This window comes from Armatimonadota bacterium (genome assembly GCA_016869025.1).
In the GTDB taxonomy this organism is placed as follows: domain Bacteria; phylum Sysuimicrobiota; class Sysuimicrobiia; order Sysuimicrobiales; family Humicultoraceae; genus VGFA01.
Genome location: VGFA01000005.1, coordinates 1 through 108,681, shown reverse-complemented (window position 1 = coordinate 108,681; position 108,681 = coordinate 1). Strand labels below are relative to the sequence as shown.

Below are 108,681 nucleotides of genomic sequence, written 5' to 3'. Positions count from 1 at the left end.
GGTCTCAGGATGAACCTGCGGACGCGGCCTCGGTAGACTGATCGCCATCGTAAGGCTCTCCTTCCTCGCCCTCGTGGGTCAGTAATTTCGGCGGGGAAGTTGTCTCACCTCATGTTGACACGGAGGGCATCTGGGCCCGCGCACAGCGTCTGTTCTACGAGGATGCGGCCACCATAAAGCTGGGTGACTACTTCACGCTGCACTTGCTGCGGGAAGAGGTGAAGGGATTCGTGGGCGTCCCCGGCACCCATCACTGGAATGTCTGGCTGGAGGGACGATAGCCCCAGACAGGAATAGCGCGCAAGGCTGCGTAGTTATGCTGAGCATGATCAGCACCGTGGTGGGAAGGGGGAGTCTTGCGCCGGCCGATCTGTAGATGCGCTCAAACACCGGCACCACGAAGACGACAAAGAGGCCGGCCACCAGCACGGCGAGCACCAGGACGAACAGTGGATACACCAGCAGGGCGCGGATCTTCTGCCGCAGCGCCAGTTCGCGATCGAGGTGGTCGCTCAACCGCATGAGCGCCTGGTCCAGGGCGCCCGCGACTTCGCCGGTGCGAACCACGCCGAGGTAGAGGGGAGAGAACACCTGGGGATGGCGGCCGAGCGCCGCAGAGAGGCTCCTGCCGGCCTGGATGCTCTCCACCAGGTCTGTGAGCAGCGCCCGCATGGGGCCGGACTCGCTCTGGTCGCGAAGGATCTCGAAGCTGCGGAGCAGTGGGACGCCCGAGCTCAGCAGGCCTGAGAGGCTGAACGTGAGCGCGGCCACGTCCTCGATGCCGACGCCGTCGTCGAATCGCGCGTTCAGGCGCCAGCGCCTGCGGGTGTGGAGGGCGGTGACGTACAGCCCCTGTTCCCGCAGCCGCGCGCGCGCCCGGACCTCGTCATCGGCCTCCAGTACACCCCTGATGAGGCTTCCGATCCGATCTCGCCCGCTGTACTCAAACGCCGGCATCTGCGCCCCGCCCTAGTCGCTCTCGGTGAAGACGACCCGCCGCACCTCGGCCGCGCTCGTCGTGCCGTCGAGGGCCTTGGAGATCGCGGCACTGCGCATCGGCTGCATCCCAGCGGGCCGGTGCCGGGTCGTCATCCCGTGACGCCGCCATGGGCGCGCGTGAGCGCGGGTTCAGCCTGATCGAGGCGCTGGCCGTCGCCGGCGTGGTCGCCGTGCTGGTCATCGTGGCCATGCCGCGCCTGGCAGTTCCCGACACCCTCCAGGCGCGGGGCGCGGCCCGGCAACTGGCGGCCGACCTGCGGCTGACCCAGCGCCTCGCGATCGGGCGGCGGGCCAACTACGTGCTGGAGTTGACTCCGGCCGGGGGGCCGTACACGAGCTACGCCGTTCGCCGGGAGGGCGGGCCGGCCGAGCCCGACTTTCCCAAGGTCGTGCCCTCCGAGGTGGGCGTTACGGGGACACAGCAGTTCACGTTTCGCCCGGACGGCAGCGCGACCGCCGGCGGCACCCTGATGCTGGCGGCCGGCGGCGTGTCGGCAACCGTGCAGGTGACCGCGGCCACCGGCCGGGTGGCGGTGAGCGGGCCGTGAGTTCCCCGCCGGCGGCGATGGGGTTTTCGCGCACGGGCGAGGCCGGCGTGACGCTGATCGAGCTGCTGGTGGCGGCGGCGATCATCGGGGTCGCGCTGATCCCCCTGCTGCAGATGGTCCCCACCACGCTGGCTCCGGTGCAGGTCTCCGACGCCCAGCTCCGGCTGGAGGCCGCGGCCACGCGGAAGACCGAGGAGCTGGTCAACCGGCTCCGCAACAACATCGCCGGCGCGGCATCGGGGACGGAGGTCTGCGCGGACCTGACCGGCTGCCGCCTCACGTGGGCGATCGCGACCGAGGCATCCAGCGCGGCGCAGGGGGTCGGTTCGCTCGTGACGGTGTCGGTGACCGCCTGCCGGGACGCCAACGCCAGCGGCACCTGCGAGGCCGATGAAGAGCAGGCCCGGCTCGATACCAAGGTCACGTCGCGACCGTAGAGGCTGACGATGGCGCGGGGCGAGCGCGGGACGACGCTGACCGAACTCCTGGCGACGGTGGCCCTGCTCACCGTGGTGCTGGCGGCCCTGGTGCCCGTGTTGTCGATCGCGCGGGGGTCGTGGGACCGCGTGGACCGGCACACCGAGGTCCTCCAGAGCGCCCGCCGCGCCATGGACAAGATGGTGCGCGAGGTGCGCACTGCCCAATCCTTCGCGGTCGCGAGCCCCTCGGCGCTCCGGTTCCGCACGGCCCTGGGCGACGGCACCGGCGCGGGCCCCTTCGTGGAGTACCGGCTGAACGCCGCGACGAACGACCTCGAATACCGCATCGGCGCCGACTACGCCTACCGCCGCCGCATCACGGTGACAGCGGGCACCGCGGTCCCCGCGGGATACTCGGTCTCGATCGTCTTCGACCACGCGGCGCTGGTCACCGCGGGCAAGAGTCTCTCAAGCGGGGATGACGTGCGCGTCGTCTACTGGACGAGCTCCCGGTGGCAGGAGCTCGACCGCTTCAACTTCAACTTCACGGCGACACCCACGGCCTGGAACACCGCCGCCGTGCGCCTGTGGTTCCGGCTGCAGGCGCCGATCGCGGCAGGCGCCTCGGACAACAACTACTACCTGCACTACGGCGATCTGTCTGCCGCCTCCCCGCCGGCGAATGGGGACCATGTCTTTCTCGACTACGAGGACGGCACGACCCTGGCCGGGTGGACGCGCCGCGACAACCTCACTGGGACGAAGTCGCCCTCGGGCGACGGGTTCGTGTTCAACGCGACGTCGGTCAGCGGATACCGGCAGTTCAGCAAGAACGTGCCCCACGGCAGCGCCGAGATCATCTGGGGGTTCCGAAGCGATGGCCCCGCGGCGCAGAACAGCACTCGACACGTGGTCGGCGTGAGTGCCCGGCGAAGTGATACCGGGACGGGGTACAGGTTGGAGCCCGGCGAGAGCACGAACGCCGCGCTTCGGCTGCGGCGGGTGACGACCTGGACCGCCGCGGGTACCAGTCTGGCCACTGCCCCGGTCGTCGTCACGCGCGGCGCCGATTACTATGGACGATTCGCGCTGGTGGGCTCTCAACTGCGGGGCAAGGCCTGGCTGGCGACGGCCGCCGAACCCGCATGGATGATCACCGCTACGGACGTGAACTACTCCTCCGGCCTGTACTACGGGCAGGTGGACGGCAACGGCGCCACGGCCGCCTCTCCTCAGAACCACCGTCACCGCCACCTGATCGTCAGGCTTCGCGTCGCCGATCCTGAACCGACGACAACGCTGGCCGCCGAGGAAGCGGCGCCCTCTCCGGGTGTCTGGCAGCCCCTGGCCGGCCCGTTCCGCGCGATGAGCGTCCAGTGCTTCGACGCCGCGAGCGGCGCGATCGCGTGCCCGGCGGCGCCAGGCCCTGCCGCCGCCCTGGTCAGGTCGGTGCAGATCGCGCTGACGGCCATGGATCCCACAGGGGAGGTCGCGGACCTTGTCCTCACCTCACGCGCCTACCGCCAGGCCCCGTAGTTCCCCGGCCGGGGCGCGTTGCCGATCGGGCCAGGAAGGCGTCGCCCTGATCATGGCGATCATCGTCACCCTGATCGTGGCGCTCATCGTGGGGGGAATTGCTCAGTTGGTCGTCGCCGACCTCGAGATGGGCCGGCTGGTACAGTGGGACACATCCGCGACCTACCTGGCGCAGGCCGCCATCGAGCACCAGATCTACTTGCTGAAGGCCAACAAAGACGCCGGCCCGATCGCGTACACGAACTACCCGGTCACGCCCGACCAGCGATCTTGGTACGTTACCTCACGTACCTGCCTGCTGAACTGCTCAGGGAACGTCGCCGCCCGCCGCTGGTGCGTGCTGGCCACCGGAGAGATCCGACGCTACAACCCCGACGCCACCTTCACGGTCCTGCAGACACGCACGCTCCGCTCCGAGGTGGACATCACCTACGGGGGGGCTTCGCCGCTCTACGGAACCCCGCTCAAGGTAACCGTGCTCCGCTGGGAGGAAGACCTCCGCGCCTCACCCACCTGCTTCTGAGGAAACCGGGTTCTGATCGCGGGAGAGACTGGCCTTGACTGTATCCGGGGAATCAAATAGACTAGTCCTAGACTAGTTGAACTCGTGGAATGGGTGTTATGCGAACGGTCGGATCGTATGAGGCAAAGACGCATCTCGCCAGGCTCCTGGAGGAAGTCCAGCGCGGAGAAGGCCTCATCATCAGCAAGCACGGCGTGCCTGTGGCAATGCTGCTGCCGATCCCGGAGAGTCGTCGGCAGGATCCCGGCCGTGTGATTGTCGCCCTGCGCGAGTTCCGGAAGGGGATCACCTTGAAGCCCCTCGTGCTGCGTGACCTGATCGAGGAAGGCCGCCGCACAAGATGAAGTTCGCGCTCGATACTTCCATCACGATGTCCTGGTGCTTCGAGGACGAGGCGACACCGTATACCGAAGCCGTGCTCGACCGATTGGTGAGCACCACCGCCGTCGTCCCCGCGATCTGGCCGCTAGAAGTCGCCAATGTCCTGCTGTCTGCCGAGCGGCGAGGGCGGCTGACCGAGGCCCAGAGCACACGCTTCGTCGAACTTCTGGGCGCCCTCCCAATCGTCATGGAGCAGCCCTCCGTAGACCACATCCTCGGCTCGGTCCTCCCCCTCGGCAGACAACATGGCCTTTCCGCCTACGACGCCGCCTATCTGGAACTGGCCGCCCGGCTGGGGCTGCCGCTGGCCACGCGGGATGAGAGGGTCATCACCGCGGCGGCCGCCATCGGCGTCAGGGTCCTTCAGCTCGCTTGACCGTTCAGACCCTTGGCTGTTGGTCCGGCGGCAGCAGCGCGGCGATGGCCGCCATGAACCGCCGGCCCCACTCGTCCAGCACCGCGCGGTCGATCCGGCCTTCGTGCCTGGGCACGGTGATCGCCGGGCCGATGCGCACCGTAACCGGCGTGCGGCGGGGCAGGCGGGCACCCTTGGGCATCGCACGGTGCGTCCCGACCACGGCCATCGGCAGGACCGCCACGCCGGTCCGCAAGGCCAGCAGCGCCGCGCCGGGCTCGGCGGACAGCAGCCGGCCGTCCGGGCTGCGCGTCCCCTCGGGAAACATCAACAGCACCCTGCCGCGGCCCAGGACCTGCAGCGCGGTGCGAATCGACTGCCGGTCGGCCTCGCCCCGCCGCACGGGAAACGTACCGACCGAGCGCAGCAGCGGGCCCAGCACCGGCGTGCGCAGCAGCTCTTCCTTCGCCATGTACCAGGCGCGACGGTGCAGCGCCACCCCCGCGATCGGCGGGTCCACGGCGCTGACGTGATTGCAGACCGCCAGCACCGGCCCCGATTCCGGCTCATGCTCACGGCCTTCCACCCGAAGCCCGAAGAGCAGCCAGAAGCACGATGCCAGCAGTCCCTTCCAGAAGCCGTACCACACGTTAGCCCACATCCGTTCGCTCACGCACCAGTCGCACGATCACCTCGATAATCTGTTCTGGCGTCTGCACCGTCGTGTCGATCACCACGGCATCGAAGGTCAAGATCCGGCAGGGGGTTCTAACATGCGTAGCAAATCTGTCCGCCTTCTTGCCACCGCTGTCTCCCTTCTTGTACTGACTACCGCGGCCGGCGCGCAACAGCAAGAGGTCAGGCCGCCGGTTGCGCAATTGTGGATTGATGTGGCAACCAACATCTTTGGCATCCCGGGGATGCCGGCCGGGGCGTTCGGTCTGGGCCAGAACGCGTTCGGTAACACGCGCTCAGCGGTCGGGCGCTACATGGACGTAGCGCTCCACACACGCGCGCGCCCCCAGGGTACGCAGGGTACTCAAACCATCCCCGCAGCGATGCGAATGGGCGCCAGCCTTCCGCTGGAGCCGGTTAGGGCCGAGCCGGCCGCCGGCGGACCCGAAGGCCGTGATCCGGGCGAGGTAGAGCAGCCCAAGGGACGATTGCTGTTCTACTGGGGATGCAGCGCTGAGGTGCGCGCAGGGCAGCCTCGCGTGCTGGATTTCGCAAGGGCAACGCCTCAGGATTGGGCCACGGTCTGGCAGGGCCGCTACGCGCCTGAGCGTGGCGCTCGCGCGCAGCCCGGTTACTCGATCTGGCCCAACGAGCGCGACCGCCGGATGCTGCCCGACGGAGCGTCGCTGCAGGGCGACCACGCGGTGACCGGCGAGGGAGTTCCGGCGGGACTGCGATTCGCGCTCGGGCCAAACCAGGACCTGATGCCCGCGATAGCCCTGTCCGCGCAGGGTGATCCGCAGGCTAGCATCCCTCTGCGGTGGGGGCAGATTCAGACTGCCCGCGCCTATTTCATCAACGCGTTCGGCGCCAAAGGCAGCGACTTCATTATCTGGAGTTCATCTGAGGTGCCCGACGCGGGTATGGGGCTGTTCGACTATCTGTCACCCGCGAACATCGAGCGCTGGTTAACAGAGAGGGTGCTCCTCCCTGCCACCACCATGCAGTGCGCTGTGCCCAGGGGCATCTTTGCGGGCACGGACGGCGCGATGGTGCGCATGATCGCGTACGGGAACGAGTTGAACCTTGTGCACCCGCCACGGCCGACCGACCCAAGGGTGGCGTGGGAACAGGAGTGGACCGTGCGTGTGCGGGTTAAGGGCACGGTGATGACGCTCCTCGGCGCGGGGCGGTAAACGCGAGAGGGCTGTAGCAGCGGAATATCCACGCATATTGCGGAAACACCGAGCAATATGATAGGGTATTTCTGCCATGATTGATCGCCTGCTCCAGAGCAACCCTTGGTGGTCCTTGCCGGGCGCGATCCGCGAAGATCCCGTCCTCCTGCGGCGTGCACGCGCCAGGCTCCGGTGGACGCCCAGGCTGGTCGAGGACCTGGACCTCACACTGCCCGCGGTCTACACGATCCGGGGTCCCCGGCAGGTCGGTAAGACCACAGCCGTCAAGCTCATGATAGAGCGCTCCCTGGACGGATCCCAGGACGGTGTTCTCTACCATTCGTTCGATCTCGAGACAGAGCCACAGGCCATAATCGATGTCGTTCAATCCGCCCGCAGGTTTCGGCCCCGGATCAGGCGCTGGCGCCTCTTCCTGGATGAGGTCTCCGGCATCCGCGGATGGCAAAAAGCGGTGAAGTGGCTGCGGGACAATACCCCTGCCGCGGGAGACACCTTGGTCCTCACGGGATCGTCCTCGCTGGACATAGAGGCCGGGAGCGAGCGGCTGCCCGGAAGGCGCGGCCCCGGGACGGGGCACGACCGAATCCTGCTCCCCCTCTCCTTCAGCGACTTCGCCGGCCTGCACGGGATCGAGGCTCCGACCGTGCTGCGTGCCGCGAACTTCCTCAGCGGCAAGAGCCACGAGGTCCTGCTGGATGCCCGGCTGCGCCTCCCGGCGCTTCAGGCGCTATTCGAACGGTACCTCCGGGTCGGGGGATTCCCGGCCGCCGTGGAATGGGAGGCGGCAGGCGGCGGCCTGCAGGATGAGACCATTGAGATGTTATGGGACATGATCTCGGCCGAGGTCGGTCGGCAGGGGCGCGAGCCCGCGCGGGCGTTCCGGATGCTGGAGCAGGTCGTGCGCAGTTTGGGAAGCCGCACGAACTGGACCGCCCTGGGGCAGGTTATGGACGCCAGCCGCGCCGCGGCCGAAGACTATGCCACCCTGCTCGCCCGGACGTTCACCATCGTGATCGTCTACAGATACCTACTAGATCGCGGCGGGCCGAATCCCAGCGCGGAGAAGAAGATATACTGCGTTGACCCGGCTTTCGCCTACCTGCCGGGACGCGTACGGCGCGTCGGGCTGATCCCGGATGTACCGGGCCTCGTGGAGAACGCGGTCATGATGGCGCTGTTTCGGACCGAGGAGCGCCCTCTCGCCGAGCAGTTCGCACTGCCCCAGGCCCTCTTCTACTGGCGCTCGGCGTCCGGTGGGGAGGTTGACGCCCTGGCCGGTGGGGGCGCCATCAAGCGCCGTGTCCCTGTAGAGGTGAAGTACCAACGGAGCATCGACCGCCGCACGCTCGCCCCGATGCGGCGGGCCTTCGGCAAGGGGATCGTGGTCACCCGGGACCATCTGGATCTCGACGATCCGGAGATGCCCTTCGTGCCAGCGGCGATCTTCCTGTGGCTGCTGGGCGGGGAGACGGTGACATCTGGGGTCTAGACAACGGGCGGTGATTGTGGCTCCCGAGGTGTTCCCTCGCCACTCAGCCGCTTGGTCCGCTTCTCTCTGCCGCCTCGATGTGCTCCGGGAGGATCCTGACAAGCGGCGCGGCCCTGTCTTTCAATTGGGCCTGCTGCACGTTCGGGTACTTCATCATCATCTGACGGGGAAGATCTGCTCCAGGTTCCGGAGGTATGATTGCCCCAGGTCCTGCCCAAGCGCTGCCTCGAACTTGCCCTTTCTGAAGCTGATCGAGCCCCACCTTGGGAACAGCTCGATCAGGCCATTGCCGTTGCGCTTGAGTATGAGAGCGGGTTTGCTCCCGGTCCCCCAGGAAGCCACCAAGGGGGAGTGCGGAGAAGGAGGTCTATCCAGGAGCCCTAGGATTTCGTTCGCTAGCTCCCTGAACGGCGGATTCAGATGGGCGCTGGTTGCCATGTATTCCTCGAAGTCTTTTCTGTGCCACGTCTGGCGGATGGTATCAGGGGATTCTGGCGGCTGCCTCACGATTTTCACCGTGGTTCGCGGGGGATCCCCCGCGGCGGAGATGGTCACCACATGCCTCTTTTCAGCCTCGTATGCTTGTCTCAAGGTCGGGACGATCAAGTACTTTGGCCCCTTCTCGTCGTTCTGGGTCTGGTACAGCGAGAGGTCAATCATGGCCAGATCCCACGGATTGACGAGGTGCTCGGCCAGAAGGAAGTCCCCACGTCCAGATGATCCCTCACTTGGTCCATATCCACCATGTCTTCAGGGATCGGGCCAAGTTCTGCGGACTCCATTCCTTGAAGGTGAACTGCGTAGTCCAGGAGCTGTGCCAGGACGGCACGCCGCCGCTCGGGATTGTACGCCAGCTTTGTCTCGACGATGGCGATCCGCCCGGATTCTGAGACAAGCAGGGCATCGATCGGGCCTACCTCAACGGAGACCTCCCACCCCCAGCAGTACCAGTCTTCATCGGTGATCCCGGCCTGTTTGCACGGTGCAATCACGAGATCGGGACATGCCGCGATTGCGTCGCGGAACCAGCTTTCGGCCAGCCCCAGGTCTCGGGCAAGTTTCGCGCTGTAGCACGCGTAGCTGGCGTCTGGCCTCGATGGATCCGCCGCGTAGAGCACATCGCCCAGGATTCGCCTCACGGAACACCCCCAAGAGGCGCCCACATGCTGGCAGTTGTCGCGGCGTCCAGCCTGTCAACCGCGAACGGTTTGGTTCTCCGGCCGTTCTTTCCCCGCCACGGCGGTATCGTCCTGCGGGAATCTGGTCATGTCAGGGTGAGGGTGTCAGGAGCGGACCACCCGACCGCCTGGCTACACACCCAGCGAGAGCAGAAGCGGCTGGAGTCCCGCCTCGGCCACGGCTTCGGGGCTGAAGGGAAGCCGTTCCAGCGCCCTCGGTTCCACCTTGATTGCGCCGGAGCCATAGGACTTCCCGACCAGGGAGAGATTCCTCAGCGTAGTCGGGTGCGTCAGCGCCCGCCAGAGCCGCTGCAGGGATTCAGCTGTTCCCTCCCGAGGATACACGCAGAGAAAACCCGTGAGCGGAACGACACCCGCCTTGTTCAATACAAACCGCGCATTGCGCCTGCCGAGGTACGCGAAGAGGATGGGAGGGGCCCTTCTAGTTTCCATCTTGTACCATGGTCTCCGTCCCGCAATGAGCGGTCGCTCGGGCAACCCCATGCGCACGCCTTGCTCTATGTAGGACTGCACTTCCTTCGGGAACGCCCCAACCGGCCGCCCATCGAGGCACAGAAGCCGGGTGGGTCGGCCTTTCGCCTCCAGTTCCCGGATGAGGTCATCGGCGACGGTATCCCCCGGCACGTCTCGCGTCCTCCCGATCGCCGGCCTCAGGAACTCCCCGGGTATTCCCAGTTCCGCAGCCTGCCTGGCGGTCAGGAAGAAGAACTGGTTTGCACCGGTGGCGATTCCCCGGAGTACGGTCGCAACGTCGGCCAAAGCCAGCCCGCTGTGGCCGGCGTGCTGGGGAGCCCTTGTCAGCCCGGTAGATAGCGCCTCCGCGAGATCGCGTGACACAACTTCAAGGTCAGGAGAAGAGACACACGGAAGCCCGGAGAGAGCCCAGCGTTTCAGTGATGCCGCATGCCCCACCAGGCAACGCGCCCACGCGAGGGACGGCTGGGGGGGTTCCCTTGAGATCAAGAAGACCACCGGGTTCGTGTCGACGCCGGGGAAGGGTGTAGCGGCGGGATCGAATGTCACGACCGCGTCAAGACGGTAGTGCCTGGAGATCCATCCCAAAAGCGCTGGCGCGAATACCCCCTCGCACGTATCCGCAGGCATGATGAACGCCAGCCTCCCGCCATGCTGTAAGAGCTCCAGGGCACGCAGGAGGAAGTAGACGTGGAGCCCGGCGCGTCCATCGATCGGCGTTCCGATGAGCCTCTCGGCAAACGCCTTGGCCTTTGCTTTGACCTCGGGCGACAGTCGGTGATGCCGAATGTAGGGAGGGTTGGCGGCTATCGCCGGGAAGGGGCCGGGAGGCGGATCCAGGAGGAAATCTCGAATCTGAACGTCAGCCAGGTTCTTCTGGTGCAGCCCCGCTTGTTCGGCCTGCAGGAGGGCGCCCGGGTCGACCTCCGTGCCGAGGAGCCGTATCCTCCGGCCCATCTCTGCGGCAACCGTAACGCCGGCCCTGAAGAACGCCCCTGCCCCCACGGCGGGGTCGAAGAGCGACTGTGCTCCATGCCCCAGCACGTAGGCTACCATTGCCTCGGCGACCCAGTCGGGCGTCCAGAACTGGCCCTTCTCACGAAGTGCCTCCCGTGCCGGACCGGACGGTGGGAGCTTCTGGTGACTAGCCATCGCGCCCCCGCGGTGATCCCGCTGCCGCCGCACGAAGAACCTCCAGCGCCTCCCCGCGCAAGGTCAGCTTCCCGCCCGAGAATCTCACGTAGGGCAGGATGTGACCGTTCCTGTCCATGATGTAGTCTGCCACAGGTTTGGGCTCCTGTTCAGACTCCCCCAGCAGGTACGCGTGCTGGTAGTAGATCTTATAGATCACCTTCTTGGTGGTCGCGCCGCCCGGTGCCTGGAAGGTCTGCGCTGTAGGCTCGATGGCTCCAGCCCCGATGAGATCTTCGGCCCTGTTGAGCGAGATTCCGTATGCCATGTCGAAGAAGATGTGCCAGATATGCATGGGGATGTTCGCCCCCGCCTGCCACTCGCGCAGCGGATGACGGTCCTCTTCCTTGAGTATGATGGTCGGAAGAACGGCTGCCTTCTTGAGCCCCGGTTTTCCTCCTAGGCGGCGCTGTGGTGTCAACGCCGAACCGTAGTCGGGCATTCTCTTCACGACCCAGAGGCTGTTCTCGCACTCGACCGCCAGAATCGCGCGGCCGAGCACCTCCCTGATTCGCGGGTTGTCTTCGGACGTGAAGGGCAGTTCGGAAATACCGCCGATGGCATCCACTGCATCGGCGACGTCATCACGGTCCGTTTCCCTGAAGACGAGCAAGTCCGGACGCTTGAGTCTTCCAAGACCGGCCCTTTCCAGCCGTTCGAAGTACAGTTCGAACTCGCGAACGTCGTCGTTCGGAGCTGTGCTGCTCGGGCCGTAGGGTAGGGCGAAGAACTCAGAAGTGGCGCTCGTGGCCTCTATGATGCGGTCCTCGCTCCACCGTCCCTGAGACCAGCGCATGAGGAAGTCGCTCCCGCGCAGCCGCCGTGGGTTGAGGAGGAACCCCGACCAGGGAACCACGGTGAGACCGCGCAGCTCGACCTCGATATCTTCTGCCGGGACGCTCAGGGCGACGTCAAACGGGCCTTGTCGCGGCATCGTCTCTCCTTCTAGACTTGAACGACCTGGTCCTCCAGCCGCTTGCTCCGCTTCGTGATAACCTCGGGCTGCTCCCTGCCCACCACGACCGTGTCGTCCTGTCTGAACCCGCCCACCCCGTAGATGTAGACCCCGGGCTCGCACGAGTAGACCTCGTTCTCGACAAGAGGCCGGTAGTTGAACGCCATGTCTTCGGGGAACTCGTGCCCGGCGATGCCCATGCCGTGGCCGGTCCGGTGCATGATGTGGTCGCCGAAGCCGCGCTGCTCGATTACGCGCTGGGCCGCGGCGTCCGCCTCTGCGACTGGGGTGCCGGCGACGAACTTCTCGATCGCGGCCTGGTTGGCCTCGGTGGCCGCGGTGTAGGCGCGCCGCTGGATGTCGCTGCGCGGCTCGCCCAGGAACAACGTGCGTTCGTTCTCCACGACCAGCCCGCTCAAGCGCACTATTATGATGTTGACAACCCCGTCGCCCTTCTCGAAGCGTGCCCCGCAGTCGGCGCCGGTGCCGTGCGGCGACGCCGAGGCCGCGCCCGAGAGCGACCAGACGCGCACCTCAAGCCGGTCTTGCGGAAACCGCGCTGCGCCCTCGACGGAGGTGCGCCGGGCGATTTCCAGGTCGAGTTCCGTCACCAGCATCCCCGGCCGGACGGTCTCCATGTACCGGTCCTGCCCCCAGTCGGTCAGCGCCGCGCCCAGGCGCATTATCTCCAGCTCCTGGGGATACTTGACCTGGCGCATCTCGACCAGGAACCGCGAGGCGCTTCCGAACTCGGACAACCCGGGGAGTTGCGCGCGCAGCCCCCGGAACGCCGAGATACGGTCCGCGGCCAGCCGGCCGCGCCTGAACCCTCCCCACTCCCGCAGCTTCGCGGCCAGCAACTGGAGCCAGCGGTCGCGTGTGTAGGTTCGGTTCACGGCGCGCGGATGCTCGACGTAGAGAGCGTAGTTGGAGACGTGCAGGCTACCGCGCTCGCGGGCCATCAGCAGGTGATGTGTGGAGAGCTCGTTCATGACCAGAAACGGCCCGCCCTCGGCGGGGATCACCGCGGCCACCGACCGCTCCCAGGGCGCCACGTCCAGGTGGAAGCCGGTCAGCATGTAGAAGTGGTCGGGATCGGTGACGAGCAGCGCCCTGTAGTCACCCTCGGCCAGGAACTCGCGCACCCTGCGCTGGCGGTCTGCGAACACCTCCGCCGGTACGAACGGCATCGCGTTGCCTCCTTTGTGTTCTCGCGTGATCCTACGGACCCAGTCTGGGATCCAACGTGTCCCGGAGCCAGTCGCCAACCAGGTTTACACCCAGCGCGGTCAGCACCAGCGCCACGCCCGGGAACGTGGTCATCCACCATGCATTGTATATATACGTCTTACCTTCGTTGAGCATGTTGCCCCATGACGCCATGGGCGGCTGCACGCCGAACCCGAGGAAGCTGATCGCCGCCTCGGCCACGATGAACTGAGCAACCTGAAGCGACGACAGGATGATGACCGGGGTCCATAGGTTGGGAAGCAGGTGGCGGAGGACGATCCGCATCTGCTGCGCGCCCAGCGCCCGCGCCGCCTCCACGTAGTCGAGGGTCTTGAGCGCCAGCACCTCACCCCGGACCAGGCGCGCATAGACGACCCACCCAGTGATGATCAGCGTCAGGATGATGTTCTGCAATCCGATGCCCAGGATGGCGTTTACTACTAACGCCAGGAGTATGAATGGAAAGGAAAGCTGCACGTCCACCAGCCGCATGAGGACTACGTCGGTCAACCCGCCTAGGTAGCCCGAGATGAGGCCGACGACGAGCCCGAGGACTCCTGAGACGCCGACAGTGACCAGTCCGATCGTCAGCGAGACCCGCGCGCCGTAGAGGATGCGCGTGAACAGGTCTCTTCCGAGCTGATCGGTGCCCATCCAGTGGGCGCGCGACGGCGGCTGCAGCGTCTTGACCAGGTCGCTGTCCGCGGGGCCGTAGGGCGTGATCAATGGAGCCAGCACCGCTACTCCTACCACCAGCGCGACGACGATCAACCCAAGTGCGCCGGAGCGGTTCAGGGGCATCCGCCTGCGTGCGCGTCGGGGCTCCGTCAGCGCCGGTGCCATGGTCACGGCGGCATTACTCATACCGGATCCTTGGGTTGAGCCAGGCATAGGCCATGTCGGCCACCAGGTTCAGCGCCGAGTACAGGACCGCTGTGAGGAAGACGCCGACGAGCACGACAGGGAAGTCGCGGTTCAGCAGCGCCTGCACCAGGAACCTCCCCACCCCGGGCCAGGCGAAGATCGTCTCGGTGATGACCGCGCCCCCCAGCAACTGGCCGAGCTGGAGCGCCAGCAGCGTGACGATGGGCAGGGATGCGTTCTTGAGCGCGTGCTTGTAGAGGACGCGCGGTGGTGCCAGCCCCTTGGCGCGTGCGGTGCGGATGTAGTCCTGGCCCAGGACGTCCAGCATCATCGAGCGCGTCAGACGCGCGAACCGGGCCGCCACGAACGCCGCCAGGGTTACCGACGGCATGATGAAGTGCAGCCACGTTCCCCGCCCGCCGGTCGGCAGCACGCGCAGCCAGACCGAGAAGACGTAGATCAGCATCAGTCCCAACCAGAATCCGGGAATGGCCTGACCCAGCACCGTGGAGCCGATTCCCAGGTGATCGAACCACGAGTTGCGCCGCGCGGCCGAGATGACGCCAACCGGGATTGCTATGACCAGGGCGAGCAGCATCGCCACGCCGGAGAGCGAGAGCGTGGCCGGGAACCGGTGCAGCACCAGGACCAGCGCGGGTTCATGCTGCCGGAGCGAGTTGCCGAAGTCACCGCGCAGCGCGCCCCGGAGAAACCGCACGTACTGCACCAGCCAGGGATCGTTGAACCCCAGTCGCTCGCGGAACTCCTCGATCTCCTTCTGTGTTGTGTCCGTCGGCAGGAAGAGCTTGACCGGATCGCCGGCGAGGAACTGGAGGGCGAAGACCACGGTGAGGGCCAGGAACACCACCACCAGGGCCTCCAGAAGACGGCGGGCAACAAACTGAAGCATGCGAAATCCGCTGGCGGGCGAGCCCGTCAGGCCGACGGGCCCGCCCTATCTCCTGACCGGCTGGGCCGCCGGGATTCCCGGCCTACCGCTTTGCCCACGATGCGTCGTGCAGGAATATCTTCTCAGCAGGGTGAGGTCCCCACGTCACGCGCTTGTTCACCCCGTAGAGGTCGTGCTGCTGCCACAGGAAGACCCAGGGCGCCTCGGTGTAGAGCATCACCTGGATCCGGTGCCAGGCCGCCTGCCGCTTCTTGAGGTCCACGATCGGGATGGCCTTGTTGATCTCGAGCGTCAGGTTCGACGTCCCGAATCCGCTGTACGTCCGCTCGGGCCGGAACAGCTCGGCGATCGTGCCCTGAGCCTCCAGCGCCGGGCCCCACCCAAGGTAGAACATCTCGCCGGTGCGGCGGTTGATGATCTTGTCGAGGTGGGTGCCCCACTCGTTCACCACGATCCGCACCCTGATGCCGATGCGGCCCAGGTAAGAAGCGATCGCCTCGGAGGCCTCCTTGTCCAGCGGGTAGCGCCCGGACGGTGAGTCGAGGGTAAACTCCAGCTTGGTGGGATCGTAGCCGGCTTCCTTGATGAGCTGGACCGCCCGCTCCGGGTCGAACGGGTAGGGCTTGAGGTTGGGGTTCACGTTCTCGTTGATGGACGATAGCGCGCCGGGGATGCGCGTGGCCCGCCCCTTGAACAGGTTGGTAACGATCTCATCCACGTTCACCGCGTAGTTCAGCGCCTGGCGCACGCGGCGGTCCTGCAGCGGGCCGGGCTTGAAGTTGACCAGGGCAAGGTAGTTGATGCGCGACGACGCCACGCCCCTGACCTCGGCCAGGCCGCTGCGGTTGACCTGTTCCACCGCGACCGGCGGCACGTCCTTGACGATGTCGGACTCCCCGGCCAGCAGGGATGCCAGGCGCGCGCTGAAATCGGGGATAAACCTGAACTCCACGCGCTTGATCGCCGGCGGCTTGTTCCAGTATCCGGGATTGGCCTCCAGCACAAGCCGTTCATCGCGGTCCCAGCGCACGAACTTGTAGGGCCCGGCGCCGATGGGGTTCCGCGAAGCCTCGACGCTGCCCACCGAGCGCACATAACCCGGCGCCATGACGGTGAAGTCCACCAGCCAGTAGCGCAGGATCGGCGCCGGCTCCTTGGTGCGGATCTTCAGCGTCAGCGGGTCCAGGACTTCCATCGACTCGATGAACGCGAAGCGGGGCCGGTAGTGAGACTCGTTCCTGGGATCGAGCAGCCATTCGAACGTGAACTTCACCGCTTCCGCCCCAAACGGCTCGCCGTTGTGGAACTTGACTCCCGGCCGCAGCTTGATGATCCAGGTGAGGTCGTCCGGGGTCTGCGGAAGTTCCGCGGCCAGGGAGGGCTTGATGCGGGGCGGGAAGCCGTCCCAGTAGTAGAGCCGGTCGTAGATGTTCATCTGCTGGACGTTGGTCGTCCAGTCCACGATGCGCATGGCCATCAGGCTGCGGGGCTCAGCGCCCAGCGCAACCACCAGCGGGCGATCCTGGGCCGCGGTAGGTGCCGGTGCATTACCCACCATGCCTAGGAGCAGTGCGATCAGCAGAGCAAGGGCGGTTCCGCGCATACCGTATCCCCCTTCCGGAGCATGACTCGCCTGTCCTTTGCTTGCCAGGATTATAGCAGAGGGCCTTGCCGCGTGCGCCTCCCAGGAATCCTGCCCGCGATGCCAGAACACAACTCCGCAGCCGCATGCAGGGGTGGCCCGTACAGAGGCGGCCCATACAGAAGGAGGGACCAGATGCGACTGTTCATCAGCCGCGAGGAACACCTGCGCCGCGCCGGACTCGCCCGCGCCGAGGCCCGGCGGCGAGGTGCCGACGCCCTGGTTCTGTTCAGTCCCACCCAGGTCTTCTATCTGACCGGATTTGCCTTCATAGCCACGGAGAGGCCTATTGCGCTGATCGTGGCAGGCGACGACGCAACGGTGCTGTTCATCCCCCGCCTTGAGGAAGAGCACGCGGCTGCCCACGCGGTTGTGGATCGAGTGGTAACCTACCCGGAGTATCCAGGCGAGACCCATCCGATGCTGCATCTGGCTGATCTGCTGGGCAGCCTGGGGCTGGCCCGGGGGCAATTGGGAGCGGATGGCGATGGGTACCCGGGCATCATGGGCTACAGGGGGCCGCGGCTCAGCGAGGTCCTGCCGGGCGTGCCGGTGAGCCTCATGCGGGATCTCATAGAAGAGATGATGATGGTGAAGTCGGAGGAGGAGCTGGCCCTGATCCGCGAGAGCGCGCGCTGGGGAAACCTGGCCCACGCCCTGCTGCAGGAGTACACGCGGAGCGGGGTGATCGAGGGCGAGGTCAGCCACCGCGCCTCGTACGACGCCACGGTCGCGATGGTCAGGGCGTTGGGCCCGGAGTACCGGCCGTTGAGCTGGACGTTCCCCGGCGCGCGCGCCGGCTACCGAGGGCAGGTCGGGAAGCAGTCGGCGATCGCCCACGCCATGACCACCAACGCGCGCATACACGCCGGGGACGTGCTGGTGACCGGCGCGTCGTCGGCGGTGGGGGGCTACTACAGCGAGCTGGAACGCACCATGATCGTTTCCCCGGTGACCGACGAACACCGGAGGTTCTTCTCCCTTATGCTGGGCGCGCAGGAGACCGCGTTTGATGCGATCCGGCCTGGCCGGCCGTGCGCCGAGGTGGACCGGGCGGTGCGCGCGTTCTTCGAGAAGCACGACCTTATGCAGTACTGGCGCCACCACGTCGGCCATGCGATGGGGATCAGCATCCACGAGGCGCCCTTCCTTGACGTCGGCGACGCTACCGAGATGCGGCCGGGCATGGTCTTCACAGTAGAGCCCGGGATCTATGTGCCGGGGTTCGCCGGGTTCCGCCACTCCGACACCTTGGTTGTGACGGAGAGCGGATTCGAGATGCTGACGTACTATCCGCGGGATCTGGAGTCGCTGACGATTCCGGGATGACGCGGACCGGGATGATGCGGACCGGGATGACCCGGACGCCCGTAGAGGAGGCCCGGCAGTGTATCGCATAGCCATCGGAGAGATCAGCCACGAGACGAACACGTTCTGCCCTCCCACAACCTTAGAGATGTTCCAGAAGCGCCTGTGGGCCCACGGCGAGGAGATCACACAGCGCTTCCGCGGCACCCGCACCTTCCTGTGCGGGATGCGGGAAGCCGCAGAACGGCTGGGCGTCGTAGCGATCTCGACCTTCGCGGCCAGCACCGAGCCATGGGGTACCATTACCCGCGAGGCCTACGAGGCGATGCTCGCAGAGTTGCTGAGCGGCATCCGGCATGCGATGCCGCTGGACGGCGTCTGCCTCGCGCTGCACGGCGCCGGTGTGGCTGACGGGATCTCCGACCTGGAGAGCGCGGTGCTGGCCGCGGTCCGGGAGGTCGTGGGTCCCCAGATGCCCATCGCGGTCACCCTGGACCTCCACGGTAACACCACGCCCAGGATGGCGGAGTTGGCCACGGGCCTGTTCAGCGTGCACGAGTATCCTCACACCGACATGTACGAGCGCGGGCAGGAGGCGATGGAGTTCCTGGTGCGGGCCCTGCGCGGGCAGATCCATCCTGCCACGGCCGTCGAGGCGCTGCCGCTGCTGGCCGTCCCTGCGCCGTCGGGCCTGGAGCCCGTGCGGTCCATCAATGCGCTGTGCCACCGCTGGGAGGGAGAGCCCGGAATGATCGCCTGCGCGCTCATGCACGGCTTTCCCTACAGCGATATCCCGGAGGCAGGCGTCAGCGTCGTAGCAGTGGCCGAGCACGATCCGGCGCTGGCCCGCAGGGCGGCCCGGGCGGTCGCGCAGGAGGTGTGGGCCAGCCGCGAGGGGTTCGTTCGGCGCTATCCCCTGCCCGCCGAGGCGGTGGCCGAGGCGGTGGCGGCCGCCGGGGAGCGCACTCCGGTGGTGATCAACGAGACCAGCGACAACCCCGGCGGCGGGGCGCCGGGAGACGGCACACATCTGCTGCGAGCAATGGTCGAAGCCGGCCTCACCGAGAGCGCGTTCGGGATGCTCTACGATCCCGGGGTCGCCGAGGCAGCGCACCGGGCCGGCGTCGGCGCCACGCTTCAGGTGCGCCTGGGCGGCAAGCACGACCGGCTGCACGGCGACCCGCTCGACCTGGAGGTCTACGTGAAGAGTCTGGCCGATGGGAAGTTCACGCTATCTGCGCTGGCGCGCGGGGTGCAGGCGGACTATGGAAAGACAGCCCGCCTGGCCTGCGGCGGACTGGACGTTATCGTCTCCAGCCGGCGCGGCCAGGTGCTCGACCCCGGGCCGTTCCTCCTCCACGGTATAGACGTGCGGAACTGCCGGATCGTGGGCCTGAAGTCCAGCGCGCACTTCCGGGCCGGCTACGAGGAGCTGGCCGCGCACATCATCACCACCGACCCGCCGGGGTTGTGCTCGTCGAACCTGGCGCACTTCGCGTTTCAACACGTGCGCCGGCCGATCTTTCCGCTCGATCGCGACGCGGTCTACCGGTCCAGCGAGACGTCCTTCTGACGAGGGTCGAGCGCGTCGCGTAGCCCGTCGCCCAGCAGGTTGAAGGCCAGCACCGTCAGCGAGATCATCACGCCCGGCGCGATGGCGATCTGCGGGTAGATGAGGATGAAGGCCCGGCCGTCGGAGAGCATGCCTCCCCACGAGGCGGTCGGTGGCTGCACGCCCAGCCCCAGAAACGAGAGCGCCGACTCCAGGATGATGATGCCGCCGATGCCCAGACTCGCCAGCACGATCACAGGGCCCATGACGTTGGGCAGGATGTGCCGGAAGATGATCCGGGCATCGCCGGCGCCGGCGGCGCGTGCCGCCAGGGTGTACTCGCGCTCCCGCAAACTCAGCACGTCGGCGCGCACCACCCGGGCGTACTGCGCCCAGCCGGTGACCCCGATGATAACCACGACCGTGACCAGGCTCGGGCCAAGGACGGCCGACAGCGTGATGAGCAGCACCAGGATCGGGAAGGCCATCAGTGTGTCCACGAGGCGCGACAGCGCCGCGTCCACCCTTCCGCCAAGGTAGCCGGAGGCGGCGCCGACCGTTACCCCGACCACGACCGAGATCCCGGTCGCGAGCAACCCGACGATGAGGGCCACGCGCGAGCCCCAGATCGTTCGGCTCAGCATGTCGCGGCCTATGTGATCGAATCCCAGCGGGTGTGACCACGAGGGTGGCGCGCCGCGCATTCCACGGAAGACGTAGGTGTGCGAGTGGGGCGAGAGCAGGTCCGGGATCGTCGCCATGACCACCAGCGCCAGGATGAAGCACAGCCCAAACAGCCCGGGGCGGTAGCGCCTGAACCGGCGCCAGGCGCGCGCGAACTCCGATCTCCGATGGGGTTCTGGGATCGCGGCCTCTCGTTGGATCATCGGGTCACCCGATACGAATCCGCGGGTCAATGTATCCATAGACCAGATCGGTAAGCAGGTTCCCAAGCACCACCAGCACGCTGAGCACAAAGACGATTGCCTGGACGACCTGGTAGTCCACGCGGTTCACCGACTCGATGAACAACTGGCCGAGCCCTGGGAGCGCGAACACGTTCTCGATCACGATCGTGCCGCTCAGGAGGAAGGCGATGCGGTAGCCGATCACGGTGACGACCGGAAGCAGGGCGTTGCGCACCACGTGCCTGGAGACCACTATTCCTTCCGAAAGGCCCTTGGCGCGCGCCGTGCGGACGTAGTCCTCTCCGATGCCCTCAATGGTCGAGGCGCGCATCATCCGTGCCAGCAGCGCCGTCTGGTTCGCCACGATCACCGCCACGGGCATGACATATCCCTGCCACGACGGCAGCCCGAACGGCGGCAGCCAGCCCAGCAGCAGCGAGAACAGGACGATCAGCATCAGGCCTATCCAGAAGTTGGGCAGGGCAAGGCCGAGCGTTGAGGAGACCATGATGGCGTAGTCAAACCCGGAGTAGCGCCTGACGGCCGCCACGATCCCCAACGGGATGGCGAGTGCTATGGAGATGAAGAACGCCAGCAGGTTGAGCTTGGCGGTGACGACGGCGGCTTCGCTTATCATGTTGCGCACTGGGACGCCCGTGCGTACGACCGACTGCCCAAAGTCACCCCGAGCCATGTTGGTGATCCAGGCAAGATACTGCTCGTGGATCGGCCGGTCGAACCCCCACTTCTTGCGGATCATGTCGAGCTGTTCCTGGGTGACTTGGGCCTCGCCTACCATCAGGTCCACCGGATCCCCTGGGATCAGGTGCATCATGGAGAACGTCCCGATGCTGACCAAGAGGATGACGACGGAGCCCTGCATCAGGCGCGAGGCCAGGTATCTCAGCATCTGGTGCAGCCCGCGGCCCAGACTTGAGGCCCAGGGGGCCGGCGCCTTCCGCCGTACCCCCCGGGGGTGAGTTGATGCTTGAGCACTGGCTGGCCTACTCGATCCACCACTTGTAGGCGTCGCGGATGAGGGTGGATCCGGACTGCGTCGAGGCGGGCAGCCCCTTGATCCGCTTGCCGAATATGATGAACCAGTCCCAGTACATGATGTGGAGGAACGGGACCTCTTCCGCGACGATCTTCTGGATCTCGCTGTAGATCTTCCTGCGCTTGGCAGGGTCTACCTCACGCAGCCCAGCGGGCAGCAACTCCTCGACCCGCTGGTTCTTGAACCGCGAGAAGTTCCGCGCCGCGCCCACGGCCAGGGTGGCCGACGGGTCGGGTTCGCCTCCGCCGCCGTTGTAGGTCCAGTTGAACAGCGAGGCGTCCATCTCGCCCTTGGGAAGCTGGGAAAGGATCGTGGCGACGGGCCGCTCCACGATGCGCATCTCCATCCCCACCCCTGCCAGGTCCTGCTGGGCAATCTCGGCCTCAGGACGCCGTGCCCGGTCGCCGGTGATCACCGCGCAGGTGAACGATAGTCGCGTCCCGTCCTTTACGCGCACGCCGCCCGGGCCCATACGCCAACCGGCCTCCTCCAGCAGCGTCCTGGCGCGGTCGGGGCTGTAGGGATACTGCTTGACGCCCTTCTCGTACCAGTACTGCAGCGCCGGGGGAAAGATGGAGTGCGCGATTATCGCCGTGCCGCGGAAGACGTCGTCAATCAGGCGCTGGCGGTCGATCGCGTGCATCATGGCTTGCCGCACGCGCTTGTCCGAGAGAATCGGGTGGTCGTTGTTGAGCGGGAAGTGATTGACCGCCAGGCTCGATGTGCGGAACACTGTGTAGCCCCCCTCGGCCTCGAAGCGCAGGTTGTCCTCTGACAGCAGGGGCCAGGCGGACGAGTCTGAGGTGCCGGTGCGCAGAGCAATCGCGCGCACCGACGGGTCCGGCACCACGTCCTGTCTGAAGAAATCTGCGTTTGGCCGGCCCCGGAAATGTTGGTCGAACGCCTCGACGACCGTAAACTCCGCGGGCCGCCACTCCTTCAGCCGGAACGCTCCGGTGCCGATCGGGGCAGCCTTGTAGGCCTTCTCTCCTATGCGGCCGTGGTAGCGGGCCGGCACGATGAAGACCGTCGCGGCCTGCCGCAGGAAGGCGGCGTTGGGCTCCTTCATCTTGACCACGACCGTGTACTTGTCCGGGGTCTCTACCTTGTCCACGGCCTTGAACAGGACGCCCTGAATCGTCGCGTTGTTCGGGTTCATGTGGAACTCGTAGGTGTACTTCACGTCGTCGGCGGTGAACTCGGTCCCGTCGTGGAACTTCACGCCCTTGCGCAGGGCGAAGGTGTACGTCAGGCCATCCTTCGACGCCAGGTAGTTCGATGCCAGGACGCGCTCGACAACGAAGTTATCGTTGACCTCGACCAACGCGTTGTGGATCTGCGTGATGATGTTCCACTGCATCGTGGGACCGATGTCGTCGGGGCTCAGGCTGGCCACCTCCTGGTGGCTCAGGATGCGGATCGTGCCGCCCCGCTTCGCGCTCGGCCCCGCGGTCACGATGGTGGGGTTCTTGATGATCATCGCCTGGGCGGCGGCCGCGGTTATGCCCATCGCGGCTGCCCGTTTGAGGAACTCGCGCCGCGTCGAGGGACTCAGCTCGCGCAGCATCTGGTCAAGATCGCGTTCGCGGCTCATACCCGAACCTCCCCTGCTGACTCGTGCTGACTCGTTTGAACATTGGTAGTTCGGTGCCAGTTGCCGATTTCCTGCGGCTTTCTGGCGAAAGGAGGCCTGGCGTGCAGGCCCGAACCTCAACATAGACCCCAAGGCACAGCAGGCATCGAGGTCCGCCTGGCGTTGAGGCTCGCCGGGTGTGCAGGCCCACCGGGCGCCGAGGTTCGCCGAGGGAACAGAGGAGGTTGAAGCATGAGCGGCATGAGAGTGGTTCTTGCACTGACACTCGCCGGGTTGCTCGGGACCGTCGCAAGCGGCTGGGCCCAGCCCCCGGCCCCGCAGCGCGGCGGTACGCTGACCGTGGCCATCAGCGCGGATCCGCCGGCGCTGGACATCCACTCCACCACGGCCTACCTGACCGAGATAGTCGCCTGGCACGTGTTCGAGCCCCTCTTCACCTACGACAAGAACTTCCAGATCATCCCAATGCTCGCGGAGGGTTACAAGGTCGGTGACGGCGGAAAGGAGTACACGATTACGCTGCGGTCGGGCGTGCGCTTCCACAACGGGCGAGAGATGACCTCACGCGACGTCGTGGCGTCGTTGCAGCGGTGGGTGAAGATGGCCGTGGTCGCGGTGCCGTTCTTCCGCGACGACATCGAGGCGATCGAGGCCAGGGGTGCACGTACTGTTGTGGTGCGGCTCAAGCAGCCGTCCGGCATCCTTATCGCCGCGCTGGCGCAGCCGATCCAGCTCGCGGGGATCTACCAGCAGACGGTGGCCGACGCCGCCGGCACGAGGCGGATCACCGAGCTCTCGGAGCTGATCGGAACTGGGCCGTTCAAGTTCACGCGGTGGGTGCCCGGCCAGGCGATCGAGCTCGAGCGGTTCGACGGGTACTCGGCGCGCGCAGGGAGCCCCGACGGCTACGGTGGTCAGAAGGTGGCCTACGCCGACAAGCTGCGGTTTGTCATCGTTCCCGACGTGCAGACCCGCATCAACGGCGTGATGACCGGGCAGTACGATTACGCCGAGAGCATCACCCCGGACGCCTACGGCGACCTGCGCAACAACCCCAAGGTTCGCACCCTGATCCTCAAGCCCTACGGCCAGCCCATGGCGGTTTTCAACAAGCGCAGGGGGCTGTTCACCGACCGCCGGATGCGCCAGGCGTTCCTGGCGGCCCTGGACATGAGCAAGGTCATGGCAGGCACTTTCGGCAACCCGCTCATGTTCCGAGTGGACGGCAGCCTGATGTTCAAGGAGTCCCCCTGGTACTCCCGCGAGGGCCTGGGCCCCTACAACCGCCGCGACCTGGCCACGGCGCGCCGCCTGCTGGCCGAGGCCGGATACCGCGGCCAGCCCGTGCGGTGGATCACCAGCGCCGCCTTCGACTGGGCATACAAGCCGGCGCTGATCGCCTCCCAGCAACTCGAGGAGGCCGGGTTCAACATGGATCTTCAAGTTCTGGACTGGGCGACCGTGCTTTCGCGCCGGGCCAATCCCGACCTGTACGAGGTCTTCAGCACCTCGTTCATCTTCAGCCCGGGCGTGGACCCGCCGATCCAGCCGGTCATCATCAGCCCCACCTGGCCGGGATGGTGGACGACCGAGGAGAAGGACCGCCTGATTGGGCGGCTGATCCGCGAGCCCGACCCCGCGGCGCGCAAGCGTCTCTGGGAGGATGTCCAGCGGCTTTACTGGGAGGACGTACCGGGCATCAAGTTCGGCGACTTCTTCAACCTGGCGATCGCGCGGCCTGGAGTGCAGGGACTGGCCACCCGGCCCGACCTATTCTTCTGGAACGTGTGGATCGCTCCTTAGGAGGCCATGCGGGCCTACCTGGCACGCCGCCTCGCGGCGATGGTCCCGATCGTCATCCTGGTCGGGACCATCGTCTTCCTGCTCATTCACCTCACGCCCGGTGACCCCGCGGTAATAATGCTGGGGCCCGACGCCCCGGACGAGGCCGTCACACGGCTGCGCCAGGAACTGGGGCTCGATGCCCCGCTGCTCACCCAGTGGTTCCGGTGGTTCCAGAGGGTCCTGGTCGGCGATCTTGGGACGTCCATCTTCTTCGGCCTGCCTGTCACCACCACCATCCGCCAGCACCTGCTGCCCACGGTACTTCTCAGCGCCCTGGCGATCTCCATAGCGGTGGGCATCGGGGTGCCGGCCGGTATCATCTCGGCGGTGCGGCGTGGCTCGTTGATGGACCAGGGGGTCACGCTCGTGGCCTTCCTGGGCGTGTCGGTGCCTGAGTTCTGGCTGGCTCTCAACCTGGTGCTGCTCTTCTCGGTCTATCTGGGGCTTCTCCCGGTGGCGGGCTACGCCTCGCCCGCCTCCGGATTGTGGACGAGCCTGAGATACCTGGTGCTGCCGGCCTTCACCATGGGGTTCGTCCAGTCCGCGCTGATCGCCCGCATGACGCGGGCGGCCATGCTGGACGTGGTTGCTCAAGACTACATGCGGACGGCACGGGCCAAAGGGCTGTCGTCGCAGCGGGTCACGCTCCGCCACGCCTTTCCCAACGCCCTCATAGCGGTGGTCACCGTGGTGGGAATCATCTTCTCGGTCATGATGGGAGGCAACGTTGTTGCGGAAACCATCTTCACGATCCCCGGCGTCGGGCAACTGCTGATCACCTCGGTCCTGCGGCGCGACTACCCGGTGATTCAGGGGATCGTGCTCCTCATTGCCGCCGCGTACGTTGTGATCAACCTGCTGGTGGACATCGTCTACGCGGCGGTTGACCCCAGGATCCGGTACTGACGATGCCGCGCATCCCGCCTCCGCCGAGGGTCGCCGCCGAGCCGATCTCGCCGTGGCGGCTGCGGTGGCGCCTGATGCTCCGCCGGCCGATCGTGATCCTGGGCGGCCTGATCCTCATCGGGCTGTTCCTGACGGCCGCGCTGGCCCCGATGCTGGCGCCGGCCAACCCGCAGAGGATGGAGATCGCCGACCGCCTCAGGCCTCCTTCGGCCGTTCACCCCCTGGGTACCGATGACTTCGGGCGGGACGTCTTCAGCCGGGTGCTCTACGGCATACGCCTGTCGCTGGCCATCGGCACCGCCGTGGTGGTCATCAGCACCGCGATCGGGCTTCCGGTAGGCCTGGCCGCCGGCTACATGCCGCGGCTGGACAACCTGCTGATGCGCCTCATGGACGCGCTGATGGCGTTTCCGGCCGTGATCCTGGCCATCGCCTTGATGGCGGCCCTGGGTCCGAGCGCCGTCAACGTGGCGGTAGCGTTGGGGATTGTCTACTCTCCCCGCATGGCCAGAATCATCCGCGGTAGCGTCCTGGTTGTCCGCGAGTTCGAGTACGTGACCGCGGCGCGCTCGCTGGGGCTCTCAGACGCCATGATCATGGCGCGCCACGTGCTGCCCAACTGTATGTCACCGGCGATCGTCCAGGGCACGTTCATCTTCGCCTACGCGGTGCTGGGGGAGGCTCTGCTGAGCTTCCTGGGCGCGGGCGTGCCGCCGCACATTCCAAGTCTCGGCACCATCCTCAGCGGCGGCCGTGTATACATGGGCCAGGCGCCGTGGATCACCGTCTTTCCCGGCCTGGCGATCATGCTTCTGGTCATCGGGCTGAACCTATTTGGCGACGGCCTGCGGGACGCATTCGATCCTCGGCTCCTGCGGGGCGGGACCGCCTGAACTCCTTTCCGCCAGGCACCTACAGGCTCCTCGCCAGCCACCCCGTCCGAAATCCCGAAGCGGCCGGCGCGTGGCCGAGGTACTTGCCGTGGCCTGTGACACTGAGTAATATTACTCAGGACGTTGAGTAATTCGCGAGGGCCGCATGTTCACGAGACCACATGGTGCAGTGCTTGCCAGGCGTCTCCGGGAACCGCGCCGGTTCCTGCAGGTCGTCGCCGGTCCGCGGCAGGTGGGCAAGACCACGCTCGTACGGCAGGTGCTCGACGCGTCCGGGTTCGCGGTGACCTACGCGTCCGCCGACGAGCCGACCCTGCGCGGGCGCGATTGGATCGAACAGCAGTGGGATGCCGCACGGCTCGCGGCCCACGACGCCGGCAAGCGGGGTGCGGTACTCGCCCTGGACGAGATCCAGAAGATCCCCGCGTGGTCCGAGACGGTCAAACGCCTGTGGGACGAAGACACGGCGAGACGCCTCCTGCTCAAGGTGGTGCTCCTCGGCTCGGCGCCGCTTCTCATTCAGCGCGGACTCGGTGAGAGCCTCGCCGGGCGCTTCGAGGTGGTGCACCTTCCGCACTGGTCATTTCCCGAGATGCGCGAGGCGTTCGGCCTGTCCCTCGAACAGTTCCTCTTCTACGGCGGGTATCCGGGCGCGGCGCCGCTCGCGACCGAACCGAGACGCTGGGCCCGCTACATCAAGGACGCGCTCATCGAGACGACCCTCTCACGCGATGTGCTGCTGCTCACCCGTGTGGATAAGCCGGCGCTCCTGCGGCGCCTGTTTGAGCTTGCATGTGGCTACTCCGGACAGGTGCTTTCCTATCAGAAGATGCTGGGCCAGCTTCAGGATGCCGGCAACACCACCACCCTGGCGCATTACCTCGAACTCCTCACGGGGGCCGGGATGGTGACGGGCCTGCAGAAGTTCGCGGGCGATCAGGCGCGGCAGCGCGGCTCGAGCCCGAAGCTGCAGGTGCTGAACACCGCCCTGATGACCTCCCAGGCGGGCCTCACCCTCAAGGAAGCGCGGGCCGATCTCGGGTTCTGGGGGCGGCTGACGGAATCGGCCGTCGGCGCGCATCTGGCCAACGCCGCGGCTTCCGGCGCCTGCCAACTGCATTACTGGCGCGACCGTAACCGGGAGGTGGATTTCGTGGTGGAAGCGGGCCGCAGCCTCACCGCCATCGAGGTGAAGAGCGCGCGGCGCCGCGACGCGCTCAGAGGCATGGACGCCTTCTCCGTCGCGTTTCGCCCGAACCGGAAGCTCCTCGTGGGCGGCGACGGCATCGCGATCGAGGACTTCCTCGCCAAGCCCGTGGAGCACTGGGTGCGAGGATGAGCGCTCTGTGAGGCAACCACGTGCCGCGGGCCAGGAGCGCAGAACCTACCGCGCATTGCCCGGCGCCTGGCAGCCGTGCTATACTCCCTCTCAATCTCATAGGCCGAGGACCGGGAAGAGTAGCCGCTAACGTTGGTTCCCAGACGGGCACCGGCGGCGCCGCCAGGGATCTTCAGGAGAGAGCCGCGAACAGGTGAAAGCGCGGCACTGCGGGGCGGTGAATGGGCCCGGGAGGCATGAAGCGAAGGCGTGGAGTGGGTTCGGCTCCAAGCCGGCCCGCTCGCAGTAGCTTCATCGGTCGCTCCACCGAGACCGGAGCGCAAGTGCCGTGCCGCCGCGCATGCAGGGTTGGGTTTCGATCCACACCGCCGGCGGCGCGGAACCTGGGTGGCACCGCGGGAGAACGCCTCTCGTCCCTTTTGGGCGAGGGGTGTTTGTGTTAGAGCGGGGGTTGTTCGTGGCCGGGCGGGATTCGCGATCGCGGAGGCGATGAAATGATCGTTGTCATGGAGGCAGGCGCAAACGAGCGCCAGGTGCAGGCTGTGGTCGAGCGGATCCGCGGCGCTGGCCTGAACACCCACATCTCGGTCGGCGTGTCGCGCACGGTGATCGGCGTGGTCGGCGACGACCGCACCAAGGAGATCCTGCGCGAGTCGCTCGAGGTGGCCCCGGGCGTCGAGCGCGTCGTGGCGATCCTCCAGCCCTACAAGCTGGTGAGCCGTGAGTTCATCCCCCAGGACACCGTCGTGATCGCGGGGGACCAATCGATCGGCGGCGCCCGCGTGGCCGTGATCGCAGGCCCGTGCTCAGTGGAGAGCCGCGAGCAGATCCTGGCCGCGGCCGACGGTGTCAAGGCGGCGGGCGCCACGCACCTTAGGGGAGGCGCGTTCAAGCCCAGGACCTCGCCGTACTCGTTCCAGGGGCTGGAGGAGGAGGGGCTGCGCCTGCTCAGCGAGGCCCGCGAGCGCACCGGCCTGCCTGTTGTGACCGAGGCGATGGACGCCGCGCAGCTCGAGCTCGTCGTGCGCTACGCCGATATGATCCAGATCGGCGCGCGGAACATGCAGAACTACACCCTGCTGCGTGAGGCCGGGCGCGCACGGCTGCCGGTGCTGCTCAAGCGCGGCGTGAGCGCGACGATCGAAGAGCTGCTGATGGCCGCCGAGTATATCCTCAGCGAAGGGAACTACCAGGTTGTGCTGTGCGAGCGCGGCATCCGGGGGTTCAACGGGAACACCCGCTACACCCTCGACCTTTCGGCGATCCCCGTGCTCAAGCAGTTGACGCACCTGCCGGTCCTCGTGGACCCGAGCCACGGGACCGGAAAGTGGCGCTACGTCGCGCCTATGGCGCGGGCCGCGGTCGCCGCCGGCGCGGACGGCCTGATGGTCGAGGTGCACCCTGATCCTGCCAACGCGCTCAGCGACGGACCGCAGTCGCTGAATCTAGACAACTTCGCCGGCCTGATGGCATCGCTGCGGCTGATCGCCGACGCCGTGGGACGGGAGATCTAGGCATGGACGGTCCGGCCGGGACGCCCGGGTCATTTCCCCGCACCGCGGCCGTCGTTGGCCTGGGGGTGATCGGCGGGTCGCTGGCCCTGCGCCTGCGGGCGGTCGGGGTCCGCGTGCTCGGCGTAGACGTGGATCCCGGCGCGCTCGAGCTGGCAGCAGATCGTGGCGCGATTGATGCCGGCAGCGCTGATCTCGGTTGTGTGGCCGAGGCCGATCTCGTCATCGTTGCGACGCCGCTGGAGCGGGTGGTGGCAACAGCGATTGCCGCCTCCCGGTGGATGCGCCATGGCGCGGTGCTCACTGACGTCGGGAGCGTAAAGGCACCGATCGTCGCGGCCGTGGATGCGGTGCTGGCGGGTGGCATTCGGTTCGTGGGCGGGCACCCCATGGCAGGGAACGAGGGACAGGGGATGGCCTCGGCAAGTGCCGAACTGCTTGACGGGCGCCCGTTCGTCCTGACGCCCACGGCGCTCACGGCGCCCGAGGCGGTCGCGGCGATGCAGGGGGCCGTTATGCGCCTCGGCATGCATCCGGTGATACTCGATCCGGTGGCGCACGACGAGATGGTGGCACAGGTGAGCCACCTGCCGTATCTTGTCAGCATGGCGCTTGATCGGACGGTCGCCGCGGACGCTCGCGCGATCGGTGGTCCTGCGCACGAGGAGATGACGCGGATAGCACGCAGCCCCGCGGAGATGTGGGCCGCGATCTGCCGGGCCAACCGCGACGCGATCCTAAGAGCGCTGACGCGCTACGAGGCCGAGCTGGCGCGGCTGCGCAGGAGCGTCGAGGACGGGACGCCGGAAGAAGGTCTCCTCGGCGGGGGGGAGGCACGGGACACGATGGGAGGACGACGATGAAGAAGGGACGGCTGCTGACCGGGGATCGTCCCACAGGGAAACTCCACCTGGGACACTACGTCGGCACGCTCGCCAACCGCGTCCGGCTGCAGGACGAGTACGACTGCTTCTTCCTGCTAGCGGACTACCACATCCTGACCACCCGGCTGGACCACCTGGAGGAGATCGAGGAGAACATCCGCGAGATCGTGCTGGACTACCTGAGTGTGGGGATTGATCCAGAGCGATCCACGATCGTCCTTCAATCGGCGGTCCCGCAGATTCCTGAGCTGCAGTTGATCCTGTCGATGCTGGTGGCCGTGCCGCGGCTGCAGCGGGTTCCGACGCTGAAGGAGCAGATGCGCGATCTTCACATCAAGCAGCCCTCCGCGGGGCTGCTCGGATATCCGGTGCTGCAGGCGGCGGACATCCTGAGCGTGCGCGGCGAGATCGTCCCGGTGGGCAGGGACCAGGCCTCGCACCTGGAGCTCACCCGCGAGATCGCGCGGCGGTTCAACGAGCTGTTCGCGCCGGTGTTCCCCGAACCCGAGACCCTCATCGGTGAGGTCGGCACGCTGCCAGGTACCGACGGCACGGCCAAGATGAGCAAGTCCCTGGGCAACGTTATCTACCTCTCGGACGACGCCGATACCGTGACGCAGCGCGTGATGCGCATGTACACCGATCCAAAGCGTATCCACCCGACCGATCCGGGCACAGTCGAGGGCAATCCGGTGTTCACCTACCACGAGGCGTTCAACGCGGACCAGGCCGAGGTGGAGGACCTTAAGGAGCGCTATCGTGCCGGCCGGGTCGGCGACGTTGAGGTGAAGAGGCGGCTGGCCCGCGCGTTGAATGCCTTTCTCGACCCGATCCGCGAGAGGCGCGCCGGGTTCGCGGCGCGGGCCGGGCACGTCGAGGAGATTGTCACCGATGGCAGCCGGCGGGCGCGCGAGATCGCGGGCGAGACGCTCGCGCGCGCCCGCGAAGCGATGAAGCTGGCGTACTATCGCTGAGGAAGGCCGCGCGCCCGACCTCCATGGGAGTGTTCACGCCGCGCCCGCACCGTGATGGACCCACCGCGGTCTATCTGCGGACGCTCTGTTTCGTCTTCCACGGAGACGACGTGCTCCTGATCCACCGACAGCACGAGCCCGACGCCGGCTTCTGGAACGCCATCGGAGGCAAGATAGACCGCGGCGAAGACCCTCTCGATGCCGCGCGGCGGGAGTTGATGGAGGAAGCGGGCATTGAGCCGCCCCTCGAGTTCCGCGGTGTGGCCACCGCCGTCGTGCGCGCCACAGGTGAGTACTGGACGATCTTCCTTTTCTCCGCGCGCGTGGAGAACCGGGCCGTCGCGGCCTCCCACGAAGGCCCGTTGCGGTGGGTCTCGCCCGACGGGCTGACGGCTCTGCCGATCTTCCCCGACATCCCGCTCCTGCTGCCCTATGTCAGGGAGCCGCACCGACCGGCAGTGATCGCCAAGTTCGTCTATGCGACCACGGACCCAGGCTCGCTGGAATCCGCGGACATAAGGTGATACGGGCATGGGCGTGGACGAACAGATCCTGGTAGTCCCGCGGGCAGACCTCTTCTGGAACGGGCCGTTCCGCGGTGTCTCCTCCGTCGGGCTGGACGAGTACCTGGCGCGCATCCGGCAGTTCGGTCTCTTCCGGCGCCGCGGTGACGTTGAAGGCGATCCCTCGCTCAAGCAGATCATCCCCTACCTCGTGGTTCAGAGCAGCGGCCGCTACATGCTCTTTCGGCGCACGCAGGCCGGAGGCGAGGGCCGGCTGCACGGACTCTACTCGGTGGGCGTGGGTGGGCACGTCGCGCGCGCCGACGTGGGCGGCGCGGAGGACGACATGGGCGGCGAGTACGACGTAGTGGCCGCGGGCCTGCGCCGCGAGCTCGACGAAGAGTTGATCGTTGACGGCCCGTGGACTGCCCGGCTGGCCGGCGTCCTCAACGACGACGAGAACGCGGTCGGTCAGGTGCACTTTGGGCTCGTGCACGTCGTGGACGTACCGTCGGGCCGCGTGGCGATCCGGGAGACAGACCGCCTCACCGGCCGGCTGGCCGGCATCGGTGAGGTGCGGGCAGTCTACGCCCAGATGGAGACGTGGTCGCAGCTCGTGCTGGACGCGGGCATCCTCGAGGATTAGTGGGTGGCAAGCCGCGCCGTGCTCATCCCGGTTGAGCCGCCCTATGATCTGTCCCGCACCCTGTCGTGCGGCCAGTGCTTTCGCTGGGCGGCGCCCGCGGATGGTGCCGCTACCACATGGCGGGGCATCGTTGCCGGGACGGTGGTTGTGGTCGCGCAGGGGCCCGACGGCCTCGTGGTCAGGTGGGACGGCCCTCCCACATCCCTGGCTCATCGGCGCGCCTCTCCGGCATGCCTGTGCCGACACCTGGGAGCGGACGAGCCGCTCGCGGAGATCGAGGCATCTCTCGCCCGCGACCCCGTGCTTCTGCGTCAGCTACCACGCACTTCGGGGATCGCGATCATGCGCCAGGATCCGTGGGAATGCCTGGTATCCTATGTCATCTCCGCATTCAACAACATCCCGAAGATCAGCCTCAGCATCGAGCGGATGGCACGGCGGTTTGGCGAGCCGATCGTGGGCGAGGACGATACAGGAAGCGGCGAGTTGATTGGTGCCACTACCGGTGGAGGATCCGGCGGGAGAAGCCGCGCCGCCGGCTGGACGTTCCCATCGGCTGAGCGGCTGGCCGCAGCCAGCCCCGCAGCGCTACGCGCGTGTGCCCTTGGCTACCGCGCCCGGTACGTGCGGGACCTGGCGCGGATGGTCGCGAACCGTGAGATCAACCTGCCGCGGATCGCAACCATGCACTTCGATGACGCACGCGCCGCGCTGCTGGATCTGCCAGGCGTCGGCGAGAAGGTCGCCGACTGCGTGTTGCTCTTCGCATTCGGCCGTGGCGAGGCGTTCCCGGTGGATGTCTGGGTGGCGCGTGCAGTGGAGCGCTGGTACTTCAGCGGTCGGCCGGTGACCCCGCGCGCGATTCGTGGATGGGCCAGGGATCGCTTCGGCCCGCTGGCGGGCTACGCGCAGCAGCACCTGTTCGTGGGCGCGCGCCTCCTGTAGCTGGGGTATGGTGCAGTGCGACCGGTTTCTGTCAGACGCAGAGGGGAGAGACCCTGATGACCGGCGGGCAGCTGCTCAAATGCGTAGCCGGTTCTTTGCTCGTGGTGTTCCTGTCATCGGCATGCGCGCCACGGAGCGCCCCGTCTGGGGCCGTTGCTTCCACGCCGACACCGGCGCAGGCCCAGTTTCCGGACCCTTTCCTGTACTGCGCGGCGGTCGGCACCATTGATGCGCCAGATGCACGGTATGTTGGCCCTGCGGTGCCCGGGCCAGTCATCAAGGGCCTGAGGAAACTGGCCGGGATCGCGGACGATGCGCCGGACGATGTGGTTGCGGCAGGGACCGTGTGGCGGTGTAAGGACGGCCACGTTTGGGCCTGTTTCGTGGGCGCCAATCTGCCGTGCTCGAAGGCGAACACCAGTGCCACCCCACAATCCGAGATGATCGTCTTCTGTAAGAAGGCCCCGACGGCTCGCAGCATTCCGGCGGCCGTTACCGGCCATGAAACGATCTATGACTGGCGTTGCGTGGACGGCACGCCCAGGGTGGTCGGACAGCGCTTCACCACGGACGCACAAGGGTTTGTGTCGGATTTCTGGTATGAACTGCCAGCGCCCGGAGTTGTCGTGTCTGCGTCTCGCGGCCAGCCCCGGCCAACCGTGACAGAGCTGACCGCCAGGGATTCCGGATCAGCTGTAACATTGCGTGTGGGCGATGCCCTTCGTGTCGCGCTCGAAGGCAACCCTACCACGGGCTACACGTGGGGGCTTGCGCCAGGAGCAGGGACGCTGCTGCAGCAGGAGGGAGACCCGGAGTTCGAACCCTACACCCGCGCAACAGGGTCCGGCGGCACATTCACGCTCAGGTTCAAGGCAATCCGGCAGGGGAAGGAACGGTTGAAGCTGATCTATCACCGAACCTTCGAACCGAACGTGCCGCCACTCAAGACCTTCGAGGTCAGGCTCGCCGTAAGGAGGTAGCCTAACTCCTTGACATGTTTGCCCCGTAGGGGGGCCGGGCAAGAAACGCGTTTGAGCGGGCGGCCGGGCGAACAGATGGCCAACGAGATCATCTCGTACCTGGACATGTGTCGCCGCGAGGGAGTCAGCCTCCAGCGGGGTATGAACTTCGGCCTAGGGAGCAATCACTCCGTGATTCTCATGTCGGTTCGCCCCAACGCACCCTATGAGGACGAGCTTCAGGACAGCGGCACGGTCCTGATCTATGAAGGTCACGACGTGCCGCGGGCGGTCGGCGTCCCCGACCCCAAGCGCGTTGACCAACCCGAGTTCTCAGCGAATGGGTCACTTACTCAGCTGGTCGACTCGTGGCGCCAGGCAGGCAACATCTGTGTCCTGGTGGCGGGAGAGGGGAGAACTGAACGTCCGTGGGTCAACCTTCAAGGTGTACCGAGAAGGGCCGATGATGGGCGATTTCGTCCTTGAATCCGGCGGGGCGGTCCTGGCGCGCGCAGAGAAGCCCAGCGCGTTCCGGCGCTCCTTCGTGATTGAGCACGAAGGCAGGCGGTACACACTCCGGTCGAGGTCTGCGTTCCTGCGGGCGTTTGTGCTTCTCGATGGTTCCGCGGAGGTCGGGTCAATTACCCCGGAGGGGATGCTCACCCGCCGCGCGGACGTCACCCTCCCGCTGGACCTGCCGCTCCCGGTGAGGGTCTTTATCATCTGGCTCGTGCTCATCCTGTGGAGGCGCGATGACGATTCCTCGGGCACGACGGGAGCCCCGCCGCCCCCGGTTTCCCTCGGCACCCTTTGATTGATGGGGGTTCAGAGGTGAGGCGAAGGGGGCGCGACTATGCGATGAGCACGATCAGCACGCCAAAGAGGGCCGCCATCACGACCTCGATCACCCCGACCCGTGTGATCACCAGCCGCCGTGGCCGCATCAACGCCCCGGCGACGGCCTTGACCGCGCCGGGGAGCAACGCGAGGCCCACTGCCCGGGGCCACCCCAGCAGCGGCGCCCACAGGAGCGCCACGAGCACGCCTGACGCCGCCGGCACCCAGGCCTTCCATCCCAGCAGCGCGCGGCGCGGCCCAGCGAGATCCGGCGGCCACTTCGGCTGCTCGCGCGCCTTCACCCGCACGTAGAAGACGGTCGCGCCGAAGTAAACCAGGTTGAGGGCGTAGAGCCCCCAGGCGGCGAGAGCCCAATGACCCGACGCCGCGTACCACGAGGCCGGCGCGGCCAGCGTCAGTCCTGCCACGCCCCAGAGTTCGCCGGTTACCGTCATCTCGGCCCTGCGGGAGACGAGCCAGAGGTGGACGGCCAGCAGCAGGGCAGCCAGGATCCCGATGGCCACCAGACCCGCGCGGCCGCGCGCCGCGAGCAACGCACCCAGCGTCAGCGCGGCCAGCAGGTAGCCGGCGGCCCAGCGGAGCCACCGCGCCCGCTCGGGATGTGCGGGCTGCCGCGCCAGGAGCATCAGCGGCCACCGGCCCAGGTAGACCGCCCACGCCGCCGCGAAGAACGGCCACCACAGGGGATCAAACGACGGCGCTGTGATTGCGCCGGTGACCAGCGGGACGCCCAGCATCATCCAGCCGCCGTGCTCGCGAGGGACGACCGGGTTGAACTTAGGGATCGCCGGCTACCTCGATCGGGATCTGGCCTGGGGCGGTGATCTCTCCAATACGCGCGATGGTCTCCACGCCGCGCGTGCGGAGCGCGTCCTCGAGCGCGTCCGTCCGCTCCGGCGCGCTCGCGATCAGCAGCCCGCCTGAGGTCTGCGCGTCGGCCAGGAGGATCCGCGTCACCTCGTCCACCCCGTCCGCCCAGCGCACCTTGTCCTCCAGCCACTCGAGGTTCCGCGTGGTCCCTCCTGCTACGGCCCCCTGCCCGGCCAGAGACCGGGCGCCATCCAGGACCGGCACAGCCGCCGCCCTGATGCGCGCGCCGGCGCCGCTGGCCTCCACCATCTCGTAGAGGTGCCCGAGCAGTCCGAAACCGGTGACATCAGTGCAGGCATGTGCACCGGCCTTCAGCATCGCCTCGGAGGCGTCGCGGTTGAGGGCCGTCATGACGCGCACCGCTTCTGCCGCGACCTCCGGCGCGGTCTTCTCCTGCTTGATGCCGGTGGTAATGACGCCCAGGCCGAGCGGCTTCGTGAGGTAGAGCACGTCGCCCGGCCGCGCGCCCGCGTTGGAGACGAATCTCGCCGGGTGCACCAGCCCGGTGACCGCCAGCCCGTACTTGGGCTCGGGGTCGTCAATGGTGTGCCCGCCGACGATCAGCACGCCTGCCTCCGCCGCCTTATCGGCGCCGCCGCGGAGCATCTCGGCCAGGATCTCCAGCGGCATCTTGCGGGGGAACGCAGCGATGTTGAGGGCCAGCAGCGGACGGCCTCCCTTGGCGTAGACGTCCGAGAAGGCGTTGGCAGCGGCAATGAGACCGTACTCGTACGGATCGTCCACAACCGGCGTGAAGACGTCCACCGTCAGCACGAGCGCGCTCTCGTCGCTCAGCCGGTAGACGGCCGCGTCGTCGCCGGTCCCGATCCCGAGCAACAGGTTCGGGTCGCTTGGTTTTGGAAGGTGGCGCAGCACGTGCGCCAGGTCGCCCGGTGAGAGCTTAGACGCTCAGCCGGCGCAGGCGACCAGCGACGTGAGCCGGATGCGCTCACGATCGGTCACAGCGTCACCCCCTTTCCGGGTCTTCCGGTATTATATCCTCAATGGGTACCTTCGAGGTTATCGAGCACACAGCCGACATAGGAATCATCGCGCGGGGCGCAACGTTGGTCGAGGTGTTCGAGGCCGCGGCCGAGGGCATGTTCTCGCTCATGGTAGACCCGGGCACCGTGGAGAACCGGGCATGGCTGGAGCGCGAGGTGGAGGCCGAAGACCATGAGGGGCTTCTGGTGGACTGGCTCAACAACCTGCTGGCGGTGGTTAACATCGAGGCCTTTGTGCCGGTCGCCTTCGTGGTTGAGCAGGTCAGCCCCAGCCGGCTGCGCGCAACCGTGCACGGGGAGCCGGTTGACCCGAACCGCCACCGCTTCCGCCGCGACATCAAGGCGGCGACCTATCACATGGTGGAGGTCAGGCAGGCCGACGTGGGCTGGACGGCGAGGGTGATCTTCGATGTGTAGGCACGCCCGAGCGCTTGCGGCCGTCTCCGCGATCCTGATGGTGGGCGCGGCGTTCTCAGGCGCCGCACCGTCGCAGGCCGGTCCCGGCGCCACCACGCAGGCCGCCGAGCAGCCCTTCCGCGGCGGAGTGCTGCGCATCGCCCACACCGGCGAGCCGCCCACCCTCGACCTCCACTGGACCACGGGCGGGCCCACGCAGGACGTGGCCATCCACATGTTCGAGGGGCTCTTTGCCCTCTCGGCACGGTACGAGGCGCGGCCTCTGCTCGTTGAGCGCTGGACCGTAACGCCGGACCGCCGCACCTACACCTTCGTGCTCCGTCGCGGCGTGCTCTTCCACCACGGCAGAGAGATGACCTCGGGCGACGTTGTCGCCTCCCTGCAGAGGTGGGGGCAGCTTGCCGCGCGCGGCCGCGAGCTGTTCCGCGACATCGAGCGGCTGACTGCACCCGACGCCTTCACCGTGATGATGCGCCTGCGCGAGTCCAACGGGCTCGTGCCCCTGGCGCTGGCCATCCCTAGCCAGGGGGCCGTGATCTACCCGCGCGAGGTGATAGAGGAGGCCGGGGCAGGCATCATCCGCCGCCTCATAGGCACCGGGCCGTACCGGTTCGTGGAGCACCTGCCCGACGTTCACATCCGGCTGGAGCGGTTCGATCGGTACCGCTCCCGCGAGGAGCCGCCCGACGGCCTGGCCGGCCGGCGCGAGCCCTTTCTCGACGCGCTGCTCTTCCTGCCTGTTCCCGATGCCTCGGTACGGATCGCCGGCGTGCTGCGGGGTGACTACCACTTCGCCCACTCGGTTCCCCACGATGAGTATCCCCGGCTCCAGGGCGCGCGCGGGGTCACGCTTCATCCGATCACCACGCCTGCGTGGGCGGGCTTCGTCCTCAACCACCGTAGCGGGTTGATGACAGACCGGGCGCTGCGCCGGGCTGTCGTCGCCGCGATTGACGAAGAGGCGGTCCTGCGCGGTACGTACGGCCCACGGCAGTTCTGGCGCGCCACGCCGTCCTTCTTCCCTCGCGAGCACCCCTTGTGGACCGAGGCCGGTGAGCCGGTCTACCGGCAGCGCGACCCATCCGGTGCGCGCCGGCTGTTGACCGAGGCCGGATACCGCGGCCAGCCGCTGCGCTGGATGGTCAGCAGCGAGATGCCGCACCACATGACCGCTGCCACGATTGCCAAGTCACAACTGGAGCAGGCCGGCTTCACGGTTGAGCTGCAGGTGATGGACTGGGCCACCCTGGTCTCCCGCCGTGCGCGGTCCGAGGGATGGGAGGTGTTCGCGACCACGTTCGCGTTCGTGCCCGATCCCGTCTTCCTGCTTCCGCTGCAGCCGTCGTGGCCCGGGTGGTATCAGGACCGCGAGATGGCGGCGCACCTGCGGCTGCTGGTGCGTCACACCAACCCCGCGGTGCGCGCCGCGATCTGGGCGCGCGCGCAGCAGCGATTCTACGATGAGGCCGTCGCGGTGCGGCTGGGTGACTGGTTTCCCCTGCTGCTTCACCGTGCCGAGCTGCGCGGCGTGGTCGGAGGTCCTGGGACGTTTCACTGGAACGAGTGGTTCAGCCGAACCCCCTAGCCAGAGCCAGCTGCTCCGGGTAGCACGGACGGATTCGTCACGAACATGGAATAGGCGAGCCGGAGGCCAGCGTTTAGGTGGAAGTTGGCACATCATGCGCCAGGCGGAAGGGGCTGAACCTCAATGAAGCCGAACATGGGAACCGCTGATAGGACCATCCGCATCATAGTCGCGATCTTGATCGGCATCCTGTACTTCACCGGGAAGATAAGCGGCACGCTCGCGATCGTGCTGGGTATTGTCGCCGTCATCTTCCTGCTGACGAGCTTCGTCGGCACGTGCCCGCTCTACATGCCATTTGGCATCTCGACCAGGAAGCAAGGATAGAGAACAGGGGGTTCAGACAATGGGTACAGTTCAACCGCGGATCGTGGTCGCAGGCGGAGGGTTCGCCGGGCTGGAGTCCGCCTTCTACCTGAGGATGCGCCTGGCCGAGCGGGCGAGGATCACCCTCATCTCCGATCAAGAGCAGTTCCTCTTCAAGCCGAACACGATCTACATTCCCTTCGGCCTCGACCCGGAGACCCTGAAGATTCCGCTTGCCAAGCCTACTCAGCGCAAGGGGATCACCTTCGTCAAGGGCGCGGTCAACGGGGTGGACTCCCAGGCCAAGACCGTCCAGGTTGACGGCCAGAAGCTTCCCTACGATTATCTTGTGGTGGCCACCGGCGCCGGTATGCGTCCCGATGAGATCCCCGGACTCCGCGAGTACGCGCAGACAGTCTGGACTCCCGAGGAGATGCTCCGGCTGCGGGGGTCGTTCGATGCGCTCCTGGCAGATGCCCGGGAGGGGCGGCGCAGGCAGGTGCTGTTCCTGATTCCACCCAACAACAAGTGCTCAGGCCCTCTCTATGAAATGGTCTTCATGCTCGACACGTGGCTGCGCCAGAAGGGAGCGCGCAGCGCTGTCGAGATTGCCTGGTCCACATTCGAGGCAAGGTACATCCAGGTCTTTGGCCCGCGCCTCAACGAGGTGGTGACGGGCGAGTTTGCCCGACGGGGCATCACCGGCCACACCCAGCATGTGGTCGAGCGGGTGGATCGCGGCGAGGTGGTGTACCGGAACGGACGTCGCCTCCCCTACGATCTCCTTGTCTCGTTCCCTCCATACATCGCAGCGACCCCCTTCGCAGGCCTGCCATCCGACGAACGGGGATTCCTCCAGACCGATCTGGGGACTCGCCAGGTGGTGGGACACCCCGACATCTATGCCGCAGGGGATGCCGGGGATTTCCCGGTCAAGCAGGCCTTTCTTGCCTTCCTCCAGGCCGACGCGGCCGCGGAGCACCTGGCCGCGCAGGTTCTGGGGACCGAGCCGGCGTTCGGGTTTCAGCCCGTCAGCATGTGCGTGATGGAGCAGTTCGACAAGGCCACCTTTGCACAGGTGCCACTGCGCCTGACCGGGAATCCTGCGCTGCCCGTTGAGGTACAACCCGACGCGATGGATCTCTACAGGGTCGGGTCATCGGCCCCCTGGCGGCTCGGCAAGAAACTCCTTGGGATCTATCTGCCGTGGCGATTTGGTGCAGGAGAGCCGTTCCATGCCGGCATGCCGTGGAAGGTAATGGATGTTGGCCTGAAGCTGATGTCGCGGGTGATGGCCTCCTAGGCCGGGCTGTCCCCGGCCGGGCTGTCGTAGGCCGGGCTTGTCGGGCCAGGGGTCTGATGCTACCATAACTGAAACACGCCTCAGATGGCGATGACGGAGACGAGTAGCCGCGGGTCCGCCTGGTCGAGAGAGCCGGCGATTGGTGTGAGCCGGTCGGGACCCCGGTCGAATCCACTCCTGAGCAGCGGGCAAACGCCGGCCTCCTGAAACGGAAGGCAGTGGCTGGGCCAAGCCCCCGGGTGCGCCCGGTACAGCGCAATGAGTGTCCGGGCGCTCCGATGCCCTGGAACCAGAGTGGCACCGCGGGAACCCGCCCCGTCTCTGACGAGACGGGGCGTTTCACTTCCAGGAGGTTGATCGTGCGGCAGTACCTGCTGATTCCCGGACCGACCCCGCTTCCCGACGAGGTGCTCGCGGCCTCTGCGACCCAGATGGCCGGCCACCGGACCCCTGAGTTCGCACGCCTGTTTGCCGAGACGCTGAAAGCAGTCGGGCGTGTCCTGATGACCCGCGGCACCATCTTGCCCTTTGCGGCCTCGGGCACCGGCGGGTTGGAGGCAACGATCGTCAATCTCTGCTCTCCAGGGGACACCGTGGTGGCGGTGTGCGGCGGCGCGTTCGGCGAGCGGTTCGCCGACATAGCCGAGGCCTTTGGCGTCAAGGTCAACCGGGTGGAGGTGCCCTGGGGGCAGGCCGCCGATCCCGAGGCGGTGCGCCGGGCGCTTCAGGAGACCCCGGACGCGCGGGCGGTTCTGGTGGCGCACAGCGAGACCTCAACAGGTGTGCGCAACGACCTGGCCGCAATCGCGTCGGCGGCGCGCGAGTTTCCGGCGCTGGTGGTTGCGGATGCGGTCAGCTCCGCGGGCGCGGTCGAGCTGCGCACCGACGAGTGGGGGGTTGATGTTGTAATCACCGCGTCCCAGAAGGCGCTCATGGCGCCGCCAGGGGTGGCCCTGATCAGCGTCTCGGATCGTGCCTGGGAGGCGGTGAAGGCCGCGCGGCTCCCCAGGTTCTACTGGTCGTTCGATAGGACACGGGCCGAACTGGGAGACATGGAAGCATTCACGCCGTTCACCCCGGCAATCAGCGTTGTGCGCGCGCTGCACGCCGGATTGCGGCTGGTCGAGGCAGAGGGCCTGGAGACGCGGTGGGCGCGACACCGCCGTACCGCGAGGGCCGTGCGGGCCGGGGTCCGCGCGCTGGGCCTGCGGGTAGTTCCCCGTGAGGAAGACGCCAGCGAGGCGGTCACCGCGGTGTGGGTGCCGGACGGCGTTGATTCGAAGGAGCTGCTCACCCGGCTGCGCACCAAGCACGGCGTTGTGCTCGCGGGTGGCCCTGGGCGGATGCGGGGGAAGATCTTCCGGTTTGGGCACCTGGGATGGGTGCAGGACGAGGCGGTGCTTGCCGGGTTGCTCGCGCTGGAGGCCGTACTACCGCAGGTTGGCGGACCTGCGGGCCGGGGCGCCGAGGCGGCGGCGGCCAAGATCCTGGCCACGGAGGGATAGCCATGCTGGATCTTAAGCAGATCCGAGAGAACCCCGAAAGGTTCAAGGACGGGCTGCGCAAGCGAGGCCGCGATCCCGGTCCTATTGACGCGGTGATAGAGGCCGACCTCAGCCGGCGCTCTCTCCTGCAGGAGATCGAGGCGCTGCGTGCCCGCCAGAACCGCGCGTCCGCCGAGATCCCGGGCCTCAAGGGGAAGGACCGGGATGCGCGTATCGCCGAGATGAAGGCCCTCTCGGCCCGCCTCAAGGAGCTGGAGCCACGCCTGGCCAGCGTCGAGTCCGATCTCGATGGCCTGATGCGTTCGCTACCCAACCATCCCGACGAAACCGTGCCCGAGGGGTCCGAGTCCTCGGCCAACGTGGTGGTACGCAAGTGGGGGACGCCGTCCGAGTTTGACTTCACCCCGCGCGACCACGTGGAGATCGGGACCAGTCTGGGCATACTCGACTTCGAGCGCGGATCCCGGGCTTCGGGGTCGCGGTTCTACTATATGCGCGGCGAGGGCGTCATGCTGGAGATGGCGCTGGCGCGTATGGCAATGGATCTGCTCACGGGAGAAGGCTTCACGCTGCTGGGGACGCCGATGCTCGTGCGTACCGGCGTGATCACAGGCGCGTGGGGCGGCGCGGCGCTGGACACCCAGCAGACCTACAAGGTCGAGGACGAAAACCTGGCGCTAATCGGAACCAGCGAGCAGCCGCTGGCGGCTTACCACATGGACGAAACGCTCGACGCCTCGGCGCTGCCGTTGCGGTATGGCGGCGTATCCTGGTGCTTCCGCCGCGAAGCCGGCTCCTACGGCCGCGACGTACGCGGGCTGTACCGCGTGCACCAGTTCTTCAAGATAGAGATGTTCTCGTACACCCATCCCGACCGGTCGTCCGAGGAGCACGAGTACCTGGTCGGGCTCGAGGAGCGCTTCGTGCAGGCGCTGGGTCTCCCCCACCGCGTAGTGTTGCTGTGCGGCGGCGACCTCGGGTTGGGGATGGCAAAGACCTATGACATCGAAACATGGATGCCGGGCCGCGGCGGGTACAGCGAAACGCACTCGTGCAGCAACGCGGGAAGCTTCCAGGCCCGCCGGCTGGGGACCAGATTCCGGGAAGGTCCGCGCGGCGGCACGGACTTCGTGCACACGCTGAACGGCACGCTGGTGGCCACCGGCCGCGCCATGATTGCTATTCTAGAGAACGGTCAACAGGCCGACGGCAGCGTGAAGCTACCCGAGGTGCTGGTGCCCTACATGGGATGGCGGACCGAGCTGCGTGGTGGATAGCTGCGGCCTCTGAAATTGATGAAGGTATCTCTCTATCTGGCAGCACCCGGATCACGGTTCTGGGCCGCCGCCTCTACGGTAGGCCTTGCCGAGGGCATCGCTGTGGCGGCAGGCCTCGGCTACGACGCCGTCGAGGTGATGCCGCCGGATGCCGCTGATCCCGATCCCGAGGCGCTGCGCGCATTGGCAGAACGCCACGGTCTGTCCGTCATCGGGCTGGCTACGGGCTACATCGCCCTTGAGCAGGGACTGACCTTCACGCATCCGGATCCCGAGGTCCGAAGGCAGGCAGTGCGCGCCGCGTGCCGGTGCCTCGACTCGGCCCGCCGCGCAGGGGCCCCGCTCGTATCCATCGGCGTCATCCGCGGGAAGTTACCGGGGGGGACCTTGCGCGAGGAGGCTTGGTCGCACCTGGTCGCCTGCGTCCGGGAGTGCGGGCTGTACGCGGGCGAGCTCGGCCTGACCCTTGCCGTCGAGCCCGGCAACCGCTACGAGACCGACTTCATCCACACCGCGGACGAGGGCCTCGCCCTTCTCCGGTCTGTGAACCTGCCTTCGGTGCGGCTTCAATTGGACACATTCCACATGAACATCGAGGAGGTCTCCATGGCAGACGCGGTCAGGCGCGCCGGGGGGCACCTGGCCCACGTGCACTTCGCCGACAGCAATCGCAGGGCGCCTGGCTGGGGGCACCTCGACTTCCGCCCGATAGTGGGCGCGCTGCGTGAGGCAGGTTACGCCGGGGCCATCGGTCTGGAGATGCTGCTGGTCCCGGACCTCGATGCGGCCGCCCGGCAGGGGCTGCAGTTCGTCCGCGGGCTGTTTGGGGACGGCTGAGCAGCCCCGGGGTTATCCAAAGGGTCAGACGGTTATCCGCTCCCTGATGAAGTCACGGCCGAACCTGATCTCCGCGCCGATGTCGTCGTAGGCGCCGGCGACGTCAATGTTGGCGAACCCCGTGTACCCCACCTTGGTGAGCGCGCGCAGCACGCTCTCCCAGGGCACGGCGCCCTTGCCGGGCGCCCAGTGGTGATCCTCAACTCCGTTGTTGTCGGCGAGGTGCACAAGGAAGATCCGCCCTGCCAGCTTCTCGATTGCGACGGACAGCAACTCCTTCTGCACCAGGAAGTGCCCTGTGTCAAACACCACCCCGAGTGAGGGCGATCCGACCGCCTCGATAAGACGGCACATGCCGTCGGCGTTGCTGACCATCTCGTAGGGCCGGATCTCGAGTGCCAGGCGCACGCCCTCGGCCTCGGCCAGAGATGCCATCTCCTCCACCGTGCTCCGGTACTGCGCCCACGCCGAGTCCCAGGCAAACCCGGGCGGGATCTCAACGCTGATCGGCGGGGTGAACTCATCGTAGAGCCGGCGGAACTCGATCGTCCACGACGGGTGGGGGGCGGAATGCAGGTACACCAGGCCGGTCCCCAGCGCCTGAGCGATCTCCAGCGCCCGCGCCAACCCTTCCACGGCCAGGCGGCGGACACCGGGGTCCTCGCTGACCGTCAGGTGGCGCAGGTGCCCGGCCTCGAAGGCGTTGACCGCCACGCCGAGCGCCCTGCAGTGGACTCCAAGGGCCCGCGCGGCAGTGGGATCTCCGAAGTCACGGGAGAAGTGCTGCGGGCTGAACGCCGCCAGCTCGATGCCGGCGAAACCCATCTCCGCCGCCCAGCCGGCGAACTCCTCGTACTGTTTGAGCGTCGGTTCGTCACCGTACCGGACGCGCGCGTACGCGACCGTCACGCCTAGGCGCACAGCCCACCCTCCCTGGCCGGTCCAGCCCCGGGGCTCTACTTCGAGTGCTTGTCGGCGACCTTTGTGGCGCCGTAGGCGTCCGGTTTGATGACCGCGGCATAGCCCGACCCCGAGACCATGCCCACGACCTCACGGATGATCCGCTTCGTTTCGCCGTTGGGGCCGACGTCCAGGTGAATCTCCACAGGAAGACTGGAGTAGCCGTTTCGGCCGAGCTCCGTGGTCAGCAGGTGCGCGGCCTCCAGGCTCAGCGACGCTTCGAGCATGATGCGCTGCCGGAGACTCTCGATCTTGCGGTTGCGGAACCTCCGGTAGAAGTACCGGCCCCCATGGCCAACCCGGTGGATGACCACCGCGGTGACGAACGTGGTGTCGTCCGAGACCAGCGAGTCGGTGCCGATTATCAAATGGTAGATCTGATCGGGCTCGCTCTTCATATAGCCGACCAGGTGGCGGAACATCTGCTCAAATGAGAGCTGCCCCAGGGTGGGGCTAACGAACTCCACGTCCCTCGCCTCCGCCCCAGTATACTCCCGGCGTTTCCAGTTGAACAAGCCAGCCACCCGGCCAGGAGGGGGTCCGGGGGCGGCCGCAGAAGGCCTTGCCCGCGGCGCCACACGCAGTCATGAGGAGGTGATCGAGCGGCCACGCGTGGCCGGGCGAGTCGCGGAGGATCCCGATTGAGGAGGCAGATCCATGGCGGAGAGACGTCGTTTGGCCCAGACAGCGCTCGCCCTCCTGCTGGCGGTCGCGGTGCTCGGCATCGTGCCGGGGACCGGGCTCCAGGCCGGGGCGGCGAAGAAGCTGGAGATCTTCAGCTGGTGGACCGCCGGCGGTGAGGCCGACGGGCTCAAAGCGATGTTCGAGGTCTACAAGAAACGCTTCCCCGGCGTTGAGATCATCAACGCGACCGTTGCGGGCGGCGCGGGGACCGACGCCAAGGCCGTCCTGAAGACACGCATGCTGGGCGGCAACCCTCCGGACAGCTTCCAGGTGCACGGCGGAGCCGAGCTGGTTGACACCTGGGTGAAGACGGGCTTCATGGAGCCCCTGACCGCGCTCTACAAGAGCGAAGGATGGCTCAAATCCTTCCCCAAGGACCTGGTGGACATCGTCAGCCACCAGGGCGAGCAGTACTCGGTACCGGTCAACGTCCACCGCGGCAACGTCCTCTGGTTCAACAAGAAGATCTTCGACGAGAACAAGCTCAAGGCACCGGCGACGTGGGACGAGTTCTTCAAGGTCGCGGAGACGCTGAAGGGCAAGGGCATCACGCCGCTGTCGCTGGGAGACAAGAACAAGTGGGAGGCCGCACACCTGTTCGAGGACATCCTCGCGGCGGCACTGGGAGCCGAAGGGTACCGGGGCCTCTGGACCGGCAAGACGAGCTGGGAGGGCGACGGGGTCAAGCGCGCCCTGGATACGTTTGCCAGGATACTCAACTACGTCAACCGCGACCACGCCGCCTTTGTCTGGGACCAGGCGGCGCAGATGCTGATTGACCGCAAGGCCGCCATGAACGTGATGGGCGACTGGGCGGCAGGTTACTTCACCGCGAAGGGCTGGAAACCAAACGTGGACTACGGGTTCGCGCCCGCGCCCGGCACGGCAGGGCTGTTCGTCGTGGTCACCGACACGTTTGGGCTTCCCAAGAAGGCCCCGAACCGCGAGCAGGCCCTTGCTTGGTTGAAGGTGGCCGGGTCCAAGGAGGGCCAGGAGGCCTTCAACCCGCTGAAGGGTTCGATCTGCGGGCGCACGGACTGCGACCCGAAGAAGTTCGACGTCTACCTCCAGTCATCGGCAGTAGACTTCACGAAGAACGCGCTCCTGCCCAGCGAGGTCCACGGTTCCGCGGCGCCCGAGGGGTTTGCTACCCTCTTCAACGACATCCTGAACCTATTCGTGACCAACAAGGACGTCAAGATGGCACAGCGGGCCCTGCAGAAGGCGTGCGTGGACAACAAGATGTGCAAGTAGCGTCGGCGTGTGGCCGGGAGAGGACGGCGGTGAGGGAGTGAGGTAGGGGGGCTCACTCCCTCCATTTCAATGCGCATCCGGCGGGACAGGGCACTGTCGGCGCTGATCCTCCTGCCATCGGTGGTGGCCGTAGGCGTCTTCGTCTACGGCTTCATCGGGTGGACCGCCTACGTCGCGATGAGCAACTGGAATAGCTTCGTCCCCGACCTCTCTTTTGCCGGACTGCGCAACTTCGCCGACCTCTTCCAGACGCCCCGGTTCCAGATTGACCTGCGCAACACCCTGGTGTTCACGCTGACGTTCCTGGCAGGCTGCCTGGGGATCGGGCTGTTGCTGGCGGTCCTGCTAGACCGGCAGATCCGGGGAGAGGCGCTCTTCCGCAACGCCTTCCTGTTTCCCATGTCGATATCGTTCATCGTCGGCGGCACGGTCTGGCAGTGGCTGCTCAACCCGAGCACAGGTGTCAACCTGCTGCTGGATGCCGCAGGGCTGGGGGCCCTTAGATCCCCCTGGTACACCGAGCCGAGGATCGCCATCTATGCCGTGGTCATCGCAGCGCTGTGGCAGATGTCGGGTTTCACAATGGCCCTGTACCTGGCTGGCCTGCGGGGCATCTCGGACGAGCTGCGGGAGGCGGCGCGGGTTGACGGCGCGAGTGACCTTCAGCTCTACCGGCACGTGATCATCCCGCTGCTGCACCCGATCACGCTGAGCGCGGCGATCGTGCTCGGGCACGTCTCGCTCAAGATCTTCGACCTGGTCTTCGCGATGACCGGCAGCGGCCCGGCCTTCTCCACCGACGTGCCCGGGATCTTCATGTTCGAGACGACGTTCCGGGGCAACCGGTTCGCGGAGGGGGCGACGATCTCGATCATCATGCTGGTCATGGTCGCGGTGGTGATCATTCCGTACCTGATATACAGCTCGCGTACGGAGGCGGAGGCCTAGATGGGCCGCGGGCGACCCCGCGCCACGCGGGTGCTGCTGTACGCGATCCTCGCGTTCTTCGCCGCCTTCTACCTTATGCCGGTGTACGTGCTGGTCAACAACGGGCTCAAGTCGTTCCGGGAGGTCAGTCTCAGCCGGATGTGGGCACCGCCGCAGCAAGTGACGCTGGAAGGCTTCGGCAAGGCGCTCCGGGAGCTTGCTCCCAACCTACGCAACAGCGTGGTCCTGGTTGTCCCCGCGGCACTGGTCTCGGCGGCGTTGGGATCGGTCAACGGTTACGTGCTGGCGAAGTGGAAGTTCGCGGGAGCCGACGTTGTCTTCCCCCTGCTGCTCTTCGGGATGTTCATCCCTTATCAGAGCGTGCTCATCCCGCTGGTCCAGTTCCTGCAGTGGCTGGGAGGGCTGCTGTCGGTGCGGCTCTACGGCTCGATCACGGGCCTGGTACTGGTGCACGTGGTCTACGGCATCCCGATCACGACGCTGATCTTCCGCAACTACTACGCCACCGTGCCCACGGAGATTGTGGAGGCGGCGCGGATTGACGGGGCCGGGCTGGTCGGCGTCTACCGGAACGTCATCCTTCCTCTCTCGATGCCCGCATTCGTGGTGGTGATGATCTGGCAGGTCACGCAGATCTGGAACGAGTTCCTGTTTGCGGTGATCGTTACCAGCAACCCCGCCCAGCAGCCGGTGCAGGTGGCGCTGCGTAACCTGGCGGGCAGCCAGATCGTGGAGTGGAACGTACAGATGGCCGGGGCGCTGCTGGCAGCGCTGCCACCGCTCCTGGTCTACATCTTCCTCGGCCGATACTTCCTTCGCGGGCTGATGGCCGGAGCGCTCAAGGGCTAGACGGGATCGAGGTCTCGGCGGCACCGAGGGCGCTGTGCCCTCAGGCGACCTGCCGGATCCTCCTGCCCAGCCTCGCGGCCGTGACTGCCACAAGCCCGGCGCCGGCGGCCACGGCCAGCGGCGCGCCTATGGCAGCGGCTGCGCTCGCCGTCACCATCGCCCCCATGGAGGGCAGCCCGACGTTGGCGATCGCCCACACGCTCATCACGCGGCCGCGAATCGCGTCGGTCGCGGCGACCTGCATCGCGGTGGACATCGTCGCGATGAGCGTGATCGTCGCTGCGCCCAACACTACCAGCACCGGGATCGAGAGCGCGATCCATCGTGAGGAGGCAAACGCGGCGAGCAGCGCGGCGAAGATCAGGGCCATCCTGACGATCGTCTTTCCCCGATGACCGCCGGCGCCGCTCGCGGCCAGTGCGGTGGCCCCGATGACCACGCCTATCCCAGGCGCCGCGGTGAGATAGCCCAGCCCCCGCGCGTCGGTGTGGAGGATATCCCGAGCGAAGACCGGCATGAGCGTGATGTAGGAGCGGCCGAAGACCCCTGCGACCGTGATTAGAACAAGCAGGGAGCGCAGCGCCGGCTGTTCCCACACGAACCGGAGGCCGTCGGTCACCGATCCAAACAGCGAGGAGTCGGTCCTGGCGTGACGCGGCACCGCTGGGATACAGGAGAGGGCGACCACGTTGATCAGGAAGGTAAGGGAGTTCAGCGCGAAGAGCGCGTAGATGCGGCCGCTGCCCAGCACGCCGAGGATGACCCCGGCCAGCGCCGGGCCGAAGAACCCGCCCAACTGGTAGGTGGACTGAAACAGCGAGACGGCGCTCAACAGGTGCCTGCGATCCACCAGGTCGGGAATCGTGGCGTGCCGCGCCGGGCCCTCAAACGCCAGCACCATGCCCTGGAACAGGCTGAACGCCGCCATGTGCCAGGCCGTGACGGCGTTGAGGTAGGTGAGCCCGGCCAGCGCTCCGGCGGCAACGGCCATGGCAAGCTGCATGCCTCGGATGAGACTGAGCCTGTGGATTCGGTCGGCGAGGGCGCCCCCGAAGAGCGGCAGGACCACCATAGGCAGGGCAAAGGCCAGACTTGATGCACCCAGCCAGACCGGGGTGTTGGTCAGCTGGTAGAGCAGCCATCCCTGCCCCACCGACTGCATCCAGGTGCCCGTGTGTGATATCAGCAGGCCTATCCAGAAGATGGCAAACGGTCTCGATCGCAGGGCGCCGAACCTTTGGGAGGGCTGCTCTTCCTGATCGTCCGGCCGATCGTCTGGCATTTACAGATCGCGGCGGCCTTCGAGCGCGCGCGCCAGGGTAACCTCGTCGGCGTACTCGAGATCTCCGCCCACCGGCAGGCCGTGGGCGATCCGCGTCACCCTCACTCCCAGCGGTTTGAGCAGGCGCGCCAGGTAGATTGCCGTGGCCTCGCCCTCGACGCGCGGGTTGGTGGCGACGATGACCTCGGCCACCCCACCCTCCTTCACCCGCGACAGCAGCTCGGCGATCTTCAGATCGTCGGGCCCGATGCCGTCCAGCGGCGAGATCGCGCCCCCCAGCACGTGGTAGCGGCCGCGGAACTCACGGGTGCGCTCCAGCGCGATGACGTCGCGCGGGTCCTCGACGACGCACAGCACCGAGCCGCTGCGGGAGGGGTTAGAGCAGATTGCGCACGGGTCGGTATCGGTGATGCCGAAGCAGACCGAGCAGGAGCGCATTCCGGCCTTGACGCCCAGGATCGCGTCGGCGAGCGACTGTGCCTCCTCCGTGGTCAACCGCATGATGTAGAACGCCAGCCGCTGGGCCGTCCTGGGGCCCACCGTCGGCATCTTGGAAAGCTCGTCAATGAGCCTGGCGAGGGGGAGCGGGTAGTCCATCGGCGCTAGGGCAGTCCTGGGATCTGGAGGCCTCCGGTGAGCGCGGCCATGCGGCTCTCGGCCATGCTGCGGGCGTTGCGCTGGGCCTCGTTCACGGCTGCCAGCACCAGGTCCGCCAGCAGGCCCACGTCCGCCGGGTCCACCACAGAGGGATCAATCTCCAGCTCGACCAGTTCGCCGTGGCCGTTGGCCACCGCCCGCACAACGCCTCCACCAGAGCTGGCCTCTATCCGGGCGGAGGCGAGCTCCTCCTGGACCCGCGCCATCTCGGACTGCAGCTTCTGCATCTGCTTCATCATTTTGCCGATGTTGCCCGCGCTCAATGACTTTCCTCCTCTACGATGTCGGCGGCGAACAGCTCCCTGGCACGATCCACCAGGGATGTCCTTCCCGCGTCGGGACGCGCAGACGATGCCTCAAGAGGACTAGTCCCCGCGTCGGGCCTGGGCGCTGAATCGCCCCCGGCGGCGGGATGCTCAGGCGATGCGGCGGGCGCGTCGTGCAGGCAGGCCCTGAACCGAAGAGGCGTGGACAGCACGCGCGACAGGGCACCCTCTATGATCTCACGGTTCTCTGCGCGGTGCAGGTTGTCCAGGTGGAAGTTGAAGCCAGACCGCAGCCCAACGATCAGGGTGTTCCCGGTAACTTCCAGCGGCGTCCCCTCGATCAGCAGGGCGTGGCAGAGCATCTTGGCACGCTTGATGTCCTCCAGCACCCGTGCCCACTGGCGTCGCACGTCGTCAATGGTGACGATTCCAGTCGTGCTTGCCTGCGGCTTCTCCGCGGGAGCCGCTGTGGCACGGGTAGGCGCGGCAGGCGGCGGCGTTGCAGGGCGTGGTGTCGCGGTGGCCGGTGGGGCGGCCCGCTGCGCAGCCGATTGGGCGGGCCGCGACGCAGCCTGTGGTGCAGCGGGTGTCCCTTGTGGGCGAGCGCCGCTTCCGGCTTCCAGCCGGTCCAGCCGGGCCGTGATGCCCTCCAGCGATGGATCCATCTCAGGGCGGGCCAGTCGGATCAGCGCTACCTCCAGCGCCAGCCGGGGCTGCGTGCTCCACCGCGCATCGCTGACCGCTTCGTTGAGCACGCGCACCGCCCGCAGCAGGTCCGAGATGCTCGCGCGTTCTGTCTGGGATGTGATCCCGGCAAGCCGCTCCGCCGGCGCGTCCAGGATCTCGGAGGCGGCCTGGCCGCAGGTCTTCACGATCAGGAGGTCGCGGAAATGCTCCAGCAGCGTCCTGAGCACCTGGCGGATGTCCTTTCCGGCGTCAACCGTCTCCTGGGCCAGGCGCATCGCCGCGGCCATGTTGCGGTCCAGCGCCGCGTCCACGAACGCCGCCGCGACGTCGTCGTCAATCAACCCCAGCACGCCGATGACCAGATCGCGGTCTACCTGGCCGCCGGTGTACGCGCTCAACTGGTCCAGGATGGACTCGCCGTCGCGCACCGAGCCGTCGGCGCTACGGACGACCTGCGCCAGCGCCGCGTCGTCAATAGCGATTCCCTCCTGGTCGGCGATGGTGCGCAGCCGCGCGGCAATCTCGCCGAATGAGACGCGCCTGAAGTCGAACCGCTGGCAGCGCGAGAGGACCGTCGCGGGGATCCGGTGCGGCTCGGTCGTCACCAGCACGAAGACCGCGTGGGCCGGGGGCTCCTCCAGCGTCTTGAGCAGCGCGTTGAACGCGCTGGTGGAGAGCATGTGGACCTCGTCAATGATGTAGACCTTGTGCCGGCCCTCGGTCGGCGCGAGCACGATCTTCTCCTTGAGATCGCGCACGTCGTCCACGCTCGTGTTGCTGGCCCCGTCAATCTCGATGACGTCCATGCTCACCCCACGGGCAATGGCCTCGCACTGAGGGCACGCGTTGCACGGCGTCGGAGTGGGGCCGTGCGCGCAGTTCAGCGCCTTGGCGAGGATGCGGGCGGTCGTGGTCTTGCCCGTGCCGCGGTGCCCGGCAAAGAGGTAAGCGTGGCTGGTGCGGCCTGCCTTGATGGCGTTCTGCAGCGTACGCGTGATGCGTTCCTGACCTATGATCTCCTCAAACGACTTGGGCCGCCATCGGCGGTAGACGGAAACATGCGACACGGCGTTGCACCTCGGCTCCGTGTAATTCGGCATCGCGCCTGACCTTCCTTGCCCCCGGAGGATGCCCGGGGCGCCTTGCCGAACGCTCTTTCACACGATGTTCCCCGCGGCAGCATACCCCCTACTCGAATCCGCCATGGCCAGTGCCGTCCTGGTGCTGCTGCTGGCCTCTACCGCCCTGCCCATATACCTGCTGGTGTTGCGCCCGATCCGCCGCGCGGACACCTGGGGCATCAGCGAGATGGTGGCGCTCGCCGTGCTGTTCATGGTTACGCTGCCGCTTGCAGCGACGCTGGCCGGCATCACGCTGCCCCTGTCGCTTCTGGATCTGTCCACGGTTACCCTCGTGCAGAACACGCTGTTCGTCGGTCTCTCGGCCTACGTTGTGATCGGCCGGTATGGCTTGCCGCCTGCGAGGCTGGGCCTGACATTCGGCGGCTGGCCGCGGGGCGTGCTGCTGGGACTTGTCGCCGCGGCCGTGGTGGTTCCGCTGGCGCTTGCGAGCGAGGACCTGGCGATCTTCCTGCTGGGGCTCGTGGAAGGCCCGGCGCAGGCCGCGGCACGCGCCGAGGCCGAGCACCTGCTGGACCCGCTGCGCCCGGTCCTGGATACGCTCCCTGGCGGCCTGGCCACGGTGTGGTTCCTGATACTGCTGGTCGTGATCGTGCCTGTGGGTGAGGAGGTGTTCTTCCGAGGGTTCGTCTACGGCGGGCTGCGCGATAGGTGGGGCGCGATCCCCGCGGCACTGGCCAGCGCGGTGTTCTTCTCGATCGTGCACCTGCAGCTCGTGCACGCGTTGCCCATCCTGGTGCTCGGGGTGCTGCTGGCCTTCCTCTACGAGCGCACCCGGAGTCTCGTGCCGGTGATCGTCACCCACGCCCTCAACAACGTTATCGCGATCGCCTCGATCTGGTACGGTTGGGGCTGATCCCCGGCCACCAGGCGGCCTACGCTTGTGGCTTCCTCGCCACCTCCAGCTGGCCTGCCACGCCCATGACATGAAACCCACTGTCGGCGAAGATCGTGTTCCCCGTGACCGCGCGCGACAGGTCGCTGGCCAGGAACGTTGCCACGCCGGCGACTTCCTCCAGGGTGACGTTGCGGCGTAGCGGCGCGATCCCCTCCACGGCGTCGCGGAACCCGGAAAGCCCCTTGACCGCGCTGGCTGCCAGCGTGCGCAGGGGGCCGGCCGAGATCGCGTTCACTCGCACGTTGATCGGCCCCAGTTCAGCGGCCAGGTAGCGCACCTCGCACTCCAGCGCGGCCTTGGCCACGGCCATGACGTTGTACGAGGGCACGACCCTATCCACCGCGTTGTACGTCAGGGTCATGATGCTGCCGCCGCCGGATGCCTCCAGCAGCGGCCTGGCAGCACCCGCGCACCGTATCAGCGAATACGCGCTGACTTCGAGTGCCAGAGCATATCCCTTGCGCGAGATGCCCGAGAACGGCCGGAGCAGATCCTCGCGGTCCGCGAACGCCAGGCAGTGCACCAGGACGTCGAGTGCTCCCCAGCGTTCCGCCAGAGCCGCAAACACGGCCGCGACCTCATCGTCAGAGGTGACATCGCAGGGAAAGAGCGGGTACTCCGAGGCGCCGCCGATCTCATCGAGCAGGCCGACCAGGTTGTCCTTGAGCCGCTCGCCCTGGTAGGTGAACGCCAGGGTCGCGCCCTCGCGGTGGAACGCCCGCGCGATTCCCCACGCGATGCTGCGGTTGTTTGCGACGCCCATGATCAACGCCCGCTTGCCTTGAAGGAGCACGATTCACCTCGCCGGTTGAGAGTGGCTGCCGCGATGTGCCCGAAGCGACCGGCTCCGCCTGCGGCCGCCCGGCGTCACGGGTACGGATTCGGGGCCGCACCGCGGCGCACCTCCGTCGTTGACGCCGCTGCCCTGCGCCGGTATGCTTCGCGATAAGCGCTCCAAACCATACGTTCCAGCGACAGGGGGAAGGCCCATGTTCAGCAGAACGATCGCGGTGCTCGCCGCCCTGGCTGTCCTGCTCACCCCGTTTGCCGCCACCGATGCGCAGCAACCCCGCCGCGGGGGCGTTTTGACGTTCGCGCTCCAGAGTGAGGGGCCGACGCTCGACCCGCACGCCACCACTGCGCTGGTCGTCTCGTACACGATGCACCACATTTTCGAGACCCTGTTTACGATCAACAGCAAGCTTGAGCCAGTACCGATGCTCGCGGACCAGTACACCACAACGCCGGATCGGCGGACCCACACGATCACGCTCCGAAAGGGTGTTCCCTTCCACCACGGCCGGGACATGAACAGCGAAGACGTCGTGGCCTCGCTGGCCCGCTGGGGTCGCATGGCTGTCCGCGGCCGGGCGCTCTTCGCCAACGTTGCTTCGCTCACCGCGCCCGACGCGCACACGGTAGTGATCAAGTTGAAGGATCCCTACTCCCTACTTCCCGCGGATCTGGCCTGGTGGACCCAGTTTGCCGCGATCTACCCCAAGGAGATCGTGGACGAGACCGGCGCCGGCCCGCTGCGCAAGTTCATCGGCACCGGCCCGTTCCGGTTCGTCGAGCACATCCCGGACCGGCACCTGCGCTTCGAGCGGTTCGATCGTTACGCCGCGCGCACCGAGACGCCCGACGGCATGAGCGGGCGACGGACCGCCCACCTGGACGGCATCACGTTTGTTCCGATCCCGGACGCGGCGGTTAGGGTGGCAGGCGTGCAACGCAACGAGTATCAGTTCGCCGAGCTGGTCTCTGCCGACGACTACGACCGGCTCCGCCGCGAACCGAGCGCGGTCCCCTTCCGCGGACCGGTGCCCAGCTTCCTGGCGTTCGTGCTGAACAAGCGCACCGGCCCCACAGCGAACTTGAAGGTCCGCCAGGCGATGCTGGCCGCGCTGGACGTCGAGCCCATAATGAAGGCGGCGTACGGCAACCCCCTGTTCTACCGCATTGACTCCAGTCTGATGCCCAAGGAACACTACATGTGGTCCGACGCCGGCAAGGAGCTCTACGTCCAGAAGAACCCTGAGCTGGCACGCCGGCTTCTTGCCGAGAGCGGCTATCGCGGCGAGCCGATCCGCTTCCTCGTCACCGCCGAATCGCTCTGGGCAGCCCATTCAGCCCCGGTGGCCAAGCCGATGCTCGAGCGGGTGGGCTTCAACGTGGACCTGCAGTTCATGGACTGGGCGACGGTGCTGACCCGCCGCGCCCGGACCGAGGGCTGGGAGGTCATGATCACGACGTTCACGGCCGTACCCGACCCCACGTTCCTGCTGGTGTTGAGCACCACTTTCCCGGGCTGGTATGAGACCCGTGACATGCAGGCGATCCTGACGCTCATGCGGCGGCACAGCGACCCCAAAGTCCGGATGGACCTCTGGCGCCGTGCGCAGCTGCTGTTCTGGAACGAGGTGCCCACCGTGAAGCTCGGCGACGGTTTCTTCATGCACGTTCACCGGCCGGAGCTGAAGGGATACCTGGGAATGCCGTCGCACTACCTCTGGAACACCTGGCTGGAGCCGAGGCGGTAGCAGACCGCCCGTGCGCTGATCGCAGGTCCCAGGGGGAATCGGGGTCTGCGCGCTGAATCTGCGGACCATGGACCGATCGTGGCTCCGCCCCGCTCTCTGGGCCGCGGGCCTGGTTGCCGCCGTATGGGTGCTCGGTCGCCTCAGCACTCTGGTGACCGCGACCGTCGTCGTGGCCGTGACTACCTTCCCAATCTTCCCGGTTGTGGACCGGCTCGAGACCCGCGCCCGCATGCCGCGCGGCGCCGCGGCAGGGCTTGCGCTGCTGGGTCTGGCCGCGTTGCTGGTGCTGGGGGTGATGAGCGTCATCCCCTGGATCATCCATCAGGGACAGGTGTTGATGGCCCTGACGCCGCAGGGAATCGCCGCGGTGACCGAGTTCCTGTCAGGGTGGCAGGTTCGGGTGGCCGAGCCGACCTTCCCGCACCTGCTCCGCACCGCCTGGGAGCGCGCGGGTGAGACCGCTGTCACCGCCGCCAACGCCGCGGTAGCGCGGACCGTCAATGTGGCAGCCAGGAGCATCGGCCAGATCTACCTCCTGCTGCTCGTGCCCTTTGCGGTTTACTTCGTGCTCCTGGACTACAGGCCGGCGCGGGCCGCGACCCTGTCGCTGATTTCCGCGCGTGACCGCGCGCGCGTCGAGGCGCTGCTGGCAACGCTGACGACCACGCTGCGTTGGGGCCTGTGGGCGCAGGTCGTCGTCAGCTCGATCGTCGGTACCCTGACCGCTGCCGGGCTGGCGCTGGCCGGCGTTCCGGGTCCGCTGGCGATCGGCGCCTTCGCGGGCGTGGCCGAGGCCATTCCATACATCGGTGGCTTCGCCACCTACGGCGTCGCGTTGCTGGCGGCAGCCCCGGAGGGCGGCGCGGTCTGGGCGTGGGCGCTGCTGGTGGTAACGCTGGTGAAGCTGCTGGCCAACGTCCTGGTACCGCTGGTGATCGGCCGCATGACCCGCATTCATCCCCTGGCGATCATCGTCGCCCTGCTGGCGTTGGGGCAGCTCTTTGGATTGCTGGGGATGTTCTTCGCGGTACCGGTGGTTGTGGTGGCGCGCGAGATCATCGCGTGGTGGAGGCCCTGAATCATGAGTCAGGACGCGCTCCGGCACATCGAGCACCTTTCTGTTGCCATCGGTCCCCGCGGGTCATGCACCGATCAGGAGCGCCGCGCCTCGGACTACTGCGCGCAGGTGATGCGCGACCTGGGCTACGACGTGCGCGTGCAGCCGTTCCGCGCCGCGCGCTCGGGATGGGCACCATTCTCGATCGGAGCGGGGCTGGTGCTCTTCAGCCTGCTTGCCTTCTATCTGCTCTTGCCGTCAGCAGGGGCGCAGGTCCCAGGAGGGCCGGGACCCGGCGCCCTCGTGGCCGGGGTACGGGCTGCCGGGAGGTTGCTGGCAGCCCTGCTCGCTCTGGGCACAACTGTCTCGATCCTGCTGCAACTCGCGTTCCGCCCTAACCATCTGGCTCGGCTCATACCGCAGGGCACCTCGCAGAACGTATGTGCGGTCGCGAGGCCGCGCGGCGAGCGTAGGCGCACCATCGTCGTCAGCGGGCACGTGGACACGCACCGCACGCCGCTGGCAATGGCATCGCCACTGGCGTTCCGCGTGTTCCAGGCGCTGACCACGCTGGGCGTGATCTCGTTTGTGGCGCTTGCCGGGCTGCTGACACTGGCCGTTGTGTGGCCGGATGTCTACAGCCTGCGGTTCGCGCTCCCGCCCGCGGCGATCGTGGCCGTGGTGCTCCTTGTCACCCTGCAGCCCGAGTTCAGCCGGTACGTGCCCGGGGCCAACGACAACGCTTCGGGCGCGGCCGCGGTCCTCGCCCTGGCCGCCCGGCTCAAGGATTCACCGCTGGACGGCACAGAGGTGTGGCTGCTGAACTCCGGCGCCGAGGAGACAGGCGCCACCGGCCCGGTGCGGCTGCTGGAGGAGTACCCCGGACTGAGGGACGCCGACTGGTTGATTCTCGACAACATCGCCGGGGCTGGGGCCGGGCCGTGCATGATCACTGCGGAGCACGTGCTGCTCCCGATGCGCGCAGATCCCTCGCTGCTGGCCGCGGCGCGCGCGGTGGCCGCAGCCCGCCCGGACCTCGGCGCATACGAGCACTACTACCGCGGGCTGTTCAGCGAGCACTCGCCGCTGACCGCCGCGGGCTGCCGCTCGCTGGCGATCATCAACTTTACCCCGCAGGGCGTGCTGCCCGACTGGCACCGGCCTACCGACACGTTTGACAGGGTAGACCCCGGTGTACTCGACCGTACCGAGGAGTTTGCCTGGGCGCTGCTGGGGTACTTGGACGGTCAGGTGCGAGGGCAGGGATAGCGGCACCCGGGCGCAGGCGGATGGCCGCAGGCGGATGGCCGCAGGTGGAGGGCCGCAGGCGTGCTATACTACTCGCCGGTAGGCCGCCCGTCCAGGTGTTGGGCCCTTAGCTCAGCGGGTAGAGCGGCGGGCTTTTAACCCGCGCGTCGCAGGTTCGAGTCCTGCAGGGCCCACCAGGACTTGCACGACGACTGCGCTTCCGCCGCCGGACTTCTCGGGTCTTCGCGCTCTAGCGGATCACGCCAGCCCGACGCAAGGTCCGCGCTACCCCGCGATAGACGACCTCGAACGGAGGCAGCTCGACCATCTGAGGGGCCAGTCGCGGTTCCCAGAGGCGCCGGTACCGGGCCTCCTTGGCCCGGAACGCGCCCCGCACCTCCTGAAGGGTCTTCCCGCGGAACGCCCACTTCGCCTCGACGGCGGCGAGGAGGTCTGCGGGATCGGCGTGCGCTCCGGTCAGGAGGAACCACGCGTCGTAGAGGTCGCGGGGTTCCGCGCGGGCCCGGTCCATCAGTGCCACGACCTTCTCCGCGGCAATCTCGCCGAGCGAGTAGACCGGCACCCTGGTACCCCCGGGCAGATCGGTGTACTCCTCGTACCCCCGGAGGACGGGGCGGCGCTCCAGAGGGAAGACGACGCGTTCTCGGATCGTGATATCTACCTTGACCTCCCTGCCGGCGGCGGGCGCGGGCAGCGGGCCCTCATAGCCGAGGTAGAAGGTGTGGCTGTTGGCGTGGGGCTGTCTGTCCTGGCGGACGAACCGGAAGATGATCCCGGATGCGCGCTGGATCTCCGCGAAGACGGGGTCGAGCTCTTCGCGGATCACCTTGAACGGGGTCTCGGTGGTCAACGTGAAGTCGAGGTCTTCGGAGAACCGGAAGCCGGCGAAGTAGCAACGCTTAAGGGCGGTCCCACCCTTGAACGCCAGGCGCTCTCGCAGCGGCGCGCGCGAGAGGCCGACCAGGAACCACGCCAGGCAGTAGTCACGCTCCAGCACGGCCTCCGGGATCCGCCGGCCGCCTGCCTGGGCCAGGCGGTTTGAGAGCAAGGACAGGCTGCGCCGGGGGATCACCGCTCAAGTCCCGACTGCCGCTCGCAGCTCCTCGGGAGGGACGTTGAGCCGCAGCCGCCATCGGGCGAGGAACTTCCCTTCTCGCGGGAGGAGTGGGTCGAGCAGCGCGTAGGCCGGCGTGAGGCGCCGCCGGAGTCGTTCGAGCTGGCGCGGCGTGCCCAGGCCATACGTCTCCATCAGATACCCCAGCCGTCGCATCACGGCCCCGATGCCAAGCCGCAGGGCGTAGTTGACGAGCTTCGAAGGATCGAGGTCGGCTCGGCGCATCCACAGGCCCTTCGCGATCTCGGTGATGCCGCCGCAGTACTCGGGCTGGCGCAGGCCGTCCAGCACGGTCCGCTCGGGGTCGCTGACGGTGACCTGCTCGTGCTTCTCCACCCAGTGGGGGATGGTGCCGAAGAAGCGCGCGCGCTTGCAGTAGACGAATCGGAACGTCGTCCCGAGTACCGACCGGCTGCGTCGCCACCGAGGAGAGGTGGTGTAGATGATGAGCTGGGGCTGGGTTGTCATCCCGTGGAGATCCATGGCAGAGGCGTGGGAGAGGTAGTAGTCTGTCCCGCCCGCCAGTTCGCGGGCCACGACGTAGGGATTGCCCAAGTACTCGCGGGCGCGGCCCAGATCGAACGGGATCAGCGCGAAGACCCCAGGCCGCAGCCGGACCGCGATGCCGCGGGCGGCGATCTTGTGCATGAAGGCGCGGGCGGGCCCCGGCCTGAGGCCCGTGATCTCCTTGACGTCGGCCAGGGTGAAGATCGGCCGCCCCCGTTCGTGCAAGGTGGTCACCAGGCGCGCCGCCTGCGGCCCCAGGGTCTTGAGGCGCGAGTGATCTTTCATCTGCATTTCGATTCCTCACGAGCTGCGTTTCGCATTCAGGGCATCATTCTCCGATCTTGAGTTATCTCCTGCTTGCAGAATGTAGCCTGTCAAGGTACGTTCCGCGTATAGGTTATCATTTCGCAGGACGACCTCTGTCAGGAGCGCAGACCGATCAGCATCGAGGAGGCGGTCGAGCGCCCGGCCCACCAAGAGATCCGGTTTGACGTGAGAAACTGCGGCGTGGTGTACAACGTGAGCGCGGCGCTGACCGAGCGGCTCGCGCACGTGATCTGGATTGGAGGTTGCGCCAGACCGTGGGAGATTCTTGCTGCCTGGTTTCAGCTAATCCCTTGCTAATTCTCGGGACCAAACGCTCTGATACAGAACCCGCGCGACGGGGGTTCGAGTCCCTCAGGGCCCACCCGGCAGGATGAGGCACGTCACATGATTCCTGACGACCTCAAGGCCTCATCGTAAACCGCCAACAGATTCTCCAGCGGCACGTCATGCTGCACGACGTTAGACGGGGCCAGGATCAGGCCGCCGGTCTGTCCCAACTCCCTGATGCGCGCTCTGACTTCGGCACGCACATCCTCGACGTTCCCAAACGGCAAGGTACGCTGTGAGGACAAAGTCGAATGGAACGTGATGCGGGCCCCATACTGGCGTTTGAGTGCCACGACATCCATGCATTCCGGCTGTAGAGGATCGACGATATCGAAACCAAGCTCGATAAGGTCGGGAATCACCGCCTGCATGGCGCCGTCGCTGTGAAAGTAGTAGTACACGCCAGAGCGGCGCGTTGCGGCAACAACCCGCGCGAGACGCGGTTTGATCTCGGCCCGCCACCAAGCGGGGGAGATCATCATGCCCTGACCGGTTGCGATGTCACCAGCCATCTGGATGATGTCGGCTCCAGCCTCGACCATCCGGTTCACGTCCGCAATCTTGTGCACAGTGATGCGATCGAGCAACCGGGTGGTGAAAGCACGGTTGATGCGCGTGTCCATCAGGAACTGTTCAAATCCGCGCAACTCCCACGCGTCGCGGAAGATATTCCCGGTCTCGATTTGAACCATGTAGCGATCTTTGAACCGCTGCACCTGCCTGGAGAGGTGAGTGTAGCGTTCGGGGAGATCAGGATTCGGGAACGTGAAGACGTCCGGGCTCTCGGCGCCCCCGAGGGGGTGGCGAGTGAAACTGTAGTAGGTCTCGGTACTATCGATGACCCGGCGGATGCCGCGATCGTCCTCGAACTCGCCGTTGGGCAGCACACGAACCAGGTTCCGCGACCCGACGCCCACGCCGACCTCAACGGGAGCGGGTACCGCCGTGGAAGCGAATTCGCGAGACGGTTCGACGACGGCCTGACGGAAATCAAAGCCGAGCATATCCATGATTTGGTCATCGTCGTGTACGCCGACGTGGGCCCGCAACTTCCTCCATACCTGCGAGCGGAAGGTCCCATCAACTGGAGGGCGGTCGGGGGCGATGTGATTCAGCGTCATCCGTACCCGGTCACACGGGTTCATTGCCTGGCCCCCTCCCACAGATCCACGCAACGCATGCCCCAGTCCCCCCGATCGGACCCCGTGACTATGCTTGCGGTCTTCTTCGAGCGTCGGGGTTCGAATCCCTCAGGGCCCATACCCCCTGGACGGGGTACGGGAGGCTGGCGATGCGGATCGTCCTGTCAGTCGGGCTCGCGGTTGTCCTGGTGAGCCTGAGCGCCCTCACGGAGTATCAGTTTGCCCAGGCCCAACCCGATGCCCAGTTCGGCAGAAACCTCATCCTCAACGGAGACGCGGAAGCCGGCCCTGGCGCTGCAGACGACGAGGCGATTGCACCCCCGCCCCAGTGGACGGTGACGACAGGATTCACGGCGGTGCGATACGGTGCGCTCGGCGAGGCGCGTCGTGGTCACTGTGATCATGACGAGGCTTTCCGGCAGCTACAACGACGCCTCCGCGCCAGCCTTACGCTGGGGATGAGGCGCCCGAGAATATTACACCGTGATGACGTGGCCTGCTTCCATCAGCAAGTCTACGATGTCCTTCATCCCACCCACTTCGCCAACCGCAACCTTTTCGGATAGGCCGAAGTGTTCAAGGCATGTTCCACAAACTACCAGGCGCACGCCCATCCCCGCCAGGAGCTGCAGGCTTGCGAGCACCGGCGAGCCCTCGCAAACCAGTCTGACACCTCCGGTATAGAAGCACATCGCATGCAGCCTGGTTACCTGACTCTCCATGGCATGCAGGAAGAGATCGAACATCTCTAGACCGAATGCCTGATCGTCGGGCCGAGTTCTTCCTAACCCTTCTTGCCTAACCAGCACCGCGACCTTCCGCTCCATTTAGGAGCCTCCTCCACGTGCGATGGCGTGCGCCACCTTCTTTGAGGTACACGCCGGCCTGCGCGCCGTGTACTACCTTTCCCCGGGATGACCTCCGGCCAAGATGGTGCAGGTAATACCTACCCTTCGAGCATGACAACTCCCTGGTGCGGTGGACTGCCTGCCGCGCTTCGAAGTCGCCACCAGTAGACACCGGTCGCTAGGGCCGAGAACGCTGAGTCCCTTTGAACGGGCAGGATTCCGGCGAGATACGGGCTCAGGATCCGGTTGACGAATGGAGCAGGGATTCCGAGCAAGAGCGTTTGCGCGCGTTGGGTTCGGGGGATTCCCGCCGTTCATTGGCAAGTGAGAGGTCGCCCTCTTTCCGTGAAGGAGAAGGCCCGGTCTAGCGGTTACGGCCTCTTCCTTCGGCCTCACCCTTGTTTCGATGTCGCCTTCTGGCCAGCAAAAGGAGGAGGACGAGCACCGCCAGGGGCCACACCCATGCCAGGTCCCCAGGACCGCCACGCCCGGTGATGGTCTGCTCGCGCCGTATACGGACAAGCCTGTAGGTCCCCAGCAGGCCCTCTACTTCCGCATCGGTGCTCTTCTTCTCGTTCACCCCGTACAGGGGGCCCGCGAAGCCGCTGGCTATGATGACCCTGCGAAACAGATCGATTCGATCCGACCTTCCTGTGACGTCCTCTGCCAACCCCGACCACCGGCTGTCAGGCAGCCAGACCTCTACCCGAGGGTTGGCCGTGATATTGCGGTACCAGTCCGCCGTCTGCCCGAAGCCGGCCGTGCAGTAGATGTCGCCGCCCACCTCGGCGAAGTTCAGGGGAGTCAGGCGGGTGAGGCCGGTCTTCCTGCCGGTGTGCTTGAGGACCATGACGTATCCGCCGTACCTGGTGCCGTTCCCATAGCTCCCGAGGCCCAGGCGCCACAACAGAACCATGAACTTGTTGAAGGACTTGAACCACCTGCGGAGCTGTTGAGGAGGTATGCAGGACAGGTCCATCAGGGCTCACTTCCCCTGTGATCGCATCCCCTGTGATCGTAACTCAGCGGCCAGCCTCTCGGTCTCGCCCCGATCCGCCGAGAGGATGAAGCCGGAGCTAAGACGCACGGCTTCCTTCACCCAAACCAGTTTGACGATCGGCTTGCCGCCGGCCCACCGACCGGAGTGCCATTTACCCACCTTGACCTCAACCACATCGTGCAGCGGAATGACTATGGGATTGGCCGTGATGTAACGGCGCCACCATCTCTCATCAATCTCGGTTCCGAGATAGTGGCCGCGCTTCCTGTCGCCCGTATTCATAGGGGCCCCCCGGACCAGTTCGCCGCGCACGCCCGCTGCGCCTGCTCTCATCCGGGTTTTGTTGACAGGCAGCGACGCGCAGACGACGAATCCTTCCTGTTGGACGCCACTTCTTCGGGAGGAAGCACCGCCATGACTGACCTTCGGGAACTCCTGACCGCCATCGTCGAGGGGAACGCCGTCCGGGCAAAGGAACTCGTCCAGGCGGCGCTGGACGAGCACGTGCCCCCGGAGGATCTGGTGAGCCGCTGGATGATCCCCGCGATGACGGAGGTGGGGGCGCGGTTCGAGCGCCAGGAGTACTTCGTGCCGGAGATGCTGGTCTCAGCGCGGGCGATGCAGGCGGGCCTGGCGCTCCTCAAGCCGCTCCTGGCGCAGCGGGCCGTTAGGCCGGTCGCCACGGTGGTCATCGGGACCGTAAGGGGCGACCTGCACGACGTCGGGAAGAACCTGGTCGCGATGATGCTGGAAGGTGCAGGGTTCCAGGTGGTGGACCTAGGGGTGGACGTTCCCGCCGCGCGTTTCGTCCAGGCGGTGCGCGAGCACCAGGCGGAGATTCTCGGGATCTCGTCCCTGCTGACGACCACCATGCCCCAGATGGATGCGGTAGTCCGCGCCCTTGTGGAGGCAGGGCTACGGGAGCGCGTGAAGGTCCTGGTGGGCGGCGCCCCGGTAACGGACCGGTTCGCCGCGGGGATCGGCGCCGACGGGTACGGCGAGAACGCGACCGCCGCCGTGAGGATTGCGAGGAACGTCCTGGGGCTAACCGAGGGACGATGAACTCCCGCGAGCGCCTGCTCACCGCGATTGATCACCGCGAACCCGACCGCGTGCCGTTTGATCTCGGCAGCACGCAGGTCACCGGCATTCACGTCCTCGCCTACCAGGGTCTCCGCGAACACATCGGCCTCCCGCCCGCAGAGCCGCGGATTTGCGATGCGATCCAGCAGCTTGTCCTGCCGGACCAGGACCTGGTTGAGCGCTTCGACGTTGATGTGCGCGGATTGTTCCCGCTCAACAGCCACAACTGGCGCATCGTCAATGCGGATGTGGGCGACGCCTGGGAGTACACCGATGAGTGGGGCATCACGCATCGGCGCCCTAAACCCGACGGCCTGTACTATTCGATAGTGCGCTCTCCACTGGAAGGGGCGGCCCTCACCCTCGACGACGTTCGCTCGTACGGATGGCCCAACACGGGCGATCCGCGGCGCATCGCAGGCCTGCAAGAGCAGGCCATGGAGTACCGTGCGCAGGGCAAGGCAGTGATGATCAAGGGCGTGCTGGCAGGGATCCTCGAAATGGCCCAGCGCGTGCGCGGCGCGGAGGACTTCCTGGCGGACATGGCGGCCAACGAGGTGCTCGCGTGCGCGATTCTGGACAAGATGCTCGAACTCAAACTGACCTTCTGGGAAATGGCCCTACCCCGGCTCGCCGGCGTGATTGACGTGGTCTCGGAAGCAGACGATTACGGGACGCAAACGTCGCAGCTCATCTCTCCGCGCATGTTCCGCAATCTCCTCAAGCCGCGACTGAAGATCCTGTTCGATCGCATAAGGCAACTCGCCCCCACGGCCCGGCTCTTCTTCCACTCGTGCGGCAATGTGCGCCCGCTCCTGCCGGACTTCATCGAGCTGGGCGTAGACATCTTGAATCCGGTGCACATACGCGCAGGCGGGATGGAGCCGTCCGGCCTGAAGCGCGACTTCGGCGGCGAGATTGCCTTCTGGGGCGGGGGCGTTGACACGCAGGAGGTCCTGCCGTTCGGCACACCCCAGCAGGTGAAGGATGACGTGAAGCGCAACATCGAGTCCCTCGCGCCCGGCGGTGGCTTTGTCTTCAGCACCGTGCACAACATCCAGGCCGACGCGCCGCCCCGGAACATCGTCGCGATGTGGGAAGCGGTGTGGGAGTTCGGCGGGTATGCGAGGCCTTGACATGATTTGCGAATAATAGTCTAATAGTTTCAGAAAAGAAACAGAACGTCAGCCGCGACGAGGAAGGCATGGGCGTGAGAGTCTCGTGAACGTCAGGAGATCTCACCCGAACCTCTCTGATGTGGCAAGGGACGCCGGGGTTTCCCTGTCTACGGTGTCCCGCGTGCTCAACAACAGCGCACCGGTGCGCGAAAGCGTCCGCGCTCGCGTCGTTGCTTCCCTCACCGCCTTGGGTTATGAATCACACCGCACGCGTCCGAACGCCTCTGCTCTGCAGGGCGCCATCGTTCTCCTGGTTCCCGACATTCTGAACCCCTTCTTTGCTGAGATCGCACGGGGCGTTCAAGACGAGGGAGGCATGGACGGCTCCTTGACGGTCCTGGTTGATACGACCGAGAACCCGCAGCGCGAAGAACAGATCCTCCGCGCGCTGGCCGGACAGTCAATCAGTGGTGCCGTTATCTGCGGCTCACGCCTCTCATTCGAGCAGCTGGTATCTGTGCGCAGCCGCCACAGGATGCCGATGGTCGTGCTGAATCGGTGCCTCCGGCACCCCGAGATCCCTTGCGTGACCGTTGACTCCGAAAACGCCACCTACCGCGCGACGCGTCACCTTCTTGATCTGAATCACACGCGCATCGCCTGCATATCCGGCCCCAGCGCCTCCGAGGCTTCACAGGCCCGGCGTCGCGGGATCGAGAACGCGCTGGCTGAAGCAGCGCTTTCCTTGCGGCCCGAACTGTGCGTAAGCAGTCTCCCGAACGTGAGCGGAGGGTTTCTGGCCATGAGCTCACTGCTCGCGCAGGCACCGGTGGACCGCCCGACCGCCGTAGTTGTCTACAACGACATCATGGCCTTTGGCGTCCTGCACGCCGTGCGGGCACACCGCCTGCGGGTGCCGGAGGATATCTCGGTTATTGGCTTCGACGATATCGCGATGGCGGCTCACGCGGACCCGCCCCTGACGACCATTGCCCAACCCAAGTACCGCATGGGCCGCCTGGCGGTGCAGCTCCTGCGCCGCGTGATCCAGGGGCAGCCGCCTCCCGGCGAGGGCTACACGCTGATGGAAAGCCCGCTGACCGTCCGCGAATCCACAGGGCCCGCGCCATCCGGCAACTCCGGCGGCGGCGGCCCCGGCGGCGGCAGCCCCGGCGGCGGCGGCCCCGTCAGCAGCGGCCCCGGCAGCGGCAGCCCGCCGGCCAACGCATAGAGCGATGTCACCCTGGGAACGGTTCGTTGCAGTCGCGCGGGGCGGGCAGGCCGACCGGATACCCGTGGCCTTGATCGTAGATAGCCCATGGCTGCCCGGCTACGCCGGCATAGATACCCTGGACTACTTCCTGCGGCCCGACGAGTGGCTCCGCGTCAATCTGCGGCTCCTCGACCGGTTTCCCGAGGTGGCCTGGATTCCCGGATTCTGGGTCGAGTACGGCATGGCAATCGAACCCTCCGCCTTTGGCGCGCGCGTGCTCTGGCATCACGACCAACCGCCGTCAATAGAACCCGTAGTCGGCGGTCTTGCCGTGCTGGCAGGGATGGACCCCCCAGACCCACAGCGACACGGCTTGATGCCACTCGTCCTTCAGCGCTACGCCGACGCGGAACGCCGGCTGTTGCCGGATGGAGTCAAGGTACGGGTGGTGGCCGCGCGCGGTCCGTTCGCCGTGGCGGCATGGTTGCTCGGCGTGAGCGAGTTCCTGGTCGCGCTCAAAGTCGAACCCGAGGCCAGCGGGCGCCTCCTAGATGTGCTCACGGAGACTACCATCGCCTGGCTGCGCGCACAACTGGGCGTACTCCGCGCGCCCGAAGGCGTACTGCTGCTCGACGATATCGTCGGCATGCTCTCGCCCCAGATGTTCGAGGAGTTTGCCCGACCGCGCCTCTCCCGCGTATTTCGCGAGTTCGACGGGCTGATCAAGATCTTCCACAACGACACCCGCTGCGCGCACCTGGCCGGCCCCCTGGCCACGCTCGGTTTCGATGTCTTCAACTTCAGCCACACCATGGATATTGCCGACATCCAAGCAAAGATGCCGGGCATTGCGTTGATGGGCAACGTCCCGCCTCTGGATGCAATGACGCGCGGCGCGCCGGCAGAAGTGGCGGATTGGGCGCACGAGTGCGTGCGAAAGACCGGCGGACGGGGGCTGATTCTTTCTGCCGGCGGCGGTGTCAGCCCGGGAACGCCGCCCGAGGCGATAGATGCGCTTGTCCAGGCAGGGGGAGGACATAGATGAACAGATATGTCTTCAGTACCAAAGACACCGTCCGCTATCGTCTACCGACCCACACCAACGATCTGGTCATGGATCGAGCCGAGGCGGAGACCTCAGAGGCATTCGTGGTCACGCTGGAAACCGGTGAAGCCACTCCGCTGCACGTCCATCACGATACGGAGCAGGTCTTCTACGTTCTGGAGGGCGTTGGAGTCGTGCAAATCGGCGAGGCGCCGGAGTACTACCCCGTGAATCCCGGGGATCTGGTCCGCATACCTCCACATACATTCCACAAGATCGCGTACACCGGCCCGCAGCGGTTGCGCTATCTGTGCGTAGACGCCTTCATGGGGGGGAGACCCAAAGACGAGCCCACCTGGGACAGCCACATGAGGGTCGTGTGCGAGATGAACGGCTGGGACTTCGGCCGTGTACGGCTTGAGAAATCAGACCTCTGTAAGGGGAGGAGGTGGGGCCCGACGGTAGACACGGTGGTGTCCGGTCTCGGAACGGGATCACTCCCTCGGAGTGAGATGGGAAGAATGGAGGTGCACACATGAAGGGCAAACGGCATCGCCTCGTGATCCTCACGATTGCCATTCTCGCGCTGTGCGCGGGCACCTATGCCCCAGCGCCTACGCACGCCCTGGCTCAGGCGCCCAAGTACAAGGAAGCGCCCATGCTAGCCGAGCTCGTCAAGGCGGGGAAACTGCCACCGGTGGGCCAGCGCCTGCCCGAAGACCCACTCATCGTTGAGGCCTTCGAAAGCATCGGCCAGTACGGAGGCGTATGGCGGCGAGGTTTCCTGGGCCCCGGTGACTTCAACAACTACCACCGCATTGTCTACGATGCACTGGTTCGCTACTCGCCAGACGGCACCAAGGTTGACATGAAGCTGGCCTCGAAGATAGAGCCTTCAAAGGATTACACATCCTGGACGGTTACACTGCGCAGGGGAGCCAGGTGGTCGGACGGCACCCCCTTCACCGCCGACGACATTATGTTCTGGTACAACGATGTCCTGCTAAACAAGGACCTCGTTCCTGCCATCCCGACCTGGATGAAGAACAAGGATGGCTCGACCGTCGTAGTTGAAAAGATAGACGACTACACGGTCCGCTGGGTGTACAAGGAACCAAACACCACTTTCCTGCTGGAGCTCGCCAACAAGGACAGCGGCGACCGTGTCTACGCGGTCTTCCTGCCATCCAAGTACCTGAAGCAGTTCCACGCCCGGTACGCGGACAAGGCGCAGCTGGACAGGATGGTTGCCGAGGCCAAGTTCAGGACCTGGGTGGAGCTCCTCGCGGCCAGGAACCACCCGCCGGAAAATCCGGAGCGCCCCACCATGGCGGCCTGGGTGCCGGTGACCCGTGTCAGCGACCAGCTCTTCATCCTGCGGCGCAACCCATACTTTGTGGGCGTGGACAAGGAAGGTAACCAGCTGCCCTACATAGACTTCGTCCAGTTCAAGTTCTTCACCGATGTCGCTTCCCTGAACCTGGCGGCGATCGCCGGCCAACTGGACATGCAGGAGCGACACATCAGCCTGGTAAACTATCCTGTGCTCAAGGAGCACGAGAAGAAGTCCGGCAAGTTCCGCATCATCCTTTGGGGCGCCTTCGGCGGCGGGGACGCCTCCGTCACCTTCAACCAGACCTACACCAGGGATCCCGACCTGGCCAGGATGTTCCAGAACAGGGACTTCCGCATCGCCATGTCGCTCGCCATCAACCGCAACGAGATCAAGGAGTCCGCGTTCCTCGGCCTGGGTGAAGCCCGTCAGCCCGTGGCCGCGCCGTGGCATCCCTACTACCCGGGCGATGCAGTGGCGAAGAAGTACACCGAGCATCGGCCTGACGAAGCCAACAGGATGCTGGACAGGGTCGGTCTGGATCGAAAGGACGCGGAAGGGTTCCGTCTCCTTCCCGGCACAACCAGACGCGCTATCGTCGAGCTCTCCGTGGTCCCCGTCTTCGGCCCCTGGCCCGACATCGCGCAGCTGATCGCCAAAGACTGGGAGCGGGTCGGCATCAGGACCCTCGTCCAGGTCCGCGAGCGGGCGCTGCATTTCACGATGCGAATGGCCAACGATCTCCAGGCAGAGATCTGGAATCAGGACACCTCGGGCTTCCCGTTCACGGGCGTGCCGAAGTACGACCCGCGCTCCCTCCTCTACGGGACGATCACCACGGGACCTCTGTGGAAGCAGTGGTACGATACGGGAGGAAGGGAAGGTGTTGAACCTCCCGCCGAGACCAAGAGGATCGTCGAGCTGATCGACAGGGGCAGGACGGTCGGCCCCAGGGAGCAGGCCAGGATAGCCCAGGAGATGTTCAGGATCTGGGTGGACAACATGTTCGAGATCGGGACCGTCGGCCTGACCCCGCTGGACCAGGGGGTGGCTGTGGTCAACGCGAGGATGCGCAATGTCCCGACCAAGCTGGCCAAGGACTGGCCGCTGCGCACGCCGGGGAATGCCCGCACCGAGCAGTTCTTCTACAAGAAGTGAGATAAGTGACACGCGGCGGTGGGTGGCAACGGCGCTATGCCGTTGCTGCCCGCCGCTTAGCTGAAGGCGAGGTTTAGCTCCGGTGCTGCGAGTCGTAGTCCAACGCCTGCTCCTCCTTCCCGCCCTGCTCCTCGTCTTCTCGATTCTGGTCTTCCTGTTGGTGCAGGCGCCGCCGGGCGACTTCCTGACCAGCTACGTCTCAATGCTGGCGGCGACCGGTTCCTCCGTTGACCTGGCGCAGGTCGAGGCGCTGAAGCGGCAGTTTGGGCTCGACCAGCCGATCTACATCCAGTACGTCCGCTGGATGGAGAGCCTGCTGAAGGGCGACCTGGGCCTGTCCCTGGAGTATCAGCGCCCGAATCGAGAGTTGATAGGCGAACTCCTGCTGCTCACGGTTCTGCTCGCTCTTATCTCCTTCGTCTTCACATGGCTGGTGGCGATTCCGGCCGGCATCTACTCGGCGACGCATCCGCGCTCGTTCCTCGATTACGCGCTTGCAGTGCTGAACTACGTCGGCGTGGCGACGCCCAACTTCCTGCTGGCGTTGGTCCTTATGTGGCTCGCCTTTTCCCATTTCGGTATCAGCATTACCGGACTCTTCTCTCCCGAGTATGTCCAAGCGCCGTGGAGTCTGGCGCGCTTCGGCGACCTGCTCAAGCACATCTGGCTGCCGGTAATCATCCTCGGCATTGCCGGGACAGCCCGTCTCACGCGCATCATGCGCGCCAACCTCCTGGACGAACTCAACAAGCCGTATGTCGTCACGGCGCGCGCCAAGGGGCTGTCGGAGTGGCGGCTCGTTCTGAAGTACCCGGTTCGCATCGCGCTGAACCCGCTGGTGAGCACCATCGGCTGGTACCTGCCGCAGCTCTTCTCTGGGAGCCTCATCGTCGCCACCGTGATGAACCTCCCCAACATCGGCCCGCTCCTGTTGCGCGCGCTCATAAGTCAGGACATGTACCTGGCGGGCAGCATCCTCTTGATATACTGCTTCCTCACCATAGTCGGCACGTTGATCTCCGACGTGCTGCTGGCCTGGGCCGACCCGCGGATTAGGATGGAGGGCTAGAGCGCGGTGGCTGGGAATCCACAGGCCGAGGAGGCCGTCATCCAGCTCGCGGGGCCCCTTGTAACCGAGGCCGAAGAGCGGGTTTCGCTGGCGTCCAACTGGCAACTCATCTGGTGGCGTTTCAGGAAGCACCGCCTGGCGCTTGCCAGTTGCGCCGTGCTGATCGTCTTCTATGCCGTGGTCTTGTTCCCCGACTTCTTCGGCACCCAGCATCCAGAGATCACCGATGCGCGTATGGCCTTCATACCCGCGCAGCGCCTCGACTTCTTCGACGGCTGGCGACCCCGCATGTCAACGCCCGCGGTTGTCGGGGAGCGGAATCCCGTCACACTTCGCATGGAGTGGCGCATTGACGGGACGAAGAGGGTGCCCATCCGCCTGTTTGCACGCGGCTACAGGTACAAGGTGCTGGGGCTCTTTGAGACTGACGTTCACCTCCTGGGCACCGGAAGCAGCGCTCAAGGCAGGGTGTATCTGCTCGGAACCGACCGGATGGGCCGCGACCAATGGTCGCGCCTGATGCACGGTACGCGAACCTCAATGACCGTGGGCCTGATCGCCGTCACGCTCAGCATGATCCTGGGGGCCCTGCTGGGAGGCATCTCCGGCTATTTCGGCGGATGGTCGGACCTGGTCATACAACGGCTGATTGAACTGCTGCAGTCCCTGCCCACGATTCCCATCTGGCTCGCCATGACCGCAGCGCTGCCGCAGGACTGGCCGCCGCAGAAGGTGTTCTTCGCGATCACCGTCATTCTTGCGTTCATCGGCTGGACCACGCTGGGACGGGAGGTGCGCGGCCGGTTTCTGTCCCTGCGCGAGGAGGACTTCGTCCTCGCCGCCGAGCTGGCGGGGTGCAGCCGGTTCCGCATCATTACGCGCCACATGCTGCCGGCCGTGGCCAGCCACATCATAGCCGCGAGCACCCTGGCCATCCCGGTGATGATCATCAGCGAGACGTCTCTAAGCTACCTGGGCCTGGGCATTCGGCCGCCGGCGATTAGTTGGGGAGTACTGCTGCAGGAAGCGCAGAACATCCAGACCGTCGCGAATGCGCCCTGGCTGCTCATCCCGGGCCTGTTCGTGATTCTGGCCGTGCTGGCGTTCAATCTTGTTGGAGACGGCCTGCGCGATGCTGCCGACCCTTATGGTTACTGAGCGACAGGGTGACCGGACTCTGCCCCTCCTCTCGGTGCGGGACCTGAAGGTCCACTTCCTCTTGGATGAGGGGATCGTCAAGGCCGTAGACGGCGTGTCCTTCGACGTTTTCCCCGGCCAGGTCTTCGGCATCGTCGGCGAGAGCGGCTGCGGTAAGACCGTGGCCGTCAAGGCCATCCTGCGGATTGTCGAGCCGCCGGGACGCATCGTCTCGGGTGAGATCCTCCTCAGCCGGCCGCGCTCCGGGCTCGACGGCAGCGGCGACGACCCTGTCCTGGACCTGGCCAAACTGGACCCCACCGGCCGCGAGATGCGCAACATACGCGGGGGTGAGATCGCCCTCATTCCACAAGAACCCATGGCGGCGTTCAGCCCGGTGCACACGGTCGGCAATCAAGTCATCGAAGCAATCACGCTGCACCAGGCCGTGAGTGAGGCGGAGGCCCGCCGGATCGCCGCGGGGTTGTTTCGTGATGTTGGAATCCCTGCCCCCGAGCAGCGGCTGGACAACTACTCCTGGCAGTTGAGCGGCGGTCTGCGCCAGCGGGCCATGATCGCCATGGCGCTATCGTGCAATCCGCGGCTGCTGATTGCCGACGAGCCCACCACCGCGGTGGACGTCACCACCCAGGCCCAGGTGCTGCGCCTGCTGCGGCAACTCCAGGAGAAGCGCAACTCCGCCATCATCTTCATAACCCACGATCTGGGGGTCATCGCCAACACGGCGGATTACGTGCTGGTGATGTACCTCGGCCTGGTGATGGAGCAGGGACCCGTGGACGGCATCTTCCACGCGCCCAAGCATCCCTATACTCAGGCGCTCCTGCGATCCATTCCGAGCATCCGCTCGACACCGCGGGTCACTCTTCCAACGATCAGCGGCTCTATTCCGCATCCATTCAATCGTCCCCGCGGCTGTCCGTTCCATCCGCGCTGCCTGCACTTCATGCCCGGGACGTGCGACCAGCAGATTCCAACCCTGCGGCCGACCCCAGACGGGCACCTGGTGAGTTGTTTCCTGCACGACCAATCGGAGGGGCGGACGTGACAGGGCCTTCGCAGGACTCCCGGCTTTCGCAGCACTCCCGGCCGCTGCTGGAGGTCAGGAACCTCCGCATGTATTTCCCAATCCAGAAGGGCTTCATGCGGCGTGTTGTCGGACACATTCGCGCCGTGGACGGCATAAGTTTCGCCGTCGGGGATGGCGAGACCGTCGGCCTGGTCGGTGAGAGCGGGTGTGGCAAGACAACCGCGGCCCGGTGCATCCTGCGGGCCTACTCACCCACCGGCGGCGAGATCCTGTTCCAGACGGCCGAAGGCTCGGTCGTGGACCTAGCCAAACTGCCGCGGCAGGACCTCCGCCCGCTCCGCTCGCAGGTTCAGATGATCTTCCAGGACCCGTACGGCTCCCTCAATCCGCGCATGACGATATTCGACACCGTGGGCGAGCCACTGCTGGTCAACGGGGTGAAGGACCGCCAGAGGCGTGTCGAGCGTGTCGCGGAACTGCTACAACTGGTCGGCCTTCGGCCGGAGTACATGCAGCGCTTTCCCCACGCCTTCAGCGGGGGCCAGCGGCAGCGCATCGGCATTGCCCGCGCGCTGGCGCTGCATCCTCGTCTCGTGGTCGCCGACGAGCCGATCTCTGCGCTGGACGTCTCCGTGCAGGCGCAGATACTGAACCTCTTGCTGGATCTACAACGGGAGATGGGTCTTACGTACCTGTTCATCGCGCACAACCTCAGTGTGGTCAAGCATATCTGCGACCGGGTTGTCGTGATGTACGTCGGCAAGATCGCCGAGATGGCGACCACGCAAGAGCTGTACGATACGCCCAGGCATCCCTATACTGCGGCGCTAATGGCGGCGGTGCCCGTACCCGACCCTCGTTACAGAAGCGGCGACGTCGAACTGAAGGGCGAGGTCCCGAGTCCGGCCAATCCACCATCGGGCTGCTACTTTCACCCGCGCTGTCCCCACGCCACCGACCTCTGCGGCGTGCAACCGCCGGCCCTCCGGGAGATCTCGCCCGGCCACTTCGTCAGTTGCCATCGCGCGGATGAACTGAAGCTGCCCGGGGTGGCGTGAGGCGCGGTTCCTTCCCCGGATCGTGTCCGGCCAGTGACAGCGTCAGGATGCTTCCTGGCAGCGGCAGCAAACTTACCACGATCAGCACGGGGATGATTCCAACCGCCTGCGCGATCGCGCTGACCGGCCCGACAAGGATGCCGCCGATGCCCATGCTTACGCCCAGCATCAGGCCCGCGGCCATGCTCGCGTGCGCGGGCAGCAGGCTCTGCGCCTCCACCGTGACCAGGGACGACGAGCCCAGCAGCGCGGCACCTCCCAGGACGAGGAAGATCATCGTCGCAGGCCCGCTGGACAGGATCGCGGCCAGGAACAGCGGCGAGGCCAGCGCGAACGAGACGAACAAGACCTTGCGCCGGCCATAGCGGTCCGACAGATACCCTCCGACCATTCCGCCGAGCGCTCCTGCGAATATCATGGCGGCTATCGCAGCAGCTCCCTCGGTGGCGGGCGCGCCCCGGTCGCGATACATGAACGGCAAAAGCGCCAGCATGATGTGCACGAGGGTGGCGCGAGTCATGATGAGCACCATCAAACGCGCCAGCCCGCCGAGATTCTGCCGCACTGCCCGTTGCAGCCCTGCGGATACGCCCGATTGTTGCGTGACTCGCCAATGCCAGGGGACGACGCGCATGATCGCGAGCGAAACGAGCAGGGCCGGCACGGCCGTCAGGGCCACCCACGGCAGTCCCGCGCGGACGGCTACGTAGGCGGCGAACATCGGGCTCAGCGCCTGTCCGGACTGCCCCGCCATGATGTAGACCGCCATCGTTGTTCCCTTGCGATTGCCCGATAGGAGGTGGATGAACCCGGCCGACTGCGGGTGGAAGGCCGCCGTGCCGATGCCGTGGAGCACCGTAACGAGTGCGAGCCACATGTACGACGGGGCCATGCCGAGCAAAGCTGACCCAAGCGCCGCGCAGGACAGGCCGATCGCCGCGATGAGGCGCAACTGGGTGCTGTCGGCGACGTATCCAAACACGGGCTGGAACAGGGATCCGGAGATGGTGGATATGGAGATCAAGAGCCCTGCTCTGCCAAGCGTCATGCCGTGCACATCGGCCAGTATCGGAAGCAACGCGGGCAGGAAGTTGTTGTACAGGTCGTTCGTGAAGTGCGCGACCATCAGCCAGGCCAGCGCGCCCGACACCGGTGCGAGCGCGCGGCTGTCTGGTCTGTGGTTGACGTCTACGGCCAACAGTCTACTTCTTGAGCTTGGATATCTTAGACCCCTCGAGGGTCAGGTTGTACATGAGCCCCTTCTGGCCCACCACGAATCCCACGACGGGCTGATTGATCTTCGTCGTGTCTATGGAAGCGTTGACCCCCACGTCAATCAACACAACCGAGCCATCAACACCTACCTGCCAGCCCTGGCTGGCCTGGAACTTCCTGAGGGCGGCATCCTCCAGGAACACGATGATGATATCCTTCTTCTGGGCCCCCAACTGGAGCCCAATCGAGGCCGCCGCGATGCTGTAGTATCCCACGCTCTTGCCGCCGATGCGCAGGGCGCCCTCCCCGTACTCAGCCCCGACGCCCACGCCGGCCTTGATTACGCCCGCGAACACGAGGACGCCCCTGGCGGTCTGGAGGAGTTCCCTGGATCCCTGCACCTGCTTCGTGAACCGAGCCAGCGCCGCGTTCACGCTCGCGTCAATCTCCTCCGCCGTTCTGGCGTGGGCGACGCTTGGTAGAATCAGGCTGCCCACCAGACAGAGGCAGACTGCCCACGCGGCACTCCTGCCGAATGACCGGTGTCGCATCGCTGTCACCCCCTCCGAGGTCGTTATCTAACTTCCGTGAACTTCGTCTCGAGGGCCCCGATGTCCTAGTTATCCCGCTCTTGTTCAGGCACGGCGTCCACCGAGGCCGCACGTGCAAACAGGCCTGGGCAGCGTTATCCCAGGCCTGCATCTGTCTCGTGGACAAGCCTCGACGGACAGAACGGATTGTCGAAGACGCTACCCGATTGGCCGAACTCCAGTTGCCTGCGGGCCCTTCTGGCCCTGGGTCTGGGTGTACTCGACCTTCTGCCCCTCAGAGAGGGACTTGTACCCTTCCCCCTCTATGCCGCTGAAGTGCACGAACAGATCCTTCGTGCCGTCGTCCGGGGTGATGAAGCCATACCCCTTCTCAGAGCTGAACCACTTCACTGTACCTGTTGCCATGCTATTCCCACCTTGTCCTGCAAGCTACCACAGATCGAACTTGTTCTGCGATGCCCAGATATTCTCTCACGGATCGCCCGCCAGCACAACAGGGATCTACGGGTACCAGGCCCTCTGCCAGGCGCGGAGCCGGGCAACCTCCCTGACCTCCACGGCCACGATCGCCTGGGCCATGCTCCTCAGCTCCTGCCGGTCGGCCTTCGTTGCGGCCAGTCTGGCCAGGGCTGTGCTCTGCTCGAGGTGCGCGGCAATCAGGGACAGGTAGGCCCGCTCGAGCGCGGCGCCCCGCAGTCCCCGCATCCTCTTCACCGATTCAGTCACGACACTTACGTTGCGCCGGCCCGGCGCAGCGCCGGCCTCCTGCAGCCAGGCCAGCTTTTGGCGGACCTGAGCGCTCTTGCGGTCGATCATCACCTGGTTCCACCGCAGCAGCTCAGTGTGATCGGCGTGCAGTGTGGCGGCCATCGCGATCTCCACGGCTTCTTCGTGGATGGGGATGAGTTCCCGCATGAAGGCGACGTCGAACGCCGGCCCGCTGAGGCGCGATAGCGCGCTGATCGCCGGACTCGGCGTGGGCGAGGCCGCCGGCTTGGGCAGGGCTACCGGGGCGGCCGCGGCATGGAGCATGCCGGGCGGCGCCAGGCACACGAGGGCGGCGAGGATTAGCAGCGGCGAGTTCCGCACCTGACCCTAACCCGCGCTCAGGGCCTTGGCCGCGCGCTTCACGTCGCGTGCCTTTACCCAGAAGATCGCGCCAAATCGCCCGGCACCGGCGCTGACGGCATCTGATGCCGTGACGTTGACCTTGGCGGCGGCCAGCCTCTGGAAATGCTCGACGAGGGCGCCGACCCGATCGTCGCCTTCGATTACGAAGGCCTTCTTCGGGCCGACGACCTTCCACTTTGCTTTTCTGGCCGCGGCCTTGAATGCCGCAGGGTCAGAAGGAAGGAAGACGAGCTGCGCCCGCCGGCCCTTCGGGAAGCCGTGAAAGCCGATCAGGTTGACACCGGCCTCCTTGAGGTGGCCCAGTACGCGGGCGCCCTCCCCTGGTTTGTCGCTCGCCTCGGTGTAGAAGTAGTCTACAAGGCGAATCGCGTCAGACATCTGCATCGCCCCCCTGTTGATCCTGATTGACTTGGTACTACTGTTTGCTGCGATTCCAGATATCCCTTTCGGGAGCCCTCATCGCGCGCGCCTCCCGTGCCGCGCGCCTCGCCAGACGTAGCGGTTCGGGCGTCCGGGCGTCCCCGGTCACGGCCACGACGACAGCCAGGGCGGTCTCGGGATCGGTACGCCAGGCGGCATGCACGGCCAGGGGGCGTGTGCCGCGTCTTGTGCGCAGCCAGAACCCGACGACCTCATCGCCGATCCGCAGGGGACTGGCGGCACCGCTCTCGTCGGGCGGCCAGTCTCCCCCGGCAACCAGCGGCCTTGCCGTGATGCCCACAGTAGGCAGCGACAGCACGGCACCCAGGTGAAGCGCCAGGCCGGCGCGTCGCGGATGGTCGCGGCCCGTGGCGTTGACGATGAGCACCTCCGGCGCTCCGGGCAGGCCGCGCACTGCCGCCTCCAGCAGCGGCCCCTCGCGCAGGGCAAGCAGCCCCGGCTCATAGGCCGCGGGCGCCCGCCCGCCGACAACGGACACCGCCAGCAGCCTGCCGTCTGTCAGCCATGCTGCGGCAGCCCAGCCGGCATCGCCTGCCGCCCCTGGGCCTTTGGATCCCCTTGGGAAGCAGACGAAGCAGCCGGCCACCGAGGCCAGGGAAACCGGGCGGCCACCGGCGAGGCGCCACGGTTCGGGCGACGCGGCCGCGAGTGTCACCTGTGCGGCGATCAGGGCGTCGCCTGTAACCGGCCATGACAGCGGCGCACGGTCCACAGGAAAGGCGGTTCTCGCACACACGCCGCATCCCCTGGTGATGACGGCCTACCACCTGAACAGGCGGACCCTCCTGAGGCTCGCGGCTCTTGGCGCAGGCGCCACTTTCCTGCCCGTCACCATCGTGGAGAAGGCGTGCCTGGCTCAGGCAGCGCCCGAGAGCCTGGACGGGTTGCTCGAGCCGGTCCGCGCTGCGCACCGAATGCCCGCGCTGGCCGGCGCCTTCGTGCAGGGCAGCGACGTTGCAGCGATCGGCGCGACTGGCGTGCGTCGCTCCGGAACCGACGATCGCGTGCAGGTGCACGATCGGTTTCACATCGGCTCGTGCACCAAGTCCATGACGGCCACGCTCATCGCCCTGCTGGTCGAACAAGGTATGCTGTCCTGGGGAGCGACGGTGGCAGACGTCTTCCCGGACATGCTGGGCAAGATCCACCCCGGCTACCATCGGGTCACGGTGGTGCACCTGCTCTCTCTCCGATCCGGGCTGCCCGACGATCGCAGCCCGGACCCGGCGATCTGGCCGCAGGTCCGCGCACTGACCGGACCCCTCCCGCAGCAGAGGCGCGCGTTGATCGAAATAGTCCTTTCCCGCGCGCCGGTGGCCGAGCCGGGCTCGCGGATGATCTACTCGAACTTCGGGTATGCGATCGCCGGCGCGTTCGCCGAGCAGGTGACCGGGCAGAGATGGGAGGACCTGATGCGCCAGAAACTCTTTAGCCCGCTGGGGATGAACACCGTGGGCTTCGGCGCGCCGGGCTTCACTCAGCCGTGGGGGCATACGCCCGCCGGCTGCCATCCAGTTGCGCCGGGACCCGACGCAGACAACCCGCAGGCGATCGGGCCGGCAGGCACGGTCCACTGCTCGATGAGTGACTGGGCACGCTATGCCGCGCTCCACCTCAGGGGGGCGCGCGGTGAGCCCGGCCTCCTGGTCGGTACCGAGAGCTTTCGGCGCCTCCACCGGGATGAGTTCGGGCAGGGCTACGCCCTGGGATGGGGCGTGGTGCAAAGAGGTTGGGCCGATGGGACTGCCCTCACCCATGCCGGCAGCAACACCCTTTGGTACGCGGTCATCTGGCTTGCCCCGGCACGGAACGCCGCGTTCCTGGCCGCGACCAACTGTGGTTCTGAGGGCGGTTTCCGGGCGTGCGACGCGGCGGTGGGCGCGATGATCACGAAGTATCTCTCCTGATAACCCCAGGAAGCCGCGGCCGCACATAGAACAGAGCGACCATGGAAGTCCCGCCCCACGAACTTGTCCCGCCGTACCCGTCGAGGCCTTGCTGACATTGCGGCCCCGGCACGAGCGCTTTTTCAGCCGCGCGTTTGTTGACCTTTGGATAGTCGCCATGACCACCTTCTTTGGATTCCAGTTGCTGACCGCTGCTCTCCCCCTGTACGCGGTGCGGCTCGGAGCCGATGACGCCGTGATTGGGCTGATGATTGGGCTGGTCGCGGTTGTGGCGCTCTTCGTTCGACCCCTCGCCGGATGGTGGGTTGACCGCGGGAACGGCGTGGCGCCGCTGACGGTCGGCGCGGCGATCTACGCGCTCTGCGCGCTCGGATACTGGCTGGCACCCTCGGTGGGCGCGCTGCTTGCCCTGCGGGCCACCTCCGGCCTGGCGATCGCGTTCTTCGTGACGGCGAGCCAGGCCTTGGCCGCCAACCTCGCACCTGCGCAGCGCCGTGGCGAGGCCCTCAGTCTGTTTGGGCTGGCGGCGACGTTGAGCGGGGGAATAGCGCCGCCGGCCGGCGTGGCGATCTCACAGGCCGCCGGTTACCCAGCCCTGTTCGCGGCGTGCATTGCCGCCGGCCTGCTGGGCGTGCTGCTTGCAGGGCCCTTGCGGTCGCTCCCGCCCAATCCCGCCGACCATCGCGGTACGCGGCTGATCAACCTGGCGGTCCTGATGCCGGGCTCGCTGCTGGTGACGCTCGCGGTGACGTTTGGGACGAACGTCGCCCTGCTGGCGGTCCATGCCAGCCGCCGCGACCTGTCCAATCCGGGCATGGTGTTCGTAGCACAGGCCGCGGGTCTTCTCCTGGCGCAGACGCTTGCCGGACGCCTCTCCGACCGGTATGGACGCCTGGCGGTCATCTGGCCGGCGCTGGTCCTGGCCTCCGCCGGGATGTGGGCGACCTCGCTGCTCTCCGGAGGATGGCTGCTGGTAGCTGCCTTGCTTTCGGGCCTGGGCTTGGGCCTGGGCAATCCCGCGCTCTACGCGCTGGCAGCCGATTTGGTTCCTGCCCACGAACGCGGGAGCGCCATGGGCACGATGGGGGTCTTTCACGAGATCGGCATCGGCATGGGAGCGATCGGCGGAGGGTTGTTGGGACGCGCGATCGGGCTCGGGCAGATGTACCTGCTGGCCGGGTTCCTACCCGCATTGGGCGCGGCGTTCGCGTTTGCCCTGAGATCCTCACGAGCCGGGAAGGAACCGCCCGTTAGTTTCGTTTAGACGGGAGAATGAAGCCACACGCGGCGACACCCCACGCTGTGGTAATCCGCACGGTGTGCCACACACGGTGGTACCAAACACGAGGAGGCAGTCATGTTCTTCAGCGACAAGATGAACAACGCGCTAAACGAGCAGATCGGCCATGAGTTCGCGGCCTCGCTCCAGTACGTCGCCATCGCCACGCACTTCGACTCGGCGGGTTTGACCGGGCTGGCCAAGCACTTCTACAGCCAGGCGGAAGAGGAGCGCGAGCACGGCATGCGCATCCTGCGCTATGTCCTGGATGCGGGGGGCACGGTAGCCATCCCGGCCATTCCCGCTCCCAAGGGCAAGTTCAAGAGCGCCGAGGAGTGCGTGAAGCTCTCCGTGGACTGGGAGAACACGGTGACCAAGCAGATCCACGCGATCGTGGAGCTGGCCATCAAGGAGAACGACTACACCACCCAGAACGCGATGCAGTGGTTTGTTGAGGAGCAGCTCGAGGAAGTGTCCAGCATGGAGGCGCTGCTCAGCATCGTCAGGATGGCCGGCGAGAGCGGCCTGCTCCAGGTGGAGGACTACCTAGCCCGGAAGGGCGCGAAGTAGGACGCCGGCACCGGGAAAAGGCATGTAGGAAAGGGCACGATAGCAGCCCGGGGCCGGGGATACCGCAATGGTGTCCCCGGCTTATTTGTCCCCGCGGTCAGAATCCCATGCAGGGCGCCGACTCCTCATGGAGAAACCTCGATTCGAGACCGATGACGCCTGTTGGTTCCCTCTCCGGCATTGATGCTACCCACTACGACGTTGCGGTCGTCGGCGGCGGCATCGTGGGCCTGGCCACCACGCTGGCGCTGATCACGCGGCATCCGGGTCTCCGCATGATCGTCCTCGAGAAGGAACGCGAGCTGGCAGCCCACCAGACCGGGCACAACAGCGGCGTGATCCACTCGGGCATCTACTACAAGCCAGGGTCCTACAAGGCACGGCTCTGCGTTGACGGCAACGGGCTGCTGAAGGCCTTCTGCGATGAGCACCGCGTGCGCTATGAGAACTGCGGCAAGATCATCGTCGCCACCGACGAACGCGAACTGCCGCGCCTGGACGATCTGTTCGCTCGCGGTGTGGCCAACGGCGTGGAGGGCCTGCGCAAGATGGGCCCCGAGGAGATCCGGGAAATCGAGCCGCACGCGTCGGGCCTGCGCGCGATCCACTCGCCCAACACGGCGATCGTGGATTTCCAAGAGGTGGCGCGCGCCATGGCAGCCGAGGCCCGGCGCCGCGGTGTGGAGATCGCAACCGGCGCGCGCGTGACCGCGATCGCCGGGGAATCCGGCGGCCTCCGGCTGTTGACGACGCGCGGTGAAGTGCGCGCGGGCTATTTGGTGAACTGCGCCGGTCTCTACTCCGATGCGGTCGCGCGGATGGCCGGGGAGACCCCGGACGTGCGCGTCGTACCCTTCCGCGGGGAGTACTGCATGCTGAAGCCCCAGCGGCGGTACCTGGTGCGTGGACTGATCTACCCGGTGCCCGATCCAGAGTTCCCATTCCTGGGGGTGCACCTCACGCGCACCGTGCACGGCGAGGTCGAGGCCGGTCCCAACGCCGTGTTCGCGTACGCCCGCGAGGGATACACCAGGTGGCGCGTGCATCCGGGCGAGATGCTCGAAACCCTGACCTATCCAGGGTTCTGGCGGATGGCCGGACGTCACTGGCGCACCGGTCTCCACGAGGTCTGGCGGTCTTTCAGCACCAGGGCTTTCGTGGCCGCGCTGCAACGACTCGTACCCGACCTTCGCCTGACCGACGTGGTCCGCCATGGCGCCGGCGTGCGGGCGCAGGCGCTGGCGCGCGACGGCACGCTGGTGGACGACTTCCGGATACTGCGGTCGCGGCGTGCGATCCACGTGCTGAACGCGCCGTCGCCGGCGGCCACGGCCGCGCTGGCCATCGGCCGCCACGTCGCTGGCCTGGCCACAGAGGACTTCGGGCTGAAGACATCAGGTATCTCCCCGCGCATTTGAAGGGGCAACCGCGACACTAAGGAGGCAGAAGATGGCACAGCGCAGGAAGCCCACCCTAACCCCGCAGGAGGCCCGGCAGCTCCATGAGGACGCGCTCGTGATAGACACCCAGCAGCCACCGGTCACCACCGGGTTCCTGTTCACCGAAAAGATGAAGGCGGCGCTCGACCAGTTCGTCCGCCAGGGGTTGTCGCGCGAGGAGGCCGCACCGCCGCTCGTGGACATGGCGGCCCGCGAGATCAAGACCTCCGAGGAGGCGCGCAGGCGGTACATGGACCTCTGGCGGCGGTCCGGCGTCACCGTGGCCTGCGGCACTTACTCCGGGACCGCCCGGATGAGCGAGGCGTTCGAGCTGGCCGGCAGGCGTATCGCGCAGGCCTACGCCTACATGGAAGCCCTGGGCGGTGAGATGGTACCGATCCTCCGCGCCGCCGACGTCGAGCGCGCCTATCGCGAAGGGAAGCGCGGCCTGATCCTTGACTTCCAGAACACCACGCCCTACGGCGACGACCTGAGCCGGATCGAGTACTTCCACAATCTCGGCGTGCGCATGGTGCAGTTGACATACAACCTGCGCAACCTGGTCGGCGACGGGTGCACCGAGGCCCACCAGGGCGGCCTGTCGTATTTCGGCCGCGAGGTCGTGGCCCGGCTGAACGAACTGCGGACGCTGGTTGACGTCAGCCACTGCAGCGAGCAGGTGGGCTGGGACGCGCTGAAGGTCTCGAAGGCGCCAATCGTCGTATCCCACTCGAGCAGCAAGGCGGTCTGCTACCACGACCGCGGCAAGTCCGATGAGCTGGCAAAGGCGGTGGCCGATTCGGGCGGATATTTCGGCGTGGTGGTCCTACCCGGGTTCATCTCAACGTCAAAGGAACCGACCCTGGACGCGTTCGCCGACCACGTCGAGCACCTGGTGGACGTCTGCGGCATAGACCACGTAGGCATCGGCACCGACAAGGCCGGTCCGGGTCCCGGAACCGAGTCGCTCATCGAGTATCCGGCCTCCATGCCCAAGCGCCGCGCCAACTCATTTGATTGGGGCGGATTCCGGGACGAGGAGCACCGGCTGACGCCGGACTATCGCATAGACGGCTTCAGGGATTTTGGCGATTGGCCCAACCTGACCATGAAGCTGGCGGAGCGGGGGTTCGGCGAGGGTGAGCTGCGCAAGCTGCTCGGGCTCAACTTCCTGCGGGTGTTCCGCGAGGTGGTCGGATAGCGCTGGCGGCCGGGCCGGGAGCCAGCGCCGCCACGGGGAGTCGCACATGGCCTACAGTTTCCTTTCACATCTCGAGTGTACCGCCTGCCACCAGAGGTTCGACGCCGATCAACTCCTGGGCGTCTGCCCAGAGTGCGGCAAGGTGCTCTATGCCCGCTACGATCTGGACGCCGCGGCACGGACGCTCACGCGCGAGGCGCTGCAGGGGCGGCGGCCGGACATGTGGCGCTACCACGAGGTGCTGCCGGTCCGCGACCCCGGGAATGTGCTGAGTCTGGGCGAGGGGATGACCCCGCTGCTCGAGGCGCCGCGCCTGGCCCGGCGCTACGGCCTTGAGACGCTGCTCCTCAAGGACGAAGGCAAGAACCCCACCGGCACCTTCAAGGCGCGCGGCCTCTCAGCCGCGGTCTCGAGGGCGCGCGAGCTGGGCGTGCGCGCGCTGTCAGTTCCCACGGCCGGCAACGCCGGATCGGCGCTGGCCGCGTACGCTGCGCGCGGAGGCCTGGACGCCTACACCGTCATGCCCCAGGATACCCCGGCGATCAACCAGGCGGAGTGCGCCATCTACGGCGCCCGCGCGTACGCCATCCAGGGGCTGATCAACGACGCCGGACGTGTGCTGCGGGCGCTTGCGCCTGAGCGCGGTTGGTTCGACGTGTCCACCCTGCGGGAGCCGTACCGGGTCGAGGGCAAGAAGACCATGGGCTACGAGATCGCCGAGGCCATGGCCTGGGATCTTTCGGATGTCATCGTCTACCCGGCCGGCGGAGGGACCGGCCTGGTGGGCATCTGGAAGGCGCTCGAGGAGATGGAGGCGCTCGGCTGGATCGGGGCGCGCCGGCCGCGCATGGTCGCGGTGCAGGCCGCGGGATGCGCGCCGATCGTGCGCGCCCATCTGGAAGGCAAGGACCACGCTGAGCCCTTCGAGAACGCGCAGACGGTCGCCTCAGGGCTGCGCGTGCCGGTTGCGATCGGAGACTACCTGATGCTGCAGGTGATACGCCAAAGCGGCGGCACGGCACTCGCTGTTGCCGACGAAGAGATGCTGGCAGCGATGCGCGAGTTGGCCTCGGCAGAGGGGGTCTTCGCCGCGCCCGAGGCAGCGGCCACCGTGGCCGCGCTGCCCAAGTTGATCGGTTGCGGCGCCGTCGCACCTCGTGATCGCGTGCTGCTCCTGCTGACCGGCGCCGGGATGAAGTACACCGACCTGGTGCCCACGAGCCTGCCGCTCGTGGATGCAGAGCGGCCGGGCGAGGTGATCGTCTAGGGGGCCTTCGCCTTCTCAGCCAGCCCTGCCCTGATCTTCGCGTAGGTAGCCGCGGCCGCGCCGGACAGCAGCCGCGTATCGCTCCCGGCCGCCACGAACCGGAACCCCTGGGCCAGACGCTCCAGAGCCTCCTCGGCGTTCGAGGCCATGTAGCCCGCCGCGATCCCGTGTCGCCGTGTCGCGGCCAGGACGCGCTCGACCGCGGCCTTGAACTCCGGATTGTCGAACTGGCGGAAGCAGCCGAGGTTCGCGGAAAGGTCGTTGGGGCCCACGAAGAGCACGTCCACGCCCGGGGTCGCGGCGATCTCGTTCACGCTCGCCAGCGCCTCGGTCGTCTCTATCTGGCATATTACGACCACCTGGCTGTTCCACCGGGCGAAGTAGTCCGGCAGATCGGCGCCGAAGCGGTTGACCCGGCTGCCCGCCACCCCGCGTATCCCCTCCGGCGGATACTTGGCCGCGGCTACGGCCGCCTGCGCCTGCTCGGGCGTGTTCACCAGCGGGACGATCACCCCGTAGGCCCCGCGGTCCAGCGCCTGCTTGATGACCCCCACATCGTTGGCGACGACCCGCACGAGCGGGGTGACGCCCGTACCCTTCATGGCCCGCAGCAGGTCTTCTACTGTCTCGGTGTTGGCCGGGCCATGCTCCATGTCGAGCAGCAGCCAGTCCATCTCGAAGGCGGCCAGCAGCTCAACGACCGACGGCGAAGGGATGCTGATCCAGTGGCCCACGGCGGGCAGGCCCTGTGCCAGGCGCGACTTGAGGGGGTTGGTGAACATCTACGACGCACCTCCGGGTTATGCGAGCGGTTTCTGGGACGGGCGTTAGAGCCCGAGAATATCGAGCGTCTGTTGTGATATTACGACAGGGGGCAGGAGTCCCCTCCGTGGGCAGCCTGGGCGTTACCTGCGCCGGTACGCATCTCTGCGATGCCCGATCCTCACTATTACTACGATTTCCTCTTCGTCGTTGATCTCGTAGAGGATCCGATAGTTGCCCTGCCGCACTCGGTACTTGTCTTGTCCTGATAACTTCTCGGCCCTCGCGTGCCGGGGCTCCTTCGACAATGAATCAACCGCGACCAGGATTCTCTGGATGTCGCTCTTCGAGACCTTGCGTAGGTCGTGGGTGACGGACCTGCGGAAGACGACGCTATATCTTGCCATACTTCTTGAGATGCTTCAGCAGATCCTCATAGCTGAGCAACGGCTCGTTCCCGCGTTCCTCGAATGCGGCCAAGTCTTCTTGGTCCTCCAGTAGGGCTTGCCGGACCGCCTCATTCACCAAATCGGAGAGAGAGCGGCGGGTGTGCGCGGACTTGAACCGCAGCGCCCGATGCAGGTCTGGTTTGAAGTAGATTGTGGAACGAGTTGCAGCATCGCCCATGGGCTTCGTCCTCCAATACCAAATTTAGCACCATAGCGCTATAACGTCAAGACGTCACGCGCCACCCCGAAACCGGCCTGGCATTGCCCGTTCTTGACTTGTGTCAATGCCTTCCCGCGCTTCCCAGCCCTACGATCGCAGCGTGATCACGAGCCAGTGCCCGGGCCAAGACAAGCGGTTCTGGAAGGCGACGGATGTCTTCGAGCTGCCGTGCTCGTGCTGCGGCGAGCCCCTGGAGTTCTGGAAGGACGACCTGCGCCGCCGCTGCCACTCGTGCGGCCGGATCGTATCGAACCCGCGGTTCGACCTTGGCTGCGCTCAGTGGTGCCAGTTTGCGGCGAAGTGTATTGGACAGCCGTCCGGCGACGCGGGAGAGGCGCTTGCCGACGCCCTCATCCGCGAGATGCGCGCCGTCCTGGGCGACGACCGGGACCGGGTACGCCATGCCCTGGCCGTGCTCGACTACGCCGAGCGGATGCTTGTCGCCGAAGGTGGCGACCCGCTGGTAGTGCGCGCGGCAGCGGTTCTCCACGATGTCGAACCCGAAGGGTCGTCCATCGTCCGTCCCATCCTTGAACGCCTGGGGGTGGACGCCGACCGCACCGGGCACATCCTGCGCATCATCGGCGCCCTCCACTCGGCCCGCGACATTGATGCGCTCGAGTTCAGAATCCTCTTGGACGCCGATCGCCTGGCGAACGCCCGGTTCTCAGCGCAGCACGTTGCCAGGGGCCGGCCGGTTCCCGAACCGATCGAATGAGACCACTTCGTGCACGGGCCGCCGCGTCGTGGGACCGTAGCGGCCAACGGGCCAGCCTAGCGGAATCACCGCGCAGGGCGTGATGCTCCAGGGGAGGCCGAGGATTCTGCGAACAGCCACGAGGTTCCACAGGGGGATCGTGATGAGGACCGCGCCGAGGTTCACGGCGCGCGCGGCCAGGAGCAGGTTCTGCACCGCGGGGAAGATCGAGCCGAAGTAGCTCGTGACGGCGAGGTGGAAGAAGGGGGTGTAGTGTCCCTTCAGGCAGGCTACGACGATGACCGGGGTCTCCTCGAAGTGATCCGCCTGCCACTGGACGGCGTCCCGGATCTTGCGTTTCTTCGGGTCATGCCGCTTGGCCCACCGCGCGACCCTGTTGTAGATTCCCCATGCCTGCCGGTTGAGGCGGGCGAGAGCCTTCTTCTTGCCGGGGTCCTTCACCACGATGAACTCCCAGCTCTGCGCGTTGCTCCCGGTCGGCGCCCGTAGCGCCAGCTCAATCAGCCGAAGGACCAGCGCATCGTCAACCGGATCCGCCTTCAGGCGGCGGATCGCCCGCTGCGTCTCCATGGCCTCGCCGATCGGCATCGACAGACCGGCGCAATCCGTCGTCATGAATCCCCCTCCAGCCTTGCCCTGAGCACGTCTATGAACGCCCGCTTCCAGAAGGGCAGCCCGAACCATCGTATCAAAGGCCCGGCCAGTACCCGAAGCCAGACAGGCCGGATCGTGACCCGATATGAGTAGTCGATACGGGTGCCCCCGGGGACATCTCGCAGCAGGAACTCCTCGTGTCCCGATGTCCCAAGCGTCTCGTTGACGTTCACTTCAGGGAACACCGAGCCAAACGACGCAGCCCTTGCATGGATCGTGAGGCGACTTCCGTCGCGCTCCGTGATGCGCATCGCCCTCGCGACCTTGGGGAAGTTGACCGGCATGGCCTCGAAGTCCGAGATCACCGAGTAGACCTTCTCTCTCGGAGCCCTGATGAACCATGATCCCGTAAGCAGGATCTCCCTCATGAGCATGATCCCGAACGGAGCCGCCCCCCTACACCTTGTCCTCGCCGCGGCCCGCGCCCTTGCCTCTGCCAAGCCTTCGCTTTCGATACTCCTGGTAGTCGGGCACCAGACGATGATACTCCCCGTCCATCAACGGCGACGAGATCATGAAATCCGCCGATGCCCGGTTGCACGCGATCGGGATGTTCCAGACCACCGCCATGCGCAACAGCGCCTTCACATCCGGATCATGCGGTTGCGGCTCCAACGGGTCCCAGAAGAAGATTAGGAAGTCGATCTCGTTGCAGGCGATCTTGGCCCCGATCTGCTGGTCTCCGCCCAACGGTCCACTCTGCAGCTTGTGGATTGGAAAGCCGAGTTGCTGCTCAAGGATCTCGCCGGTTGTGCCGGTGGCCCAGATCTCGTGATGGGCGAGAAGATCTCGATTGAACTTGGCCCACTCCAGAAGCTCGCGCTTCTTGTTGTCGTGAGCCACCAGCGCGATCTTCTTGTCCGGCACCATGACGACCCTCTTGTGAGGCATACGCCCGCCCCGCCCTTTCTCCGATCGCCGCAAACCCGGTTGTCTCGCAGGTTACCACAGGTTCTGTCGCTTTGCCCTGCCTGTGGTCATCCGAGCAGGTGCACGAGGTAGCGAAACACGCCTTGAGGTCTGCATGCGCCCCCCTAAGGGCAGGATGCACGGGCGCCTGACGTTGGAGTTCAGCCGCGGCCGAAAGCCGTCGGCTGCAATGGCGGGTTAGGCATCACCGAGCCGTCACTGCAAAGTCTCTGCTTCACCATCGGCATACAGAACATTGCTGAGGCGCAAAGCGCATTTCATGTCTTGCTCCTTCGTGGCTAGCATCCACTGATGGGCCTCCATGAACTGGTTATAGGCGAAACCAACCCCCTTCTGCGTCAAGCGACGTCCTGGCTCTAGCGGTTCGTTGACAGTCACTTGGATTCGAAATCTCACCTCATCAAAGTGATCTGAGAACTCGATCGTCCCCTTCATTGCACGCGTCCGTTTTGAGAGGGTGGCGGGAACAAAGTGGCAGTCGAACCAGATATGGTCTTCGTAGGTTCCGATGTCAGGATTTGAAGGATCAAACCGCTTGTTTGAAATCTCGACCTTAACGAGGCTTAGCGCTCGATCTGCGGGAGCTTCCTTTTCAAGGCTTACCGGAGCAGTTGCCGGGAAGCTGGCTCCCGAAGAGCGAAAGTGCTGCTCAAGAGCTTCTACACGGCGCTCTAACGCCTGCATTCGTTCATCCAATGTGCGTATGCGTTATCCTCCCAAAAGGTTTGATTCTCTGTCGTAGGCGCTCAGCTCTACGGCATTACAGGAGTGATGCCCAACGCTCAGCATCAGCGGCGGCGCGCAGCACCGTCCGCTGCATGCTTTTGTCCGACGGTCACTTTGTCAACATCCTGACAAGTTCGGGATCAATTCCTGCATCATGGAATGCCTTCGCAAGTATGTCAGCCAACGCACTGAGCCCCTTGGGCCGTACTCCGTCGGCCCAGAACTCGTCACTGAAGGTGAATCCTTCAGATTGCTCCTTCCGGACGATCTTGATAGCCCCCGGAACTTCTTCGTACGTCTGATGATAGTCCCAGTTCTTGTCTGTGCCGGGCACAACCACATCTGGCAGGTGCCGGAGCACGGCTTCGGGTAGACTTGCGTTCAGGTGGGGGCAATGACGACACCGGTGTAGATTGGTCGCCAATTCGTGCCGGATTCTGTCTTTGTCGTATCTCCACTGAACCTTCGAACCGATGAAGCCCGACTTCTCCCACTTACCATAACAGAACCAATCGGCCCACTCCGTCCAGTTCATTCGAGCCTGTTTGCATCCCCACGGGTTAAGACGGTTTTCATCTTTGCCGAAACAGTATTCCGCCGGTCTATATGCGGAGGCTCTCTGTGCGGCGCACCAAGTGAAACCAAAGACCTCATCCCACTGTTGTTCCTGTCCGTCGATGTACAGTACACGATTCCTGATGCCGGAAAGCGCGCCCGCTAGTGGCAAGGCATCGGCCAACTCGCCGGAAGGGTATGTGGCAAAATGCCAGGTCTTCTTGTTCTTCTGACATGTCTGGTATCCGATCGTCGTCTTCGCCAACTCAAGCGCCTTGGGAAATGATGCAGCCGACGACTCGGCAAACTCTATGGTGATTCCCTTCTGGGGAATGTCAAACCTGACCTGAATGTCCTGTCCAGGGACATCGAGGTTTGCCCCGCATTTCGCACAGAACCGGGAATCGGCGCTGTTTTCCGCTGCGCAAGTCGGACAGAGCTTCCCAACGTGTTTCAGAGATGCCAGCACTTCCGCGGTTAGCTTGTCCAGTTGCTCCTGATGAACGCCTATCTTACCACAGAAGTCAGTTACAAGTTGGACTTCTGAGCTATCGAGGTCGCTGTCTGCGTAGGCGACGCGAAGAACAAGCTCCAGGTTCTTAACTTGGTCCGCAAAAGTCCCCACGGGCGTGAGTGTATGTTTCCGCTTTCGGCAAGGCGGACTGCGGCAGAGAGGTCACCCTTCTTGAATCCGAATTCTTTTCGAATCGCTTCGAGTTGGCCCAGTTCTGAGGCCGACAACATACCATCCGCGCGGGCGACCAAGGCGATATTTGCGAGAAACGTGACTGGGTCGCTAATCATGGAGTTGTCTCCCCCGTCGAACGACTGCGTTCACTTGCCGGGCCGGCTGCAGGGAACGTGATGTCTCGAAAAACCGTAATGCCGGCCCGGTCAAGTACAACGCTTGGTTCGCCACTGCACCCATACTGCGCGCTGAATCCTGATTACTCAACGGCTACGCCAATAGTATTCCAGAACACCGGCTCGTGCATGATCCGGATGCTGTATTGCCTGGCCTTCTTCGCTTTCCCTGACTGCGAGTGCGGGTCAGCCAAGACAAGTAAGTCGAGCTTCTTCGTCACCGCATCCATGACGATGAGACCGGCTTTGGCGGCCAGTTCTTCTGCGAGTTCACGTGGGATCAGCTCACCGTTGTACCGGCACTGGAGTTCGCCAGTGAAACATACGCGCCTTCCAGGCAGTCCGGCTTCTGGAGTTGGCGTCGCAGGCGTAGCCAAGGGTGTACTAGCGACCCTCGCAGCCGCTTCTTGGAGTATTTCGTCCAAGTCCCGTTTCTCTTGACCGAGTAGCCGCGCGACCAGTTTCAAATCGCGGCGTTCTGCCTCCGTGACAACCCCATCGGCCACTGCTGCGATGGCCAATTAGTTCACATACTCCCGATGGGCAAAGTTGATCTGTTCCCCGCTTAGCCCCCACTTTGCGGCCATTTCAACGAGTGCGTCGGCCTCCGCGCCGTCTACATGGCGATCTTCCAGGACGCGATCAAGCAAAGCCGCATAGGCCATCACGGCGCCCTCAGTGGCGATGGGATCAGCGCCGGTGTGCATTCGCCCGACAAGACGCTGCAGGTACGTTGGCGGCTCAGCTTGGCGCCGGCGAGACTCATCACGCGTGATTGGTTGCTTCCCGGTGCTGGGAACCGCAGGCCATTGGATTGGCATCAGCCCGCTCAGCTTCTGAACCATCCGCGGTTGATCCGGGAGCAAAATAGAGAGCAAGCGAGCTGCCGCCCGAGCATCGGCCAAGGCGTGATGGGCATCACCGTCCAGCCGGATTCCATAATCGCAGCAGCACTCGGTCAGTTTCCCGCCACCGGCAAGCTGCATTGTGCAGATGGTGAAGCATTGAGGTACGGGGGAGTCGATTCTGGAAAATTCCATTTCGATGAACTGGTGATCAAACCGCACATTATGACCGGCTATGGCGACGGTTCCTTGCAGCGTCTCAACCTGCAGGCCCGCAATGTCACCAAACTGGGGAGCGTGAAGTACGTCTTCAGCGGTCAGACCATGGATGCTGCTCGGTCCGATGTCCCGCCCAGGGTTCACGAGCGAGGCAAACTCGCGCACGATTCGCCCCTCGCCGTCGACGACGATCGCAGCCACCTCCACCACGCGGTCGTGCCGAAGTGGAAATAGGCCGGTGGTCTCGACATCGATGATGACTATCGGACCAGGGAGTTGCGAAGTCGGCACGGCGCTAGTCCCTCCGAGGCTCGGCTTCCAGAAGTGGCGAACTCCTGATTAGACCGACCAGCCTAACACCCCGCCTATGCCAGTCTAACATGGCAGGGGTCGCAGGTCTTATCGCACGCAACTGCCCGACTGGTCCGGGTTTCGGCCATCCCGCGCAGCCCTCCGGGAAGGCGTTATGCTGCACCACCGGTCGGCCTAATGTCCGTCTCCCGGACCGGCTGCTCGCCCTGCCCGACCCTCGCTTTGCGTCTCGGCCAACCTCGCAACGGCCTGCTCCAGACGGTCGATCTTGTCCGTCAGCCGTACCAGCTCCGCATGCAACGAGGCCTGGGCCGCTGCAGCGTCATCCCCATGGGCGGCCGAATGCCGGTCCTGGCCGACGAAGTACGCGGCAATCGAGGCCGCCAGGGTTGAGACGAGACCTACACCGGCCAGCATGAGCACGATGGCGATGACACGGCCCCACGGGCCTGCGGGGGCCAGGTCGCCGTACCCGACCGTCGTGGCCGTGACGATGGCCAGCCACACCCCGTTCCAGATGCTTCCCTTGACCTCCTCGGGCTCGGCCAGGTAGAGGAGCGCGCCGCCTGCCAGGATCAGGAACACGTTTGCGGCGGCCAGATACAACAGGCCCGGACGCCCGATGGCGAGCCGCAGGGCGCCCAGGCCCCGCAGAAGCACCAGCGGAACCCGCGCCAGGCGGAGCAGCCGTACGAGTCTGGTCAGGCGCACAAACCCCATGAGCGCGGGCAGCATGGGAAAGGACAGGACAACCACTGCGAGGCTGAGCCAGTTGGATCGCGCAAATGCCCTGCGATCACGAGCAACGGCCAGCAGGATGGCGTACTCGAGCAGGAAGACTGCCCACACGGCCCAGTCGCCTGCCAGGACAGCCGGGCTCGGGGGGTTGCGCGCCGGGGCGATAGTGAGGGGGACGGTGGCAAGAGCCGCCAGGACGACGGCGGCCTCCAAGGCGCGGTGAAACCGGTCCCCCACGGGGTCTACAATTCTCCCCCCGACCATGCGGATACCTGCTCCGACCAGCAGGAGACCTTGAAAAGAAGGCGTACTGTGCATCTGTAAGCGTCTGCGAGGCATCGAGGCTAACAACGGGAGGGGGGATAGTCCTTGCCAGCAAAGAAGCGCGCCAAGCGATCTCGGAAGGCTCCCGTCAAGAAGAAGGCGGCGGCGAAGAAGACCGTCGCCCGCAAGAAGAAGCCCGCAAAGGCCAAGCCGGTCCGCAAGCCTGTTCGCGCGAAGAAGAAGGCCCCGGCAAAGAAGGCTCCGGCGAAGAAGAAGCCCGTGAGGGCGCGGGTGAAGCGGCCCGTCGCCCCGGCACCGTTCGCCCCGGCGCCGCCAGTGGCGCCGTTTCCGCCCTCAGAGCCCCCGTTCTCGCTGGGATAGGCTCCGACCTGATGAAGCCCCTACTCCGTGCTCGGAGCAGGGGCTTTGTCGTTGTTTGGGGGAGCGGGGGCGCGGCGCTCTATCCTATTCTCGCCGTCCTCACTTCTGCCCCAAGGGCAACCCGCGCCAGGCCTGCGGCCGCAAGCGTCACCGCCAGCAGCAGCGACGTCAGAGCGGATGCCCCGCCCCATGATCCGTTGACTATCAGCGACATGATGGCGAAGGTCGCCACGACATGTCCCGGGGAGACGAGGAACACCACGATGCTCACGTTGACCACGGTCCGGATGGACGACACCGCGAACACGTCCACTATGGCCCCGCGCAGCAGCGGCAGGTAGATATCGCGAACCACATCCAGGCTCGAGGCGCCCAGGTTGCTCGCAGCCTCCTCTATTGCACGTTCGATCTGCCGGAGGGCGGCGGCGACCGTCTGGTAGCCCAGCGGCAGGTGCCAGAAGGCCAGCGCCAGGGCCAGGATCCAGTAGGTGCCCACCAGCTCGAGCGGCGGTTGGTTGAACGCCAGGACGAATCCCACCCCGACGAAGACGCCCGGCAGCGCTCCGGGCAGCATCGCCAAGAAATCGAGGAGGCGCCGCACCACGCTTTCCCTGGAGGCGAGGAAGGCCACCAGCACGGCCAGGACGACCGTGATCCCCGCGCTTCCGGCCGCCAGCTTGAGGCTGTTTGTCAAGGTGCCCACCCGGTCCAGCGAGAGGCGCCAGTGGTCAAGGGTGATGGCCCAGTTATATCCCCAGACGGATACGAATGCGCCCAGCACGATTGTCAGGTACACGAGCACCACCAGTACCGAGGCGACCGCGCAGATCCCAAACACGCTCCACCGCAGCCCCGGCGGGGTGCCAGCAGGGTCCATGCGGGTGCCGCGCCCGGTTACCGTGACGTACTGCCGCCGCCCAATGATGCGGCGTTCGAGGAAGAAGAGCACGACAGTGGGGACTATGAGCATTGACACGACCAGGGCGGCTCCCCGCGCGTCACCCATGCCCTCCAGACGGAACCAGGCCTCTGTAGCCAGGAGCGGAAACCCACCTGCGATGATGACCGCATTCCCGAAATCGGCCAGGACGGTGATCGCCACCACGAGTAGCGCGCCGGTCAGGCCTGGCCGCGCCAGCCCCAAGGTGATGTCCCGCAGAGCCCGCCGCGGATCCGCGCCCAGGTTGGCGGCTGCCAGTTCCAAGGTCGGGTTTATGCCCCGAAGCACGCCGCTGATGATCAGCGCGGCGTACGGGAAGAACGCCACTGTCTGGGCCAGCCAGAGCCCGGGCAGACCGAAGATGTTCACGTTGAGCCCGAGCAGCGACCGCGTGATCAGGCCCTGCTTGCCGAACAGCAGGATGTAGGCCAGGGCCACCATGAAAGGAGGGGCGAACATCGGCAACTGCACTATCGCGCGGAAGAACCCCGCGCCCGGGATGTCGCCCCGCGTCATCGCGAAGGCAAAGACCAGCCCGAGCGCCGTTGCCGAGAGGCTCGACAGCACCATCATCAGGAGGCTGTTGCGCGCGGCCTGCATCCACCGCGCGCTGTCGGGGATGGCCAGGTAGTCGCCGAGCGACGGGAACACCAGCACGCGCAGGGTCGGATACAGAACAAAGAGCACAAGCAACAGCACGGCGGCGGAATACGCCGCCAGAAGGCCGGGGTCCGCCGCCAGCCGGGAACGCCTCCCGGTCAAGAGGGAGGTTCGCAGCATTCCGCGCGGCCTAGCGGCCGATGTCTCGAGTCCACCTCTCCCGGACGCGGCTCATGTTGGCGATTGCCCACTCGCGGTCGTACTTGACCAGCTTGATGGTCTCCAGCGCCGGCATCCCCAGCGGGCTTGGGACGTCGCCCCGCACGGGATACGTCAGGTGGTACTTCGCGCCGATGTCCTGCGCCAGCCGCGAGTACACGAAGTCTATGAACTCCCTGGCGCCCTCGGGGTTCGGGCCTCCCTTGATGATCGAAGCCCCTCCGATCTCAAACCCGGTGTCGGTTGGGATCACGATGTCGATCGGCACCCCGCGGTTGCGCGCCATGAGGCCCACGTGCGCCCAGTTCATCCCAAGCGTCGCCTCCCCGCGCTCCACAAGCGTCATCGCAGCCGGGACCGTGGGCGCGTACTGCGAGGTGTTGGCGTGGAGGGCCCGGAGATAGGCCCACCCGCGGTCCTCGCCAAGACGGAAGAGCTGCGTGGCCGTGAAGATGTACCCGGCGCCCGTTGTGACCGGGCTGGGCTGCACGAAGTGCCCGCGGTACGCCGGCGTCAGCACGTCGTCCCATGTCCTGGGCATGGCGACGCCGGCAGCCCCAAGCGTCCGGTCGAACAGCGGGCGGTTCACGACGATCGAAAGCACGCCGAAGTACCACCCGTTCCAGAACCCCTGGGGATCAACGAACTCCTTGCTTATGCCGGCCTGCCCGATCACCGGGGAGCGGTACTGCGCCAGAATGCCCTCGGCCGCCAGCGGGGCATGGAAGTCTATTGAGCCGCCCACGAAGATGTCGGCGCGGGGGCGGGCTTTCTCGGCCACTATGCGCGCGGCCATGGTGCCGGCCGCGGCCACGGTTAACATCTCCACCGGTATGCCGGTGCGGTCGGTGAACGCCTTGACGACCCGGCTGATCACGGTCTCATCCATGGCGGCGTAGACCACGATCCGGCGCGGCTGCGCCTGCGTGTTGACAGCGCCGGTCAGGACCAGGGACAGCAAGAGAACAGCGACTGCGATCCTTCTCATCATGGTGTCTCCCTCCGCGCAAGCGCCCTGCGGCGCTCTCCAAGTTACCCGTCCTCTCTGTACGGGACGCCGTCAGGTTTCACCTGCTTCTCGACTCAACCCGCGCACCGTCCTTCCGGTCCACAAGGCAGGCACACCACTCCACTGGGGGAGAGCACATGCGCATGCGCCGCATTCCGTGCATGTCCCAACTGCTCCTGATCGCCGCGCTGCTTGTCGGACTCGTCGGGGCGGGGGCGTGGGATGCCGCGCCTGCCCCCGCCGCCCAACCGGCGGGCGTTCCGGCCGAGTACGCCGACCTCTACGCCATGCTGGCCGCCAAGTTGCGCGCCATAGACGCCCACATCACCCCACGGTGGAGCGGCGAGAGGCACGACGTCGTATTCTCAGCCGAGTTGCTGGCGGCCAACAGCAACCAGGGCGAGGCGATCCTGCGGCCGGAGGCGTGGCAGGTGGTCACCTTCAACCTCGACCGCCTGCAACTGGTGGGTGTGCGCGGGGTCAAGGTGGCGATCAAGTACCCGATCCTGGTGCCCGGCTTTCCGCGCTCGGGCGAGTACCTCGAGTTCTTCAAGCGGCTCTCCGTCGAACTGAAGAGGCGGAACCTGAAGTTCCTGGCGCAGATGACGCCCGGGTTCCGCGAGCCGGTCTTCAGCGCGCTGCCCGTTGCCGGCCACTACGCCGGGCTCACGCTCGAGCGCTACACGCGCGAGGCACGGGGCATGGCCGAGGTGATAATCCGCGAGATCCGGCCCGACTACCTGACCATCGCGAACGAGCCGCACACCGCCCAGGAGAACACCGGGCTGTCCTTCACCGTCGCGAACTATACCGGGTTTGTGCAACAGGTACTGGTCGGCCTCGAACGCTCGGGCGTCCTGATCGGCGCGGGTGCCGGCACCTGGGACGATCTGGCCTACGCGCAGAGTCTTGCCCGCACCACGCTCGACTACCTCGACATGCACATCTACCCGATCAACCATGATTATGTGATTGACCGCGCGATCAGGTTCGCGGATGTAGCGCGGCGGGCCGGCAAGAAGGTCGCCCTCGGCGAGGCATGGCTCTACAAGACCCGCGACCACGAGCTGCGCGGGCAGGCGGTCGCAGCGGCGCCGGCGCTCTTCGCGCGCGACGTCTTCGGTTTCTGGGAACCGCTCGACGTGGAGTTCATCACGCTCGTGGGAAGGCTCTCGCACTTTCAGAAGATCGACTTCACATCGTTCTTCTGGTCGCGGCACTTCTACGGCTACGTCGAGTACGGCGAGTCCACCCGGGGGCTGCGCCCGGCCGAGCTGTTCAGGCAGGCCAACCTGGCCGCGGCGCGTGGCATGATGGCCGACCCGCCACGGCTGACCCGTACCGGGATAGCGTTTCAACGGCTGGCTGCGCGGTGAGATGGCGGTATTGCGTGGTGGCGGCTCGGGTCGATTTTAGTATCAATCATTACTCAAAATTACGGGCTGTTGACGGCCGGGGCACGGGGTGACATAATCTTGGCGGTGCGCCGACATGATCCGTCACACAAACGTGCTGACAATCGCTGAGCTGTCCGACCACCTGAGAATCCCCAAGTCGACCCTTTACAAGCTGGCCCAAGAACGCAAGATTCCCGGCCGGAAGGTCGGGCGGCGTTGGCGGTTCCTGCGCGAGGCCGTTGATCGCTGGCTTGGAGAGAGGTCAGGATCGTGGCGGGGAGAAGCGCGGCAGGGCGTGCCCCAGCGCGACCCCGTTCTGGCGGAGATCGTGCGCCGGCTTGTGGATGCCTACCGGCCCGAGCGGATCTACCTCTTCGGGTCGAAGGCGCGCGGCGACGCAGGCCCACAAAGCGACTACGACCTCCTCGTGATCGTCTCCAGCGACGCTCCACCGGAGCGGCGGCGCAGCCGCCTGGCCTATGAGCGCCTGTGGGGTGTGGCCGCCGCGGCGGACGTCCTGGTGTGGACGTCGGAGGACTTCGACAGCCGCACGCACCTCAAGGCCTCGCTCCCGGCAACCGTGCTTCGCGAGGGCACGCTGCTCTATGCCGCTTGACCCTGCGCGCGTGGCGGAGTCCAGGGCCTGGCTCACCCGGGCCGCGCTGGATCTCCGGGCGGCCGAGTTCGGGCGCACCGGGGATCCGCTGCTGGCGTCGGACGTGGTCTTCCACTGCCAGCAGATGGTGGAGAAGGCGATGAAGGCATTCCTGACGTGGCACGACCGCCCCTTCGGCAAGACGCACAACCTGGTGGAGCTCGGCCAACAGTGCGCCGCAATCGTCCCCGAACTCGAGCCCGTGCTGCGCCGGACTGCATGGCTCACCGAGTACGCGTGGAAGTATCGCTATCCCGGTGAGCCGGACCTGCCTTCGCGCGAAGAGACCGAAGAAGCGCTAGGAACAGCCAAGGAGGCCTACGAGGCCCTCATCTCGCGGCTGCCGTCAGAGGTGCGACCCTGACCCATCTGCAACCCCGCATCCGGGCCGCATCCTACCACCGCATCTCCACCCCGGCCTCCGGCTCCACCACCTGAACCTCGGGCACGAGTTCACTCCACAACCCCGGAGCCTCTGTGTGCACCGGCACCAGGATCTCGGGACGCAGCCGCCTGGCCATGCGCACCAGGTCGGCCTGACAGGCGTGTCCTGAGGCGTGGCTGCGCAGGCGGGCGCGCACTCCCAGCAGGTTCAGCCAGTTGCCGAGGCGCCGCTCATCGGCGGCCTGCTCCTCGCTGTAAGCCTCGCTGGCCGAGTGGATGAAGAGGGCATCGTCCCCGTCGCCCACCCCCAGGTCAATCAGGTTGTTGATGTCCCAGAAGGACAGCGCCAGGATCAGGCTCGAGCGCGATGAGCGCAGATCGCGCGCGGTGCCCGCGGTGGGCCAGCGCAGCACCTGGCGCTCCCAGGTCGCATAGTCCTGATCTCGATAGGTGCCGCTGGCCTTGCGCTCCTTGAGGATCAGGATGGGCTCTCTCCTGGGGTCGGGCACCAGTGGGTGCCGGCCGTGCAGGTGCTCCAGCAGGAGGGCGTCTTGAGGAAGTATTACCAGCGAGCGGCCGGTCTCCTTCGCGATGCCCAGAAACGTGGAGAGCCGGTAGAGGTCGCGCGGCGCGAAGTCGGCGATCACAGGCCCGCGCGAACCGCGCACGGCCTCCAGGCACTCGGCGAACACGTCATCCTCTGTCCGGCGCTCGGTGGCGTCCAGACGCGTGCCCTCGGTGATGAGCATCCAGACACCCTCGGCAGCAGCGGACTCCAGCATGGCTTCACTGAGGTGCGCCTCGGGTCCGTGGAAGCGCAGGTCGCCGGTGTAGAGGATGTTTCCCCGCGAGGTGCGTACGAGGAAGGCCACGGCTCCCAGCATCGAGTGATCCACGGGCAGTGCGCGGCAGGATATCCCTCCCGCCTCAAACTCGTCCTCCACGGCCTCGAAGCGGCGCGGCACGGCGTCGTCGTAGGGTGGAAGCGCCGGCCGGGAGAGGAAGTTCAGGATCTCGGTCTCGAAGTCGCGCCCCCTGCTCTGCGTCATGGCCTCGATGGTGGCGTGGGTGAGGCCCGAGCAGTACACCGGAATCCGTTCGTCCAGGAAGCTAACGTGCCCGGCATGGTCGAGGTGGGCGTGCGAGAGCAGCACCGCCGCTGCGGCGGGCTCGTCGTGGAGGGGCAGCACCGCGAGCGCGCCCGGCTGGGGGTGATCCGGATGCCCATCCCGCTTCAGCATCTCCAGCAGATCGTGGCGGTAGAGGCCGGGTGCGGCCGGAAGCACTCCTGTGACCAGCAGATCGGTCAGGCCGGCCGCGGTGCGGGGGTTGAGATACTCCTCGAAGAACATACCCCGACGCCGGTAGCTGATGCCGAAATCGAGGAGGAGGCCCGCTCCCCGATCCTCCAGCAGTATCTTGTTGCCGCCGATCTCGCCGGCGCCTCCCAGGACCGTCAGACGAAGCATGGACTCACCCCCGGCCGATGCGCCCGGCCCCGTGCACTACCGGTTCCTGCCTGCCAGGCGGCGCGCCAGCGCGAGCAGGAGGCGGATGTCATCCTCGTTCAGGTGCTCGAGAAGCTCCAGCAGGTAGCGGAGCGCGTCGCTCTCTCTCGGCGAGGCGTGCCGCTGGGACATCATGTACAACTCAGCGGTAGGCGGAGTGGATGGCTTCTCGGCCTGTGCCTCGGGCAGGGTCTCTGAGCGCGCCTCGATGTGGGCGAGCATCTCGCTGGGAGACCGGCCGAGCGCCTCTGCCAGGGCGGCCAGCACATCGGTCGAAGGCCGCTTGTAGCCGCGCTCAACCTCGTAGAGATACGAAGGCGAGATGTCGGATGCTGCGGCCAAGGCGTCTCGGCTCATCCCGCCTTCCTGCCGGAGGTGCCTGATGGCCTCCCCGTAGTTGAGGTGTGTCCTGAAACGTCTGGGAACCCCCCTGGGCTTCCTTGCTTCGTCGTCCATGCGGCCTCCCCCACCCTGTTCGCTATAGCATTGACAACTCTCGCTTTAGCGTGTATAATACTCTAAAGCGGATATGCGCGGGTGACAAGGTGCCCGGCCAACTGCGGCCTTCGCAGAAGGGGGATTCGCTATGGCGAGCCGGAATCCTTGCCGCCACCACTGCACCAGACATGAAGGGGGGATTCGAAGTGAAACAGGAATACACGCACATTTCGGTCATCCTCGACAGAACGGGGTCCATGGAGAGTATCCGCGATGACACGATTGGCGGATTCAACGCGTTCCTCAAGGAGCAGAAGGCCCAGCCGGGAGCCGCGACTCTCACACTCGTGCAGTTTGACACTCAGGATCCGTACGAGGTCGTCCATCGCTTTGTGCCCATCCAGGGCGTTCCCGAACTCACACGCAAGACCTACGTTCCACGCGCATCGACGCCTCTGCTCGATGCCATGGGCAGAGGCATCAATGACCTTGAGAAGAGCCTCTCCGCACTGAAAGAGGAGGACCGCCCATCGAGGGTAATCATGGCCGTGGTCACAGATGGGCAGGAGAACTCCAGCCAGGAATTCCGGAAGGACCAGATAGAGAAGATGATAAGGGAGAGGACCGAAGCCGACGGATGGCAGTTCGCCTTCCTGAGCGCCGACCTTGCAGCGATCAGTGACGCACTGTGCGTGGGAATCCCCGCACACGCGGCCCTTCTGTATGAAAGCAGCAGCAAGGGGACTTCCAGGGCTTGGACAGCGCTTGCCAGCCGAACGTCGGAGTATCGGTCCGGCCGGAAGCGGAAGTTCGGTTTCGAGCAGGCGGACCGAGAACACCCCGAACAGGAGCCTTGATCCGGCTCGATGAAGTACCGGGCGGGCGGCCGGCGGTCCTTTGGGCGCCGGCGCCCGTCTAGAGGAGGACTGGTTGAGCGGCCGCGCTGTCGTGGTCGGAGCCGGCGTCATCGGCGCATCCTGCGCGCACTACCTGGCTCGATCCGGCTGGGGGGTCACCCTGGTTGACCGCGGCGAAGCAGGCCGCGAGTGCTCCTACGCCAACGCCTGCCTGATCGTGCCCAGCCACTCGCAACCGATTCCCGGGCCCGGGGTGATCGCTCAAGCGGCCCGCTGGATGCTTGTGCCCGACAGCCCGTTCTATGTGCGCCCCACGGTTGTGCCCGCGCTGCTCGGATGGTTCTGGCGGTTCCGACGCGCCTGCGGCGCCCTGTCAGCAGAGCGCGGCTTCCGCGCTCTGCTGACGCTCAGCAGGGCAAGCCTCGACCTCTTCGAGGAGACGGCGCGCGAGATTGGTCCAGAGTTCCTATACCGGAGGGAGGGCCTTCTTCACGTCTACCTCTCGGATGACGCTCATCGCGCGGCCCGCGACGAGCACGCCGCGCTGCGAGAGGATGGGTTCCAGAGCAGGCTTCTCTCACGGGAAGAGGCACTTGAGTTCGAGCCCGCGCTCAGCCGGCGCATCCGCGGGGCCCTGTTCATCGAGGGCGAGGCTCACGGCGACTGCTATGCTTACACACTGGCGCTTGTCGCAGGGCTACAGGCGCGCGGGGCGCACCTAATCACCGGATGCGGCGTGTCGCGCATCCTGATCTCGGGCGGCAGGGCCCGCGCCGTGCTGCTTGAGCAGCCGAGCGAGGAGATTCCCGCGGATCTCGTGGTGCTCGCCGCGGGCGCGTGGACTCCGGCCCTGGCCGCGCCGCTCGGGCTGCGCATGCCGATGCAGCCGGCCAAGGGCTACAGCGCCACGGTCCCTGCGATCTCCTCCGGTGCCGCGCTTCCGGTCGCGCCGCGCGTGCCGCTGATCGTGATGGAGCGGCGCGTGGTCGTAACGCCGCTCGGCGATCGGCTGCGCTTCGGCGGCACGCTCGAGATGGCCGGTCTCGCACCCGGGGTCAACCCGGTCCGGTACCAGGCGGTGTTGAGAGCCGCGCAGGAGGTGCTGGCGAGCCCTCCGCCCATGCATCAAGCCGAGGCATGGTACGGCTTCCGTCCTGTGACCCCTGACGGGCTGCCTCTCATCGGCCCGGCGCCCGGCATCGATGGGCTCATCGTCGCCGCCGGGCACGCCATGCTGGGATTCACGCAGGCCCCAATCACGGGCAAACTCGTGGCCGAGATCGCCGACGGGCGGCCGCCGTCGGTGCCGCTGGAGCCCTTCCGGGTCGACCGTTTCTAGGCTCCTTCAGCGTTCTCGACCCGCTCGAGCAGCGAGTAGAGATCTTCCAGCTTTCGTTCCGCATCCTCATACCGTGTCTGCATCGCCCTTGCCCGCTCTTGGTCGCGGTAGAGCTCGGGATCGCCGAGCCATCGCGCGGCCTCGTCCCGCTCGCGCTCCGCGGCCGAGATCTGGGCGGCCACCTCGTCGAAGGTCGGCGCGGCCGGCGGCGTGCCTGCCGCGCCCTTGCGCGTGGCCTTCCCATCGCGCGGCTCCGACCTCTGCGCCCGCCGTGCTGCTTCCCGGGTGCGGCGGTCGCGCAGTTCGCGATAGGTGCCGGCGAAGTCGGCGATGCCGCGGTCCGAGACCGTGAGGATGCGCGTCGCAAGCCGCTCCAACAGATAGCGGTCGTGGGTGGCCACGATCATCGTGCCGGGAAACTCGCGCAGTGCCGCCTCCAGCGCCTCGCGCGCAGGGATGTCCAGATGGTTGGTGGGCTCGTCGAGCAACAGCAGGTTGGGCTCGTCCAGCAGCAACTTCGCCAGACTCAGGCGCTGGCGCTCGCCGCCGGAGAGCATGCCCACGCGCTTGAAGACCTCCTCACCGCTGAAGAGGAAGCGGCCCAGGTAGGCGCGCACCTGCTCAGGACTCAGCGGCCGGTCGGAGAGGATCTCGTCGAGCACGCTGTTGGCGGGATCGAGCACCAGGGTGGACTCCTGGGCAAAGTAGCGGGGCCGCACACCGGTCCCGAGCGTGACGATACCCGATGTGGGGGAGTCCAGGCCTGCGATCAGGCGCAGCAGCGTGGACTTGCCCGCGCCGTTGGGTCCCAGCATGCCGATGCGCTCGCCTCGGTGGATCTCAAGACCTACCTCGGTGAGCACCTCGATGCCGGCGGCACCCGGGCTGCCCGCGCCGGAGGCGGGTGCGCCCGCCTCGCCGGCCCCCGCCGCATCCGCGGTGGGATCCTCGAACCGCTTGGTCACCTTCTTGAGCCGCGCGACCATCTTCCCCGACGCGGGCGCAGAGGTAGCTCTCACCCGGAGCCCGCGCCGCTCCCGCGGTGCCTCGATCAGCTCGGCTTCCACGCGGGCGAGCATCTTCTCGCGGCTCTTGGCCTGCGCGGCGCGCTGTCCAGCCTTGTAGCGGCGGATGTAGTCCTCGAGTTTGGCGATCTCTTCCTGCTGGCGCTCCCAGGCCTCCTGCTGCAGGCGAATCCGTTCGGCCTTCAATCTCGCGTAGGCGGAGTACGCGCCCGGATAAGAGGCCACACGGCCATCTTCGAGTTCGAGAGTACGCGAGGTCACGGCGTCGAGCAGGGCGCGGTCGTGGCTCACCACGATGCACGCGCCCGGGAACGACTTGAGGTAGCCCTCCAGCCACTCGGTCGCGGTCAGGTCGAGGTGGTTCGTCGGCTCGTCGAGCAGCAGCAGATCGGGCTCGCGGAGCAACGCGCGCGCCAGCTCCGCGCGGACGCGCCACCCGCCGCTCAGCACGCCGAGCGGCCGCTCCAGGTCCGGCTCGCGGAAGCCCAGCCCGGAGAGGACCATCCAGGCACGGGTCTCCAGCGTGAACCCGCCCGCGTGCTCGAAGTGTTCGTGCACGCGCGCGTACTCTTCCATGACCGCGTTGAGCCGGTTGGTGTCGCCGTGCACCTCGGGCGAGGCCATCAGGTGCTCCAGGTCGCGGGCGCGCGCTTCAAGCGCGCGGACGTCTGCCGCGCCTTCCAGCACGTGCGCAAGGACCGCGCTCTCCGACGGCCCCACGGGAGTCTGCGGGAGGTACGCCACCCGCGCCCATCCGGCCAGGCCGATCCGCCCCGCATCGGGTTGATCCAGCCCTGCCAGCAGGCGCAGCAAGGTTGTCTTGCCGGTGCCGTTGCGGCCGATCAGCGCGGCGCGCTCGCGGGCCTCCAATGAGAAGGTAACGCCCCGGAGGATCTCCAGGTCGGCGTACGATTTGGAAACGTCGTTGACCGCAAGAAGTGGCATGGAATCAGGCGCGTACCCCGGAGCCGCAGGACTCCCGCACGACCAGTTGCGGCTGGAGGACGATGGTCTCCGGCGGGCCGCTGCGCGGCGCTGCCAGCCGCCGAAGCAGCAACTGCGCCGCGGTAGTGCCAAGGGTATAGCCGGGCTGCGCGACCGCGGTAAGCGGAGGCGTCAACACAGGCGCCCAGTACATGTCGTCGAACCCCACAAGGGCCATTTCCTTGGGGATGGAGACACCTTCCTCCTTGAGCCGGAGTAGCGTGCCGATGGTCATCAGGTTGTTTGACACGAACAGGGCGGTAGGGCGTCGGCGGACCCGCAGGAGTTCCCCGGCAAGATCATACCCGCTCCGTTCCTTGAAGGTCCCCTCCAGTATACATCGCGCGTCAGGCTTGATCCGCGCGCGCCGCAGCGCAACGAGAAAGGCCTCAAGACGCTCGGATCCGGTGTACAGGCGCCGGGGCCCGCTGATGATGCCTATGCGCCGGTGGCCGAGGCGGATCAGGTGCTCCACCGCCGCGCGCACGCCTGCCCGGTTGTCTGTCAGGACCGCGTCGGTCTTGAGGCCGTTTAGGCGCCGGTCCACCTGGACGGTCGGAATGCCACTTGCCAGCAGTCCCCTCAGCAGGTCGGCAGGTCCGCCGGAAGGAGAAATGATGAGCCCGTCCACGCGCTTCTGCCGGATCGTTCCGAGGTACATTGCCTCCTTGATCGGATCCTCATCGGCGTTGCACAGGATGATGGCGTAGCCCTGTGCCAGCACCACGTCCTCGACGCCGCGGACCACGGCGGCAAAGAACGGGTTAGCGTTGTCCGAGACGATCACCGCCAGGGTATTGGTGCGGCCCTTGATCATGCTGCGGGCGATGGCGTTGGGATGGTAGTCTAGGTCGCGGGCGGCCCGCGCAACCTTCTCTCTCGCGCGGTCGCTCACGTATCCATAGCCGCCCAAGGCGCGGGCGGCGGTCGCCATGGATACCCCGGCACGCCGGGCCACATCTCGTACCGTCGCCATGCAGGAATCCTACCCGTCCCCCGGCGAAATAAACCAGGGCGATGTGATAACGCTCTCATAAGTTCCACTACCCGGCTCGTTTCTCCTCTCGCGGGCCCTGCGCAAGATCGCGGGCCTCGCCCCAGAGACGCCGGGGTCATGAGAGGCAAGAGAAACGCGCGGAGGGAGGCAGGGCATGCGCACCCCCAAGGTCGGCATCCTGACGTTCTCGGACGGCCGGCGGCATGTGCACTCGGAGCTGCTGCCGATGACCCGCGAGTTCGAAGGCCGTCTGGCACGACGGCTGCGCGAGGCCGGCTGGGAGGTGGTCACCGGCCGCGACATCATCTGGACCACCGACCTGGCGAAGAGCGAGGCGCAGTACCTGGCCGCCGAGCGCGTGGATGCCACGATCTTCAACTTTGCCATCTGGAGCTTCCCTCACCTCGCCGCGATCGCCAGCCAGTTCGCGCCCGGACCGTTCCTGATGTTCAGCAACGTCAACCCGCAGTATCCGGGTTTGGTGGGCATGCTGGCCGCCGCCGGTGCCTTGGACCAGGTGGGCGCGTTCTGCGCGCGCGTCTCAGGAGACGTGGGCGACGCCGCGGTCTTTGCCCGCGTCCTGCAGTTCCTGCGCGCGGCCGCGGCCACCAACCGGCTGCGCGGCGAGACCTACGGGCTGATCGGCGGCCGCTCCATGGGCATGTACACCGCGCAGAGCCCGCTGGACCAGTGGCGGCGGCAGTTCGGCATTGACGTCGAGCACATTGACCAGTTTGAGATCGTCCGCCGTTCCGAGCTGGTGCCGGCGGACCGCGTCGAGGCCGGATTCCGATGGCTCGAGAAGCACGTGGGAAAGATCCACTACGACGGCAAGAAGCTGACCCCCGAGCTGCTGAAGCGCCAGATCCGTTCCTACCACGCGGTGCGCGACCTGGTGGACGAATGGCGCCTGGACTTCTGCGGCATCAAGGGCCAGCCCGAGATGACCGACCACTTCGCCACCATGGACCTGGCAGAGGCGTTCCTGAATGACCCCTACGACTGGGAAGGGCCCCACGATCCCATCGTCTGCGCGACCGAGGCCGACATGGACGGCGCGCTCACGATGGAGTTGTTCAAGCACATCGCCGGCACGCCGGTGCTGTTCGCGGACGTGCGCCACTACGACGCCGCGGACAACGTTTGGGACCTGTGCAACTCCGGCCAGCATGCAACCTACTTTGCGGGCCGGTCGTTCGATCCGGCGGTGAACCTGCCCAAGGTGCGCTTCTACCCGGAGATCATCTACTTCCCCTCCGGCGGCGCGTCGGTGGCGCACATCGCGGCCCCGGGTCA

Annotated in this window: 111 protein-coding genes, 1 tRNA gene and 2 pseudogenes; 62 read left to right on the top strand and 52 right to left on the bottom strand. The window is 66.2% G+C overall.

What is annotated here, in order from left to right; all coding sequences use genetic code 11:
- Positions 1-192: 192 nt before the first annotated feature.
- Positions 193-957, bottom strand: coding sequence for a hypothetical protein (locus tag FJX73_05170; protein ID MBM3470168.1), 765 nt, complete (start codon positions 955-957; stop codon positions 193-195).
- Positions 958-1,106: 149 nt separating this feature from the next.
- Here FJX73_05170 and FJX73_05165 point away from each other — a divergent pair, with 149 nt between their 5' ends.
- The 6 genes from FJX73_05165 (at position 1,107) to FJX73_05140 (ending at position 4,782) form a co-directional block, all read left to right on the top strand.
- Positions 1,107-1,547: a hypothetical protein gene (locus FJX73_05165; GenBank protein MBM3470167.1), complete on the top strand. Its 441-nt coding sequence runs from the start codon at positions 1,107-1,109 to the stop codon at positions 1,545-1,547.
- Positions 1,544-1,984: a prepilin-type N-terminal cleavage/methylation domain-containing protein gene (locus FJX73_05160; protein MBM3470166.1), complete on the top strand. Its 441-nt coding sequence runs from the start codon at positions 1,544-1,546 to the stop codon at positions 1,982-1,984. Before FJX73_05165 ends, FJX73_05160 begins: the two co-directional genes overlap by 4 nt.
- A gap of 9 nt (positions 1,985-1,993) precedes the next feature.
- Entirely contained in the window at positions 1,994-3,502 is a 1,509-nt protein-coding gene (locus FJX73_05155) for a hypothetical protein (GenBank protein MBM3470165.1), read from the top strand.
- A 52-nt stretch (positions 3,503-3,554) separates the two neighbouring features.
- Positions 3,555-4,025, top strand: coding sequence for a hypothetical protein (locus tag FJX73_05150; GenBank protein MBM3470164.1), 471 nt, complete (start codon positions 3,555-3,557; stop codon positions 4,023-4,025).
- A gap of 98 nt (positions 4,026-4,123) precedes the next feature.
- Positions 4,124-4,369, top strand: coding sequence for a type II toxin-antitoxin system prevent-host-death family antitoxin (locus tag FJX73_05145; GenBank protein ID MBM3470163.1), 246 nt, complete (start codon positions 4,124-4,126; stop codon positions 4,367-4,369).
- The gene (locus FJX73_05140) at positions 4,366-4,782 is read left to right on the top strand and encodes a type II toxin-antitoxin system VapC family toxin (GenBank protein MBM3470162.1); all 417 of its coding nucleotides are present in this window, start codon (positions 4,366-4,368) and stop codon (positions 4,780-4,782) included. Before FJX73_05145 ends, FJX73_05140 begins: the two co-directional genes overlap by 4 nt.
- 4 nt (positions 4,783-4,786) lie before the next feature.
- Here the strand turns inward: FJX73_05140 and FJX73_05135 are convergent, their stop codons facing one another.
- A complete protein-coding gene (locus FJX73_05135; protein MBM3470161.1) occupies positions 4,787-5,434 on the bottom strand; it encodes a 1-acyl-sn-glycerol-3-phosphate acyltransferase in 648 nt (215 codons plus the stop codon).
- Positions 5,435-5,534: 100 nt separating this feature from the next.
- Between FJX73_05135 and FJX73_05130 the strand changes: the two genes are divergently transcribed.
- Positions 5,535-6,632 carry a hypothetical protein gene (locus tag FJX73_05130; protein ID MBM3470160.1) on the top strand — a complete coding sequence of 366 codons (1,098 nt, stop codon included), beginning with the start codon at positions 5,535-5,537 and terminating at the stop codon, positions 6,630-6,632.
- A 76-nt stretch (positions 6,633-6,708) separates the two neighbouring features.
- Entirely contained in the window at positions 6,709-8,124 is a 1,416-nt protein-coding gene (locus FJX73_05125; protein ID MBM3470159.1) for an ATP-binding protein, read from the top strand.
- Between the two features lie 156 nt (positions 8,125-8,280).
- On the opposite strand, the gene FJX73_05120 is transcribed toward FJX73_05125, so the two are convergent.
- The 8 genes from FJX73_05120 to FJX73_05085 form a co-directional block, all read right to left on the bottom strand.
- Entirely contained in the window at positions 8,281-8,784 is a 504-nt protein-coding gene (locus tag FJX73_05120; protein ID MBM3470158.1) for a hypothetical protein, read from the bottom strand.
- Entirely contained in the window at positions 8,781-9,263 is a 483-nt protein-coding gene (locus FJX73_05115; GenBank protein ID MBM3470157.1) for a hypothetical protein, read from the bottom strand. The genes FJX73_05120 and FJX73_05115 overlap by 4 nt, the downstream gene beginning before the upstream one ends.
- 171 nt (positions 9,264-9,434) lie before the next feature.
- Positions 9,435-10,949 (bottom strand): SAM-dependent methyltransferase, encoded by a 1,515-nt coding sequence (locus FJX73_05110; protein MBM3470156.1) that lies wholly within the window; start codon positions 10,947-10,949, stop codon positions 9,435-9,437.
- A complete protein-coding gene (locus FJX73_05105) occupies positions 10,942-11,922 on the bottom strand; it encodes an AccI family restriction endonuclease (GenBank protein ID MBM3470155.1) in 981 nt (326 codons plus the stop codon). Before FJX73_05105 ends, FJX73_05110 begins: the two co-directional genes overlap by 8 nt.
- Positions 11,923-11,933: 11 nt before the next feature.
- The gene (locus FJX73_05100) at positions 11,934-13,133 is read right to left on the bottom strand and encodes an aminopeptidase P family protein (GenBank protein MBM3470154.1); all 1,200 of its coding nucleotides are present in this window, start codon (positions 13,131-13,133) and stop codon (positions 11,934-11,936) included.
- A gap of 31 nt (positions 13,134-13,164) precedes the next feature.
- On the bottom strand, positions 13,165-14,022 hold the full coding sequence (locus tag FJX73_05095) for an ABC transporter permease (GenBank protein MBM3470153.1): 858 nt from the start codon (positions 14,020-14,022) through the stop codon (positions 13,165-13,167).
- A gap of 7 nt (positions 14,023-14,029) precedes the next feature.
- The gene (locus tag FJX73_05090; GenBank protein ID MBM3470152.1) at positions 14,030-14,947 is read right to left on the bottom strand and encodes an ABC transporter permease; all 918 of its coding nucleotides are present in this window, start codon (positions 14,945-14,947) and stop codon (positions 14,030-14,032) included.
- 82 nt (positions 14,948-15,029) lie between these two features.
- The gene (locus tag FJX73_05085; GenBank protein ID MBM3470151.1) at positions 15,030-16,550 is read right to left on the bottom strand and encodes a hypothetical protein; all 1,521 of its coding nucleotides are present in this window, start codon (positions 16,548-16,550) and stop codon (positions 15,030-15,032) included.
- 174 nt (positions 16,551-16,724) lie between these two features.
- On the opposite strand from FJX73_05085, the gene FJX73_05080 reads away from it, so the two are divergent.
- Entirely contained in the window at positions 16,725-17,918 is a 1,194-nt protein-coding gene (locus tag FJX73_05080; protein MBM3470150.1) for an aminopeptidase P family protein, read from the top strand.
- A 64-nt stretch (positions 17,919-17,982) separates the two neighbouring features.
- Positions 17,983-19,470: pseudogene (locus FJX73_05075) on the top strand (M81 family metallopeptidase).
- Here the strand turns inward: FJX73_05075 and FJX73_05070 are convergent.
- The 3 genes from FJX73_05070 to FJX73_05060 form a co-directional block, all read right to left on the bottom strand.
- Positions 19,443-20,336, bottom strand: coding sequence for an ABC transporter permease (locus FJX73_05070; GenBank protein MBM3470149.1), 894 nt, complete (start codon positions 20,334-20,336; stop codon positions 19,443-19,445). The pseudogene FJX73_05075 and the gene FJX73_05070 overlap by 28 nt on opposite strands.
- 4 nt (positions 20,337-20,340) lie before the next feature.
- Entirely contained in the window at positions 20,341-21,267 is a 927-nt protein-coding gene (locus tag FJX73_05065; protein MBM3470148.1) for an ABC transporter permease, read from the bottom strand.
- A 94-nt stretch (positions 21,268-21,361) separates the two neighbouring features.
- A complete protein-coding gene (locus FJX73_05060) occupies positions 21,362-23,131 on the bottom strand; it encodes an ABC transporter substrate-binding protein (GenBank protein ID MBM3470147.1) in 1,770 nt (589 codons plus the stop codon).
- Between the two features lie 108 nt (positions 23,132-23,239).
- Here FJX73_05060 and FJX73_05055 point away from each other — a divergent pair, with 108 nt between their 5' ends.
- From FJX73_05055 to FJX73_05000, 12 genes are all read left to right on the top strand, one after another.
- On the top strand, positions 23,240-24,811 hold the full coding sequence (locus FJX73_05055; protein MBM3470146.1) for an ABC transporter substrate-binding protein: 1,572 nt from the start codon (positions 23,240-23,242) through the stop codon (positions 24,809-24,811).
- A gap of 6 nt (positions 24,812-24,817) precedes the next feature.
- Complete coding sequence (locus FJX73_05050) at positions 24,818-25,759, top strand: ABC transporter permease (protein MBM3470145.1); 942 nt, start codon at positions 24,818-24,820, stop codon at positions 25,757-25,759.
- A gap of 2 nt (positions 25,760-25,761) precedes the next feature.
- On the top strand, positions 25,762-26,652 hold the full coding sequence (locus FJX73_05045) for an ABC transporter permease (GenBank protein MBM3470144.1): 891 nt from the start codon (positions 25,762-25,764) through the stop codon (positions 26,650-26,652).
- Positions 26,653-26,797: 145 nt separating this feature from the next.
- Positions 26,798-27,991, top strand: a complete 1,194-nt coding sequence (locus FJX73_05040; protein MBM3470143.1) for an ATP-binding protein — start codon at positions 26,798-26,800, stop codon at positions 27,989-27,991.
- Between the two features lie 494 nt (positions 27,992-28,485).
- On the top strand, positions 28,486-29,505 hold the full coding sequence (gene aroF, locus FJX73_05035) for a 3-deoxy-7-phosphoheptulonate synthase (protein ID MBM3470142.1): 1,020 nt from the start codon (positions 28,486-28,488) through the stop codon (positions 29,503-29,505).
- A 2-nt stretch (positions 29,506-29,507) separates the two neighbouring features.
- Positions 29,508-30,365 carry a prephenate dehydrogenase/arogenate dehydrogenase family protein gene (locus tag FJX73_05030; protein ID MBM3470141.1) on the top strand — a complete coding sequence of 286 codons (858 nt, stop codon included), beginning with the start codon at positions 29,508-29,510 and terminating at the stop codon, positions 30,363-30,365.
- Positions 30,362-31,360, top strand: coding sequence for a tryptophan--tRNA ligase (trpS, locus tag FJX73_05025; protein ID MBM3470140.1), 999 nt, complete (start codon positions 30,362-30,364; stop codon positions 31,358-31,360). The genes FJX73_05030 and trpS overlap by 4 nt, the downstream gene beginning before the upstream one ends.
- A 23-nt stretch (positions 31,361-31,383) precedes the next feature.
- A complete protein-coding gene (locus FJX73_05020) occupies positions 31,384-31,884 on the top strand; it encodes an NUDIX domain-containing protein (protein MBM3470139.1) in 501 nt (166 codons plus the stop codon).
- Positions 31,885-31,891: 7 nt separating this feature from the next.
- Positions 31,892-32,509, top strand: coding sequence for a hypothetical protein (locus FJX73_05015; protein MBM3470138.1), 618 nt, complete (start codon positions 31,892-31,894; stop codon positions 32,507-32,509).
- A gap of 3 nt (positions 32,510-32,512) precedes the next feature.
- The gene (locus FJX73_05010; GenBank protein ID MBM3470137.1) at positions 32,513-33,454 is read left to right on the top strand and encodes a hypothetical protein; all 942 of its coding nucleotides are present in this window, start codon (positions 32,513-32,515) and stop codon (positions 33,452-33,454) included.
- Positions 33,379-34,434: a protease inhibitor I42 family protein gene (locus tag FJX73_05005; protein MBM3470136.1), complete on the top strand. Its 1,056-nt coding sequence runs from the start codon at positions 33,379-33,381 to the stop codon at positions 34,432-34,434. The genes FJX73_05010 and FJX73_05005 overlap by 76 nt, the downstream gene beginning before the upstream one ends.
- Positions 34,435-34,879: 445 nt before the next feature.
- A complete protein-coding gene (locus FJX73_05000) occupies positions 34,880-35,227 on the top strand; it encodes a hypothetical protein (GenBank protein MBM3470135.1) in 348 nt (115 codons plus the stop codon).
- A gap of 37 nt (positions 35,228-35,264) precedes the next feature.
- Here FJX73_05000 and FJX73_04995 read toward each other — a convergent pair whose 3' ends face one another.
- Positions 35,265-36,011 carry a hypothetical protein gene (locus FJX73_04995; protein MBM3470134.1) on the bottom strand — a complete coding sequence of 249 codons (747 nt, stop codon included), beginning with the start codon at positions 36,009-36,011 and terminating at the stop codon, positions 35,265-35,267.
- Positions 36,012-36,048: 37 nt separating this feature from the next.
- Positions 36,049-37,104, bottom strand: coding sequence for a selenide, water dikinase SelD (gene selD / locus FJX73_04990; protein ID MBM3470133.1), 1,056 nt, complete (start codon positions 37,102-37,104; stop codon positions 36,049-36,051).
- Between the two features lie 41 nt (positions 37,105-37,145).
- On the opposite strand from selD, the gene FJX73_04985 reads away from it, so the two are divergent.
- The 7 genes from FJX73_04985 (at position 37,146) to FJX73_04955 (ending at position 44,375) form a co-directional block, all read left to right on the top strand.
- Complete coding sequence (locus FJX73_04985; GenBank protein ID MBM3470132.1) at positions 37,146-37,562, top strand: archease; 417 nt, start codon at positions 37,146-37,148, stop codon at positions 37,560-37,562.
- Complete coding sequence (locus tag FJX73_04980) at positions 37,555-39,147, top strand: ABC transporter substrate-binding protein (protein MBM3470131.1); 1,593 nt, start codon at positions 37,555-37,557, stop codon at positions 39,145-39,147. The genes FJX73_04985 and FJX73_04980 overlap by 8 nt, the downstream gene beginning before the upstream one ends.
- Positions 39,148-39,270: 123 nt before the next feature.
- Positions 39,271-39,474, top strand: coding sequence for a DUF2892 domain-containing protein (locus FJX73_04975; protein ID MBM3470130.1), 204 nt, complete (start codon positions 39,271-39,273; stop codon positions 39,472-39,474).
- 19 nt (positions 39,475-39,493) lie between these two features.
- Entirely contained in the window at positions 39,494-40,756 is a 1,263-nt protein-coding gene (locus tag FJX73_04970; protein MBM3470129.1) for an NAD(P)/FAD-dependent oxidoreductase, read from the top strand.
- Between the two features lie 278 nt (positions 40,757-41,034).
- On the top strand, positions 41,035-42,261 hold the full coding sequence (locus FJX73_04965; GenBank protein MBM3470128.1) for an alanine--glyoxylate aminotransferase family protein: 1,227 nt from the start codon (positions 41,035-41,037) through the stop codon (positions 42,259-42,261).
- A complete protein-coding gene (serS, locus tag FJX73_04960) occupies positions 42,135-43,538 on the top strand; it encodes a serine--tRNA ligase (protein ID MBM3470127.1) in 1,404 nt (467 codons plus the stop codon). Before FJX73_04965 ends, serS begins: the two co-directional genes overlap by 127 nt.
- An 18-nt stretch (positions 43,539-43,556) precedes the next feature.
- Positions 43,557-44,375, top strand: coding sequence for a sugar phosphate isomerase/epimerase (locus tag FJX73_04955; protein ID MBM3470126.1), 819 nt, complete (start codon positions 43,557-43,559; stop codon positions 44,373-44,375).
- 24 nt (positions 44,376-44,399) lie between these two features.
- Here FJX73_04955 and FJX73_04950 read toward each other — a convergent pair whose 3' ends face one another.
- Together FJX73_04950 and FJX73_04945 are read right to left on the bottom strand one after the other, a co-directional pair.
- Positions 44,400-45,296, bottom strand: coding sequence for a sugar phosphate isomerase/epimerase (locus FJX73_04950; GenBank protein ID MBM3470125.1), 897 nt, complete (start codon positions 45,294-45,296; stop codon positions 44,400-44,402).
- 35 nt (positions 45,297-45,331) lie between these two features.
- Positions 45,332-45,802: a hypothetical protein gene (locus tag FJX73_04945; protein MBM3470124.1), complete on the bottom strand. Its 471-nt coding sequence runs from the start codon at positions 45,800-45,802 to the stop codon at positions 45,332-45,334.
- Between the two features lie 190 nt (positions 45,803-45,992).
- On the opposite strand from FJX73_04945, the gene FJX73_04940 reads away from it, so the two are divergent.
- The 3 genes from FJX73_04940 to FJX73_04930 all read left to right on the top strand — a co-directional run bounded on the left by FJX73_04940 (position 45,993) and on the right by FJX73_04930 (position 49,070).
- The gene (locus tag FJX73_04940) at positions 45,993-47,273 is read left to right on the top strand and encodes a carbohydrate ABC transporter substrate-binding protein (GenBank protein ID MBM3470123.1); all 1,281 of its coding nucleotides are present in this window, start codon (positions 45,993-45,995) and stop codon (positions 47,271-47,273) included.
- Positions 47,274-47,342: 69 nt separating this feature from the next.
- Entirely contained in the window at positions 47,343-48,221 is an 879-nt protein-coding gene (locus FJX73_04935; protein MBM3470122.1) for a sugar ABC transporter permease, read from the top strand.
- Positions 48,222-49,070, top strand: a complete 849-nt coding sequence (locus FJX73_04930; GenBank protein ID MBM3470121.1) for a carbohydrate ABC transporter permease — start codon at positions 48,222-48,224, stop codon at positions 49,068-49,070.
- A gap of 40 nt (positions 49,071-49,110) precedes the next feature.
- On the opposite strand, the gene FJX73_04925 is transcribed toward FJX73_04930, so the two are convergent.
- The 4 genes from FJX73_04925 to dnaX are packed head-to-tail and all read right to left on the bottom strand — an operon-like array spanning position 49,111 to position 53,062.
- Positions 49,111-50,352, bottom strand: a complete 1,242-nt coding sequence (locus tag FJX73_04925) for an MFS transporter (GenBank protein MBM3470120.1) — start codon at positions 50,350-50,352, stop codon at positions 49,111-49,113.
- Positions 50,353-50,949 carry a recombination protein RecR gene (gene recR / locus FJX73_04920; protein ID MBM3470119.1) on the bottom strand — a complete coding sequence of 199 codons (597 nt, stop codon included), beginning with the start codon at positions 50,947-50,949 and terminating at the stop codon, positions 50,353-50,355.
- A gap of 5 nt (positions 50,950-50,954) precedes the next feature.
- Positions 50,955-51,272: a YbaB/EbfC family nucleoid-associated protein gene (locus FJX73_04915; protein MBM3470118.1), complete on the bottom strand. Its 318-nt coding sequence runs from the start codon at positions 51,270-51,272 to the stop codon at positions 50,955-50,957.
- A complete protein-coding gene (dnaX, locus tag FJX73_04910) occupies positions 51,269-53,062 on the bottom strand; it encodes a DNA polymerase III subunit gamma/tau (GenBank protein MBM3470117.1) in 1,794 nt (597 codons plus the stop codon). Before dnaX ends, FJX73_04915 begins: the two co-directional genes overlap by 4 nt.
- A 28-nt stretch (positions 53,063-53,090) precedes the next feature.
- Between dnaX and FJX73_04905 the strand changes: the two genes are divergently transcribed.
- On the top strand, positions 53,091-53,957 hold the full coding sequence (locus FJX73_04905; protein ID MBM3470116.1) for a CPBP family intramembrane metalloprotease: 867 nt from the start codon (positions 53,091-53,093) through the stop codon (positions 53,955-53,957).
- Positions 53,958-53,976: 19 nt separating this feature from the next.
- Here FJX73_04905 and FJX73_04900 read toward each other — a convergent pair whose 3' ends face one another.
- Complete coding sequence (locus tag FJX73_04900) at positions 53,977-54,795, bottom strand: enoyl-ACP reductase (GenBank protein ID MBM3470115.1); 819 nt, start codon at positions 54,793-54,795, stop codon at positions 53,977-53,979.
- Between the two features lie 139 nt (positions 54,796-54,934).
- Between FJX73_04900 and FJX73_04895 the strand changes: the two genes are divergently transcribed.
- The 4 genes from FJX73_04895 to FJX73_04880 all read left to right on the top strand — a co-directional run bounded on the left by FJX73_04895 (position 54,935) and on the right by FJX73_04880 (position 59,041).
- Positions 54,935-56,539, top strand: coding sequence for an ABC transporter substrate-binding protein (locus FJX73_04895; GenBank protein ID MBM3470114.1), 1,605 nt, complete (start codon positions 54,935-54,937; stop codon positions 56,537-56,539).
- A 67-nt stretch (positions 56,540-56,606) separates the two neighbouring features.
- Positions 56,607-57,617: an AI-2E family transporter gene (locus tag FJX73_04890; GenBank protein MBM3470113.1), complete on the top strand. Its 1,011-nt coding sequence runs from the start codon at positions 56,607-56,609 to the stop codon at positions 57,615-57,617.
- Between the two features lie 3 nt (positions 57,618-57,620).
- The gene (locus tag FJX73_04885) at positions 57,621-58,865 is read left to right on the top strand and encodes a M28 family peptidase (protein ID MBM3470112.1); all 1,245 of its coding nucleotides are present in this window, start codon (positions 57,621-57,623) and stop codon (positions 58,863-58,865) included.
- 100 nt (positions 58,866-58,965) lie between these two features.
- Positions 58,966-59,041: transfer RNA gene (locus tag FJX73_04880), tRNA-Lys, on the top strand.
- Between the two features lie 53 nt (positions 59,042-59,094).
- Here FJX73_04880 and FJX73_04875 read toward each other — a convergent pair.
- The 7 genes from FJX73_04875 to FJX73_04845 all read right to left on the bottom strand — a co-directional run bounded on the left by FJX73_04875 (position 59,095) and on the right by FJX73_04845 (position 64,412).
- A complete protein-coding gene (locus FJX73_04875; protein MBM3470111.1) occupies positions 59,095-59,937 on the bottom strand; it encodes a nucleotidyl transferase AbiEii/AbiGii toxin family protein in 843 nt (280 codons plus the stop codon).
- 3 nt (positions 59,938-59,940) lie between these two features.
- Positions 59,941-60,771, bottom strand: coding sequence for a transcriptional regulator (locus FJX73_04870; protein ID MBM3470110.1), 831 nt, complete (start codon positions 60,769-60,771; stop codon positions 59,941-59,943).
- Positions 60,772-61,193: 422 nt separating this feature from the next.
- On the bottom strand, positions 61,194-62,285 hold the full coding sequence (locus tag FJX73_04865; GenBank protein ID MBM3470109.1) for a hypothetical protein: 1,092 nt from the start codon (positions 62,283-62,285) through the stop codon (positions 61,194-61,196).
- 161 nt (positions 62,286-62,446) lie between these two features.
- A complete protein-coding gene (locus FJX73_04860; protein ID MBM3470108.1) occupies positions 62,447-62,686 on the bottom strand; it encodes a hypothetical protein in 240 nt (79 codons plus the stop codon).
- 72 nt (positions 62,687-62,758) lie between these two features.
- On the bottom strand, positions 62,759-63,109 hold the full coding sequence (locus tag FJX73_04855) for a hypothetical protein (GenBank protein ID MBM3470107.1): 351 nt from the start codon (positions 63,107-63,109) through the stop codon (positions 62,759-62,761).
- Between the two features lie 385 nt (positions 63,110-63,494).
- The gene (locus FJX73_04850; GenBank protein ID MBM3470106.1) at positions 63,495-64,109 is read right to left on the bottom strand and encodes a nitroreductase family deazaflavin-dependent oxidoreductase; all 615 of its coding nucleotides are present in this window, start codon (positions 64,107-64,109) and stop codon (positions 63,495-63,497) included.
- Positions 64,110-64,115: 6 nt separating this feature from the next.
- Positions 64,116-64,412: a hypothetical protein gene (locus FJX73_04845; GenBank protein MBM3470105.1), complete on the bottom strand. Its 297-nt coding sequence runs from the start codon at positions 64,410-64,412 to the stop codon at positions 64,116-64,118.
- Positions 64,413-64,544: 132 nt separating this feature from the next.
- Here FJX73_04845 and FJX73_04840 point away from each other — a divergent pair, with 132 nt between their 5' ends.
- The 10 genes from FJX73_04840 to FJX73_04795 all read left to right on the top strand — a co-directional run bounded on the left by FJX73_04840 (position 64,545) and on the right by FJX73_04795 (position 75,395).
- The gene (locus FJX73_04840) at positions 64,545-65,192 is read left to right on the top strand and encodes a cobalamin-binding protein (protein MBM3470104.1); all 648 of its coding nucleotides are present in this window, start codon (positions 64,545-64,547) and stop codon (positions 65,190-65,192) included.
- Positions 65,193-65,635: 443 nt separating this feature from the next.
- Positions 65,636-66,349, top strand: coding sequence for a hypothetical protein (locus FJX73_04835; GenBank protein ID MBM3470103.1), 714 nt, complete (start codon positions 65,636-65,638; stop codon positions 66,347-66,349).
- 85 nt (positions 66,350-66,434) lie between these two features.
- The gene (locus tag FJX73_04830) at positions 66,435-67,562 is read left to right on the top strand and encodes a LacI family transcriptional regulator (protein ID MBM3470102.1); all 1,128 of its coding nucleotides are present in this window, start codon (positions 66,435-66,437) and stop codon (positions 67,560-67,562) included.
- A gap of 4 nt (positions 67,563-67,566) precedes the next feature.
- A complete protein-coding gene (locus tag FJX73_04825; GenBank protein ID MBM3470101.1) occupies positions 67,567-68,589 on the top strand; it encodes a uroporphyrinogen decarboxylase in 1,023 nt (340 codons plus the stop codon).
- Positions 68,586-69,128, top strand: coding sequence for a cupin domain-containing protein (locus FJX73_04820; protein MBM3470100.1), 543 nt, complete (start codon positions 68,586-68,588; stop codon positions 69,126-69,128). Before FJX73_04825 ends, FJX73_04820 begins: the two co-directional genes overlap by 4 nt.
- On the top strand, positions 69,125-71,080 hold the full coding sequence (locus FJX73_04815) for an ABC transporter substrate-binding protein (protein ID MBM3470099.1): 1,956 nt from the start codon (positions 69,125-69,127) through the stop codon (positions 71,078-71,080). Before FJX73_04820 ends, FJX73_04815 begins: the two co-directional genes overlap by 4 nt.
- 82 nt (positions 71,081-71,162) lie before the next feature.
- Positions 71,163-72,149: an ABC transporter permease gene (locus tag FJX73_04810; GenBank protein MBM3470098.1), complete on the top strand. Its 987-nt coding sequence runs from the start codon at positions 71,163-71,165 to the stop codon at positions 72,147-72,149.
- A gap of 39 nt (positions 72,150-72,188) precedes the next feature.
- The gene (locus FJX73_04805) at positions 72,189-73,307 is read left to right on the top strand and encodes an ABC transporter permease (GenBank protein MBM3470097.1); all 1,119 of its coding nucleotides are present in this window, start codon (positions 72,189-72,191) and stop codon (positions 73,305-73,307) included.
- The gene (locus FJX73_04800; GenBank protein MBM3470096.1) at positions 73,297-74,355 is read left to right on the top strand and encodes an ABC transporter ATP-binding protein; all 1,059 of its coding nucleotides are present in this window, start codon (positions 73,297-73,299) and stop codon (positions 74,353-74,355) included. Before FJX73_04805 ends, FJX73_04800 begins: the two co-directional genes overlap by 11 nt.
- Positions 74,356-74,423: 68 nt before the next feature.
- On the top strand, positions 74,424-75,395 hold the full coding sequence (locus FJX73_04795; protein MBM3470095.1) for an ATP-binding cassette domain-containing protein: 972 nt from the start codon (positions 74,424-74,426) through the stop codon (positions 75,393-75,395).
- On the opposite strand, the gene FJX73_04790 is transcribed toward FJX73_04795, so the two are convergent.
- The 6 genes from FJX73_04790 to FJX73_04765 all read right to left on the bottom strand — a co-directional run bounded on the left by FJX73_04790 (position 75,349) and on the right by FJX73_04765 (position 79,403).
- Positions 75,349-76,593, bottom strand: coding sequence for an MFS transporter (locus tag FJX73_04790; GenBank protein MBM3470094.1), 1,245 nt, complete (start codon positions 76,591-76,593; stop codon positions 75,349-75,351). The genes FJX73_04795 and FJX73_04790 overlap by 47 nt on opposite strands.
- 4 nt (positions 76,594-76,597) lie before the next feature.
- Positions 76,598-77,161, bottom strand: a complete 564-nt coding sequence (locus tag FJX73_04785; GenBank protein ID MBM3470093.1) for a hypothetical protein — start codon at positions 77,159-77,161, stop codon at positions 76,598-76,600.
- 198 nt (positions 77,162-77,359) lie between these two features.
- A complete protein-coding gene (locus tag FJX73_04780) occupies positions 77,360-77,566 on the bottom strand; it encodes a cold-shock protein (protein MBM3470092.1) in 207 nt (68 codons plus the stop codon).
- Between the two features lie 96 nt (positions 77,567-77,662).
- Positions 77,663-78,250, bottom strand: a complete 588-nt coding sequence (locus FJX73_04775) for a DUF305 domain-containing protein (GenBank protein ID MBM3470091.1) — start codon at positions 78,248-78,250, stop codon at positions 77,663-77,665.
- A gap of 6 nt (positions 78,251-78,256) precedes the next feature.
- Positions 78,257-78,670, bottom strand: coding sequence for a hypothetical protein (locus tag FJX73_04770; protein MBM3470090.1), 414 nt, complete (start codon positions 78,668-78,670; stop codon positions 78,257-78,259).
- A 37-nt stretch (positions 78,671-78,707) separates the two neighbouring features.
- Positions 78,708-79,403: an endonuclease V gene (locus FJX73_04765; protein ID MBM3470089.1), complete on the bottom strand. Its 696-nt coding sequence runs from the start codon at positions 79,401-79,403 to the stop codon at positions 78,708-78,710.
- Between the two features lie 82 nt (positions 79,404-79,485).
- Between FJX73_04765 and FJX73_04760 the strand changes: the two genes are divergently transcribed.
- From FJX73_04760 to FJX73_04735, 6 genes are all read left to right on the top strand, one after another.
- Positions 79,486-80,640 (top strand): beta-lactamase family protein, encoded by a 1,155-nt coding sequence (locus FJX73_04760; protein ID MBM3470088.1) that lies wholly within the window; start codon positions 79,486-79,488, stop codon positions 80,638-80,640.
- 88 nt (positions 80,641-80,728) lie between these two features.
- A complete protein-coding gene (locus FJX73_04755) occupies positions 80,729-81,904 on the top strand; it encodes an MFS transporter (GenBank protein MBM3470087.1) in 1,176 nt (391 codons plus the stop codon).
- Positions 81,905-81,997: 93 nt separating this feature from the next.
- Positions 81,998-82,489 (top strand): ferritin, encoded by a 492-nt coding sequence (locus FJX73_04750; GenBank protein ID MBM3470086.1) that lies wholly within the window; start codon positions 81,998-82,000, stop codon positions 82,487-82,489.
- A 152-nt stretch (positions 82,490-82,641) separates the two neighbouring features.
- Positions 82,642-83,907: an L-2-hydroxyglutarate oxidase gene (lhgO, locus tag FJX73_04745; GenBank protein MBM3470085.1), complete on the top strand. Its 1,266-nt coding sequence runs from the start codon at positions 82,642-82,644 to the stop codon at positions 83,905-83,907.
- Between the two features lie 31 nt (positions 83,908-83,938).
- Positions 83,939-85,129: a membrane dipeptidase gene (locus FJX73_04740; protein MBM3470084.1), complete on the top strand. Its 1,191-nt coding sequence runs from the start codon at positions 83,939-83,941 to the stop codon at positions 85,127-85,129.
- A gap of 46 nt (positions 85,130-85,175) precedes the next feature.
- Entirely contained in the window at positions 85,176-86,396 is a 1,221-nt protein-coding gene (locus FJX73_04735) for a threonine synthase (protein MBM3470083.1), read from the top strand.
- Here FJX73_04735 and FJX73_04730 read toward each other — a convergent pair.
- From FJX73_04730 to FJX73_04720, 3 genes are all read right to left on the bottom strand, one after another.
- Positions 86,393-87,178, bottom strand: a complete 786-nt coding sequence (locus FJX73_04730) for an aldolase (GenBank protein ID MBM3470082.1) — start codon at positions 87,176-87,178, stop codon at positions 86,393-86,395. The genes FJX73_04735 and FJX73_04730 overlap by 4 nt on opposite strands.
- A gap of 123 nt (positions 87,179-87,301) precedes the next feature.
- Complete coding sequence (locus tag FJX73_04725; GenBank protein ID MBM3470081.1) at positions 87,302-87,565, bottom strand: type II toxin-antitoxin system RelE/ParE family toxin; 264 nt, start codon at positions 87,563-87,565, stop codon at positions 87,302-87,304.
- The gene (locus tag FJX73_04720; GenBank protein MBM3470080.1) at positions 87,552-87,785 is read right to left on the bottom strand and encodes a CopG family transcriptional regulator; all 234 of its coding nucleotides are present in this window, start codon (positions 87,783-87,785) and stop codon (positions 87,552-87,554) included. Before FJX73_04720 ends, FJX73_04725 begins: the two co-directional genes overlap by 14 nt.
- A gap of 106 nt (positions 87,786-87,891) precedes the next feature.
- Here FJX73_04720 and FJX73_04715 point away from each other — a divergent pair, with 106 nt between their 5' ends.
- Positions 87,892-88,545 carry a phosphohydrolase gene (locus FJX73_04715; protein ID MBM3470079.1) on the top strand — a complete coding sequence of 218 codons (654 nt, stop codon included), beginning with the start codon at positions 87,892-87,894 and terminating at the stop codon, positions 88,543-88,545.
- Here FJX73_04715 and FJX73_04710 read toward each other — a convergent pair.
- The 8 genes from FJX73_04710 to FJX73_04675 form a co-directional block, all read right to left on the bottom strand.
- Positions 88,495-89,133 carry a nitroreductase gene (locus FJX73_04710; GenBank protein ID MBM3470078.1) on the bottom strand — a complete coding sequence of 213 codons (639 nt, stop codon included), beginning with the start codon at positions 89,131-89,133 and terminating at the stop codon, positions 88,495-88,497. The two genes, FJX73_04715 and FJX73_04710, sit on opposite strands and share 51 nt — an antisense overlap.
- A 23-nt stretch (positions 89,134-89,156) precedes the next feature.
- Positions 89,157-89,573: a hypothetical protein gene (locus FJX73_04705; protein ID MBM3470077.1), complete on the bottom strand. Its 417-nt coding sequence runs from the start codon at positions 89,571-89,573 to the stop codon at positions 89,157-89,159.
- A 22-nt stretch (positions 89,574-89,595) separates the two neighbouring features.
- Entirely contained in the window at positions 89,596-90,090 is a 495-nt protein-coding gene (locus tag FJX73_04700) for a methylglyoxal synthase (protein MBM3470076.1), read from the bottom strand.
- Between the two features lie 234 nt (positions 90,091-90,324).
- Positions 90,325-90,813, bottom strand: a complete 489-nt coding sequence (locus FJX73_04695; protein MBM3470075.1) for a hypothetical protein — start codon at positions 90,811-90,813, stop codon at positions 90,325-90,327.
- Between the two features lie 151 nt (positions 90,814-90,964).
- Complete coding sequence (locus FJX73_04690) at positions 90,965-92,035, bottom strand: zinc ribbon domain-containing protein (GenBank protein MBM3470074.1); 1,071 nt, start codon at positions 92,033-92,035, stop codon at positions 90,965-90,967.
- A gap of 322 nt (positions 92,036-92,357) precedes the next feature.
- Positions 92,358-92,795 carry a hypothetical protein gene (locus tag FJX73_04685; protein MBM3470073.1) on the bottom strand — a complete coding sequence of 146 codons (438 nt, stop codon included), beginning with the start codon at positions 92,793-92,795 and terminating at the stop codon, positions 92,358-92,360.
- A complete protein-coding gene (locus tag FJX73_04680; GenBank protein ID MBM3470072.1) occupies positions 92,796-93,629 on the bottom strand; it encodes a 3'-5' exonuclease in 834 nt (277 codons plus the stop codon).
- Positions 93,630-93,824: 195 nt separating this feature from the next.
- Positions 93,825-94,727 carry a two pore domain potassium channel family protein gene (locus FJX73_04675; GenBank protein ID MBM3470071.1) on the bottom strand — a complete coding sequence of 301 codons (903 nt, stop codon included), beginning with the start codon at positions 94,725-94,727 and terminating at the stop codon, positions 93,825-93,827.
- A 30-nt stretch (positions 94,728-94,757) separates the two neighbouring features.
- Between FJX73_04675 and FJX73_04670 the strand changes: the two genes are divergently transcribed.
- Entirely contained in the window at positions 94,758-95,033 is a 276-nt protein-coding gene (locus FJX73_04670) for a hypothetical protein (GenBank protein ID MBM3470070.1), read from the top strand.
- Between the two features lie 79 nt (positions 95,034-95,112).
- Here FJX73_04670 and FJX73_04665 read toward each other — a convergent pair whose 3' ends face one another.
- On the bottom strand, positions 95,113-96,753 hold the full coding sequence (locus FJX73_04665; GenBank protein ID MBM3470069.1) for an iron ABC transporter permease: 1,641 nt from the start codon (positions 96,751-96,753) through the stop codon (positions 95,113-95,115).
- Positions 96,754-96,763: 10 nt separating this feature from the next.
- Positions 96,764-97,783, bottom strand: coding sequence for an ABC transporter substrate-binding protein (locus FJX73_04660; protein MBM3470068.1), 1,020 nt, complete (start codon positions 97,781-97,783; stop codon positions 96,764-96,766).
- 155 nt (positions 97,784-97,938) lie between these two features.
- Between FJX73_04660 and FJX73_04655 the strand changes: the two genes are divergently transcribed.
- From FJX73_04655 to FJX73_04640, 4 genes and pseudogenes are all read left to right on the top strand, one after another.
- Positions 97,939-99,177 (top strand): hypothetical protein, encoded by a 1,239-nt coding sequence (locus tag FJX73_04655; protein ID MBM3470067.1) that lies wholly within the window; start codon positions 97,939-97,941, stop codon positions 99,175-99,177.
- A 115-nt stretch (positions 99,178-99,292) separates the two neighbouring features.
- Positions 99,293-99,457 (top strand): annotated as a pseudogene (locus tag FJX73_04650) (helix-turn-helix domain-containing protein).
- 36 nt (positions 99,458-99,493) lie between these two features.
- Positions 99,494-99,814, top strand: coding sequence for a nucleotidyltransferase domain-containing protein (locus FJX73_04645; GenBank protein ID MBM3470066.1), 321 nt, complete (start codon positions 99,494-99,496; stop codon positions 99,812-99,814).
- Entirely contained in the window at positions 99,804-100,217 is a 414-nt protein-coding gene (locus FJX73_04640; GenBank protein ID MBM3470065.1) for a HEPN domain-containing protein, read from the top strand. The genes FJX73_04645 and FJX73_04640 overlap by 11 nt, the downstream gene beginning before the upstream one ends.
- A gap of 31 nt (positions 100,218-100,248) precedes the next feature.
- Here the strand turns inward: FJX73_04640 and FJX73_04635 are convergent, their stop codons facing one another.
- Together FJX73_04635 and FJX73_04630 are read right to left on the bottom strand one after the other, a co-directional pair.
- Positions 100,249-101,706 (bottom strand): MBL fold metallo-hydrolase, encoded by a 1,458-nt coding sequence (locus FJX73_04635; protein ID MBM3470064.1) that lies wholly within the window; start codon positions 101,704-101,706, stop codon positions 100,249-100,251.
- A gap of 36 nt (positions 101,707-101,742) precedes the next feature.
- A complete protein-coding gene (locus tag FJX73_04630; GenBank protein ID MBM3470063.1) occupies positions 101,743-102,201 on the bottom strand; it encodes a helix-turn-helix transcriptional regulator in 459 nt (152 codons plus the stop codon).
- A 329-nt stretch (positions 102,202-102,530) separates the two neighbouring features.
- Here FJX73_04630 and FJX73_04625 point away from each other — a divergent pair, with 329 nt between their 5' ends.
- Together FJX73_04625 and FJX73_04620 are read left to right on the top strand one after the other, a co-directional pair.
- On the top strand, positions 102,531-103,040 hold the full coding sequence (locus FJX73_04625; protein ID MBM3470062.1) for a hypothetical protein: 510 nt from the start codon (positions 102,531-102,533) through the stop codon (positions 103,038-103,040).
- A gap of 40 nt (positions 103,041-103,080) precedes the next feature.
- Positions 103,081-104,379, top strand: coding sequence for an FAD-dependent oxidoreductase (locus FJX73_04620; protein MBM3470061.1), 1,299 nt, complete (start codon positions 103,081-103,083; stop codon positions 104,377-104,379).
- Here FJX73_04620 and FJX73_04615 read toward each other — a convergent pair.
- Together FJX73_04615 and FJX73_04610 are read right to left on the bottom strand one after the other, a co-directional pair.
- Complete coding sequence (locus FJX73_04615; protein MBM3470060.1) at positions 104,376-106,349, bottom strand: ABC-F family ATP-binding cassette domain-containing protein; 1,974 nt, start codon at positions 106,347-106,349, stop codon at positions 104,376-104,378. The genes FJX73_04620 and FJX73_04615 overlap by 4 nt on opposite strands.
- A gap of 4 nt (positions 106,350-106,353) precedes the next feature.
- Entirely contained in the window at positions 106,354-107,364 is a 1,011-nt protein-coding gene (locus tag FJX73_04610; GenBank protein ID MBM3470059.1) for a LacI family transcriptional regulator, read from the bottom strand.
- A 175-nt stretch (positions 107,365-107,539) separates the two neighbouring features.
- Here FJX73_04610 and FJX73_04605 point away from each other — a divergent pair.
- Positions 107,540-108,681 (top strand): fucose isomerase (locus tag FJX73_04605; GenBank protein MBM3470058.1); only part of this gene is annotated, 1,142 nt, incomplete at its 3' end.

Bases quoted from the DNA above. Each gene is read 5' to 3' on its own strand.
- FJX73_05170 (MBM3470168.1), bottom strand. From the start codon at position 957: ATGCCGGCGTTTGAGTACAGCGGGCGAGATCGGATCGGAAGCCTCATC.
- FJX73_05165 (MBM3470167.1), top strand. From the start codon at position 1,107: ATGGGCGCGCGTGAGCGCGGGTTCAGCCTGATCGAGGCGCTGGCCGTC.
- FJX73_05155 (MBM3470165.1), top strand. From the start codon at position 1,994: ATGGCGCGGGGCGAGCGCGGGACGACGCTGACCGAACTCCTGGCGACG.
- FJX73_05150 (MBM3470164.1), top strand. From the start codon at position 3,555: ATGGCGATCATCGTCACCCTGATCGTGGCGCTCATCGTGGGGGGAATT.
- FJX73_05145 (MBM3470163.1), top strand. From the start codon at position 4,124: ATGCGAACGGTCGGATCGTATGAGGCAAAGACGCATCTCGCCAGGCTC.
- FJX73_05140 (MBM3470162.1), top strand. From the start codon at position 4,366: ATGAAGTTCGCGCTCGATACTTCCATCACGATGTCCTGGTGCTTCGAG.
- FJX73_05130 (MBM3470160.1), top strand. From the start codon at position 5,535: ATGCGTAGCAAATCTGTCCGCCTTCTTGCCACCGCTGTCTCCCTTCTT.
- FJX73_05125 (MBM3470159.1), top strand. From the start codon at position 6,709: ATGATTGATCGCCTGCTCCAGAGCAACCCTTGGTGGTCCTTGCCGGGC.
- FJX73_05120 (MBM3470158.1), bottom strand. From the start codon at position 8,784: ATGATTGACCTCTCGCTGTACCAGACCCAGAACGACGAGAAGGGGCCA.
- FJX73_05110 (MBM3470156.1), bottom strand. From the start codon at position 10,949: ATGGCTAGTCACCAGAAGCTCCCACCGTCCGGTCCGGCACGGGAGGCA.
- FJX73_05105 (MBM3470155.1), bottom strand. From the start codon at position 11,922: ATGCCGCGACAAGGCCCGTTTGACGTCGCCCTGAGCGTCCCGGCAGAA.
- FJX73_05100 (MBM3470154.1), bottom strand. From the start codon at position 13,133: ATGCCGTTCGTACCGGCGGAGGTGTTCGCAGACCGCCAGCGCAGGGTG.
- FJX73_05090 (MBM3470152.1), bottom strand. From the start codon at position 14,947: ATGCTTCAGTTTGTTGCCCGCCGTCTTCTGGAGGCCCTGGTGGTGGTG.
- FJX73_05085 (MBM3470151.1), bottom strand. From the start codon at position 16,550: ATGCGCGGAACCGCCCTTGCTCTGCTGATCGCACTGCTCCTAGGCATG.
- FJX73_05080 (MBM3470150.1), top strand. From the start codon at position 16,725: ATGCGACTGTTCATCAGCCGCGAGGAACACCTGCGCCGCGCCGGACTC.
- FJX73_05070 (MBM3470149.1), bottom strand. From the start codon at position 20,336: ATGATCCAACGAGAGGCCGCGATCCCAGAACCCCATCGGAGATCGGAG.
- FJX73_05065 (MBM3470148.1), bottom strand. From the start codon at position 21,267: ATGCTGAGATACCTGGCCTCGCGCCTGATGCAGGGCTCCGTCGTCATC.
- FJX73_05060 (MBM3470147.1), bottom strand. From the start codon at position 23,131: ATGTTGAGGTTCGGGCCTGCACGCCAGGCCTCCTTTCGCCAGAAAGCC.
- FJX73_05055 (MBM3470146.1), top strand. From the start codon at position 23,240: ATGAGCGGCATGAGAGTGGTTCTTGCACTGACACTCGCCGGGTTGCTC.
- FJX73_05050 (MBM3470145.1), top strand. From the start codon at position 24,818: ATGCGGGCCTACCTGGCACGCCGCCTCGCGGCGATGGTCCCGATCGTC.
- FJX73_05045 (MBM3470144.1), top strand. From the start codon at position 25,762: ATGCCGCGCATCCCGCCTCCGCCGAGGGTCGCCGCCGAGCCGATCTCG.
- FJX73_05040 (MBM3470143.1), top strand. From the start codon at position 26,798: ATGTTCACGAGACCACATGGTGCAGTGCTTGCCAGGCGTCTCCGGGAA.
- aroF (MBM3470142.1), top strand. From the start codon at position 28,486: ATGATCGTTGTCATGGAGGCAGGCGCAAACGAGCGCCAGGTGCAGGCT.
- FJX73_05030 (MBM3470141.1), top strand. From the start codon at position 29,508: ATGGACGGTCCGGCCGGGACGCCCGGGTCATTTCCCCGCACCGCGGCC.
- trpS (MBM3470140.1), top strand. From the start codon at position 30,362: ATGAAGAAGGGACGGCTGCTGACCGGGGATCGTCCCACAGGGAAACTC.
- FJX73_05020 (MBM3470139.1), top strand. From the start codon at position 31,384: ATGGGAGTGTTCACGCCGCGCCCGCACCGTGATGGACCCACCGCGGTC.
- FJX73_05015 (MBM3470138.1), top strand. From the start codon at position 31,892: ATGGGCGTGGACGAACAGATCCTGGTAGTCCCGCGGGCAGACCTCTTC.
- FJX73_05005 (MBM3470136.1), top strand. From the start codon at position 33,379: ATGGGCCAGGGATCGCTTCGGCCCGCTGGCGGGCTACGCGCAGCAGCA.
- FJX73_05000 (MBM3470135.1), top strand. From the start codon at position 34,880: ATGGGCGATTTCGTCCTTGAATCCGGCGGGGCGGTCCTGGCGCGCGCA.
- FJX73_04995 (MBM3470134.1), bottom strand. From the start codon at position 36,011: ATGATGCTGGGCGTCCCGCTGGTCACCGGCGCAATCACAGCGCCGTCG.
- FJX73_04985 (MBM3470132.1), top strand. From the start codon at position 37,146: ATGGGTACCTTCGAGGTTATCGAGCACACAGCCGACATAGGAATCATC.
- FJX73_04980 (MBM3470131.1), top strand. From the start codon at position 37,555: ATGTGTAGGCACGCCCGAGCGCTTGCGGCCGTCTCCGCGATCCTGATG.
- FJX73_04975 (MBM3470130.1), top strand. From the start codon at position 39,271: ATGAAGCCGAACATGGGAACCGCTGATAGGACCATCCGCATCATAGTC.
- FJX73_04970 (MBM3470129.1), top strand. From the start codon at position 39,494: ATGGGTACAGTTCAACCGCGGATCGTGGTCGCAGGCGGAGGGTTCGCC.
- FJX73_04965 (MBM3470128.1), top strand. From the start codon at position 41,035: ATGCCCTGGAACCAGAGTGGCACCGCGGGAACCCGCCCCGTCTCTGAC.
- serS (MBM3470127.1), top strand. From the start codon at position 42,135: ATGGGTGCAGGACGAGGCGGTGCTTGCCGGGTTGCTCGCGCTGGAGGC.
- FJX73_04955 (MBM3470126.1), top strand. From the start codon at position 43,557: ATGAAGGTATCTCTCTATCTGGCAGCACCCGGATCACGGTTCTGGGCC.
- FJX73_04940 (MBM3470123.1), top strand. From the start codon at position 45,993: ATGGCGGAGAGACGTCGTTTGGCCCAGACAGCGCTCGCCCTCCTGCTG.
- FJX73_04935 (MBM3470122.1), top strand. From the start codon at position 47,343: ATGCGCATCCGGCGGGACAGGGCACTGTCGGCGCTGATCCTCCTGCCA.
- FJX73_04930 (MBM3470121.1), top strand. From the start codon at position 48,222: ATGGGCCGCGGGCGACCCCGCGCCACGCGGGTGCTGCTGTACGCGATC.
- FJX73_04925 (MBM3470120.1), bottom strand. From the start codon at position 50,352: ATGCCAGACGATCGGCCGGACGATCAGGAAGAGCAGCCCTCCCAAAGG.
- recR (MBM3470119.1), bottom strand. From the start codon at position 50,949: ATGGACTACCCGCTCCCCCTCGCCAGGCTCATTGACGAGCTTTCCAAG.
- dnaX (MBM3470117.1), bottom strand. From the start codon at position 53,062: ATGCCGAATTACACGGAGCCGAGGTGCAACGCCGTGTCGCATGTTTCC.
- FJX73_04905 (MBM3470116.1), top strand. From the start codon at position 53,091: ATGCCCGGGGCGCCTTGCCGAACGCTCTTTCACACGATGTTCCCCGCG.
- FJX73_04895 (MBM3470114.1), top strand. From the start codon at position 54,935: ATGCTTCGCGATAAGCGCTCCAAACCATACGTTCCAGCGACAGGGGGA.
- FJX73_04890 (MBM3470113.1), top strand. From the start codon at position 56,607: ATGGACCGATCGTGGCTCCGCCCCGCTCTCTGGGCCGCGGGCCTGGTT.
- FJX73_04885 (MBM3470112.1), top strand. From the start codon at position 57,621: ATGAGTCAGGACGCGCTCCGGCACATCGAGCACCTTTCTGTTGCCATC.
- FJX73_04870 (MBM3470110.1), bottom strand. From the start codon at position 60,771: ATGAAAGATCACTCGCGCCTCAAGACCCTGGGGCCGCAGGCGGCGCGC.
- FJX73_04865 (MBM3470109.1), bottom strand. From the start codon at position 62,285: ATGAACCCGTGTGACCGGGTACGGATGACGCTGAATCACATCGCCCCC.
- FJX73_04860 (MBM3470108.1), bottom strand. From the start codon at position 62,686: ATGATCACAGTGACCACGACGCGCCTCGCCGAGCGCACCGTATCGCAC.
- FJX73_04855 (MBM3470107.1), bottom strand. From the start codon at position 63,109: ATGGAGCGGAAGGTCGCGGTGCTGGTTAGGCAAGAAGGGTTAGGAAGA.
- FJX73_04850 (MBM3470106.1), bottom strand. From the start codon at position 64,109: ATGGACCTGTCCTGCATACCTCCTCAACAGCTCCGCAGGTGGTTCAAG.
- FJX73_04845 (MBM3470105.1), bottom strand. From the start codon at position 64,412: ATGAATACGGGCGACAGGAAGCGCGGCCACTATCTCGGAACCGAGATT.
- FJX73_04840 (MBM3470104.1), top strand. From the start codon at position 64,545: ATGACTGACCTTCGGGAACTCCTGACCGCCATCGTCGAGGGGAACGCC.
- FJX73_04825 (MBM3470101.1), top strand. From the start codon at position 67,567: ATGTCACCCTGGGAACGGTTCGTTGCAGTCGCGCGGGGCGGGCAGGCC.
- FJX73_04820 (MBM3470100.1), top strand. From the start codon at position 68,586: ATGAACAGATATGTCTTCAGTACCAAAGACACCGTCCGCTATCGTCTA.
- FJX73_04815 (MBM3470099.1), top strand. From the start codon at position 69,125: ATGAAGGGCAAACGGCATCGCCTCGTGATCCTCACGATTGCCATTCTC.
- FJX73_04800 (MBM3470096.1), top strand. From the start codon at position 73,297: ATGGTTACTGAGCGACAGGGTGACCGGACTCTGCCCCTCCTCTCGGTG.
- FJX73_04795 (MBM3470095.1), top strand. From the start codon at position 74,424: ATGTATTTCCCAATCCAGAAGGGCTTCATGCGGCGTGTTGTCGGACAC.
- FJX73_04785 (MBM3470093.1), bottom strand. From the start codon at position 77,161: ATGCGACACCGGTCATTCGGCAGGAGTGCCGCGTGGGCAGTCTGCCTC.
- FJX73_04780 (MBM3470092.1), bottom strand. From the start codon at position 77,566: ATGGCAACAGGTACAGTGAAGTGGTTCAGCTCTGAGAAGGGGTATGGC.
- FJX73_04770 (MBM3470090.1), bottom strand. From the start codon at position 78,670: ATGTCTGACGCGATTCGCCTTGTAGACTACTTCTACACCGAGGCGAGC.
- FJX73_04760 (MBM3470088.1), top strand. From the start codon at position 79,486: ATGACGGCCTACCACCTGAACAGGCGGACCCTCCTGAGGCTCGCGGCT.
- FJX73_04750 (MBM3470086.1), top strand. From the start codon at position 81,998: ATGTTCTTCAGCGACAAGATGAACAACGCGCTAAACGAGCAGATCGGC.
- lhgO (MBM3470085.1), top strand. From the start codon at position 82,642: ATGACGCCTGTTGGTTCCCTCTCCGGCATTGATGCTACCCACTACGAC.
- FJX73_04740 (MBM3470084.1), top strand. From the start codon at position 83,939: ATGGCACAGCGCAGGAAGCCCACCCTAACCCCGCAGGAGGCCCGGCAG.
- FJX73_04735 (MBM3470083.1), top strand. From the start codon at position 85,176: ATGGCCTACAGTTTCCTTTCACATCTCGAGTGTACCGCCTGCCACCAG.
- FJX73_04730 (MBM3470082.1), bottom strand. From the start codon at position 87,178: ATGTTCACCAACCCCCTCAAGTCGCGCCTGGCACAGGGCCTGCCCGCC.
- FJX73_04725 (MBM3470081.1), bottom strand. From the start codon at position 87,565: ATGGCAAGATATAGCGTCGTCTTCCGCAGGTCCGTCACCCACGACCTA.
- FJX73_04720 (MBM3470080.1), bottom strand. From the start codon at position 87,785: ATGGGCGATGCTGCAACTCGTTCCACAATCTACTTCAAACCAGACCTG.
- FJX73_04715 (MBM3470079.1), top strand. From the start codon at position 87,892: ATGCCTTCCCGCGCTTCCCAGCCCTACGATCGCAGCGTGATCACGAGC.
- FJX73_04710 (MBM3470078.1), bottom strand. From the start codon at position 89,133: ATGCCGATCGGCGAGGCCATGGAGACGCAGCGGGCGATCCGCCGCCTG.
- FJX73_04705 (MBM3470077.1), bottom strand. From the start codon at position 89,573: ATGCTCATGAGGGAGATCCTGCTTACGGGATCATGGTTCATCAGGGCT.
- FJX73_04700 (MBM3470076.1), bottom strand. From the start codon at position 90,090: ATGCCTCACAAGAGGGTCGTCATGGTGCCGGACAAGAAGATCGCGCTG.
- FJX73_04695 (MBM3470075.1), bottom strand. From the start codon at position 90,813: ATGCAGGCGTTAGAGCGCCGTGTAGAAGCTCTTGAGCAGCACTTTCGC.
- FJX73_04675 (MBM3470071.1), bottom strand. From the start codon at position 94,727: ATGCCTCGCAGACGCTTACAGATGCACAGTACGCCTTCTTTTCAAGGT.
- FJX73_04665 (MBM3470069.1), bottom strand. From the start codon at position 96,753: ATGCTGCGAACCTCCCTCTTGACCGGGAGGCGTTCCCGGCTGGCGGCG.
- FJX73_04660 (MBM3470068.1), bottom strand. From the start codon at position 97,783: ATGATGAGAAGGATCGCAGTCGCTGTTCTCTTGCTGTCCCTGGTCCTG.
- FJX73_04655 (MBM3470067.1), top strand. From the start codon at position 97,939: ATGCGCATGCGCCGCATTCCGTGCATGTCCCAACTGCTCCTGATCGCC.
- FJX73_04640 (MBM3470065.1), top strand. From the start codon at position 99,804: ATGCCGCTTGACCCTGCGCGCGTGGCGGAGTCCAGGGCCTGGCTCACC.
- FJX73_04635 (MBM3470064.1), bottom strand. From the start codon at position 101,706: ATGCTTCGTCTGACGGTCCTGGGAGGCGCCGGCGAGATCGGCGGCAAC.
- FJX73_04630 (MBM3470063.1), bottom strand. From the start codon at position 102,201: ATGGACGACGAAGCAAGGAAGCCCAGGGGGGTTCCCAGACGTTTCAGG.
- FJX73_04615 (MBM3470060.1), bottom strand. From the start codon at position 106,349: ATGCCACTTCTTGCGGTCAACGACGTTTCCAAATCGTACGCCGACCTG.
- FJX73_04610 (MBM3470059.1), bottom strand. From the start codon at position 107,364: ATGGCGACGGTACGAGATGTGGCCCGGCGTGCCGGGGTATCCATGGCG.